Annotated in this window: 105 protein-coding genes, 15 tRNA genes, 3 rRNA genes, 2 pseudogenes and 2 riboswitches (1 of these 127 only partly in view); of the genes and pseudogenes, 31 read left to right on the top strand and 94 right to left on the bottom strand. The window is 40.8% G+C overall.

Annotated elements, in window-relative coordinates; all coding sequences use genetic code 11:
* From AC0VX1_RS04235 to AC0VX1_RS04170, 14 genes are all read right to left on the bottom strand, one after another.
* A protein-coding gene (locus AC0VX1_RS04235) for a sugar phosphate isomerase/epimerase family protein (RefSeq protein ID WP_475470035.1) crosses the window boundary here: on the bottom strand, nucleotides 1-288 show its start. The gene continues 666 nt to the left of window position 1, outside the view; 288 of the gene's 954 nt are visible here — the first part of the coding sequence; it begins with the start codon at nucleotides 286-288; the stop codon falls past the left edge of the window.
* Nucleotides 289-330: 42 nt separating this feature from the next.
* Nucleotides 331-1,524: an MFS transporter gene (locus AC0VX1_RS04230; protein WP_475470033.1), complete on the bottom strand. Its 1,194-nt coding sequence runs from the start codon at nucleotides 1,522-1,524 to the stop codon at nucleotides 331-333.
* Nucleotides 1,525-1,633: 109 nt separating this feature from the next.
* Nucleotides 1,634-2,488: a class II fructose-1,6-bisphosphate aldolase gene (fba, locus tag AC0VX1_RS04225; RefSeq protein WP_413010536.1), complete on the bottom strand. Its 855-nt coding sequence runs from the start codon at nucleotides 2,486-2,488 to the stop codon at nucleotides 1,634-1,636.
* Nucleotides 2,489-2,529: 41 nt separating this feature from the next.
* Nucleotides 2,530-3,375 carry a 2-keto-myo-inositol isomerase gene (gene iolI / locus AC0VX1_RS04220; protein ID WP_475470031.1) on the bottom strand — a complete coding sequence of 282 codons (846 nt, stop codon included), beginning with the start codon at nucleotides 3,373-3,375 and terminating at the stop codon, nucleotides 2,530-2,532.
* Nucleotides 3,376-3,379: 4 nt separating this feature from the next.
* Nucleotides 3,380-4,258, bottom strand: coding sequence for a sugar phosphate isomerase/epimerase family protein (locus tag AC0VX1_RS04215; protein ID WP_413010534.1), 879 nt, complete (start codon nucleotides 4,256-4,258; stop codon nucleotides 3,380-3,382).
* Between the two features lie 48 nt (nucleotides 4,259-4,306).
* A complete protein-coding gene (gene iolG, locus AC0VX1_RS04210) occupies nucleotides 4,307-5,338 on the bottom strand; it encodes a bifunctional inositol 2-dehydrogenase/D-chiro-inositol 1-dehydrogenase (protein ID WP_475470028.1) in 1,032 nt (343 codons plus the stop codon).
* Between the two features lie 48 nt (nucleotides 5,339-5,386).
* Nucleotides 5,387-6,799 (bottom strand): sugar porter family MFS transporter, encoded by a 1,413-nt coding sequence (locus AC0VX1_RS04205; RefSeq protein ID WP_475470026.1) that lies wholly within the window; start codon nucleotides 6,797-6,799, stop codon nucleotides 5,387-5,389.
* A 22-nt stretch (nucleotides 6,800-6,821) separates the two neighbouring features.
* Nucleotides 6,822-7,709: a myo-inosose-2 dehydratase gene (gene iolE / locus AC0VX1_RS04200; RefSeq protein ID WP_475470024.1), complete on the bottom strand. Its 888-nt coding sequence runs from the start codon at nucleotides 7,707-7,709 to the stop codon at nucleotides 6,822-6,824.
* Nucleotides 7,710-7,726: 17 nt separating this feature from the next.
* Entirely contained in the window at nucleotides 7,727-9,637 is a 1,911-nt protein-coding gene (iolD, locus tag AC0VX1_RS04195) for a 3D-(3,5/4)-trihydroxycyclohexane-1,2-dione acylhydrolase (decyclizing) (protein ID WP_413022282.1), read from the bottom strand.
* Nucleotides 9,638-9,669: 32 nt separating this feature from the next.
* Nucleotides 9,670-10,647 carry a 5-dehydro-2-deoxygluconokinase gene (gene iolC, locus AC0VX1_RS04190; RefSeq protein ID WP_413010530.1) on the bottom strand — a complete coding sequence of 326 codons (978 nt, stop codon included), beginning with the start codon at nucleotides 10,645-10,647 and terminating at the stop codon, nucleotides 9,670-9,672.
* A gap of 22 nt (nucleotides 10,648-10,669) precedes the next feature.
* Nucleotides 10,670-11,485: a 5-deoxy-glucuronate isomerase gene (gene iolB / locus AC0VX1_RS04185; protein WP_475470021.1), complete on the bottom strand. Its 816-nt coding sequence runs from the start codon at nucleotides 11,483-11,485 to the stop codon at nucleotides 10,670-10,672.
* Nucleotides 11,486-11,558: 73 nt separating this feature from the next.
* On the bottom strand, nucleotides 11,559-13,028 hold the full coding sequence (locus AC0VX1_RS04180) for a CoA-acylating methylmalonate-semialdehyde dehydrogenase (RefSeq protein ID WP_475470019.1): 1,470 nt from the start codon (nucleotides 13,026-13,028) through the stop codon (nucleotides 11,559-11,561).
* An 856-nt stretch (nucleotides 13,029-13,884) separates the two neighbouring features.
* A complete protein-coding gene (locus AC0VX1_RS04175; RefSeq protein WP_053533860.1) occupies nucleotides 13,885-14,205 on the bottom strand; it encodes an antibiotic biosynthesis monooxygenase family protein in 321 nt (106 codons plus the stop codon).
* A gap of 585 nt (nucleotides 14,206-14,790) precedes the next feature.
* Nucleotides 14,791-14,970: an IDEAL domain-containing protein gene (locus tag AC0VX1_RS04170; RefSeq protein WP_034315231.1), complete on the bottom strand. Its 180-nt coding sequence runs from the start codon at nucleotides 14,968-14,970 to the stop codon at nucleotides 14,791-14,793.
* Nucleotides 14,971-15,433: 463 nt separating this feature from the next.
* Between AC0VX1_RS04170 and AC0VX1_RS04165 the strand changes: the two genes are divergently transcribed.
* The gene (locus AC0VX1_RS04165) at nucleotides 15,434-16,732 is read left to right on the top strand and encodes an MFS transporter (RefSeq protein WP_048684312.1); all 1,299 of its coding nucleotides are present in this window, start codon (nucleotides 15,434-15,436) and stop codon (nucleotides 16,730-16,732) included.
* 91 nt (nucleotides 16,733-16,823) lie between these two features.
* On the opposite strand, the gene AC0VX1_RS04160 is transcribed toward AC0VX1_RS04165, so the two are convergent.
* Entirely contained in the window at nucleotides 16,824-17,519 is a 696-nt protein-coding gene (locus AC0VX1_RS04160) for a YjjG family noncanonical pyrimidine nucleotidase (protein WP_475470015.1), read from the bottom strand.
* Nucleotides 17,520-17,620: 101 nt separating this feature from the next.
* On the opposite strand from AC0VX1_RS04160, the gene AC0VX1_RS04155 reads away from it, so the two are divergent.
* Nucleotides 17,621-18,040, top strand: coding sequence for an AAA-type ATPase lid domain-containing protein (locus tag AC0VX1_RS04155; protein ID WP_475470013.1), 420 nt, complete (start codon nucleotides 17,621-17,623; stop codon nucleotides 18,038-18,040).
* A 234-nt stretch (nucleotides 18,041-18,274) separates the two neighbouring features.
* Here the strand turns inward: AC0VX1_RS04155 and AC0VX1_RS04150 are convergent, their stop codons facing one another.
* The 9 genes from AC0VX1_RS04150 to AC0VX1_RS04110 all read right to left on the bottom strand — a co-directional run bounded on the left by AC0VX1_RS04150 (nucleotide 18,275) and on the right by AC0VX1_RS04110 (nucleotide 26,640).
* Nucleotides 18,275-18,997, bottom strand: coding sequence for an anti-sigma factor (locus AC0VX1_RS04150; protein ID WP_475470011.1), 723 nt, complete (start codon nucleotides 18,995-18,997; stop codon nucleotides 18,275-18,277).
* Nucleotides 18,998-19,552 carry an RNA polymerase sigma factor gene (locus tag AC0VX1_RS04145; RefSeq protein WP_475470010.1) on the bottom strand — a complete coding sequence of 185 codons (555 nt, stop codon included), beginning with the start codon at nucleotides 19,550-19,552 and terminating at the stop codon, nucleotides 18,998-19,000.
* Between the two features lie 77 nt (nucleotides 19,553-19,629).
* The gene (locus AC0VX1_RS04140; protein ID WP_475470008.1) at nucleotides 19,630-20,100 is read right to left on the bottom strand and encodes a COG4315 family predicted lipoprotein; all 471 of its coding nucleotides are present in this window, start codon (nucleotides 20,098-20,100) and stop codon (nucleotides 19,630-19,632) included.
* A 22-nt stretch (nucleotides 20,101-20,122) separates the two neighbouring features.
* A complete protein-coding gene (locus AC0VX1_RS04135; protein WP_475471699.1) occupies nucleotides 20,123-20,860 on the bottom strand; it encodes an extracellular solute-binding protein in 738 nt (245 codons plus the stop codon).
* Nucleotides 20,861-21,284: 424 nt separating this feature from the next.
* Nucleotides 21,285-22,391, bottom strand: a complete 1,107-nt coding sequence (locus AC0VX1_RS04130) for a GerAB/ArcD/ProY family transporter (RefSeq protein ID WP_475470007.1) — start codon at nucleotides 22,389-22,391, stop codon at nucleotides 21,285-21,287.
* Between the two features lie 100 nt (nucleotides 22,392-22,491).
* Nucleotides 22,492-23,601 (bottom strand): GerAB/ArcD/ProY family transporter, encoded by a 1,110-nt coding sequence (locus AC0VX1_RS04125; protein WP_475470005.1) that lies wholly within the window; start codon nucleotides 23,599-23,601, stop codon nucleotides 22,492-22,494.
* Between the two features lie 56 nt (nucleotides 23,602-23,657).
* Nucleotides 23,658-23,879: a hypothetical protein gene (locus AC0VX1_RS04120; protein ID WP_475470002.1), complete on the bottom strand. Its 222-nt coding sequence runs from the start codon at nucleotides 23,877-23,879 to the stop codon at nucleotides 23,658-23,660.
* A complete protein-coding gene (locus tag AC0VX1_RS04115) occupies nucleotides 23,876-25,063 on the bottom strand; it encodes a Ger(x)C family spore germination protein (protein ID WP_475470000.1) in 1,188 nt (395 codons plus the stop codon). Before AC0VX1_RS04115 ends, AC0VX1_RS04120 begins: the two co-directional genes overlap by 4 nt.
* Nucleotides 25,064-25,116: 53 nt before the next feature.
* Complete coding sequence (locus AC0VX1_RS04110) at nucleotides 25,117-26,640, bottom strand: spore germination protein (protein ID WP_475471698.1); 1,524 nt, start codon at nucleotides 26,638-26,640, stop codon at nucleotides 25,117-25,119.
* A 423-nt stretch (nucleotides 26,641-27,063) separates the two neighbouring features.
* Here AC0VX1_RS04110 and AC0VX1_RS04105 point away from each other — a divergent pair, with 423 nt between their 5' ends.
* Together AC0VX1_RS04105 and AC0VX1_RS04100 are read left to right on the top strand one after the other, a co-directional pair.
* Nucleotides 27,064-29,130: a Na+/H+ antiporter gene (locus AC0VX1_RS04105; protein WP_475469998.1), complete on the top strand. Its 2,067-nt coding sequence runs from the start codon at nucleotides 27,064-27,066 to the stop codon at nucleotides 29,128-29,130.
* Nucleotides 29,131-29,226: 96 nt separating this feature from the next.
* The gene (locus AC0VX1_RS04100) at nucleotides 29,227-29,646 is read left to right on the top strand and encodes a hypothetical protein (RefSeq protein WP_475469996.1); all 420 of its coding nucleotides are present in this window, start codon (nucleotides 29,227-29,229) and stop codon (nucleotides 29,644-29,646) included.
* Here AC0VX1_RS04100 and AC0VX1_RS04095 read toward each other — a convergent pair.
* The 5 genes from AC0VX1_RS04095 to AC0VX1_RS04075 form a co-directional block, all read right to left on the bottom strand.
* Nucleotides 29,617-29,946 carry a hypothetical protein gene (locus tag AC0VX1_RS04095; protein ID WP_475469994.1) on the bottom strand — a complete coding sequence of 110 codons (330 nt, stop codon included), beginning with the start codon at nucleotides 29,944-29,946 and terminating at the stop codon, nucleotides 29,617-29,619. The genes AC0VX1_RS04100 and AC0VX1_RS04095 overlap by 30 nt on opposite strands.
* Nucleotides 29,947-30,139: 193 nt before the next feature.
* Nucleotides 30,140-30,631 (bottom strand): PaaI family thioesterase, encoded by a 492-nt coding sequence (locus AC0VX1_RS04090; RefSeq protein ID WP_475469993.1) that lies wholly within the window; start codon nucleotides 30,629-30,631, stop codon nucleotides 30,140-30,142.
* Between the two features lie 314 nt (nucleotides 30,632-30,945).
* Complete coding sequence (locus tag AC0VX1_RS04085) at nucleotides 30,946-32,736, bottom strand: glycosyltransferase family protein (protein ID WP_475469991.1); 1,791 nt, start codon at nucleotides 32,734-32,736, stop codon at nucleotides 30,946-30,948.
* 37 nt (nucleotides 32,737-32,773) lie between these two features.
* On the bottom strand, nucleotides 32,774-33,097 hold the full coding sequence (locus AC0VX1_RS04080; RefSeq protein WP_134402175.1) for a hypothetical protein: 324 nt from the start codon (nucleotides 33,095-33,097) through the stop codon (nucleotides 32,774-32,776).
* Nucleotides 33,098-33,117: 20 nt separating this feature from the next.
* Nucleotides 33,118-34,302, bottom strand: a complete 1,185-nt coding sequence (locus AC0VX1_RS04075; protein WP_336058278.1) for a glycosyltransferase family 4 protein — start codon at nucleotides 34,300-34,302, stop codon at nucleotides 33,118-33,120.
* Nucleotides 34,303-34,735: 433 nt separating this feature from the next.
* Between AC0VX1_RS04075 and AC0VX1_RS04070 the strand changes: the two genes are divergently transcribed.
* Complete coding sequence (locus AC0VX1_RS04070; protein ID WP_098185620.1) at nucleotides 34,736-35,572, top strand: RMD1 family protein; 837 nt, start codon at nucleotides 34,736-34,738, stop codon at nucleotides 35,570-35,572.
* Nucleotides 35,573-35,738: 166 nt separating this feature from the next.
* Here AC0VX1_RS04070 and AC0VX1_RS04065 read toward each other — a convergent pair whose 3' ends face one another.
* From AC0VX1_RS04065 to AC0VX1_RS04040, 6 genes and pseudogenes are all read right to left on the bottom strand, one after another.
* Nucleotides 35,739-36,221 (bottom strand): GNAT family N-acetyltransferase, encoded by a 483-nt coding sequence (locus tag AC0VX1_RS04065; protein ID WP_475469988.1) that lies wholly within the window; start codon nucleotides 36,219-36,221, stop codon nucleotides 35,739-35,741.
* Nucleotides 36,222-37,513: 1,292 nt separating this feature from the next.
* The gene (locus AC0VX1_RS04060; protein WP_475469986.1) at nucleotides 37,514-38,083 is read right to left on the bottom strand and encodes a YdhK family protein; all 570 of its coding nucleotides are present in this window, start codon (nucleotides 38,081-38,083) and stop codon (nucleotides 37,514-37,516) included.
* Nucleotides 38,084-38,340: 257 nt separating this feature from the next.
* Nucleotides 38,341-38,964: a hypothetical protein gene (locus AC0VX1_RS04055; RefSeq protein ID WP_057275559.1), complete on the bottom strand. Its 624-nt coding sequence runs from the start codon at nucleotides 38,962-38,964 to the stop codon at nucleotides 38,341-38,343.
* Nucleotides 38,965-39,290: 326 nt separating this feature from the next.
* A pseudogene (locus AC0VX1_RS04050) lies at nucleotides 39,291-40,059 on the bottom strand (arylamine N-acetyltransferase family protein).
* A 198-nt stretch (nucleotides 40,060-40,257) separates the two neighbouring features.
* Nucleotides 40,258-41,238, bottom strand: a complete 981-nt coding sequence (locus tag AC0VX1_RS04045) for an NAD(P)H-quinone oxidoreductase (RefSeq protein WP_413022266.1) — start codon at nucleotides 41,236-41,238, stop codon at nucleotides 40,258-40,260.
* Nucleotides 41,239-41,419: 181 nt separating this feature from the next.
* Nucleotides 41,420-42,265: a manganese catalase gene (locus AC0VX1_RS04040; protein ID WP_475469983.1), complete on the bottom strand. Its 846-nt coding sequence runs from the start codon at nucleotides 42,263-42,265 to the stop codon at nucleotides 41,420-41,422.
* 261 nt (nucleotides 42,266-42,526) lie between these two features.
* Between AC0VX1_RS04040 and AC0VX1_RS04035 the strand changes: the two genes are divergently transcribed.
* The 3 genes from AC0VX1_RS04035 to AC0VX1_RS04025 all read left to right on the top strand — a co-directional run bounded on the left by AC0VX1_RS04035 (nucleotide 42,527) and on the right by AC0VX1_RS04025 (nucleotide 44,294).
* Complete coding sequence (locus AC0VX1_RS04035; RefSeq protein ID WP_057275556.1) at nucleotides 42,527-43,045, top strand: DUF2243 domain-containing protein; 519 nt, start codon at nucleotides 42,527-42,529, stop codon at nucleotides 43,043-43,045.
* A 46-nt stretch (nucleotides 43,046-43,091) separates the two neighbouring features.
* Entirely contained in the window at nucleotides 43,092-43,817 is a 726-nt protein-coding gene (locus tag AC0VX1_RS04030) for a cytochrome c oxidase assembly protein (RefSeq protein ID WP_413011425.1), read from the top strand.
* A 111-nt stretch (nucleotides 43,818-43,928) separates the two neighbouring features.
* Nucleotides 43,929-44,294 (top strand): carboxymuconolactone decarboxylase family protein, encoded by a 366-nt coding sequence (locus AC0VX1_RS04025; protein WP_098864922.1) that lies wholly within the window; start codon nucleotides 43,929-43,931, stop codon nucleotides 44,292-44,294.
* Nucleotides 44,295-44,351: 57 nt separating this feature from the next.
* Here the strand turns inward: AC0VX1_RS04025 and AC0VX1_RS04020 are convergent, their stop codons facing one another.
* Nucleotides 44,352-44,984 carry a spore coat protein gene (locus AC0VX1_RS04020; protein WP_063577311.1) on the bottom strand — a complete coding sequence of 211 codons (633 nt, stop codon included), beginning with the start codon at nucleotides 44,982-44,984 and terminating at the stop codon, nucleotides 44,352-44,354.
* A gap of 178 nt (nucleotides 44,985-45,162) precedes the next feature.
* Here AC0VX1_RS04020 and AC0VX1_RS04015 point away from each other — a divergent pair, with 178 nt between their 5' ends.
* The gene (locus AC0VX1_RS04015) at nucleotides 45,163-45,306 is read left to right on the top strand and encodes a hypothetical protein (RefSeq protein WP_176548603.1); all 144 of its coding nucleotides are present in this window, start codon (nucleotides 45,163-45,165) and stop codon (nucleotides 45,304-45,306) included.
* A 99-nt stretch (nucleotides 45,307-45,405) separates the two neighbouring features.
* Nucleotides 45,406-45,915, top strand: a complete 510-nt coding sequence (locus tag AC0VX1_RS04010) for a DUF3231 family protein (RefSeq protein WP_063577312.1) — start codon at nucleotides 45,406-45,408, stop codon at nucleotides 45,913-45,915.
* 91 nt (nucleotides 45,916-46,006) lie between these two features.
* On the opposite strand, the gene AC0VX1_RS04005 is transcribed toward AC0VX1_RS04010, so the two are convergent.
* From AC0VX1_RS04005 to AC0VX1_RS03975, 7 genes are all read right to left on the bottom strand, one after another.
* A complete protein-coding gene (locus AC0VX1_RS04005) occupies nucleotides 46,007-46,177 on the bottom strand; it encodes a hypothetical protein (RefSeq protein WP_153246124.1) in 171 nt (56 codons plus the stop codon).
* A 22-nt stretch (nucleotides 46,178-46,199) separates the two neighbouring features.
* Nucleotides 46,200-47,981 (bottom strand): phosphomethylpyrimidine synthase ThiC, encoded by a 1,782-nt coding sequence (thiC, locus tag AC0VX1_RS04000; protein WP_053533829.1) that lies wholly within the window; start codon nucleotides 47,979-47,981, stop codon nucleotides 46,200-46,202.
* 135 nt (nucleotides 47,982-48,116) lie between these two features.
* Nucleotides 48,117-48,231, bottom strand: a riboswitch (TPP riboswitch).
* Between the two features lie 116 nt (nucleotides 48,232-48,347).
* Nucleotides 48,348-49,136: an HAD family hydrolase gene (locus AC0VX1_RS03995; RefSeq protein WP_034306430.1), complete on the bottom strand. Its 789-nt coding sequence runs from the start codon at nucleotides 49,134-49,136 to the stop codon at nucleotides 48,348-48,350.
* Between the two features lie 151 nt (nucleotides 49,137-49,287).
* Nucleotides 49,288-49,833, bottom strand: a complete 546-nt coding sequence (locus tag AC0VX1_RS03990; RefSeq protein ID WP_475469979.1) for a histidine phosphatase family protein — start codon at nucleotides 49,831-49,833, stop codon at nucleotides 49,288-49,290.
* Nucleotides 49,834-50,076: 243 nt separating this feature from the next.
* The gene (locus AC0VX1_RS03985; RefSeq protein WP_191930716.1) at nucleotides 50,077-50,529 is read right to left on the bottom strand and encodes a hypothetical protein; all 453 of its coding nucleotides are present in this window, start codon (nucleotides 50,527-50,529) and stop codon (nucleotides 50,077-50,079) included.
* A 324-nt stretch (nucleotides 50,530-50,853) separates the two neighbouring features.
* On the bottom strand, nucleotides 50,854-51,993 hold the full coding sequence (locus tag AC0VX1_RS03980) for a zinc-dependent alcohol dehydrogenase (RefSeq protein ID WP_098864918.1): 1,140 nt from the start codon (nucleotides 51,991-51,993) through the stop codon (nucleotides 50,854-50,856).
* Nucleotides 51,994-52,150: 157 nt separating this feature from the next.
* Nucleotides 52,151-53,080: a glycerophosphodiester phosphodiesterase gene (locus tag AC0VX1_RS03975; protein WP_057275547.1), complete on the bottom strand. Its 930-nt coding sequence runs from the start codon at nucleotides 53,078-53,080 to the stop codon at nucleotides 52,151-52,153.
* Nucleotides 53,081-54,037: 957 nt separating this feature from the next.
* Between AC0VX1_RS03975 and AC0VX1_RS03970 the strand changes: the two genes are divergently transcribed.
* Complete coding sequence (locus tag AC0VX1_RS03970; protein WP_413011403.1) at nucleotides 54,038-54,913, top strand: ATP-binding protein; 876 nt, start codon at nucleotides 54,038-54,040, stop codon at nucleotides 54,911-54,913.
* A gap of 61 nt (nucleotides 54,914-54,974) precedes the next feature.
* On the opposite strand, the gene AC0VX1_RS03965 is transcribed toward AC0VX1_RS03970, so the two are convergent.
* Together AC0VX1_RS03965 and AC0VX1_RS03960 are read right to left on the bottom strand one after the other, a co-directional pair.
* Nucleotides 54,975-55,808 (bottom strand): ABC transporter permease, encoded by an 834-nt coding sequence (locus tag AC0VX1_RS03965; RefSeq protein ID WP_475469975.1) that lies wholly within the window; start codon nucleotides 55,806-55,808, stop codon nucleotides 54,975-54,977.
* Between the two features lie 22 nt (nucleotides 55,809-55,830).
* Nucleotides 55,831-56,598, bottom strand: a complete 768-nt coding sequence (locus AC0VX1_RS03960) for an ABC transporter ATP-binding protein (RefSeq protein WP_475469973.1) — start codon at nucleotides 56,596-56,598, stop codon at nucleotides 55,831-55,833.
* A gap of 382 nt (nucleotides 56,599-56,980) precedes the next feature.
* Between AC0VX1_RS03960 and AC0VX1_RS03955 the strand changes: the two genes are divergently transcribed.
* Both AC0VX1_RS03955 and AC0VX1_RS03950 read left to right on the top strand, forming a co-directional pair.
* Complete coding sequence (locus tag AC0VX1_RS03955; protein WP_063596612.1) at nucleotides 56,981-57,970, top strand: ABC transporter substrate-binding protein; 990 nt, start codon at nucleotides 56,981-56,983, stop codon at nucleotides 57,968-57,970.
* Nucleotides 57,971-57,999: 29 nt separating this feature from the next.
* Nucleotides 58,000-58,893, top strand: a complete 894-nt coding sequence (locus tag AC0VX1_RS03950) for a TauD/TfdA dioxygenase family protein (protein WP_057275543.1) — start codon at nucleotides 58,000-58,002, stop codon at nucleotides 58,891-58,893.
* A 149-nt stretch (nucleotides 58,894-59,042) separates the two neighbouring features.
* On the opposite strand, the gene AC0VX1_RS03945 is transcribed toward AC0VX1_RS03950, so the two are convergent.
* Nucleotides 59,043-59,630 carry a DUF6241 domain-containing protein gene (locus AC0VX1_RS03945; RefSeq protein WP_475469971.1) on the bottom strand — a complete coding sequence of 196 codons (588 nt, stop codon included), beginning with the start codon at nucleotides 59,628-59,630 and terminating at the stop codon, nucleotides 59,043-59,045.
* A gap of 136 nt (nucleotides 59,631-59,766) precedes the next feature.
* On the opposite strand from AC0VX1_RS03945, the pseudogene AC0VX1_RS03940 reads away from it, so the two are divergent.
* Nucleotides 59,767-59,886 (top strand): annotated as a pseudogene (locus AC0VX1_RS03940) (alpha/beta hydrolase); the annotation flags it as partial.
* A gap of 123 nt (nucleotides 59,887-60,009) precedes the next feature.
* Here the strand turns inward: AC0VX1_RS03940 and clpP are convergent.
* The 3 genes from clpP to AC0VX1_RS03925 form a co-directional block, all read right to left on the bottom strand.
* Nucleotides 60,010-60,594, bottom strand: a complete 585-nt coding sequence (clpP, locus tag AC0VX1_RS03935) for an ATP-dependent Clp endopeptidase proteolytic subunit ClpP (RefSeq protein WP_034305312.1) — start codon at nucleotides 60,592-60,594, stop codon at nucleotides 60,010-60,012.
* 30 nt (nucleotides 60,595-60,624) lie between these two features.
* On the bottom strand, nucleotides 60,625-61,332 hold the full coding sequence (locus AC0VX1_RS03930) for a sigma factor (RefSeq protein WP_475469969.1): 708 nt from the start codon (nucleotides 61,330-61,332) through the stop codon (nucleotides 60,625-60,627).
* 328 nt (nucleotides 61,333-61,660) lie between these two features.
* Entirely contained in the window at nucleotides 61,661-61,987 is a 327-nt protein-coding gene (locus AC0VX1_RS03925; RefSeq protein WP_475469967.1) for a hypothetical protein, read from the bottom strand.
* 359 nt (nucleotides 61,988-62,346) lie between these two features.
* Here AC0VX1_RS03925 and AC0VX1_RS03920 point away from each other — a divergent pair, with 359 nt between their 5' ends.
* Nucleotides 62,347-62,868 carry a tyrosine-type recombinase/integrase gene (locus AC0VX1_RS03920; RefSeq protein WP_063592669.1) on the top strand — a complete coding sequence of 174 codons (522 nt, stop codon included), beginning with the start codon at nucleotides 62,347-62,349 and terminating at the stop codon, nucleotides 62,866-62,868.
* Nucleotides 62,855-63,049 (top strand): hypothetical protein, encoded by a 195-nt coding sequence (locus AC0VX1_RS03915; protein ID WP_053533812.1) that lies wholly within the window; start codon nucleotides 62,855-62,857, stop codon nucleotides 63,047-63,049. Before AC0VX1_RS03920 ends, AC0VX1_RS03915 begins: the two co-directional genes overlap by 14 nt.
* Before the next feature lie 126 nt (nucleotides 63,050-63,175).
* On the opposite strand, the gene glsA is transcribed toward AC0VX1_RS03915, so the two are convergent.
* Nucleotides 63,176-64,117, bottom strand: a complete 942-nt coding sequence (glsA, locus tag AC0VX1_RS03910; protein ID WP_475471695.1) for a glutaminase A — start codon at nucleotides 64,115-64,117, stop codon at nucleotides 63,176-63,178.
* A gap of 477 nt (nucleotides 64,118-64,594) precedes the next feature.
* On the opposite strand from glsA, the gene AC0VX1_RS03905 reads away from it, so the two are divergent.
* Entirely contained in the window at nucleotides 64,595-64,801 is a 207-nt protein-coding gene (locus AC0VX1_RS03905) for a hypothetical protein (RefSeq protein ID WP_264640298.1), read from the top strand.
* Between the two features lie 406 nt (nucleotides 64,802-65,207).
* On the top strand, nucleotides 65,208-65,498 hold the full coding sequence (locus tag AC0VX1_RS03900; protein WP_034305321.1) for a hypothetical protein: 291 nt from the start codon (nucleotides 65,208-65,210) through the stop codon (nucleotides 65,496-65,498).
* Between the two features lie 487 nt (nucleotides 65,499-65,985).
* On the opposite strand, the gene AC0VX1_RS03895 is transcribed toward AC0VX1_RS03900, so the two are convergent.
* On the bottom strand, nucleotides 65,986-66,390 hold the full coding sequence (locus AC0VX1_RS03895) for a hypothetical protein (protein WP_475469964.1): 405 nt from the start codon (nucleotides 66,388-66,390) through the stop codon (nucleotides 65,986-65,988).
* Nucleotides 66,391-66,560: 170 nt separating this feature from the next.
* On the opposite strand from AC0VX1_RS03895, the gene AC0VX1_RS03890 reads away from it, so the two are divergent.
* Nucleotides 66,561-66,830 (top strand): hypothetical protein, encoded by a 270-nt coding sequence (locus tag AC0VX1_RS03890; RefSeq protein WP_475469962.1) that lies wholly within the window; start codon nucleotides 66,561-66,563, stop codon nucleotides 66,828-66,830.
* A 157-nt stretch (nucleotides 66,831-66,987) separates the two neighbouring features.
* On the opposite strand, the gene AC0VX1_RS03885 is transcribed toward AC0VX1_RS03890, so the two are convergent.
* The 31 genes from AC0VX1_RS03885 to AC0VX1_RS03735 all read right to left on the bottom strand — a co-directional run bounded on the left by AC0VX1_RS03885 (nucleotide 66,988) and on the right by AC0VX1_RS03735 (nucleotide 88,295).
* The gene (locus AC0VX1_RS03885; protein ID WP_475469961.1) at nucleotides 66,988-70,629 is read right to left on the bottom strand and encodes a DEAD/DEAH box helicase; all 3,642 of its coding nucleotides are present in this window, start codon (nucleotides 70,627-70,629) and stop codon (nucleotides 66,988-66,990) included.
* On the bottom strand, nucleotides 70,622-71,527 hold the full coding sequence (locus AC0VX1_RS03880) for a hypothetical protein (protein ID WP_475469959.1): 906 nt from the start codon (nucleotides 71,525-71,527) through the stop codon (nucleotides 70,622-70,624). Before AC0VX1_RS03880 ends, AC0VX1_RS03885 begins: the two co-directional genes overlap by 8 nt.
* A 223-nt stretch (nucleotides 71,528-71,750) precedes the next feature.
* The gene (locus AC0VX1_RS03875; protein WP_475469957.1) at nucleotides 71,751-71,975 is read right to left on the bottom strand and encodes a hypothetical protein; all 225 of its coding nucleotides are present in this window, start codon (nucleotides 71,973-71,975) and stop codon (nucleotides 71,751-71,753) included.
* A gap of 18 nt (nucleotides 71,976-71,993) precedes the next feature.
* Nucleotides 71,994-72,350 (bottom strand): phage tail tube protein, encoded by a 357-nt coding sequence (locus AC0VX1_RS03870; protein ID WP_475469955.1) that lies wholly within the window; start codon nucleotides 72,348-72,350, stop codon nucleotides 71,994-71,996.
* Between the two features lie 75 nt (nucleotides 72,351-72,425).
* Nucleotides 72,426-72,647, bottom strand: a complete 222-nt coding sequence (locus AC0VX1_RS03865) for a hypothetical protein (RefSeq protein WP_475469953.1) — start codon at nucleotides 72,645-72,647, stop codon at nucleotides 72,426-72,428.
* Nucleotides 72,648-72,726: 79 nt separating this feature from the next.
* Nucleotides 72,727-74,316, bottom strand: coding sequence for a phage major capsid protein (locus AC0VX1_RS03860; protein ID WP_475469951.1), 1,590 nt, complete (start codon nucleotides 74,314-74,316; stop codon nucleotides 72,727-72,729).
* A 993-nt stretch (nucleotides 74,317-75,309) separates the two neighbouring features.
* Nucleotides 75,310-76,038, bottom strand: a complete 729-nt coding sequence (locus AC0VX1_RS03855; protein WP_475469949.1) for a hypothetical protein — start codon at nucleotides 76,036-76,038, stop codon at nucleotides 75,310-75,312.
* A 533-nt stretch (nucleotides 76,039-76,571) separates the two neighbouring features.
* On the bottom strand, nucleotides 76,572-77,246 hold the full coding sequence (locus AC0VX1_RS03850) for a hypothetical protein (RefSeq protein ID WP_475469947.1): 675 nt from the start codon (nucleotides 77,244-77,246) through the stop codon (nucleotides 76,572-76,574).
* Between the two features lie 387 nt (nucleotides 77,247-77,633).
* Entirely contained in the window at nucleotides 77,634-78,203 is a 570-nt protein-coding gene (locus AC0VX1_RS03845; RefSeq protein ID WP_475469945.1) for a hypothetical protein, read from the bottom strand.
* Between the two features lie 293 nt (nucleotides 78,204-78,496).
* Nucleotides 78,497-78,625, bottom strand: coding sequence for a hypothetical protein (locus AC0VX1_RS03840; protein ID WP_475469943.1), 129 nt, complete (start codon nucleotides 78,623-78,625; stop codon nucleotides 78,497-78,499).
* A 111-nt stretch (nucleotides 78,626-78,736) separates the two neighbouring features.
* Nucleotides 78,737-79,618 carry a hypothetical protein gene (locus AC0VX1_RS03835; protein WP_475469941.1) on the bottom strand — a complete coding sequence of 294 codons (882 nt, stop codon included), beginning with the start codon at nucleotides 79,616-79,618 and terminating at the stop codon, nucleotides 78,737-78,739.
* A gap of 170 nt (nucleotides 79,619-79,788) precedes the next feature.
* Nucleotides 79,789-80,715, bottom strand: a complete 927-nt coding sequence (locus AC0VX1_RS03830) for a tyrosine-type recombinase/integrase (protein WP_475469939.1) — start codon at nucleotides 80,713-80,715, stop codon at nucleotides 79,789-79,791.
* Between the two features lie 120 nt (nucleotides 80,716-80,835).
* A tRNA-Leu gene (locus tag AC0VX1_RS03825) sits at nucleotides 80,836-80,916 on the bottom strand.
* 8 nt (nucleotides 80,917-80,924) lie between these two features.
* A tRNA-Cys gene (locus AC0VX1_RS03820) sits at nucleotides 80,925-80,998 on the bottom strand.
* A gap of 9 nt (nucleotides 80,999-81,007) precedes the next feature.
* Nucleotides 81,008-81,082, bottom strand: a tRNA-Gly gene (locus tag AC0VX1_RS03815).
* Nucleotides 81,083-81,085: 3 nt separating this feature from the next.
* Nucleotides 81,086-81,160, bottom strand: a tRNA-Gln gene (locus AC0VX1_RS03810).
* A 35-nt stretch (nucleotides 81,161-81,195) separates the two neighbouring features.
* A tRNA-His gene (locus tag AC0VX1_RS03805) sits at nucleotides 81,196-81,271 on the bottom strand.
* Between the two features lie 17 nt (nucleotides 81,272-81,288).
* Nucleotides 81,289-81,362, bottom strand: a tRNA-Trp gene (locus tag AC0VX1_RS03800).
* 10 nt (nucleotides 81,363-81,372) lie between these two features.
* Nucleotides 81,373-81,456 (bottom strand) — tRNA-Tyr (locus AC0VX1_RS03795).
* 16 nt (nucleotides 81,457-81,472) lie between these two features.
* Nucleotides 81,473-81,548 (bottom strand) — tRNA-Thr (locus AC0VX1_RS03790).
* A gap of 7 nt (nucleotides 81,549-81,555) precedes the next feature.
* Nucleotides 81,556-81,631 (bottom strand) — tRNA-Phe (locus tag AC0VX1_RS03785).
* 12 nt (nucleotides 81,632-81,643) lie between these two features.
* Nucleotides 81,644-81,719, bottom strand: a tRNA-Asp gene (locus AC0VX1_RS03780).
* 5 nt (nucleotides 81,720-81,724) lie between these two features.
* Nucleotides 81,725-81,798, bottom strand: a tRNA-Met gene (locus tag AC0VX1_RS03775).
* A gap of 102 nt (nucleotides 81,799-81,900) precedes the next feature.
* Nucleotides 81,901-81,976: transfer RNA gene (locus AC0VX1_RS03770), tRNA-Val, on the bottom strand.
* A gap of 15 nt (nucleotides 81,977-81,991) precedes the next feature.
* Nucleotides 81,992-82,066, bottom strand: a tRNA-Glu gene (locus AC0VX1_RS03765).
* A gap of 9 nt (nucleotides 82,067-82,075) precedes the next feature.
* A tRNA-Ser gene (locus AC0VX1_RS03760) sits at nucleotides 82,076-82,167 on the bottom strand.
* 5 nt (nucleotides 82,168-82,172) lie between these two features.
* Nucleotides 82,173-82,247: transfer RNA gene (locus tag AC0VX1_RS03755), tRNA-Asn, on the bottom strand.
* 9 nt (nucleotides 82,248-82,256) lie between these two features.
* Nucleotides 82,257-82,372, bottom strand: a 5S ribosomal RNA gene (rrf, locus tag AC0VX1_RS03750).
* A gap of 119 nt (nucleotides 82,373-82,491) precedes the next feature.
* Nucleotides 82,492-85,424, bottom strand: a 23S ribosomal RNA gene (locus tag AC0VX1_RS03745).
* 176 nt (nucleotides 85,425-85,600) lie between these two features.
* Nucleotides 85,601-87,151 (bottom strand): 16S ribosomal RNA (locus AC0VX1_RS03740).
* The 16S, 23S and 5S rRNA genes sit together here with 15 tRNA genes alongside, the layout of an rRNA operon.
* 268 nt (nucleotides 87,152-87,419) lie before the next feature.
* The gene (locus AC0VX1_RS03735; RefSeq protein ID WP_475471693.1) at nucleotides 87,420-88,295 is read right to left on the bottom strand and encodes a nucleotidyltransferase-like protein; all 876 of its coding nucleotides are present in this window, start codon (nucleotides 88,293-88,295) and stop codon (nucleotides 87,420-87,422) included.
* Between the two features lie 174 nt (nucleotides 88,296-88,469).
* Between AC0VX1_RS03735 and AC0VX1_RS03730 the strand changes: the two genes are divergently transcribed.
* Nucleotides 88,470-88,823: a YgzB family protein gene (locus tag AC0VX1_RS03730; RefSeq protein ID WP_034305326.1), complete on the top strand. Its 354-nt coding sequence runs from the start codon at nucleotides 88,470-88,472 to the stop codon at nucleotides 88,821-88,823.
* Nucleotides 88,824-88,919: 96 nt separating this feature from the next.
* On the opposite strand, the gene perR is transcribed toward AC0VX1_RS03730, so the two are convergent.
* The 5 genes from perR to AC0VX1_RS03705 form a co-directional block, all read right to left on the bottom strand.
* Nucleotides 88,920-89,363 carry a peroxide-responsive transcriptional repressor PerR gene (gene perR / locus AC0VX1_RS03725; protein WP_034305329.1) on the bottom strand — a complete coding sequence of 148 codons (444 nt, stop codon included), beginning with the start codon at nucleotides 89,361-89,363 and terminating at the stop codon, nucleotides 88,920-88,922.
* 155 nt (nucleotides 89,364-89,518) lie between these two features.
* A complete protein-coding gene (locus tag AC0VX1_RS03720) occupies nucleotides 89,519-90,463 on the bottom strand; it encodes a D-2-hydroxyacid dehydrogenase (RefSeq protein ID WP_475469936.1) in 945 nt (314 codons plus the stop codon).
* Nucleotides 90,464-90,610: 147 nt separating this feature from the next.
* Nucleotides 90,611-91,720: an aminopeptidase gene (locus AC0VX1_RS03715; protein ID WP_413009745.1), complete on the bottom strand. Its 1,110-nt coding sequence runs from the start codon at nucleotides 91,718-91,720 to the stop codon at nucleotides 90,611-90,613.
* Between the two features lie 11 nt (nucleotides 91,721-91,731).
* Nucleotides 91,732-92,202 (bottom strand): thioredoxin-dependent thiol peroxidase, encoded by a 471-nt coding sequence (gene bcp, locus AC0VX1_RS03710; RefSeq protein ID WP_063577854.1) that lies wholly within the window; start codon nucleotides 92,200-92,202, stop codon nucleotides 91,732-91,734.
* Nucleotides 92,203-92,264: 62 nt separating this feature from the next.
* Nucleotides 92,265-92,684: a potassium channel family protein gene (locus AC0VX1_RS03705; RefSeq protein WP_034305333.1), complete on the bottom strand. Its 420-nt coding sequence runs from the start codon at nucleotides 92,682-92,684 to the stop codon at nucleotides 92,265-92,267.
* Between the two features lie 236 nt (nucleotides 92,685-92,920).
* A riboswitch (cobalamin riboswitch) is annotated at nucleotides 92,921-93,112 on the top strand.
* Between the two features lie 144 nt (nucleotides 93,113-93,256).
* Here AC0VX1_RS03705 and metE point away from each other — a divergent pair.
* Together metE and AC0VX1_RS03695 are read left to right on the top strand one after the other, a co-directional pair.
* The gene (metE, locus tag AC0VX1_RS03700; protein WP_475469934.1) at nucleotides 93,257-95,563 is read left to right on the top strand and encodes a 5-methyltetrahydropteroyltriglutamate--homocysteine S-methyltransferase; all 2,307 of its coding nucleotides are present in this window, start codon (nucleotides 93,257-93,259) and stop codon (nucleotides 95,561-95,563) included.
* Nucleotides 95,556-96,032 (top strand): acyl-CoA thioesterase, encoded by a 477-nt coding sequence (locus tag AC0VX1_RS03695; RefSeq protein WP_475469932.1) that lies wholly within the window; start codon nucleotides 95,556-95,558, stop codon nucleotides 96,030-96,032. Before metE ends, AC0VX1_RS03695 begins: the two co-directional genes overlap by 8 nt.
* 41 nt (nucleotides 96,033-96,073) lie before the next feature.
* Here AC0VX1_RS03695 and AC0VX1_RS03690 read toward each other — a convergent pair whose 3' ends face one another.
* From AC0VX1_RS03690 to AC0VX1_RS03680, 3 genes are read right to left on the bottom strand one after another with little or no spacing between them, the layout of a single operon-like run.
* Nucleotides 96,074-96,859: an ABC transporter permease gene (locus AC0VX1_RS03690; RefSeq protein ID WP_053533803.1), complete on the bottom strand. Its 786-nt coding sequence runs from the start codon at nucleotides 96,857-96,859 to the stop codon at nucleotides 96,074-96,076.
* Nucleotides 96,860-96,863: 4 nt separating this feature from the next.
* Nucleotides 96,864-97,655 carry an ABC transporter permease gene (locus tag AC0VX1_RS03685; protein WP_057278729.1) on the bottom strand — a complete coding sequence of 264 codons (792 nt, stop codon included), beginning with the start codon at nucleotides 97,653-97,655 and terminating at the stop codon, nucleotides 96,864-96,866.
* Between the two features lie 48 nt (nucleotides 97,656-97,703).
* Entirely contained in the window at nucleotides 97,704-98,711 is a 1,008-nt protein-coding gene (locus AC0VX1_RS03680; protein ID WP_057278728.1) for an ABC transporter ATP-binding protein, read from the bottom strand.
* Between the two features lie 151 nt (nucleotides 98,712-98,862).
* Here AC0VX1_RS03680 and AC0VX1_RS03675 point away from each other — a divergent pair, with 151 nt between their 5' ends.
* The 4 genes from AC0VX1_RS03675 (at nucleotide 98,863) to AC0VX1_RS03660 (ending at nucleotide 106,842) form a co-directional block, all read left to right on the top strand.
* On the top strand, nucleotides 98,863-99,189 hold the full coding sequence (locus AC0VX1_RS03675; protein ID WP_191929757.1) for a hypothetical protein: 327 nt from the start codon (nucleotides 98,863-98,865) through the stop codon (nucleotides 99,187-99,189).
* 128 nt (nucleotides 99,190-99,317) lie between these two features.
* Nucleotides 99,318-100,607 (top strand): glutamate-1-semialdehyde 2,1-aminomutase, encoded by a 1,290-nt coding sequence (locus AC0VX1_RS03670; protein ID WP_063592104.1) that lies wholly within the window; start codon nucleotides 99,318-99,320, stop codon nucleotides 100,605-100,607.
* A 339-nt stretch (nucleotides 100,608-100,946) separates the two neighbouring features.
* Entirely contained in the window at nucleotides 100,947-105,419 is a 4,473-nt protein-coding gene (locus AC0VX1_RS03665) for a glutamate synthase-related protein (RefSeq protein ID WP_475469928.1), read from the top strand.
* A gap of 331 nt (nucleotides 105,420-105,750) precedes the next feature.
* Nucleotides 105,751-106,842 (top strand): FUSC family protein, encoded by a 1,092-nt coding sequence (locus AC0VX1_RS03660; protein ID WP_475469926.1) that lies wholly within the window; start codon nucleotides 105,751-105,753, stop codon nucleotides 106,840-106,842.
* Nucleotides 106,843-106,899: 57 nt separating this feature from the next.
* On the opposite strand, the gene AC0VX1_RS03655 is transcribed toward AC0VX1_RS03660, so the two are convergent.
* Nucleotides 106,900-107,358 carry a MarR family winged helix-turn-helix transcriptional regulator gene (locus AC0VX1_RS03655; RefSeq protein WP_082196714.1) on the bottom strand — a complete coding sequence of 153 codons (459 nt, stop codon included), beginning with the start codon at nucleotides 107,356-107,358 and terminating at the stop codon, nucleotides 106,900-106,902.
* A 327-nt stretch (nucleotides 107,359-107,685) separates the two neighbouring features.
* Between AC0VX1_RS03655 and AC0VX1_RS03650 the strand changes: the two genes are divergently transcribed.
* The 5 genes from AC0VX1_RS03650 to AC0VX1_RS03630 all read left to right on the top strand — a co-directional run bounded on the left by AC0VX1_RS03650 (nucleotide 107,686) and on the right by AC0VX1_RS03630 (nucleotide 112,105).
* Nucleotides 107,686-108,324, top strand: coding sequence for a biotin/lipoyl-containing protein (locus AC0VX1_RS03650; RefSeq protein WP_057278723.1), 639 nt, complete (start codon nucleotides 107,686-107,688; stop codon nucleotides 108,322-108,324).
* Nucleotides 108,325-108,379: 55 nt separating this feature from the next.
* Nucleotides 108,380-109,984: a DHA2 family efflux MFS transporter permease subunit gene (locus tag AC0VX1_RS03645; RefSeq protein ID WP_413023158.1), complete on the top strand. Its 1,605-nt coding sequence runs from the start codon at nucleotides 108,380-108,382 to the stop codon at nucleotides 109,982-109,984.
* Between the two features lie 18 nt (nucleotides 109,985-110,002).
* Nucleotides 110,003-110,533: an NAD(P)H-dependent oxidoreductase gene (locus tag AC0VX1_RS03640; RefSeq protein ID WP_034305357.1), complete on the top strand. Its 531-nt coding sequence runs from the start codon at nucleotides 110,003-110,005 to the stop codon at nucleotides 110,531-110,533.
* A 13-nt stretch (nucleotides 110,534-110,546) separates the two neighbouring features.
* Nucleotides 110,547-110,894 (top strand): hypothetical protein, encoded by a 348-nt coding sequence (locus AC0VX1_RS03635; protein WP_413023113.1) that lies wholly within the window; start codon nucleotides 110,547-110,549, stop codon nucleotides 110,892-110,894.
* Nucleotides 110,895-111,187: 293 nt separating this feature from the next.
* The gene (locus tag AC0VX1_RS03630) at nucleotides 111,188-112,105 is read left to right on the top strand and encodes an EamA family transporter (protein ID WP_048678324.1); all 918 of its coding nucleotides are present in this window, start codon (nucleotides 111,188-111,190) and stop codon (nucleotides 112,103-112,105) included.
* A gap of 80 nt (nucleotides 112,106-112,185) precedes the next feature.
* On the opposite strand, the gene AC0VX1_RS03625 is transcribed toward AC0VX1_RS03630, so the two are convergent.
* The 3 genes from AC0VX1_RS03625 to AC0VX1_RS03615 form a co-directional block, all read right to left on the bottom strand.
* The gene (locus AC0VX1_RS03625; RefSeq protein WP_034305364.1) at nucleotides 112,186-113,934 is read right to left on the bottom strand and encodes an ABC transporter ATP-binding protein; all 1,749 of its coding nucleotides are present in this window, start codon (nucleotides 113,932-113,934) and stop codon (nucleotides 112,186-112,188) included.
* A 240-nt stretch (nucleotides 113,935-114,174) separates the two neighbouring features.
* Nucleotides 114,175-114,705 carry a nucleoside tri-diphosphate phosphatase gene (gene ntdP, locus AC0VX1_RS03620; protein ID WP_048685440.1) on the bottom strand — a complete coding sequence of 177 codons (531 nt, stop codon included), beginning with the start codon at nucleotides 114,703-114,705 and terminating at the stop codon, nucleotides 114,175-114,177.
* Nucleotides 114,706-114,938: 233 nt separating this feature from the next.
* Nucleotides 114,939-115,193, bottom strand: coding sequence for a YgaB family protein (locus AC0VX1_RS03615; protein ID WP_048685443.1), 255 nt, complete (start codon nucleotides 115,191-115,193; stop codon nucleotides 114,939-114,941).
* Between the last annotated feature and the right edge of the window lie 150 nt (nucleotides 115,194-115,343).

The following is a 115,343-nucleotide window of genomic DNA, read 5'->3' as shown; positions in this document are numbered from 1 at the left end:
AAAGGTCTTATTAACAACGGCTTTATGCATGGCTCCTTCATCTGATGGGTCAAGCTGATTGCCGGAACAATTCAACGCTGCAATGCTAATCCCCCTTACATTCAATTCATTTAATAATTGCTTTCGTTTTGCTGCATTGCCAAGAAGTCCATCGAGATCGAGATGTGGAGCCTTCGACCAATTACCGCATCCTAGCTCCAGTGTCTCTATTCCCTGGTCCACACACGTATCCAGCATCTCTTCAAATGGCATGTAACCTAAAATATCAGTAACTAAACCAACCTTCATAAGTGCTCCTCCTCTATTAAACTAGCATCCCTTTCACATCGCTTAGTTCAATTTCAAATTATGTTTTGTTGCTTTCCTTTCAAGGTGACTCCATACAGTCATAAAGAATACAGCAGTTAAACCTAATGACCCCGCGAAATAAAATCCTGAAGAAATACCTAAATGAGAAATCAATATTCCTGCAATGAAAGGTCCAGCGAACATACCAATCGCGTAGATTGCTTGATACGCCCCCATGGCCGTTGCCCTTTTTTCAAGGGAAATCGTCTCTACCGCCATTCCTAAAAACAAGGGAAAAAGAATGCCTAATGAGAATCCATTCAATCCTTGAATCAGAAAAAGCAGCCCTTTTGTTTCTGCTAATGGCGTACATGCTGTAAATATGGCCGTTAGAGCAAAAGCTAGTTTCAGTAACTTCCATTGTCCGAATAATGGTACGAATAATTTCCCGCTAAGCATGGTGGCAATAGCATGAGGAATCATGAATGAAAAGATGACCATGCTGATCTCATCAGTCTGGAGACCAAGCTTTAAAGCAAATGTCGGGGTGAACCCGAACATTGTCGTGAAGATGATGCCATGTGCGAGAATGGATAGAAATGATACTTTTAAAAGCGCCGGTTCAACCATGACTGATACGAGTTCTTTCAATTGAATGGGCTCTTTCGGAAAATCTTCGTTCGATTCGTAAATAAAAAGTGAAAGGACGATACCAATGAGACCGATAATTCCTCCCATCCAAAAAGGTGCTTGCCATCCCCATTGATCGACAATGTACCCGCTTACCACCATTCCAAGCAGCTGTGCCAGAACCACAGCTAACGAGATACTTCCCATCGCTCGGTGAAGATCACGTTCTGAAAAATAGCTGGAATATAAAATGGTGAAGGCTACCCAGGTGGCGGCGGCAATTCCAGCTAACGAGCGGGCCAAAAGGATCCAGCCTAAACTATCGGCCCATGCGAATGTCACGCAGCTCAATGTACTTACGACCATTCCAAATATAATAAAAGGTTTTCTTACTTTTATTAGGTCGGATAGAATTCCGAACGGAAGCCTGAAGAGAAATTGCATCAGCCCATAGCTGCCTAATACCATGCCGATAAATGTATAATCCCCTCCAATCGTCTCAAGGTAAGGAGACAAAATGGGAATATAAATGAAATTTGAAAACCAAAAAATAAATGAGAGCACTAAAAATAAAAATCTATTACGTGCGTTATGTAACAAAGTCATTGCAACACTTCCCCTAACCAGCGAACTATCTTTCAGCAATGGCATCTCATGAAAAAAAGTGAATGTACAAAAAGGTGCCCGCAGCGTAATCGGGAACACCTTTTCATTCTTAAGCCTTTCCACTTGTATCGAACTCTGCCATTTTTCTCTTCACGACGGAGATGATAGCTTCTTTCGCTGGTGTGATAATGCCGCGCGGCTCATATCCTTTTCCTTCAACGGCCAATACTTCCCGAATGGTTTTTGCCCACACTTGTATGCTTTCGGTATTAACATTTATTTTGGCGTGCCCAAGTTCAATGGCTTTTTTAATTTGGTGCAGCGGAATACCTGAGCCTCCATGTAAGACAAGAGGTACATTCGTCATGTTCGAAATTAATTCCATTTCCTCAAAACCGAGTTTAGGTTCTCCTTGATACGGGCCATGAACGGAACCCAAAGCAGCAGCTAGTGCATCAATTTCTGTTTCTTTTACAATCCGCGTGCATTCATGGGGATCTGCATATTGAATACCGCCAACGAGTCCATCTTCCGTCCCACCGACTGTCCCCACTTCCGCCTCAACGGAAACGCCGTTCTTTTTGGCATAGTCGACAACCATTTTGGTGATTTCAATATTTACATCTATTGGATGATGGGAGCCATCGATCATGACCGATGTGAAACCCGCATCGATCGCTTTTCTGCATCGTTCCACATCCATTCCATGATCAAGATGAAGGGCAACCGGAACCGTAATGTCCATTTCTTCCATAAGGCTTTTTACCATGGCCGCAATCGTTTTAAATCCGCCAAGATAATCAACAAGCCTGTCCGATGCTGCAAGTATGATCGGCGCTCGTTCCTCATTGGCAGCTTGTAAAAACGACTGGGCGAATTCCAGACCATTAATATTATATTGACCCACAGCATACCTTTCTGCTTTTGCTTTTAAAAGCATCTCACTCATTGCTACTAAAGGCATTATTCCATCACCCCCTTATTCCCGAGTTTATTTAGATTCACTCATACATTCTGTAGTGCAAAGTGTTTCGAAATAACTTGAATTGTCGTTTCTTTTGCTGTCTTAATGGCTTCTTCAGCATCGAGTTCATAATATTCCGGACGGAACAATTCCACGGAGGCGACGTCGGAATAACCAATTCCCTTCAAGATGGTTAATATGCTGTCTAAATCTATGGCACCATGCCCAGGCCATACCCGGTCTTCATCCGTCAAAAAGCCGATCGGAAAATCCTCTGTATCATCAATATGTAAAATGAAGATTTTCTGCCCATCCGCTTTCTTCAAGTCTTCCAAACTGGAACCCATGGCATGGAAGTGAAAACAGTCCAGCACCAACCCAACATTATCACGGTTGACTGTTTCAACGATATCGTATGCCTGACCGAATGTATTCACAGTACATTGCGGATGCCCGACAAATTCCACTGCAATTTTGATGCCAAACGGTTCAGCGATCTCGGAAAGCTCAGTCAATACTTCCACACAGCTGTTTTTAATATTTTCTTTCAATATTTTCGCTTCCGTTACAAGCGGAACCGCCACCACATATTTCACACCCAATTTCTCCGCCATGATCATCATGTTTTTAAATTCGGTTATTATCGCCTTATGGCCGTCTTCATCTCGGTTATTAAAGAATACAAGCGCATTGAAGGCAAGCGGTTTAATATGATTTTCGTTAAAAAATTCGGCCAGTTCTTCAATTGTGTGTTTTTCCAAATACTCAGGCAGTTTATCCATGGTACGGATTTCGATATAATCGTAACCATGTTTTTCACAGTGTTTAAGATCTTTGACCAAGTTGGAATTTTCAAGTGTTGTCGCTTGATTGAAACAAAGTTTCATTTTGTCAGCCTCCAATTCTTTCTGCTAAACCCAATCCGTCTTTCATTTTTTCAAGCATAAGCTTACTTGACCAGTCTGCTTTGTCGATCCAAGCAAATACTGCATTTGTCGCGATGCCGTCAAAATTCATTTCTTTCAGTTTTTTGAAGATCGTATCAAAGTCAACTTCGGCTTCGCCGATGTTCAAATGCTGGTGGACGGTTGCCTCGACACCTGGAGGATTGACGATATAACGGAGTCCGTTGGACGCTTTATGATTGAATGTATCAGCAAACAAGACATGTTGCAGCCGATCCCCGGCAGAATCGAACATAGGGGCAATATCGCCTTTGCCATCATCATAGAAAAATGTATGTGCTGTTGAATACACAAGGTTGATCCACGGACGGTCAAGGGCACGGATCATATCCATCGCTCCCTCATGCGTTTCGATGAAATCGAATGGGTGTGCCTGCAAATTCAGTTTAACGCCTTCCCTTTCAAATACCGGAAGGAGTTCATCCATCGATTTAATGAATTTCTCTTCACAGATAACTTCATTGAATTTAGATCCGTTAAATTCACTATTCATCAAGTCAACATCCAATTCCACTGCCACTTCAATGGCGCGTTTCCAATTACGGACCGCGGCCTGGCGCCGTTCCTCATCAGGACCGGCCCAGTAGTAAAGCGGAAGCAAGGATGATATCTTCACACCTGCGTCGCTGCACCAGCGTTTCAAATTCTTAATCTGTTCCTTATCCACTTTAGGATATTTATAGAATGGACAAAAATCTTCCCTCGGTGACAGTTCGATATATTCATAGCCTAATTCCGCTGTTTTATCGACCATTTCTTTTAATGATAAATTGGCATACATCGTAGGATCCAAAGCTAGTTTCATTGGTCTTTCCCCCTATAAATTATTTTTCGTTTCAATGCATGGTTACGTTCACTGTACAGTGATTTTCCCCGTATAAAAAGCCGGCTTCTCTTCAAGGTCAACGGATTCTTTCTGTCCGGATTCTTGTGCTTTTACACAAGCATCAGCTGTTGCGGCAGCAATGTATCCGTCCCATGAAGTCGGACCATTCGGCTGACCTGTCTTTATAATGGAATCTATGAAATCCTGTATTTCTATGTCATATGCATCCATAAAACGATCTTTCCAATCTACCAAGATATTCGTGCTCCGTTTTGCGCCTTTCCTTGTCACGATGCTCGCTGGTTCAGGAAGATATGCAACACCTTCCTCACCAATGACTTCACATTGGATATCATAGCCATATTTACAATTCACGAATACTTCAGCTTGAATGACAATCCCGCTCTTCGTTTCCATTATGATGAGTTGGGGATCTTTTAAGTTAGCATGCGCGCGGCTTGCTTTTTTCGGGTAAATGACTTGAACTGATTTGTAATCATCGCTGATTAACCAATGCAATACATCAATCTCATGAATCAATGTATCAACGACCGCCATTTCCGTCGTATATTTTTCATCCACTTCTGGGTTGCGGTGCACACAGCGGACCATGAGCGGCTCGCCAATTTCATTTCTATCAATGGCTTCTTTCAGTTGTACGTAACCGCTATCATAACGTCGCATAAAGCCAACTTGCACCAAACGCTTCCCGTGTTTCATTTCCGCCTCGGCAATTCTCCTGCAGCCTTCTGCCGTTGTTGCCAGTGGCTTTTCACAGAATACATATTTGCCAGCTTCAATCGCATTCAATACGTTTTGCTCATGTGCAGGGCCCCAACTTGTAACAAGCACAGCATCGACATTTTCCGAGTTTACCAGTGATTGGTCATCCGGATATACAAGTGCCTCAAGTCCATATTGTTTCACGACCTGCTTTGCCGCCTCTTCATTCACATCGGTTACAGCCACAATTTTCCCTCCGGATAATTTGTCTGTAATTCTTTTAATATGCTCCCGGCCGATCGCACCCGTTCCTATTACACCAAAATTTAATGTCATGATCATTTTCCTCCTTTTATACATATCTGGTTCATTACTCTATAACTCTTAAATTATTTTTGTCATTTCCTTTTCAGGTTCTTTTCCATGATTGCGGAAGTTTTGTTCAAGCTGTTCAAGTGTAAGTCCTCTCGTTTCCGGTAAACATTTTTTCACGAAGGTGATAGCCATAATGCCTAGAGCGAAAAAGATATAGAATGTGGTAGACAATCCGACTTTATCTAGTAAAATCGGGAATGTTAAGCCGATAAGAAAGTTCACGACCCAAAGGAAAAATACGGTGACACCCATACCGAGCCCACGTATTTGAAGCGGGAAGATCTCTGAAAGCATCAACCAGGTAACCGGTGAAATTGCACCCTGCTGAAAGGCAAGGAAAGTGACAGTCAAGGTCAAAATGAGATAGGGAAGGGCAGCTGTCCCTTCAAGAAGGGAAGATAAGACGCCAATCAATAGCAATGTGGTCGTAGTCCCGATCAAACCGGTTAAGAGCATTGGACGGCGCCCGATTTTACCAAGCAGCCAAATACCTAAAAACGTTGCCAAAACAGAAATGATACCGTTTGCAATATTCCCGATCAAAGCAGCTTTTGTCTCAAACCCTGCATCTTTTAAAATTTGGGTACCATAGTACATGATGGAATTTACGCCCGTTATTTGCTGAACGATGGCAATTCCGATTCCAAGAAAAACAATTCTCCGTATCCATGGGACGGTCAAATCTTTATATGTAGCCTTTTTAACATGGTTCTCCTCATCGAATGCCGCTTTGATTCCCTGAAATTCCGATTCAGCCTCATCCATTTTACGTATTCTTTTCAAAACCTTCAGAGCCTCTTCACTTTTGTTCTTGGACACAAGCCACCTTGGACTTTCAGGCAACCTGATCATGCCAAAGAAAAGAAGTATGGCTGGAAGTGATGCTATTGCCAGCATGTAACGCCAAACATGTGAACTGTCACCCATCGTTGTCCCAAGAATGGCATTGAAGATGAATGCAAGCAGCTGTCCGCTAACAATCATTAATTCATTTTGGGTGACGATCCGGCCGCGTCGTTCAGCTGGAGACATTTCCGCCAAATAAGTAGGAACGGTTACTGACGCACCGCCTACCGCAAGCCCGAGTAGAAAACGGCAGGCAATCATGACCGTAACACTCGGTGCAAACGTACATCCAACAGTTGAAAAGAAAAAAAGTACCGAAAGAAAAAGAATGTTTTTTCGGCGGCCCGCATAATCTGAAAGCCTGCCTCCCAGAAAAGCTCCAAGTGCCGCGCCTAAAAGAAGTGAACTGGCAACAAGTCCTTGCGTAAGTGAATTGAGGTTAAGTTGATCCGCTTCGGACATGAACGGCAAGGCACCATTAATGACACCTGTATCATATCCGAACAAAAGACCGCCTAACGTCGAGATAATAATAATCTTGCGTAAGAATGCCATTTGATTTCCATCATTATTCAAATTAATCACTTCTTTCCCGTTTTTAATCTTGAACTAGGAGCAGCCTGTCATTTATATACTTGCGAGCGATTAATGCGTATTCCAATGGATGGGCAACCGACGGATCTTGTTCCGCTTCTACTACAATCCAGCCTTTATAATGATTTTCCAGTAATGTATGGTAAGCTTCCACAAAGTCAATGCAGCCGTCACCAGGCACCGTGAACATGCCGGTTAAAAAAGATTCTTGAAATGATTTTCCAACTTTTCGGCACTGCTCCAGCACGTTATTTCTCACATCCTTGAAATGAACGTGCCCAATGCGGTCGATATGCTTTTGCAGAAGTGACATGCAATCGCTATCCGATACATAAATATGTCCAGTATCATATAACAGTTGCACTTTCTTTTCGGTATTTTCCATAAGGCGGTCAATTTCACTCAATGTCTGGACGCCCGTCCCCATGTGGTGGTGATACACCAGTTTTAAGTTGTAATGTCCTGCAATATCCCCTAACCGATTCAGGCCCGAACACAACATTCCCCATTCTTCATCAGTAAAGCGGGGCTTTTCCTTAAATACATCGTACCTTTCGCCTTGGATGCTGTAAGTCTGTTCGGATACTACCGCTACATCTCCATCGACAGCCTGTAAATATTTGCAGTGTTCATGGAAATCCTGTTCTGCTTTGTCGATGCCATCACGGATGATGAAACTGCTGAACCACTGACCGGCTATTTTTAAGTTCCGAAGCTGCAGCTCTTTATTCAGGACCGCTGGTTCCGGAAAGAAACCTCCTACTTCGGTCCCCTGAAAGCCTGCCACGACAATATCGCTTAAAAGGTGGGATAAGGTGTTTTCAGCTCCGATTTCCGGTATGTCATCATTACGCCAGCCAATTGGGGCAATCCCCCACGAAATCTCCTGCATTTTCCGACTTCCCCCTTTTAATATTGTTTGGCCATTTTTAATTTCTCTTGTCTCGCTTCATATGCCCTTTGTATACTTTCTCGTTCAGAGACCTCTGCCACGCCAACATTCCACCAGGAGTCATAACCATCCGTCATCGTTTTCGGCAGAACCTTCATTTCTATTAATGTAGATGCCGACTGTTTCTTTGCATCCTCCAATGCAGCTTTCAGCTCATCGACAGTATTGGCCCGATAAGTTTTGGCTCCGTACCCTTCCGCCACTTTTGCGTAATCAATATTCATGATTTGGTTATCATGTGTTCTGAACTCACAGCAATATGTTCCGCTGCCATTCTCCATTTGCAGATTGTTGATGCAGCCAAAGCCAGAATTATCAAACAACAAAATATTGATTTTATGATTATATTGGATGGCTGTGATCAATTCCGAATGCAGCATCAGAAAACTGCCGTCCCCTACCATTGCATAGACTTCCCGGTCTGGATGGGCAAGCTTAGCTCCTAAAGTTCCTGCAATTTCGTACCCCATGCAGGAGAATCCATATTCAAGATGGTACGTGTTTGGCACGCTTGAATGCCAGAGGCGCTGCAAGTCACCCGGAAGTGATCCGGCAGAACCGACCACCACACTTTCCTGATCGACCGTATCGTTTATTGCGATCATCGCAGTGGATTGGGCCAATTCAGTTTTTAATGCATCCGAGTATTCATTCAAGACTTGCTGCGAAAACTGGCTTTTGATTTCAGGCGTGAAATTTTCACGGCTGAAAGTGACTTGACTTAAACGGGTCCGTTCGGAAAGCCACTCCTCCCTCCAATCTCCAAGCATCTCCCCATATTCGGTTTCATAGCCTACTAGTAACGCTTCAAGGTTCTCAAGCGCCACTTTTGCATCGGCGACGACCTGAAATCCATCTAATTTATAGGTTTGAAGGCGGCTGACGTTAATGTTCAAAAACTTTGTCCTTTCAAAATCAAATGCAGTTTTGGAAGACGTCGTAAAGTCCGTATAGCGGGTCCCGACACCAATTACGAGATCTGCCTGGCGGGCAGCCTTATTGGCAGCCATCGTACCGAGAATGCCGACACCGCCCAAATTCTTAGGAAAAGTTGATTCCACAGTCGATTTACCTGCCTGTGTTTCCACAAGTGGAATGTTATGCTTTTCTGCCAGCTTCATCAAAATATCCCGAGCCCCGGAATATCTTGCTCCGCCACCGACGATGATGATCGGCTTCTTACTTGCTCTAATTCTCTCGGCAGCTCCTTGCAGTTCACGTTCTACCGGAACTTTCCGATCTAAATAATGGACGCGTTTTTCAAAAAAATGTTCATCGAAATCGAATGCTTCCCCTTCTACGTCCTGTGAGATGCATATCGTCGCTGGCCCGGCTTTCCCGGGATCGGTCATCACCTCGAAGGCCCGGATCAGACTGGACATGAGCTGCTCAGGGCGAGTGACGCGATCCCAATATCTTGATACTGCCAGAAAAGCGTCATTAGTTGTGATCGCCGTACTATGCTCATGCTCAAGTTGCTGAAGAACCGGATCCGGCTGACGTGTCGCAAATGTATCAGCAGGAAGTAAGAGGACAGGAATATTGTTGGCGAGTGCCGTCCCCGCTGCCGCTATCAAGTTTGCCGAGCCTGGCCCGGCAGATGTAGTGACGGCATAAATTTTCCTTCTTAGCATTTCCCGGCTGTAGGCGATTGCAGCGTGTGCCATCCCTTGCTCATTCTTTCCTTGAATCACTTTCAAGTGGCCAGCGTCCTGTTCGAGTGCCTGACCAATTCCAACGACATTCCCATGGCCGAATACATTAAATATCCCTTCTACAAACGGAGACTCTTCACCATCAACATGAATGTACTGCTGATTTAAAAACTTGATCAAAGCCTGGGCTGTAGTCAACCTCACTGTTCCCATCTTCTGTTCACCCCTCTATGTAGATAAATTCCTTACACGCGTTCGGCAATTAAATCCTCTATTTCTTCTGCAACAGGCATCGCCTCAGATGAACTGTGCTTGCTTACAACTATGGAAGCGGAAGCACTGCCAAACTTCAAAGCGCTTTCAATCCCTTTGCCGCGCACTAACGCATATAAGAAAGCGGAAGCATATGAATCCCCTGCGCCGAATGTTTTCAATACTTTCGTCTTATAGGACTTCGCTTTAAATACTTCGCCTGATTTGGCATAGGCATATGAACCCTCGACGCCGTGTTTGATGACGGCCAGGTCTGCGGAATGTTCAAACAAGTAACGGACGGTCCTTTCATTCGTACCTTTTTCGGTATTTTCCATTACATCATATTCATCACGTGTGCCAATCAAAATGTCTGATTGCTCTGCGACTAACGAATAGTAAACGGAGGTTTCTTCAATGGAATTCCATGTATAGGGACGGTAATCCAATTCAAATATGACTTTTACATCATTTCTTTTCGCAAGGCTGACGGCTTTTAAAACCGCCTCACGTGATGGACTTTTTGCTAAAGCCGTTCCTGAAACCAATAGAATCTTTGATTTTTTGATATATTCTTCATGCACTTCCGAAGGTGCTAAATGAAGGTCGGCTACATCATCCCGATACATCAGGATACTGCATTCTTCAGGACTTTTAATTTCCGTGAAGGCCAGTCCCGTTTTATGCCCTTCTTGATCGATTACCATATTCGATGTATCAACACCTGCCCCACGCATATAACTCTCGATGAAACGGCCGTGCTGATCATCCGCAAGCTTACCGATGAATCCGACTTTCAAGCCTAATTTTGCACTTCCGATGGCAACATTGGCAGGTGAACCGCCCACGTATTTTGTGAATGTCATGGTCTCTTCCATCGGACGGTTATATTCATTGGCATTCAAGTCGATGCAGGCACGGCCAATGGCAATCAAGTCAAATTCCTTATCGATATTAAATGTATAGTTCATCCGGTTAACAGCTCCTTTTCCTTTAACGATTCAGGATCCACTCGTGATCGGGATCATTGAAAAATTTCCATGTCCTTGTCGGACCGGCCATAACGTTCAAATAATAGGATTCATAACCGTCAGGTACGCCTACCGGATGATAACCAGCCGGTACAAGTACGACATCGCCGCTTTCAACCGACATGGTCTCATCAATCGAACGGTCATCTGTATATACTCGCTGAAAAACGAATCCTTGAGGCGGGTTCATTTCATGATAATAGGACTCTTCCAATAACGACTCATTTGGTAAGTTATCCTGATCATGTTTATGCGGAGGATAGCTCGACCAGTTTCCGCTTTCTGTATATACTTCAACCACCAGAAGGCTATTCGCATACTGAGCTGAATCCGGTAATATATTATGCACCATCCGCTTATTGCTCAAAATGCCCCTATGTTCCACGTCAACATCCCCCGCTTTAATCCATTTAGTCGGAAGTTGCTTATCAGAAGGCGAATAACACAGCGCCACTCTGGCCTTGGTTATCGCTTCCAATTTAAAGCCTCTATCATTTGACACGTAAATGCTATCAGTCGGCACTTTATCAAATACACTATCGCGTGTGCCTAAATCATGGTATACATTTTCACCAACAGCCACATTGATTTTTCCCGTAAGAGCGACAATGCAGCATTCCGTTTTATTCAACAATTCCGTATACTCAGCACAAGGAGCCAACTCAACTATTTTGAATTCAACAAATTCTAAAGGGGAATTTCCTTTCGTTACTGCTTGAACGACTGTAACACCTTCAGCGACCTCTTTTTTTACCGGTTTTTGAAGCAGTTTACTCATATGTACCTCCTTAGTTTTCAAAAAATCCGGCCCGTATCCAAACGGGCCATCTTGCAAGACTTTTTCGTTTCACTTATTTCACGTAGCGTGCAGTCACCATTTTTTTACGTGTATAGAACTCCACACCGTCGGTTCCATTTGCATGAAGATCACCATAGAATGAACCTTTATATCCAGAGAATGGGAAGAATGCCATGGGTGCTGGAACACCCACGTTAATGCCCAACATCCCGGCATGTATCGTTTCACGGAACTGGCGTACATCAGCAGCACTATCCGTATAAAGGCAAGCCCCGTTAGCCAGTGCTGAAGCATTGGCTATCTCAACGGCTTCCGTTAAATCTTTGGCACGGACAACGGAGAGCACTGGTGCAAAAATTTCATCTTGCCAGATTTTCATTTCCTGTGTCACATGATCAAAAATCGTAGCCCCTAGGTAATATCCATTACCGCTTGCTGCCTTATCTTTACGGCCATCACGTACTAGGGTCGCGCCCTGAGCTATACCTGATTCGATGTAATCGATGGTCCTCTTCTTAGCTCCTTCCCGGATCACGGGTCCTAGAAAAACGCCGTCATCCAGACCATTCCCGATCGTAATGGCATCAGCTGCCTGTTTCAATTTTCCAACTAGCTCGTCCGCTACACTTTCTTCTACGACAACAACCGCAGCGGCCATGCAACGCTCACCGGCAGAGCCAAAAGCCGCACTTGTTATTTCCTTGGCTGTCATATCAAGATTTGCATCTTTCAAGACAACCGAGTGATTCTTCGCTCCCGCAAGAGCCTGGACGCGCTTCAAGTTAGCCGTGCCTGTTTTATACACATATTCTGCAACTGGCTGTGAACCGACGAAGGAGATGGCTTTCACATCTTCATGCTCCAGAAGCCCATTAACCACATCATGTGCTCCATTGACAATGTTCAGTACTCCTTTAGGAAGACCTGCTTCCTCAAACAGTTCAACAATGCGTGCTGCAAGCAATGGTGTACGTTCAGATGGCTTTAACACGAATGTATTGCCACATGCGATCGCAAGCGGGAACATCCAGCAAGGGACCATCATTGGAAAGTTAAATGGGGTGATGCCGCCGATTACACCGATTGGGTAACGGTACATACCCGATTCAATGTTTGTCGCGATATCCGGAAGCTGCTTGCCCATCATCAGCGTAGGTGCCCCCGCCGCAAACTCGACACACTCGATGCCCCGCAGTACTTCACCCATCGATTCCGAAAGGCTTTTACCATTTTCGATAGTGACCAGCTTAGCAAGTTCTTCCCAATTTTCCACAAGGAGCTGCTGATATTTGAACAATATTCGAGCCCGTTTCGGGACAGCGACCTGCGACCACTTTTTAAAAGCCTCATCCGCCACTTGAACCGCACGATTCACATCTTCCCTAGTTGAAAGTGGCACCTCGGCAATTGCCTCACCAGTTGCAGGGTTGAATACAATTTCCGTTTCCTTTGAAGTGGATTCAATCCACTTACCATTTATATAGTTTTTTAATTTTTTCACCTCATGTGTTACTGAAGACATGTTTTTTCCTCCTTAAAATAAAGTATTTTGTTAGATTATCAAGCCAGTATAACCATCGCCTTCAATGAAATCGATTTCATTTGACTATAGAAGAAATCCTTCCATGTTTTTTTAGGATTAATCAATAAATTTTCTAGCTCAATCCTAATATTCAAGAATATATTCTGCGAATGAAATCGATTTCATTTGATATCAGGGGTCTACCTTAAAAGTAAGGACCAAACCACTCCCCCTTAATTTATAGCCTGTACATAACCTTGATTCGGGATGAAATCGATTTCATTTACTTTATAAGGAAATACTACAATGAAAAATTTTCCCTGTAAACACTTTTTTTGTATTTTTTGAAATATTCTCTCTTCTCCACATTTCAAAACATTGAAAAATATTGAAATGTGCGGAATTATTTAATAAAAAAACATCTTCAGCGGTTTTAAAAACTGACCAATACTTTATTGATATCGGTAGTGGTATTTTGATATATTAATATTCCTAAACTCAATTGACTTTATCATAGGGATTCCAGCTAACAATAATATCCCTAGTTTTTCATATGTAAACTTTTCAGACTACCTTCCTGCTCCCCTTTTCTTTACATTTCCATGAATGTCTCCATTTCAATGAAAATAAATGATATTGTACTATATCAACAGACTTGGAGTTACATAACCTATCCCGAGATTTCATCAACAAAAAGAGGCACCCATAATGGGAGCCTGAATTTTAGTGAAGGTAAGCTATTATATGTGAATGGTAACCATTCCGTATCCTTATCCTAACAAGATGATTGAGAAATGGGATATTCCACCCAGTTATTTATTTGTACGGAATTTAAAACAGGCTAGTTTAAGGGCAGTTATTTCACTGCCTTTTTAATAGCCTTCACTTCATATAATGATCCTTCCGAACTGACGATATATTCAGGCTTTGGTTTCCCTAGGTTTGCTTTATGGCCTGCGATATGGGCTTCACTCTTTTCCCACTGCTTCCAATGCGCCTCCGACTCCCAATTGATCATAATGATGACCTCTTCATCCCCGCGTCGCACTTTTTTCACCATTACACTTAAATCGATGAACCCTTCCTGCTTTTCTATGATCCCTTCCCCGCTGAACCGTTTTACTACTTGTTCTGCATTACCTTCCTTTACCACCATTTTTCTCATTTGAACGAACAATATGAACAACTCCAATCGATATACTTGTATTTTAATCATTTTATTCGATAACGATTCTCATTGTCAATTAATGAGACTTTTACTTAAGTACACTACTTAAGACCCTGATTCCCAAAAACAAAATAAAAATGGATCAGGAAGTCTTGCATATCTTCCTGATCCATTTTTTATTGTCACTCACCTTTTATCTTTAAGACTTTTGGGAACATAGTCATTCAGTTTGTTAAATAAAGAAGTAATGTAGGAGCTGAGTTCGAATCGATCCTCCTGAACAAATTCAACTAAAGACACTCCATTCTTTTTCATAACTTTTCCCCCTTTAAGTTTTTATCCCCGGTGCATGAACTTATCAGCAACTAAATCCCGCCATTAGCGCACTTACACTTCTCTCCATCGTTTCTTTATTTGATTATACAAGAAAGCGCTTACAATGTAAAATATTATAATTGTATAGATTGCTATTTAATTAGTATGTTCCAGGTAAATGAAGTTTTTCATCGGCATATTTATGGTTATCAGCTGTGCTGGCTTTTCAGTGTACATTACATATCCTAACTACTTGTCTTGTTCACAGAGAATAAAATTTCAGGAAATGCCCTTCAATATTTCAGTTAAACGTAGGAACTCTTCCTTATCACGATTTCTTAATGAGTCATCGATTTCTTTTTCAATTTGTGCTTTCCGGTAATCACTAAGGGCCTTTTTTAAAACCATTTCAGCCATCTCTTCAGGTTCAAGCGATGTTCCTGGCAATTGCTTCTCCATACGAAACCAACTCCTTAACCTTTTTTCTATTATACTAAATAACTTGGAGATTATTATTATTTATTAAAATCTTATCCTTTCCTCTTTTTCATTTTTCATTTCCTTATCCACATGATTTCCACTTTGCCACTCTTCTATACAAAAAATTTCTAAATATTCGGATTTCTAATCGGTAACATATTTTCTTTTTATCCACTTAGTCATTTTACCCGGGAAGATCGGACGTTTATTTCCATTACTTTAGAATTAATTATATGCCATTACAGGTGAATGGAGCTAAGTTATTCGCTTCATTTTTTCAGAAAAGTCAGAAATACATTGACCGGTATGGATAGGTCCTCTAAAATAATCTGAACAATCCAGTTTTTTACTTATATTCATTTACCATCATTTTTGTTCATTTCGGCTTTATTTATCGTTAAAACAATTTGATGAAAAACTTAGCATTAAAGGAGCATTTATCATGAAAAAAAGTCGAGTTCTTTTCGCAAGTTTAGCGGGTTCCGTTATTGAGTGGTACGATTTCTATTTGTACGGGACAGCAACGGGCCTGGTTTTCACGACGCTATTCTTTCCCAATCATGATCCAGCGATTTCACTTCTTCTCGCCTTTGTCACATTCGGGGCTGGCTATGCGGCCCGTCCGATCGGCAGCATCCTGTTCGGTCATATGGGTGATCGCATCGGACGGAAGGCAGCACTCATGTTCACCCTTATTGGTATGGGAGGAAGTTCAATGCTAATCGGTGTTCTGCCCACTTATGCCCAGGTTGGGTTGGCCGCCCCCGCCATCTTGGTGGTGCTGAGGTTGATTCAAGGAATTTCCTTGGGAGGTGAATGGGGCGGGGCCATCCTATTGGCAACGGAATCTGCTCCTAAAGGTGTCCGTGGGTTATATGGATCCATTCCCCAACTAGGGGTCCCCATCGGCTTGGTTGCCGGCTCGTTCAGCCTAACCCTCATCAGCTCCTTGACAACCGATGCCCAATTTTTATCTTGGGGTTGGAGGATTCCCTTCCTTTTAAGCGGTGTACTGATCGGGTTGGCAATTTGGGTAAGGAGTGGCATTGAAGAAACGCCGGAATTTAAAGCGCAGAAAGATAGCGGCGATCTTGCGAAAGTTCCCATTATTGAAACGTTGAAACACGATTGGAGAAGTGTGCTGCAAGTGATCGGACTAAAAATTGGGGACGGCTTCTTCAATGTATTCATCATGTCCTATGTTCTCGTCTTTACTACGCTGTATTTTGGTTATTCCCAAGATTCAGCTCTTACCGGTTTAACGATTGGCTGCGCTACAATGCTGATTACCATTCCTGTCATTGGTTACATTTCAGATTTCATTGATCGAAAAATCATCTATTTTGGGGGCCTGACTCTCCTTTTCGTCTTGGCCATCCCATATTTCACAATGATTGGGCGTGGGGTTGGCTGGTTCTACATGATGCAGGCAGTTGTACTCGGCGTCATCTGGGGAGCCATTTTTTCCACACAAGGAACATTATTCTCGGAGCTCTTTCCAGCCAAGGTCCGTTATACTGGATTATCCGTCGGTTATCAGGTCGCGGCAGCCATTGCAGGTTTCGGTCCGCTCATATGGACCGCCATGGCGGAATCATATGGCCCATCCCCTTTGGTATTTGGCGGATTCATGATGGCAGGTCTCGCGATTTCCCTGGCGCTTTGTATATTATCCCCGCATTTCAGCAGAAGAAAAGAAAAGGATCAAACACTCAAACCACATAAGCTGGATTTGAACTGATTCTAATATCTCTTGCATGAGTAATTACAGAGGCTGCACGTCCTATCACTCGGACAAGCGGCCTCTGTTTTTTTACAATGCAAATACCACCCTATACTTGTTTACTTCCTACAATCTCCAAAAGATCAGTGAGCGTCCGGATTTCATAGGTGGGCTTGATTCCCAGATCATTATCCTTTTGATGGGGATTGTACCAGCATGTATCCATTCCATAATTCAAGCCGCCCTGTATATCTGAAGTCAAGGAGTCACCCACTATCAACGCTTTCGATTTATCTGTGATCTTTAACTTGGAAAATGCATAATCAAAAATCCCTCTATCAGGCTTCTGAAACCCAGCCTCTTGGGAAACTATCAAGGTCTCAAAGGTGTTGCAAAGGGCTGACCCGCCGATCCTTGCTGTCTGCACTGCCGTAAAGCCATTTGTTATAATAGCAAGCCGGCATCCTCCAAGCTTCTCGCAAACCTCTATAGCCCCGGGCAGAAGATGTATTTCCTTTCCCAAATGTCCCAGGTACGCACGGCTGAACGCATCCGCATCCATATCAATCCCATGCTTCAGGAACAACCGCTTGAACCTTTCCACTCCCAGAATGGTTAAATCTATATGCCCCTGTTCCAAATTCCTCCATAATACCTTACTGATTTCTTGGTAGCATCGCGCATAATCCTCCGCCCCTGTTGGCAAACCGAACTCTAAAAAGGCTTCATGCAGCGCATTCTTTTCCGATATTCCAAAGTCTAGCAAAGTATCATCAACATCAAATAATATAATTTCGTATTTCATCGCTGCCTCCATAATCATTTTAGTCCAACTTAACACATTTCCTTTCATTACGTATTAATTATGCAAATTCATGGTAAATACATACTGCAAGCTTGGAAAAATTGCGGGAACGTAAAGAAGATATCATTCCCCTTACGTACAATTTTTTAAATAAGTTCAATGAAAGGTATCATGAAAATAAAGTCATTTCGGAAGAATGCTTGAACCTATTAATTCATTATTCATGGCCAGGCAATGTACGCCAGCTTGAAAACTTGATTGAAAGGTTGGTCTTAATAAGTGACTCCGTTATCCTGATGTCCGACTTGCCTGAAATGATAACCGAGAACGTTGAACAGGTCACACAGATTGATCTCCCCACTACTCTCGGTAAAGCACTTGATGAAACGAAACGGATATTGATCAGGAAATCTTACCAAACATATAAATCATCAAGGAAAGTCGCGAAGGACCTCTCTATCAGCCAAACGAAAGCCTCAGCGTTGATCCGGGAGTACTGTGGGGACTTAATGAATAAATAGGTATCATGGAAATGACAATGCTTGTTTAACTTTAAACAAGTCCATTTTCCCCCACCCGACATGCTGGTTATTCGTTGCTAGTGATCATGGTGAATGGTAAACACTTATATTCCAATTCAAATGAGCTCCCATTGTTAATCGCGGCGACTTCTTCTTGTTTAAATCACTTAGCTATTAAATTCAGGTACGAACAGAAAATAAGGGACTTCCCCTTTGCGGGAAAGTCTCTTATTTTTAAGAAGATCCTACTATTTTTTCGCCTCTCGGCTTTGTACTATTTGCATCCGGTTCTTTTGTGATGCCAATTTGATTGAATTTATCATCTATGGACAGTTTGTATGTCAATGATCCTGTACCTGTTTCATCAGGCTTGAAAGTTCCTGCATTTGTCCGTTTTCCATCTTTCAGCAACCACACATGATACACTTCGGACTCTTGAAGGCTAGGCAAATTCTGAATCTGAACGATTAACCTTCTTTCGTCACCTTGCTGCAAAATGTATGCAGCACCGTCCGTATTCATATTTACAGCGGTCTTATCAGCAGGCTGCAAAGATATCGACGTTTTAACCTCCATTGGCAGATTGATAGCTGCAAGTTCTTTTTTCAGTTGAATATTGGAATATAACAGCACAAACGCCAAAACCAGTGCAGCCAGCAAGAGACCTGAAGTGACTGGTGTAAACTGCTTAAAGAAAAAAACACTCCAATTCTTTTCCCTTCTCACCGGAACTTCATCGTCAGTCTCAAAGACAAAATCCATAACCTCTGATTTCAGGGAAGATGAAGGTTCCATTTCTTCAAAATCCCATTTCAATGAATTCCAGGCTTCTGTCATTTGTTCATACTCCCTAGTGCATTCAGAGCAGTGCATTAAGTGTTCCGTGAATGCCTTTTTTTCTTTTTCTCCCAGTTCACCCGATAAAAATGAAAGCAGGTTAGCGCACTCTGTATTCATTTACAAACCACCTACTTCCAAATGCTTTTTCAACAATTTAAGCGACTGGTGAAGTCTGCTCTTGATGGTACCAACCGGTTCATTTTCAATTTTGGCAATTTCCGTTAACGAGTACCCTTTCCAATACAGTAAATCAATCAGCCTTTTTTGCGGCTTGCTTAACTTATTTTTTGCCTTGGCAATTTCACTGTGCAATAGCCCATTTTCTATATCATTATTAGGATCTTCTATGTCTATTGGATGACTCATGTCCATGTGTTTGTTATTCCGGATATGAACGCTGTCTTTACGGACATAATCCACACACACATTTCGTGTAACGGTCAAAAGCCAGCTTACAAAGTGTCCCTTTTCGGAATTGTAACTGCTTTTTGTGGTCCAGAGCTTTAAAAAGACCAACTGCACAATCTCCTTTGTTTTTTCAGCATTTCCATTTGTGAACTTAAAAATATAACCATAGATTAATTTAATATAGCGGTCATAAAGTTCTTCCAGAGCAGGACGATGCTTTTTCATGACTAATGCCATCAATTCCTTATCAAGTTTTTCTTTCAATCGCACCTGCAACTCCTCACAAGTAAATTTGGAAAAAATGTGTAACAGGAACGACCATCACTGATCGCCCCTTTTTCTTATTTTGGAAAAATAGTCTTATTATTCACAATATACCAAACATTTTTCACACCTTCACCATTGACATCTCCCGCTGCCTTATCATTCGTAAAATAGTAGAGTGGAAATCCTTTGTACGTCACCTGCTCTTCCCCTGTATCTTCCCTTTGAATGGTTCCAAAGTCATTTTCCTCAAATCCCTTAGGGACAGCAAAATCCCTTTCCATGAACGGCGGCCATTTTTTGAGACAATCACCCATGCAATTGCTTTTTCCTGATTTATCATTCTTGAAATAGTAAAGTGCCATTCCCTTGGAATCAGCCAGGTATTCGCCTAATGGTTCACTTTCCAATAATTTTAGGGTTACCGCTTTTTCATCGGCAGTACCACTAACAGCTTGATCCTTTTCGGGTGAATCCTTCGCTTCATTTCCACATGCCGCCAATACTAAGACCATCATAAAAACTGAAAATACCATCCACTTTTTCATATACTCTCACTCCTCATGAATTTTACTTCCATCCCCATTTTTGAAATACTTGATGGGATTCTTCCGTTTTAAGATAATCAATGAATTGTTTTGCCTTTTTCTTGTTTCCACTCTTACTTGTTATGCTTATCGGTGTTCCTCTATAGAGCTTGTCTTCCTCAGGGAGCTGAACCAGGTCCGTCACATCCGCCAGACGGTAATGCCAGGATTCATAAGTAATCCAGGCGTCCAATTCAGAATTTGCCTTCCATAGATCGATAGCTTCTGCACTGGACTTCACTGAAATGTCAATATTCCTGCTAATTCCAGGGATCAATCCTTTTCTTCCAGCCAAATCTTCCCATAGCCCCAGTTGCCCGGCTCCATTAACATCTACAATCTTTACGCCCTTCTTCGTTAAATCCTCCAATGACCTGATATTCTTTGGGTTTCCTTTTCTAACCAGGATTCCAGCTGACCGTGCATACAATTCTGTACGGTTTTTTCCATCAAGGACCTCCGGATGATCATGCATGAATTCTGTTAGCATATACTCGGACCCTCCGTAAATAATATCCGCATCCTGTTTGGCTTGATCAATCCATTTTTCTTCGGGTCCCGCCGTTACTTCAACTTTTATCCCCGTTTCTTGGGTGAATCGTTCCGCCACTTCCTTGATAGGCCCAAAAGGTCCTCCTGGTCCATATACTTTTACGACATCGTTGACAGCTTGCCCCCGATTCGAACCCATTTCCGGTGAAAATCCTAACAGTACTAGCATCAATGATATCCACCCTACAAAAATGACCTTTTTCAAGTCTTTCTTCTCCCCCTTCTAAAAAGCCTTTGTACTATAGGTAACGGGACAAACTTCCAAACGGTTTGAAAAAAATTGTTAATTTTTTTAAACTTTTGCAAAGTATATCTGATGATTTCCAGTTTTCAACCCGCAGCAAAAAAACCATTCGGAAACGGAATGGTTGCAGACTGTAGACAAACTCCAAAATAATTGAGTCTTTCTACATTTTATAAGTTTTTAAATTTGGCCGTTGATTGGAACGTAGGGCCCTCGGCGCCATTGCGTCTGCGGGTTCTCCCATGGAAGCGCTATTCTAAGCAGGGGTCTCATACCTTTCAATCAACTTTGTTTTAACATTAAGATAGAGCTCCTTTTAAATTAAATATCAAAAAATCGGCAGAAAAGGTTAGCTTGATTTGCTTCCCTTACTCTGTCTAATTCTTTTACTGATCATAGCAATCACTAACAATAACAGAGGAATAATCGTTTGCATCAAAATTCCATGAAAAGGGAAGGCGACGATATCATATCGACTGACATCCATGGAGCTGGGATACGACCAAAAGCTGAATTCTACAATCAAAATCCCTATCGGCCATACAACAGAACGATAGTCGGAGAGATTCAGCCATTGCGCGGTACCTAAAGCAGCCGCATAATAAAACACGGAAATTTTCACAAACGCTCCTACTATCCATACGGCCATGATGGCGGACTCCAAATGTTCAAAAAAGTCGGCCAAACTGATGTACCGAGATACATTCATCACGGGATAATTCTTTGTTGATGTTGTTGACCCGAGTATAAAAAGAACCATAAGATTCACCACAATTAACGTCATCATCACGGCAAAAACAGACATCATCCCGGATTTCATCCCTTTTTTCATATCGGTTAAAAAAGGGAGGAGAAAAATCATCAGAAAAAACTCGCTGAACCATCCACCCGGTACAATCGAGCCCTTGATTGGAGGCATAATTCCATTCCCCAATATCGGGAATATATTCTTAAATTCAAGATCAGGGCCCAGGAGGACGATTAAAATTAGGATTGGAAAGATAAAAACGGGAACCAACAATTGGGCAGCTCTCCCCATCACCTCTATCCCTCCGCGTACGATAAAGGCACAAAGGAGTACCATCAATGCCATGATCACGCTAATCGGGGTTTTGACCAGAAAAGAGTCGACAATGAATTCCCCGTAACTTCTTAGGATCTGCCCTGTGATCGGGATATAAAAAAACAAGAATAAAAAACCGAGAATTTTCCCCGGAATCCGACCAATTATCTGTTCACTGAATTGGATAACCGTTTGTTTCGGATAAAGTTTGTGAAGTTTATAAGTGATATACACCGTCGCATACCCGATGAGGGACGCCAAAATGGGGGAAAGCCATAAATCAGTTTTAGCATATTTCGCTGTGATGCTTGGAACACCGAGAACAGCCGTTGCCACAATCGTTGGATACAACATGAATGCCATTTGTAAAGATGAAATTTTTCCTTTCTCCATCATCTTCCTCCTTTCCGTGATAGTATGAAAATTTGAAATCACCAAGCCCACTGATCGTTTTACTTTTTCATAAACTCTTCAATCGGCTTAAAAAAGAGTTTCAATCCATTCGGCTGGTTTCGGTTCCTTTACGATTTCTTTTCCTTACAACAGCAATCAACAACAATAACAGAGGAATAATCGTTTGCATCAACATTCCTTGTATCGGAAAGACGTTGATATCATTACGACTGACATCCACAGAGCTAGGCAGCGACCACAAACTGAATATGACAATCAAAATCCCTATCGGCCATACAACAGGCCGGTAGTCGGAGAGATTCAGCCACTGCGCTGTACCTAAAGCAGATACATAATAAAAAACGGAAATTTTCACAAACGCCCCCACTATCCATACCGCCATGGCGACGGATTCTACATGTTCAAAAAAGTCGGCAAAACTGATGTATCGAGATGCATTCATCAAGGGGTAAAGCTTTGTGGATGTTGTTGACCCAAGTACAAAAAGAACCGTAAGATTCACCACAATTAACGTCATCATCACGGCAAACACAGTCATCATACCGGACTTCATCCCTTTTTTCATATCTACCAAAAAAGGAAGAAGAAAAATCATCAGGAAAAACTCGCTGAACCAGCCACCCGGTACAATCGAACCCTTGATAGGGGGCATTATACCATCCGCCAATACCGGGAATATATTCTTGAATTCAAGATCAGGAATCAGTAAAATGATTAAGATAAAGATTGGAAAAATGAAAACAGGTACAAACAATTGGGCAGCCCTCCCCAACACTTCTATCCCCCCTCGTACGATGAACGCACATAGAAGCACCATCGATACCATGATCACACTAATCGGGGTACGTACCAGAAAAGAGCCCACAACAAATTCTGCGTAGCCTCTAACGATTAGCCCCGTGTTCTGGATATAAAAAAACAAGAGTAAAAAACCGAAAATTTTCCCCGGAATCCGACCAATGATCTTTTCAGTGAATTGGATCACCGTTTGTTTTGGATAAAGTTGGTGCAGTTTATAAGCGATATACACCGTCAGATATCCTATGAGCGCAGCAAAAATGGGGGACAGCCATAAATCAGTTTTGGCATATTTGGCTGTGATGCTGGGAACCCCGAGAATAGCCGTTGCCACAATCGCCGGATACAACATGAATGCCATCTGCAGAGATGAAATTTTCCCTTTCTCCATCTGCTTCCTCCTTTCTTAATAGAATGAAATTAATCCCGCAACACCCACTAATAGACTCACTTTTCCATAAACGCTCCAAATGGCCTGAAAAGAGTTTCCACCCATTGAGTTGGCCCTGACATCTGTGGGAGATTGAACATGGATAGAACCAAGCCAGTGAGGAGCAGTGTAAGAAATGCCACTTTATCTTTTTTAGGATTTTGTTTCATTTTCGGCCATTCATACAATATGATTAAAGCTACGATCACGGTTGTACAAATAAAAGCCCCCCATCTCACTTGTCCTTCACCTCATTTTCAGACAACCCCGCCGGTTTGTTTATATAGCCCTGTCTTCGAATATGGGCCGCAACATCGACTTCCACTTCCATTTCCGCGAATATCTCATCCCAGTGGTTATCTACCTTATTAAACTGTTTAGGATATTTCCGATAGAAATCTTTACCCAATCCTAAAATGTCCGATTTCTTATGCTGAATATGCAGAAAAGCCATCCTAATGCGATTTTCTATATCTGTTTGATATGCTCGTTCTGCTGCTTTTAGAGACTTAGGATTTGAAAGGTTTAAATTCGTTCCATTTTGTATAACAGCTCCATCCGTATTTATTTTCACCAACAATTTCCATTTACCATTGGTAATTTGCGGAATAATCTTGACTTTGGCTGACACTGGACTTAAAGATATCTTCCCTTTCACCCCTTTGGGTTGGAAGGTCACGGTGTATGATTCCACTTCATCCCTTAACCACAATAGCCCTCTAGTTTCCTTTTCAGTCATCGTTCCAGTCATTTTATCTTTTTTGAACACGGCCGTTCCGAAAATGTAAGGAATTCCCTGTAATTTCGTTTGCCCTTTCGCTGGCGGCAATATTTTAACGATTGGAATTGCGGCCGCCTGAGGCCTACCGGTTAACATTTCATCTAAATCCTGCAGTGTGACCAGCATCCCAATATGTAAATCAGATAGTTCTCTAAGTACTTCCCCTGAATAGTTTTCCAGGGGTGGCAAAGATTCAAGAATAGGCTTTGCTTCCCCTTTGCTGACATACACATTTGCTTTCTCTCTTGGCTGAGGATGGCGCAGCAAAAAATCCAGCTGCTCTTGGATTCCTTCCTTCGCTAACTTTTCACCGAATACAAAAACTTTACAATGTCCCCAAAATACTTTTCGCGGAAGCTTGCTTTGAAGCTTAGACAATGCATCTGAAATATTGGAGCCTTTTTCATTTCTCACCATTGTCGTAACCCCACCTCCCCCTTGACTGCTCCCTCCTTGACCGCCTCCACTGCTTATTGAACTTGGAATAAAGACTTGGACGGATAGTTCGATTTGATTATTACCCTTCTTATCGATGGCGGCTGCTGTGACAATCGCCAAATCAGTGATTTCTATTCGATCCCAACAACCGCTTAGAAAAGGGGTCGTTCCACAAATAACGAGCAAAAGAAGGACGTTTTTCATGAAATGACGCCTCTTCCCTTTCTCCAATATGCTTTTTCGCCTCCAGTTATTATTCACTCCGTTTCACTCCCCCTTTTTGGATTTGGACTCTGTTCCGGGGCTTGACGGTATACATTAGAATCCCCTGTGAGACGCGGGCGTGTATCCATCCTCCACCAAGGAGCTCTCCACAGCACATCTTTCAGCTCATTACCTTTTAACGGCGCCAGTGGCGCTAAGTATGGAACGCCAAAGGACCGTAAGCTGCATAAGTGAATGACTATGGCAATGATTCCCATCATGATGCCAAGCAGTCCTAAGGTACCGGCAAGCAGCATCATTGGGAAACGCAGCATCCGGAAAGCAATTCCGGCAATATAGCGAGGCATCATAAAAGAAGCGATTCCCGTAATTGCAACCACAATGACCATTGGGGCTGAAACCAATCCCGCTTGTACGGAAGCTTGACCAATAACTAGCGCTCCAACAATGCTGACAGCGGAACCTACCTGCTTCGGCAATCGAACCCCTGCCTCTCTTAGTGCTTCAAACGTAATTTCCATAGCCAATGCCTCTACAATTGCAGGAAAAGGGACCGATTCCCGGGATGCCGCTACGCTTAACAGGAGTGCGGTTGGGACCGCCTCATGATGGAATGTCAAAATAGCAACATAAAGTGATGGAAGCAAAAGGGATAATCCCATAAAAAAATATCGTAACCAACGGATAAAAGTGCCTGCCCAAAAACGTTGAGCATAATCCTCTTGTGATTGAATCAAAGAAAAGAAGGTTATTGGTGCAATTAATGTAAAAGGGGTTCCTTCAACAAGAATGACAGCTCGTCCCTCCAGCAAGCTGGCACAGGCTACATCCGGCCGTTCTGTCGACATGATCTGAGGGAAAGGTGAAAACGGATTGTCCTCAATCATTTCCTCGATGTACTCGCTTTCTAAAATTCCGTCTATTTTAATTCGTTCCAACCGAGTTGTAATCTCTTCAATCAGTGTTTTATCCGCAAGGCCATCAATATAAGCAATTGAAACATTCGTCCTGGTAAGAGTTCCAATCTTCATTGATTGTATTTTAAGGGCAGGACTTTTAATAATACGTCGCAATTGGGACGTATTTACTTCCAGAGATTCAATAAATCCCTCTCGTGACCCCCTAACTCCCCCCTCTGCCACAGGTTCTTCAATCGCCCGCTTTTCCCATTTGGACAATCCTAGAGAAAATCCACCGCTTCCCCCTTCATATAGAAGGATTGGGTTTCCAGAGGAAATCGATTCAATGCAATCCGCCAACATATTCACTTTTACCACTTTAGGAACGGGCATTTTATGTTCAATAAACTCATTTAATGGTTGTGGTTCTTTTGATGACTCCTGCATGAGTGGAGATAGCACATATTGCTCAATCGCCTCGATGTCTGAGAGTCCCGCAATGTAAATGAGCATCGCCCGCGTCTTTCCGAAAAGTAAGAACGAGCGGAACATGACATCCGAGCAATTATCATAAACAGAACGAAGTGTTTCTACATTTTGATTGAAATTCACATCAAGTGAATCTGAAGGCTTTGAATCCAGGTAATCATTTTGCATCAGGGATTTTTTTTCTTTCTTTTTTCTTAACAATTTGCCCACATTACGAATCAAGCTGAATCCCCCCATTTTTTTGCAGGTCGCTCTAACTCCATTTTTCTATGTTTCTTCATTAAGGGTATTTTATACAGAAAATCCTGTTTCCGGCATGAACTAATTTTCATGGAAAAGCCATGTCATAAGTTGATTTTGAATAAACCGTAAACTCTTGTGATATCCTGTTTGTAATTAATAACTAAGGGGTATATCAAAAACCGAGGCTATTGTCGAAAATACTGTCTCTGGCGAAGTATTGTTTTTTGAATAAGCTACACAGGACCATAAAGTAGGGGTTACTTTTTTAAAGAAAGGATATTGTTTTAAATACCTTTTTTATATTGCATGGGCAATCAGACTAAAACATTAGAAGATAAGGGAGATTCTATGTCATTCTTAATCACATTGCTCGGATTATTGGTGTCCACAATAATCGCTACAATATTAAATGCTATATGGCCTCGTATCCCACTTCCGATATATCAAATATCCATGGGAGCAGTGTTCTCATTATTACCATTTCAATTATCATTTGATTTTCATTCAGAATTATTTATGATCTGTGTCATTGCTCCGCTGCTTTTTACAGAAGGAAAAAATACGTCTCGTAAAGAAATGCTAGAATTGCGTAAGCCAATTCTGTTATTGGCCTTTGGGTTAGTATTTGTGACGGTTTTTGCAGGAGGCTTTTTCATCCACTGGTTAATACCTGATATGCCGATGGCTGTGGCTTTTGCTTTAGCCGCAACAATTACTCCAACGGATGCGGTAGCAGTACAATCGATTACAAAAGGATTGAAATTGCCTGGAAACATGATGCCCATCCTTGAGGGTGAATCACTTTTCAATGATGCTGCCGGAATCGTCGCTTTTAAAGTTGCCCTGGCAGCTGCCTTAACTGGAGTGTTTTCTATAAAAGATGCATCGCTTAATTTTATATTTGTAGCTTTAGGCGGCATCTTTATAGGGATCCTATTGGGCTATTTAATCGTTAAATTACGATTATTTTTACGGGTTCATGGACTTGAAGAAATCCCAATGTCTATTGTCATTGAACTAATTACGCCTTTTGCCATCTATATGGCAGCTGAAGAATTCCATGTTTCCGGAATCTTGGCAGTGGTTGCTGCAGGTGTCATTCATGGCATCGAGCGGGATCGCCTTCAGAGTTCCACGACTAAATTGCAAATTGTATCAACTAATACATGGTCTGTATTAGGTTATGTCTTGAATGGACTTGTATTTGCTTTGTTAGGATTTATGTTGCCGAGTGTTTATCAGGAAATTGAGTCCAACTTAAATAGGGGCATTCTTTTTGGGATAAGTGTCTTGATCGTTCTTTTATTATTGGTGATCCGTTTTATATGGGTATACATCCTGCATGATACTTTTACGAAAAACAGAGTGAATCCATTAGAGCAATTCATTATGTCCAGGGTTCATCCAGAAGATAGCAATGACACCGATGAGGAGAATTTTTCAAGATCCCGATTTGCATTTTTGACATCCGTTTGCGGCATTCATGGAACCATTACATTAGCTACAGCTTTATCCATACCATATTTCATGCGGGATGACACTTTATTCCCGATGCGTAATACAGTCTTGTTTATCGCAGCTTGCGTTATATTGTTAAGCGTCACCTTGGCTACGGTTCTCTTGCCATTACTGGTAAAGACACCGATTGAATTCAAAGATGAGCGTCTAACCTCTGAGGAGGCTTATAAAATTGTTTTAAATAAAACGATCCATCAACTGAGCAAAGAAGCAACCATCGAGAATCAGAAAGCGGTCCATCAAGTAATGGAAGATTTAAATGAACAACTGATAGATTTGGAACGGGGAATAACGAATCGACCGGATGATCGGACAATACGCGAATTAGTGGAGCTAGGAGCCAATAAGGAATTGGAAGTCGTTTCTGGATTAGTCGAAAAAGGGACTATATCTGAAACAGCCTTTGAACTATATAAAGTGTATCTTTCAAGAACCTCGAATTATATGCAAAAATCCTCCCTGAAAAGGGCTTGGATCAATTTGCAGGCTATTCTTTTCAAGAAAAAGATCAATGTCAAATGGGATAAGAAATGGGAAGCGAAATTAGAGGACTCCATCGTTAAAAATGCGGACCTGATCAGGGAGTTTCGTAAAGCACAAAAAGAAGCTTCAAAGGAAGCCATTTTATTGATCAAACAACAAACTGCACCTGAAAACCGCCATGAAGTCATGCTTGTCATCCAAAGATATAATCGTTATTTGAATCCGTTCGGAACATTAAGTGAAAAAGAAGCAAAACGCTTTGAAGAGATGGTAAGTCAATTTCAGTTGAATGCGATGCAAATCGAACGTGATATCATTGCGCAAATGGTTGAAGATGAGCAAATATCCATACAAACAGCAACTGAGATTAGACAAAACTTAATCTACGATGAAATGATAATGATACAAAATTGATAAAATATTAAGAGACTCCGATGCAACAGGAAGCGGTGTCTCTTTATTTACATTCCAAGGCAAGGATGAATACCTCAGGAAAAATAAAATGAATATATGACTGTAGATCGAGCAGGTATAAGGGCTTTCATCGAAATTCCAGAGGATTCATGGCATCTGTTCCCATTATTCTTTATGGCCCTCACAATGGAGTTAAATCACCGTTTTGCAGCTTTTACAATTGAACCTAAATCAGTTCATAAAAGTATCATGAAGCTGGCAGGTCAATACAACGAACTCTTCTTTGAATTCAAGATGCATCGTAATGACAATGAAAAAAAGCATGTTCGTTTCTGTGTTTCACGAGTATTCGCTCCAAACTCACGAGTAAAATCACCAAACTCACGAGTAAAATCACCAAATTCACGAGTAAAAGCGCCAAACTCACGAGTAAAAGCGCCAAACTCACGAGTATTCGCTCCAAATTCTCGAGTAATTACTCCAAACTCACCAGAAAAACACCAAACTCACGAGTAATTGTCCCAAACTCACCAGAAAAGCACCAGGAAGTTCCCTTTCCAGTTCATATAACCTTTCTTTCATTTCGAAAATCCCTGTTTCGTCCGCACCATTATCGAATCTTGCTCTGTGAACAAACAGATGATTTCTTCTGCCCGGAAAAACATGCTGCATTTCTCCTTTTCTGCCGACAAAATACGGTCTTTTCCTCTCCTTCAAGCATTCCATCAATTCCTGCACTTCCTCATTCCATTCATGATTGCGGATAAGCACCTCTATCGCCTTGATCTCCTCATCTATCTCTACGTTTATTTTCATCCATGCAACCTCCCTTTGCTTATAATGTAAGTATATTAATATCTTAATATTTGGCTTGTAATTTCCAGCTATATGCCCCTTTATTACGATAACATGCTTGAAATGGATACTCAGATACACTAAATAACCGTCCAAATAATTGGACGGCCCTTTGATAGTACATCTAATTCCGGATTCGATGCGTTTACATAAATTAAGATCCCTCTTTACTTGTAAAAGTACTTGGCATCACCACAGCGATTACCTCTCCACGGGCGCAAAGTTTATCGAGTGCAAATACCTCTGTTTCGATTCTCCATTTCTTAGGATGAATTTCATGAATCGTCCCAACAGCCATTAATGGCACATCATTTGGGGTTGGCTTTACGAACTCCACATTCAGTGACGCAGTCACGAACCTGGGTGGTTCCACTCCATCTCCAACTTCATGACCGTTTTTACGGTGCAAAGCCAATGCAGCGGAACCTGTTCCGTGACAATCAATTAAAGAGGCAATCAAGCCGCCATAAACAAATCCTGGAATTGCAATATGCTCTGGACGTGGTGTATAGATAGTCCTTGTTTGCTCGTCTTGCCAACCCGTTCGAAAATGATGACCATCTTTGTTCAAGCGACCGCATCCATAACACCATGCAAATGCATCTGGATAATCATCTTGAATCGCTTTTAGCACATTCTCCTCCATCATCTCTCCCCCTTTTTCAGAATATTATAACACCATTAATGAATAAGGGGTCTATTAGGATACATGCTGAAAGGGTAGTTTTTTTAAATTCCATGATTCTTTATTGAGCTTACTACCAAGTTTTAATTTTCATAGAATAATAACCTGATGCAGCTTTAATCGAAAACACACATAAAAAGTTTGCAAGAATCCCTGCTCCTTTTACTCGATATAATTGACAAAGGCCCCTGTAAGCCAGAAGCATTCAGGAGCTTTCCTTTGACTGATATAGAGTTAAGAAGTGTCTACCATTCTATTGCAGGCTTACCTTCTTATTAAAAGTTAAGCCTTTTTCTTAAATCCCAATACTTGAATGTCATTTTACCCATTTTCGACTTTGAAAGTGAATCATATTTACGTCCAAGTGCTTGATTTTGTTTTTCTAGCTTAGTAATTTGTTTAAGTTGAACTGTGTTCAGTTTTTTTAATTGCTTTACTTCTTTAGCTAATTCCTTATTTTTCCCTTTCATATCATATTTTTCTTTATCAACAACTGCGCGTTCTTTGATTGAAATCTCCACATCTTTTGGTTTTAGCTTTGGAATGCCAAAGGTTTCAAATCCTATCGTTTTTAGATAAGGGACGTTATTTTGAAAATTTCGTTCAAAGTTTCCATACCTTTTATGGATCTGGAGAAATGTATAACATCCAGCTTTTTCTGCTGAAATGATTTGACCATACCCAGACAGTTTAAACAGTTTTTCGACTCGTTTTATTTCTTCAGGTATGTTTTTGACAATATAAGTGAAAACTTCGTCAACATTAAACTCCGCAGGCAATATTTTCACTTTTTTTAATGATGTATGCCTAATCAGTTCATCAAAGTCATCTTCATCAATATAAAACATATTCGCACTTTCATTCACATAATCGGTAATGCGCTTGCTCCATAATGGTCCTTGCAGTTTTTTTATTGCTTCCGAAAATAAAAACTGCCTGCTAACTTGATACATTCGTTGGGCCGCAAACTCATATATATCCTTATTACATAATGCTAATTTGACAGCGTCACGGAAATCCTTCTCTGTAACAGCATATAACGGGTAATCTTCGCCAAAAAGCTTCATATGCATTTTGGTTGGATTCATTATTACAGCCTTCCTTAAAATCCCATACTCCAATAGCTTTGTAGACAGTTCCAGACTGCTGTCCATTTCCTCACTTCTCCAGGTTATCCCAATATCACTATTGACGATTAATTGTTGGGCATTCTCCCTTGTCAAAGCACCGTACCATGTAAGCCCATCCGTATTTTTAAGGAGGTATGCCGCCTCTTCCTTAAACTGAGAATCATCTTTAACCCATTTGAATTTATCCCCCGCCACATCAAGTGATAGATTCGGGATCTCACGTTTTAATTCTTTAAAAGCAGTAATAATGGGAATGGTCTTCCAATCCGGGTCGAATTTCCCTGTATATACAAGCTTGTTTTTTAACCAGGTCTGCCCTTCCGCTGATTCAACGTTTGGTATCATCGGGGTAAGCAGGGACACTTTGTTTTTTTCTTTATTCAAATTAAGAATTTCGATGACAAATTCGCACATCTCTTCTGTTTGACATAAGAAATACGCACACTGATCATATATATTTTTGATGCTCTCGAATTTCTCTTCATTAACATCCTGACCTATGTGAGTCAATCCTGTAGCATAAACTAATGTATTCTTTATGATCTGCTTATGCTTTGCGATTTTTTCAACAGTCTCAATGCTTCTGACAAATAGCCAATCATATTCCTTTTGACTCCAATAATGAGAAATAAGCATTTCAGCTATATCGAAATCAATGACACCTTTTTTTACCCATTCATCACCGGCGGCATTAAAAAAAGGATCTACAAAAGGATTGAGAATGGTTATATTATCAAATTTCTCAAGTGGCTGAATTAAGATATCACGTTTGACCGGACTAGCTAAAAGTAAGTCAACTTCGATGTTGGAATCTAACGCAATGGTCGATGCTAAGGAAGATAAAAATACTGCAGATCCATCCATTGAATTCATGTCAATAAAGCCAAATAGAAGTACCTTCATTTTTCTGTTTTCAACTAGTTCATGAGAATTCAAAGTTTTCACTCCAATGACTGAAATCTGATATGAATTTTTATTTCTTTATTTGTTCTTTAATAGATGATTTAAGCGCAAGATATTTTAATGTGAATTTCCCTGCATACGTAACGTTGAATTTATGTTCTAACAACTTAAGTCTTCGTATTTCTTTGTTAAGCTTAATATTTTCCATTTGGGCCATCTTACTTTTTTCTAATTCTTCTCGCAGCCTATTATTTTCTTTTGTAACTTTCTCAATGGTTTTTTGTTTTTCCATGCCGTTGCTCTCTATGAGCTCCAATGTCATGGACATCATGTCTTTCATTTGTAATTCGAGTTCCTCATACATCGTTTTCCAATATTCGTTTCGCTCGTCCATATTGAAAAAACTCCCCTCCATTAACCTTTGATGATCTCCAATTCTCTTTTTATAACAACATCTACAGCGCATTTTTCCCGAATCGACTGAGAAGCTTGTTTTGACACTCTTAAAAATACGTCCGAGTTGTAATATAAGCGCTCTATTGCATCGGCAATATCGGTAGGAGACTCAGGTTTTGTTAGAAGGCCAGAAACGTCATGTTTAACGAATTCCGGGATTGCCGTAATATCTGTTGAAATTGGCACTAGTCCGCTCGACATTGCCTCACACATGGAAACCCCTTGAGAATCCAAACGGGTCGGGCAAAGGAAAATTCCATACTTCTTATGTAATGCAGCGATTTTCTCCTGAGAAAGGAAACCTTTATGAATCGTTACATTCTCAAAATCCCGGATTGGCTCAACGGTTTGATCGAACAATTTTCCATCGCCATAAAATGCAAATTCCAACTTATCGAAGTATGGTCTCTTCGATAGTTCCAGCACTGCTTTCACCGATAGGTCATTGGCGTATTTTCGTGAAGCGTATGGCCTGATTGAAAGGACTTTTGTCCGCATTTCAGCTGGCTTTTCAATAAAGGTAAACAGATTGTCATCTATGACATTAGGAATGATTATTGAATTTTTCGATTCTGCTCTTGCATCACATTCCGCTATATGCTCTTTGAACCATTTGGATATATGAACAAAGGTTGTATCCAATTCAGTCGTTTGATAAAACCAATTCATAAAAGAAAGCTGTGATACATAATAATCGTCCGACATTTCAAGTATCTTCCTCAAGCTTTCAGGGCTTTCAAGAAAATTAAACCATCTTCTATGCCATGCCTCCGTTTCAAATCCATGTATCCAGGTGATAATCGGTAAATCCGTGTTCGTTTCTTTTATCGCTTGCACCATTTTTGGATTAACAAAATGAATGAGCGCTTTTTTATGTATTTTATGATTTAAGAAAATGCGCAAATGCTGTTCAGTTCCTCGATAAACAGGCACATCTTCATACGTATACTTTTCCGCTTTTTTATAGGCAGGATGCAAAACAAAGACATCCACCTTCAAACCCTCATCCAGATAAGCCTTGACTCTTCGGTGGATAAACCCATTCCGATATAACTGATCTTCGTGTGGATAAGCATTCGTAATGATCACATATCTATCTTTTTCACTAAATGTAAGCTCATATAGGTTTATAGATTCCTCCATTTTTGTTCACTCCTACTGTTCAGTCATCTTCAATCAGCCTGCTACTTATCTGTAAATGAAGGATTTTTAAAAGACCCTTTTCCAACCACTTTTAAAACCGTCAATCGATTATAACAAACATGTATTACTGAATATTGACATCAATGTGAGAATTCTGTAAATAAAAGTAAAGTTTTCATGAACTTTTATATGTTTTTGTAAAGTTTAAGTAAGTATAAACAAGCAAAATAAAGAAGGACGATCCAGTTACCGGAAGCGCCATCTTATATATTTCCCCAAAGGTTAGACTTGATTATTTTTATATCCATAATGGGGTTATTGGTTTAGTTACCAGTCAGTTGACTTTTTTCTACTTCCAGAATTATTCAAGCATGTTTTTGTAAGAATAGAATAAAATCGAAAAAAGACCAATTTGCTGAAGAGAGTGATATAGATGGAGGCAATTACCTTTAAAGCATGTGCAATCACTAATGAAATCGATTTGAACAAAATCGCCATTCATTGCGGCATCCCCAAAAAATTCACCTGGGAAGAGCCTTTAATTCTTAAAGGCGATATTCTACGTTCCATCCTTTATAAAAATGTGGACGAATCGCAGCAGGTGCTGGTTTTTTCCTTTGGCAGCATCGTTTTCATCAATTACTCACATGAGGATGAGATCAAGGCATTTTCCTCCTTTATCCATTCATTCGAGCCCGACATTGATCTCGTCAATGTAGATAGATATACGGATGATTACAGCCTTCACTTCAGTGAAACTGAAAACATCAATTTGACAGACGAATATGTAGTTGTTCCTAAATATGAATTTTTCTACCCTGAATTAATTTCCACCATTCTCGCAAAATCGGTGGCACTTGAAAAGACGGAGGAGCAACTAGGAAAAATCCACGACAAGCTTGAAGCCATGATTGACCGACTGGAAAAAGGCAAGCTCAGAATCGGTAACAAGGAACTAGCGAGGACTACGGCAAAAATCGTACGTCACGAGTACAATACCCTGGCATATATCATGATTCTGGATAAACCTGATATTACATGGACAAGCAGCATTGCCGGCGAATTTTATGATAGAATGCTTGAATTTTTCGAATTGAATGATCGGTACAAAATCCTGAAAAGTAAAACCGAAATTTTATATAACATCATGGATGGATTTTCTAACATCAGCCATTCAATCAGGGGACTATTCGTTGAATGGATCATTGTAATTCTCATTGTCTTTGAGATTCTTCTGACGATTTTAGAAATTATAGGATGGATTCCATGAATTCTTAATCATATCGTTTGGAATATTTCCAAAAAAAATAAGCATCGTTTTGATGCTTATTTTTACGTTTAACCACTTCATCATATTTAAGCTGACTGTATACTGTCGTTTAATTACATGCTTTTCCTATTGGGACAAAGCATTCCAGAAGTTAGCTAAATTCCCCTTAATCCAAAGCAAAGTGGAAAATGAATTCCTCCCCTTCTTCCCCGTTAAATCTGTATCCTTTGTCAATGAATCCAATTTTCTTATACAAATTTATCGCTGGGACATTCGAATGATGCACCGTTAGAATAATCTCATCTTTATCTGGATGACTTAGTTTGATCATATCAGGCAGCACTTTTAACGCCTTAAAAGCTAGCCCCTTTTTTTGATGGCGCAAATCCAAGGAGAATGATTTAAGAAGGATCGCATTCTCATTATTTGTATATTGATTTCCCGCTTTATCCGTATATAAGGCAAAACAACCAATCAAATCCTCATCTAAATAAATGACCATGGGGAGGTTATATTTATCCTTCCTGAAGTCTTCGATAACTTTTAAAGGTATAGAAGTATAGATTGCTTGTTCTATAGGTAAACAATAATTGCTCAGCGCCTCAAGGTCAGTTTCCATAAAAGGTCTAATAATTAATCCAGCCATCATACTTGCACCCCATTTTCATATTTCAGATAAAGCCATATTAACAGAAACTAATGTTTTACACTCCAAGTAAAGTAATTTTCAAGAAAATTCATTCACACAAAAAAGGAATGGTTTTGTTTACCATTCCTTCAGACTGTGGACAAACTCAATGAAAATCAAGTTTGCCTGCATTTTTATTTGAATGGTTCAGTTGATTTTAGAGATTCACTCCCTTTCCGCCGACTTTCTGCCAAGCCTCCTAGGCAGAAGCGCCTGTGGGGTCTCGGCTAGCCAGTTATTCGGCAGTCGCAATTTCTTCAATCCCATAAGGATTATAGAAAAAAACATAAGGATAATCTAATCTTGTTTTAATTTCATGGTTCGGGGTGGGACCAATTCGAACTCCCTTTTGTCAAAAAATTTATGGAACAGCCAGACTGTAGACGAATTGGAAAAGAGCCAGTTTCCCTACAATATTACTTTTATAAAATTCCAGTTGATTGGAACGGAAGGTACGAGACTCCTGCGGGAAAAGCGTGGCCAGGGAGACCACGCAGGCGAACGCCGAGTAGGCTCCCGGACCGCCCGCGGAAAGCGAGTGCCTGGAGTGGAAATTATTACACATACCCCGTTTCGGGAATCCGCTCCCTTTCCGCCGACTTTCTGCCAAGCCTCCTAGGCAGAAGCGCCTGTGGGGTCTCGGCTAGCCAGTTATTCGGCAGTCGCAATTTCTTCAATCCCATAAGGATTATAGAAAAAAACATAAGGATAATCTAATCTTGTTTTAATTTCATGGTTCGGGGTGGGACCAATTCGAACTCCCTTTTGTCAAAAAATTTATGGAACAGCCAGACTGTAGACGAATTGGAAAAGAGCCAGTTTCCCTACAATATTACTTTTATAAAATTCCAGTTGATTGGAACGGAAGGTACGAAACTCCTGCGGGAAAAGCGTGGCCAGGGAGACCACGCAGGCGAACGCCGAGTAGGCTCCCGGACCGCCCGCGGAAAGCGAGTGCCTGGAGTGGAAATCATTACACATACCCCCTTTCGGAAATCCGCTCCCTTTCCGCCGACTTTCTGCCAAGCCTCATAGGCAGAAGCGCCTGCGGGATCTCGGCTAGCCAGTTATTGGGCTGGAATGTCGCAAATCTCTTCAATCCAATGAGGCTTACAGTAAAAGAACATCAATGGTCATCTAGTCTTGTTTTACAAATCATAGTTCGGGATGAGACTATTCCGAATCCACTTTTGTCACAAACAGAAGGAGTTTCCAATCCTTTTTTCTCCTGTTTTTGAACTCATGATGTTAAATCATTTAGACGCAGATAATTCGCTTTCGGTTACCCATTTATGGTTCTTCACTTTTTCTCCTCCCGTAGTCGGTGTGAAATCGACCATATAAACAGTCGTTTTTTCGGCAGATTCAACTTCAGCGACTGCCCCTTTCATCCCTTCCATATGAGAAGCATTTACTGTGACCTCCGCTCCGGGTTCATACGTCACTTCACCTGCATCTTTGATTTCTTCGTGAATGATCCATTTATGATTTTCCACTTTTTCTCCTCCAGTTGCAGGGGTATACGAAATTGCATAAGCAGTCGTATCAAAGGCACCCACTATTGTTGCTTCCGCCCCTTTCATGCTTTCCATATGACCTGATTCGATAATCGCTTGACTTCCAACTTCATAGGTTGGATTTTCTGCCGGTTTTAATCCCTCCGGAACATCATCCGAGCTAGAATGGTTCATGTCCATTTCACTATGTTCCTTTACTTCTTTCTCTTCTTTGTTTTTATCATCGCTGTTGGAACATGCTCCAAGGACTAAAAACAGGGCTGCAAATAATGATGAGATGATAGGCAATTTTGTTCTTATTTTCATATTGAATAAAACCTCCTTTATGATTACATCCATCTTACCAATTAAATATGCAGAAAATATGGAGTACACTCGTGACTGAATGTAACCTGATGGCGATCATATTAAAGGTCTGGATAAAAGTGAACAGCATGCCATCGAGCGTGGTTTAACGAGGAAAAAGAATGGTTTAGTGATAGAGTGTATTTGAGGTATACAATCCTGCCGGATCGTGCTTGGAAATCAAGCAAGAAGGACTTGGTCAAAAGTCCTTCCTCTGTCTAGTCTTCCAAAGTTGATTGTTCGATTTTTTGCATGATATGTGAAAGGTTCAGGGAGGCATGTTTTTTATAATCCCTGCCTATGGATTTGAATAACCCTTTCGCTATACCTATTAACATGATTTTCGTATGTCCATCAGAAATAATGGACTTATTAGGGAAACTTGATTCAGCATGTGCACCGCCAATTTTATTAGCTGTTTCCTTAATAAAATCAATGACTTTAATTTCCTGGGTTTTTCCTTCGATGTCGATTTTATAGATGATTTGATTTCTCCAAAGCTTTAGCTCAATCCTTTGTTTAGTATAATCGAAGAGTTCTTCCGTAATATGATCATGATCATTGCTCATTTGATTGGAGTCTTTAATGGGATACAATTTCGGGTTAGGATTGATTTTCTTTATTAAGGATTGGTCAATTGTGACCTTTTCCCGCTTTATGCGCGTATTTTTCGTTTCACAAAGAATCAGCCTTAACTGCCCGGCAATTATATTGTTGAATTCTTGTAATCCAAAGAATTCAACAAGCATTACACTATATTCCAAAATGGTGATGGCTTCATCGAATTTTCGTTTAGCAGCTGCATTCGATCTAGTAAAAACCAATCGGTTCTTCTTCTCCATATCCTTCTCACCCCACTGAATTCGAATGTATTGAATAAATAGTAAAACATCCATAATGGATGTTTCAGACTGTAGACAAATTCGTAGTAAGACAGTTTGCCTACAGTTTTCAAGTGTTCTCAGAAATTCGCTACTTTTCCGCCATAAAGCATTCAGCGGGTTCTCTACCGGCCAACTATTCAGCAGGAGTGTCGCACATTAATATAGTAATAGTTTTCTAAGTCTTGCATATCCATGACATCCTATGGAAAGACCATTCTATAAAAAACTGTCTAGAATGGAAAATCTTTCGATAAGGATGCCTTTGATATTCAGATTTTTTTATACTATCTATCGAAGTGCTGTTTCATTAACTCTTTAAATCGTGTTCCATCTATTTCTTCTTTCGTCACTTTTCCATTTTCCCACTGTGTAAAGGAAGTATCGGTTAAAGTGATGTTCCCGCTGTTTGTCAACCGGGTGATTAATGGATGTTTATTGAATGGCGATTGGGGATTTTCCCTGATGATCGTTTGGACCTCATTAAGTTCCGTTACATTTCCCACGGGTTGTGAAGAATCGAAAGCATAGCCTATTCTCCAATCGCGATCTTTATGTTTCAGTTTTAATTCAAGGATATGATCTCCATGATCGGTACTTTCTTTTTTTTATCCTGAATTCGCCATTTCGGGAAACGACCGTTTGCCCGTTCAACGGAACTGGTTTTAATGGCAGATTCCCGCCAAAACCCGTATCGATCAAATAGGTTTGGCCCTCATGGTTCAATAGAATGGTGACATGTGTCCTTCCTATGGTCATCCACCCCTGATTATAGATGACACCACGAACCAAAGATACATCAAAGTCATTTTCCAACAGGAAAAAATAAAGGGCTGAATTCAATTCATAGCATAATCCCCCCTCATTCCTCAGGAGGACTTTGTTCATGATATTCGCTTTATTGATATCACTCAGATGGGATGCCATGATTGATAAGTTTTCAAAAGGAATGGTTTTCGCTGTCTTATCGAGAATTTCGTCTAATTTCTCAAATGTCAGTTTCACATCTTCCTGGAGCCCTATTCTTTTCCTGAATAATGCATTCAGTTCATTCATTAAGATTCCCCCCTTAGACAGATACCGGCGAAGCGTATCTTGACTTGTATATATTCATTATACTTTGTCCATATTTCATCCTTCAATCAATCTGCCATCAGCTCCACCTTTTGCTTATCACCTAAAAAGAGGTCGCCCAATCATGTCTTAATCCTGGGCAACCTCCCCCATTCATGCACCGAGGCAGTTTTTCTTTAATCATTCATTTACCTGTAAGATGATTTTACCTACATTCTTATTGGCTTCCATATGTTCATGCGCCCTTTGTACCTCTTCAAAAGGGAAGACATGGTCCACGATTGCCTTGATTTCATTTTTGCGGAACAACGGCATTGCCTTTTTAGCGAATTCTTCCGTTAACTCTTTTTTATATTCATCACTCCGGGGAGTTAGTAGAGTGCCTTTTAATTGAACTCTTTTTAAGAGAAGTTCCATCAGGTTCACCTTCTCGACTACAGTTCCGCCTAGAATGCCTATCAGTACCCATCGTCCATCAGTTTTTATGCTTTTAAGGTTTTTCTCCCAGTAAGAAGCACCGATGAAATCCAGGATAACATCCACTCCTTGATTATTTGTAGCTTTCAGGATTTCCTCATCAAAAGCTTGTTCTTTATAGTTGATACAGATATCCGCTCCTAGTGAGTGACAGAAATCCAATTTTTCCTTTGAGCCTGCTGTAGTGATGATTTTCGCTTTTGTCAGTTTTTTTGCCAGTTGGATAGCTGCAGTGCCTACACCGCTTCCGCCAGCATGAATCAATACCGTTTCTTGATCCGTCAATTCACCTAACCAAAACAAGGTTTGGTACGCAGTCAAGAATACTTCAGGAATCGCTGCCGCTTCTTCAAATGACAGGTTATCCGGTATCTTCATTGCACGATCAGCCGGCATCAAGGCATATTGAGCATAACCGCCGCCGTTTACAAGGCCCATCACCCTCGTCCCCGATTGTATATTTGCTCCTTCCCCTGTTTCCACCACTTCCCCGGAAACTTCAATCCCCAATATTGGATTGGCCATATAACCGGATTTCCCTTCCCGGGAAACAATATCCGTTCTATTTATCGCAGACGCTTTAACCTTTATTAATATTTCCCCTTTACCGGGCACGGGCTTTGAAAAATCTTTAAATAGTAATTGTTCTGCACCACCCGGTTCTTTAACCACTACTGCTTTCATTTACCCCACTCCTTACCATTAAATTAGTGACCATCCTTTTAAAATGGTTTGTCTTGAAGATGGAAACTATCCTACTCCAAAAAATATCCACAAGCAAATAATTAGGTTTTGGCAAACAAGATAGAATAAAAAAAGTCGATGTCCCTTTCGGGGCCATCGAGCTTTTTTTGAAAAGTTTATATTATCTTTTATTAAACGATTGACTTCTATCCAGGTCATGATGCAATTGTGCTGCCGGAACCTTAGGGTTAGGAATCTGTCCTTTTGCGACTGGTTCAGCTACATAAACAAAATCTCCCGTACCATCTGGGGCGCTTCCTGTTGCCCACAGGCCATCTGCCGATTCATTACCTTCCGACAAGTTCCAGAATTCGTACGCTTCCGGTTGAGATTCCATTTCCGCTTCCGGTGGGAATGTTGCGGGAACAACCACGCCATTTTTTTCTTCAAGTTCTGCAATGGCCGCCATCCATTGATATTGGTGGTAACGATCACGGGCTAACATTTTACGGAAGGTAGCACGTACCCCTTCATCTTTTGTCATATGATATAAACGGGCCACTTGAAGGCGTCCTTGACTTTCAGCATGCAGATTGGATCGCATGTCCGCTAATAAATTTCCGCTGGCTACGATATAAGATCCGTTCCAAGGCACCCCATTCGAGTTGGTTGGCAGTCCGCCAAGACCGCTTACGAGCAAATGCTGGGGATTGATACCACCCATGATCGCTGCTGTAGCAGGATCTTTTGCGGCTTCTGCTTGATCTTCCGGAGAAGCGCCATCAAGCAATTGACTAATGAGTGAACAAAGCATCTCTACATGTCCAATTTCCTCTGTACCGATATCCATCAGCATATCTTTGTATTTTTCTTCTCCACGGCAGTTAAATCCCTGAAAAAGATATTGCATCATGACAGTCATTTCCCCAAACTGTCCACCTAACACTTCCTGAATTTGACGGGCAAGCATCGGATCTGGTCGATCTACCTTAACTTCAAATTGCAATTCTTTTTGATGGCGAAACATATTAACTCCTCCTTTTTTAGATGATGTACGGTTTTTTATTACCCGCCTGTACATGCTTAAAACCATAATTCAGTTATAATGAACAATAATTAGAAGAAATTTACATACCATTAACATTGATAACTGAACTAATAAGCCAAGGATTTTCTTTGTGCTATGAATCGCTCAATAAATAAGATATATAAAAGGTCCATCTACCTGTCTATAACTTTAAAATACAGGGTAAAGTAGAAAGAACCATAGGAAAAAGGAGGATGAAAAATGGATTTCAAGCCCCGAAATCAAAGAGATCAATCCATTTCAGAATTACGTTATACTTATTCCGCTCGTAACCTATGGTCCGGTTTTCTATTCGGGATCGGATTGGTTGCATTCATCGATGAAGCCATCTTTCATCAACTATTACATTGGCATCATTTCTATGACAAATCCACAACCAGTATCGGGCTTATCTCGGATGGTTTATTTCATGCCCTAAGCTGGTTCGCAACGGTCGGGTCGTTATTCATGTTCGCTGACCTTCGCCGTCGAAAGGGGTTATGGCTGAAAAGGTGGATAGGGGGAGTTTTGCTCGGGGCTGGTTCTTTCCAGTTATATGACGGAATCATCCAGCACAAGCTCATGCGCCTCCATCAAATCCGTTATAATGTCGATATTTTCCCATACGACTTGACTTGGAACATTGCCGCTACAATCATGATCTTGATCGGCATTACCCTCGTCATTCAAACAAGGCGCAGCTTACTTAAAATGAAAGAAGACGCCAGCAATGCACAGTAATGGACATATTCATGATAACGGAACTGGTTTTGAACCGATTTTATTGATGCTACTCATGCCGGGTTTAGTGATTTATATCGCAGCTGTCATCGTTTCGAACCGCCGCTATAAAAAATGGCCATTATACCGTACCTTCTTTTGGATTCTTGGCACTCTCTGTGCAGCCTCTGCAATCATAGGCCCAATAGCCAATCGTGCGCATATGGACTTCACGGCGCATATGGTTGGTCATTTACTGCTTGGAATGATTGCACCCATCCTGCTCGTGCTTGCTGCACCCATTACGCTTGCACTGCGAACACTTGATGTACAATCAGCAAGACGCCTTTCAAAGGTGTTGAAAAGTTGGCCGCTGCGATTTTTAAGCAATCCAATCACTGCCTCTGCGCTTAATATTGGAGGGCTTTGGATCCTTTATACGACTGGTCTGTACCGGTTGATGCATCAGAATGCCCTTCTGCATGCATTAGTGCATTTTCACGTGTTCATAGCGGGCTATCTATTCACTGCGTCTATGATTTATATGGACCCTGCACCCCACAGGTTCAGCTTCATGTTTCGAGCTATCGTATTTACAATTTCACTGGCCGGCCATGATATCCTTTCTAAATATATTTTTGCCCACCCGCCAAGCGGAGTCACCAAGGTACAAGCGGAAAATGGCGGAATGTTAATGTACTATGCTGGTGATGCGATTGACGTTGCACTTATATGCATCCTTTGCTATCAATGGTTCAAAGCCACCCGGCCCAAGGGGTCACTTGCCTTGTAGGAAGGCGGTTCCATGATTACTTCGGTAAACTCCTGCGTTTCTGTTTAATCGTCCAACATTTAGCTCATACTAATTTTTGATGAAAAAATTTTGGATGGAGCTGAATGAAAAATGGAATATGAAGCGAACAATTCTACTGAAAATGCTCTTCGTGATTATAAAGCTGGAATCGGTGTCTTTACGCATAAAATGCCAGATCTTGCTGAGAAATTCAATTCATTTACGGAAGAGTGCTTTAAAGAAGGTCAATTGTCCAAGAAAGAAAAACAGCTTATCGCACTAGGAATAAGCTTATATTCACAAGATGAATACTGTATTATCTATCATACAAAAGGATGTCTTGATCAAGGCTGTTCCGAACAAGAAATTCTTGAAGCCATTGGTGTGACCGCGGCATTTGGAGGAGGAGCAACCATGAGTCAGGCTGTTACCCTCATCCAGGAATGCATTCAGGAAATAAATCAGATGAAACAATGATAAAGAAGGGATAGGAGAATCAGTCCTATCCCTTCTTTATGTTATTAATAACTGCTTTTAATGACTCATGTTGTTGTTATTTCCTTGTGCGGGGGCATACGAATTCATCATTTGTTGCATATCCTGCTGTGCAAGCTGCGGAACTTGGTAATAATGATGTTTGTTTTGATATATCGAAATCTCATAGGCCATTTCAATGCAGTTCGGAACGGAATCTGCAAATACGCGGCGAACCACCGGATTCGTTATTTCAAGCGCTGCCATCGCCTTCATGGATGCCGCAGACTTAACAGCCGCAAGCATCAAGCCTGAAATGCATTCATCCGTAATTTCCGATACGGATTGCAAAGGTTTTTTGGGCTGAGTTGGTGTCAATCCATATATAAAATCGTTACCTTGATTCATTTTGTAGCTCTGAGTTGGTTTAGAAGGATCCTGGCCCGTTTGGAAGCACTCCAATGAAATATTATATTCATCTTGGATGAACTGATATTGACGATCCAGAATGTCGAGTAATTCCTGATCTTGGACATGCTGACGCAAAAGAGTATACGTGTTTAAAGTACCGATCGCTCCCGACAGCACTTCATGTACATCGAATACTTCGTGACCACCGTGATTCAATTGTGGGGGGATGGCACCCGTTTGCATGTTCTGGTGTACTTGACCTTGTTGATATTGGTTTTGCATTGTATTTCCCTCCTCATTTTATCAATCAAGCGAACACGTTTAGTATGTTAAACCCCAACAAGATTATTCAATCTAAACTCTTCCAAGAAGACCAATAAACTGCTGCATCATTTTTTCTGTATAAAAAAACCGTGGCGCTTTAAACTATAAACACTTTATATACATGGGAGGATTTCTAATGACACATCAATGCTTCTATTGTAGTGATGTCACGGAAGAAAAAAAAATCCATATAGTAACATTTCAAATTACTGACACGGATAGAAATGAAATGCTGTGTGATGAATGTTATCAAGAATGGCTGCAAGGAATAAAAGGGTAAGCATTAAAAGCCCTCTAACATTTCCCAAACACCAACGATGCATGCTTGGATGAATTCAGGGTAACTTAAATTCGTTAATGAATTTCAAGGAGGATGGTTATGGGAATTTTAAGCGGAAATCCGAAAGATGAGCCTATGCATTACGGAGAGGTTTTTGGAACATGGGCATTTCTAACAACTACAAAAGGGTTGATTGCCTGTCATCAAACCATGCTTAATCATACTGGCGACAAAGACCTGCATAAATTGCTTGTTGAAGTGATCGATCAAGGGAAACAGGAACATGACCAACTTGAATCATTATTAAAAGAAAATAACGTAGGACTGCCTCCCTCACCACCTGAAAGGCCTAAAGCTAATTTGGAGGATATTCCCGTCGGGGCACGTCTTCAAGATCCTGAAATCTCCGCTTCAGTATCAATCGATATTAATGCAGGATTAGTTGCTTGCAGCCAAATGATGGGTCAATGCATCCGCGAAGATATTGCACAGATGTTTGCGCAATTCCATACCAACAAAGCTGCATTGGGTGCTGACTTCCTAAGATTGAATAAGGAAAAAGGATGGCTTGTCCCTCCTCCCCTTCATATCAATAAAACAAGTATGTAAATAATAAGTAATGATAGATCCCCTTAATCATGTTTTGTAATCGAATCAACATGATTAAGGGATTCATTCCATAAGGACGATTAAGGAATCATTACCATTGAAGACTTTCGATCAAGTGGCACTTTGTACATTGTTGACTATAATCATTTTTCACAAATTCATGGTTGCAATTCTCCCGAAAAATATTCAGCTCCCTTTTCAGCTGCTCCAATTGAGTTTCCAACTGTTTCATTTCAACTTTTATCTGGATTACCCGATTCATCGAATTCTCCCTCTCGTCGGAATCATTGATAGATTTTTCCATCCGTTTTCCTAAATTCATTCGCTTTTTCTTTAAGCCCTTCATCGATTACCGACTCAAAGCCCAGACCCTTTTCCTTCGCCAAATCACGGATGTCCTGAGAGATTCTCATACTGCAGAATTTCGGTCCGCACATTGAACAGAAATGGGCTGTTTTGGCACCTTCTGCCGGAAGAGTTTCATCGTGATATTCAACCGCCCTTTCAGGATCAAGGGAAAGATTGAATTGATCTCTCCAACGAAATTCGAATCTAGCCTTCGAAAGGGCATCATCCCGTTTTCTTGCCTGCGGATGGCCTTTTGCAAGATCAGCTGCGTGTGCTGCAATTTTATAAGTAATGACCCCTACCCGAACATCCTCTTTATTCGGAAGTCCCAAATGCTCTTTCGGTGTCACATAGCAAAGCATGGCCGTTCCAAACCATCCAATCATGGCAGCACCAATCGCAGAAGTGATATGGTCGTATCCAGGAGCTATGTCCGTCGTCAATGGTCCCAGGGTATAGAATGGTGCTTCTTGACAGACTTCCAGCTGTTTATCCATATTTTCTTTAATCAAATGCATCGGTACGTGACCGGGTCCCTCCACCATGACTTGAACATCGTGCTTCCAAGCAATCTTCGTCAATTCCCCAAGTGTTTCCAATTCCGCAAATTGTGCCTCATCGTTTGCATCTGCAATGGATCCCGGACGGAGACCGTCACCTAATGAGAAAGAAACATCATACGTCTTCATGATTTCACAAATCTCTTCAAAGTGTGTATAGAGAAAGCTTTCTTGGTGGTGAGCCAAGCACCATTGTGCCATGATGGAGCCTCCCCGGGAAACAATACCCGTAACTCGCTTTGCTGTCATTGGGATGTATCGCAAAAGCACACCAGCGTGTATGGTGAAGTAATCGACACCTTGCTCAGCCTGCTCGATTAATGTATCCCGGAATACTTCCCAATTTAAATCTTCCGCGACCCCATTCACTTTTTCCAATGCTTGATATATCGGAACCGTCCCAACAGGCACAGGTGAATTCCTGATAATCCATTCCCGCGTCGTGTGAATATTCTTTCCTGTGGAAAGATCCATTATGTTGTCTGCACCCCATCGTGTAGCCCAAGTCATTTTCTCCACTTCAGCTTCGATCGATGAACTGACAGCTGAATTTCCAATATTCGCATTTATCTTCACGTGAAAATTACGTCCGATGATCATGGGCTCACTTTCAGGATGGTTAATATTTGCCGGAATGATTGCCCGCCCGCTAGCTACCTCTTCCCTTACAAACTCAGGGGCTACATTTTCCCTGATCGAAATGAACTCCATTTCTGGAGTAATGATCCCTTTGCGGGCATAATGGAGCTGGGTTACGTTTTTCCCTTTCACCGCACGCAATGGTTTTCTTTTCAATCCCGGAAAAACTTCGGCATTGGATTGTGACTCCACTTTTCTATATCCGTTATCTTCCGGCTTTATTTCACGCCCTTCATACTCTTCAACATCTTCCCGTTCCAGAACCCAGCTGCGTCTAATCGGGGCAAGGCCTTTATGAATATCAATCGGATATTCTGAATCCGTATAGAAGCCGCTTGTATCATATACACGTAAAGGCGGATTCTCCTCTTCGCCGAATGCCCCTGTCGTCGGACTTAGCTCAATTTCACGCATAGGTACTTTAATATCGGGTCTAGATCCCTCAACATACACTTTTTTACTCCCGGCAAAACTGGACATAATTGAAACGTTCATGTCATTTACTGAATTACTCTTCATGATTTCATTTCTCCTTTTTAAGTTCATTTAAAAAGGACAAAATCCAATCCATTTCGCACGAAAAAGCCAGGTCTCATATTTAAGACCCGGCTAACGTTAGTATGACTACAGAAATGACCAGTTGAAAGGTCATCGTTAAGTAGATTCTAACTTCCCCACGCTGGTATGAACCAGATCAGGTCCTGAGGGTTAAGAAGCTTAAGCGCTTCTCTCTCAGCCCAACTTTTATTGGACACCCCTAGTCTGAATAATTTAATTGATTACAGGGTAACTATATCTCACCCTTTTCATTCTGTAAATAATTTAAAAGACCTAGTATTTTCTCTGCAATCATCTAAAATTTGTTATTTGGAGGAGGACCGCCAATTAATTCCCCAGGCTCCCAAGGATAGGGAAAAGCTCCTCTAAATGCGTGATTTCGTAGGTTGGAATCACTTCATTCCGTTCCTTATCATGGCGATTTATCCAAACCGACTTTATGCCTACCCGTGATGCTCCAAGGATATCGGTCATTAAATTATCGCCGACCATCAATACTTCATCCTTATCTAGCTCCATGATTTCCAAAGCATGCTCAAAAATGGAGGCATCCGGTTTACCTCGTCCAAATGCGCCTGAAATTACGATTTGGTCGAAATAAGGAACCAGTTCAGGCGTTATTTCAAGTTTGGTATTTTGCAGCTCAGGAGATCCGTTCGTAAGCAATAGCAATTTGTACTTCCCTTTTAATTCATCCAGAACACGGAATGTTTCTTCATAGATAAATGGCTTTTTGCGTCTTTCGGCCGGAAAACGTTCTGCCAGTTCAAGCCCAAATTCCGGGTCATCGATCCCTAATGCCTTCAAGCCCCTCGTCCACGCTTCTTTCCGATAAGCCGGTACAATCCCGGCCATCTTCCGGAATTCATCATGATCATCCTGAAAATTCCCCCATAGTCCCTCAAATGGGTTGATTCCGATCATTTGAGTGAATGCATATGTATCGTAAGAAGAATAAAGATCACGCGCTTCCTTCCGCACCGCTTCTTCAAACTCGTCGACATTCAGACCATATTTCTCCTTGGCAACTTCGCATGTGGCCACAAAAGCCTCTTTTACACTTTTCTGATCCCATAGTAATGTATCATCTAAATCAAAAAAAACTGCCTTCAGCAAAATGTCCACCCCTCTTTCCCCAATATTGAATTCGTAAAAATTACACTATTACAATAATAAACCACAACCAATAAAAAAAGAATAACTATTCGGAAAATGCATGCCTCTTTCTTCGCAAAATGGCTTACCTTTTCCCGGGGGAACCATATATTCATTTCCCTTTTCCGCTTTCAAATACATACAATTTTCCATTACTGGCAATCTTGAACTTTGGACCGGTGAACCCCCGTCGGATCAGCTCTTTCCTCATATATACCATGAGGGCGGCATGACTCACGATCAGAACATTCCTTTCCCCCTTTGCAAAGATTTCATCCAATACTTTTTTGATTCTTTGCTCAGCAAACTTAATTTCCGCCCTTGTCTGCTTGTTGATCACCGAGCAGCAGCGAATCCAGATGGCCCAAAGGATGAACGGCAGCTTAATCCTTCCTCTCAGAGGGGGAGAAGGTATTTCCCGCAGCTCCTCCATCCGATGAACCGTGCCTGGAAAGATGTGTTCCGCTGTCTTGACGGCTCTCGACATATCACTGCAATAACATTCCTGCCATTCCTCCAAGCCAAATAAAGTCGTTCCATAAATAATATCCGCTGCATCATAGTCCACAAACCATTGCTTCATATCATCCGCCGTCACAGATTTCCCAGTAGGAAATTCATGTGCCACCTTAAAATGCCGTACCAAACCAATTTTCATATATTCTCCTTTATATCTTTTAAAATATTCGTTTCTATTTCTTATAAAAGCCCTTAACAATATATTAACCTATGTAAAGCAATATAATAAATGCAAGTTGAAACCATTAAAAACCTACTGAGCGCCCCTTGTGTATGGTTAAAGGTTCTCACAGATTGTGTCACTGCAAGCATTTAATTATCATAAGGAAAAATATTATGGCCATATGTAAAAAAGAGAAAGCATATCGCCTTCTCCTTTCGTTTAATCTATGAATTGGAGTTCTGTTATCTTACATCTTTTCCTGAATTTATATTTCCCGCTCAAATCACTGAATTGATAATCATTTAGGGATTTCCCCAGTTGTTCCTTTAGTTTATCCGCCGTGATGGATTCCTCAACTGTCTCTTTCCAATTTTCATTTCCCATTATCTCTTCGAACGGAATGGTAGTCAGGACCTCATCATATATCTGGATGCTTTGATCGATGCCGAAGCTGCCATAGATACTGCCATTTTCATCGGCAAAGATATGCTCCGATTCCAATTCTTCCACCAGTACTTCCAGATATCCCTTTGCCTTAACAGGCTTGATGGCAATCTCCGCTTCTGCCTTTACAGGTCCCAATCTCTTATCGATGATCTCTATCGTCAATTTAACGTGAACGGGCGGATAACCAAACCCTTCACAAAGTTCTGCTGCCGAGTTATATACCATCTGAACATCCTCCTTTTGTCACTATCATTATATAATATAAATACTCCATTTCATTACCAAAAACCCTTATTCAAGTTCACTTGGCATATTCTCCTTCATCAATTGAAGGGTCAGTCGTCACATTTCCGGATTCCCCTGAAACGAATCCACCCATTATAGTAAAAAAATCAGTGTAAACCTGATTTCTTCGGTTCAAAGGCATAACTATCATTCATATTTCAAACCTCTTTTATACGTTTATCCATAATAAACCATTAACTATTTATGAACATAACCAAAAAGTCCAATGCAACTCCATGCATTGGACTTTTTATGAGCTTCAGATTACGGCTTTAGCACCACTTTAATACATTCATCTTCATGATCGTTAAAGATTTGATAAGCCTCACTCGCTTTTTCGAGAGGGACTTTATGGGATATGATTTCCGTGGGGTCGAACTTTCCAGCCGTGATTTCATCAAAAAGCTTTGGCATGTAGTGAATGACTGGTGCTTGTCCCATTTTCAGGTTAATGTTTCGCTCAAATATATTGCCTAATGGGAACATATTATATTTCGAACCGTATACGCCAGTCAGTTGAATCGTGCCGAATTTACGTACGGCGTTAAGGGCAATCTCGATCGCACTTAACGTTCCACCCTGAAGTTTCAGCTTTTGCTCAATCGCCTCTATCGTCGATTTCTTCCCATCCATTCCCACACAATCTATAACTACATCGGCCCCGCCTGAAGTGATTTCCTTAATGTAGCTGCCCATATCGTTATATTCATCGAAGTTATACGCCTCTACCTTATTCATCCGTTTAGCCTTATTGAGTCTATAAGGTAGATTGTCGATGGCAATGACCCTTTTTGCTCCTTTCATCCAAGCGAACTTCTGAGCCATCAAGCCAATCGGTCCACAGCCCAATATCGCTACCGTATCATCTTTATTGACGCCAGCGTTCTCTACACTCCAATATGCGGTTGGCAGCACATCGGACATGAACAAAAGCGACTCATCTTCTAGTTCGCATGACTCTGGGATGACAAACGGCATGAAGTTTCCATATGGTACCCTTAAATATTCTGCCTGCCCGCCTGGATAGTTCCCATATCGTTCCGTAAAACCAAAGTACCCGCCTGTATCCACCGCTTCATTAGGGTTGGAATTATCACATTGACTCTCCATATCATGTTCACAATAATAACAGTGCCCGCAAGAAATGTTGAAAGGCAGGACAACCCTATCCCCTTTTTTCACCTTTGTCACTTCCGGACCCACTTCTTCGACGATGCCCATCGGTTCATGGCCAATGACATAATCTTTATGCGTCGGCAAAGCCCCCTGATATATATGGAGGTCGGACCCGCATATAGCTGTTGAAGTCACTCGGACGATAATATCATCCTTTTCCTGAAGTTTCGGATCTTCAACCTGTTTTACCTGTATATCTTTTGCTCCTTGAAAAGTTACAGCCTTCATAATCAACCTCCTAAAATTTTCTTGATTTATTTTATATACCCGTCCGAAAGACTACTAAGCCTATGGACATCTAATTTCCCCAAGAATTAATCGCCCATTATGCTGCACCTGGATACAAAAAAAAGCTCCGGAAACCGGAACTCACATTTGAATCCATTTATTTAGTAACTTTATTTCCATTATCTTTGTGTTTATACTCACTTAGTACCTCGTTGAACACATCGGGATAATTCGTAAACAGCCCCGTTGCACCCCACTCAAGCGCCTTTTTCATATCGGCTCTTTCATTTACTGTATATGGATGGAATTGGAGGTCATGGTTTCGAACCATCTTCACATATTGTCCGTCAACTTTACTGAAGTTCGGGCCAACGCCAACTGCATATTCCTTTATGGATTCCAATTCTTCATCGGAAATGGTTGCTTGGGTCTTGTATGAAAAAAGTTGCACAAGAGGTAACTTTGGATTCAAGTCATGAACCTTCATAAGGCTTTCTTTACTGAACGATTGTATTAATACATTGTTTGTACGGCCCTTCGAATCCACCATTTTATATTCTTCCAGAACCTGCAGAAGTTCTTCTTCCATCCCTGGATACACATCAGGGGACTTTGTTTCGATATAGTAATTGGCCTTCTTTCCAAACTTCTTAAAGACTTCTTCAAGAGTAGGGACCTTTAACCCTTCATATCCCTCTTTTGCCAATTGTGGATATTTTTCATTGAACCAAGTACCGGCGTCCAGTTTCTTGATTTCTGCCAGCGTTAAATCCTTCACAAGTCCAGTACCATTCGTTGTACGATCCACTTTTTCATCATGCATTGCTACCAATCTACCATCCTTGGTCATTTGAAGATCGATTTCTATGTAGTCGCCTTTCATTTGTTCTCCCATTTGATAAGCGGGAATGGTATGTTCAGGTGCATAACCAGAAGCTCCCCTATGTGCGACATTCACAATTTTCTTCTCATGAATAGATGAATTGGAATGATTTCCATTTGCAGCGGAGGCCCCCATTGAAGTAGCCTGCAATATAAAGGCCGCACTCATCATACAAAAACCGAATTTCTTTAGATTCGTTTTCATTTCCCTCTCTCCCTCCTATTATTACCATTATTTTAAAAGGGGAATGTGAATCTACAGCGAATATAATGTAAAGAAATAATATAGTAGTTAAAATGGTTAAAATAACCTATCAAAAACAGGGCATTCATGCAGTTCTTTCTACCTAACCAAAAAGTTAAATGAAAACTTTATTGTTTGATTAATGATAAGAAGCCTCCTAAAAGCCTCTTTTTCTAAAAAAATATAAAATGTTTCTTGGCATGTACATATTGAAATGGTAGAAAAAAACGTTCGTCCAAATGATTATAACTAAATATTTCCAAACCCTCCGCATTTCTTAACTCCTTACTCCGCTTTTATGCAAGGCATGCTTCTTATTCAAACAATTTAAGTCTTCCATACCTATAATAAAACCAAACTTATAGGCGCTAAATTCCAGATATTAGATAGGATGTACCGATGTTGACACACCTTTGTGGCCCGGACAGGATGTTTTCCTTAAATCCTTTACCTTTCCAAAATATAGATATAAAGGTTATCGATGACAAAATCTATCTTTTTCTGATTTACAAAAAACTAGTATCATATTACTATTAAGCAAACAGAATATTAATACTAAGGGGAATTATGTTAAAAAATTATCAATATTATCAAAACAAACACCGATTTATACTGAAGGTTTTCATGGCAATGATATCCTTTTTACTATTAGTTGGGATTTCTGTATCACCTATAAGTTGGAAAGATAATCCCTACGAGATGACATTACAGGTCATTTTAATATCGGGGATGATAATTTCTCTGTTATTTTTCTTAAAAACAGAAGTCAATTTTTATAAAACCCTATTCATTTTTTTAATTACTGTTTATTTTTATAGCAAATTTTGGATATTCCCGGATACTGCCATCATGCTGGCCTTATTTGCTATAGCACCCTTGTTTCCCATTTTTCTCTTTGATAAGATCGGGTTTTATATTGTGGCCAGTTTAAATATCTTATTAGGTCCCGCTTCCATCTTGATCATTTCAAAAACGGATCTTCAACACACTTATGAATATGTCGCTTTGGATAGTTTCGGCAACACGCTTAATTTCATCGCTATACAAATCATATTGGTATTCGTATTCATAGGAACCAATAATAGGATGGAATCCAATAATGCATTTCATAAGGAAATACAGCAGGCCAAGCAATTGAACTCAGTCGGACAGCTAGCTGCCACTATTGCACATGAGATACGTAATCCGATTACAGTCGTTAAAGGGTTTGCCCAGCTATTAGATCAAGAGAAGGAACTGAATGAAACGGAAAAATTTTATGTACAGACCATGCTTACGGAACTTGAATATACACAAGTGATTATCAATGACTATTTGTCTTTAGCAAAACCGCAAACGGATAATGTACAGGTCATTCCTTTAAATGATGAAATCCAAAAGATTTCCGACCTATTAACCAGTTTTGCCAATAATCGCAACATCGGCTTTCTTCTCGATTTCCGTGACGACCTGCACATTAACATGAATCCCATCGAGCTTAAACAGATACTGGTCAATATCATGAAAAATGGAATTGAGTCAATGAACAAACCCGGATTCATCAAGGTGGAAACAGAGCAGGAACGCACTATGGCAAAAATACGAATAACGGATACAGGAATAGGCCTATCAAAAGAACAGCTTGAAATACTTGGCACCCCATTTTACTCGCTTAAAGATAGGGGAACCGGTATCGGTCTGACCGTTTGTTATTCCATCGTTCAAAAATACAAAGGGAAAATCGTGGTACAGAGCGAAGTGAACAAAGGAACATCGTTCACCATTTATTTGCCCTTATATAAAGAAATAGATTAAACATACATACCTAATAAGAAAAAGGATGCCCCCCCATCACCGGGCGGTCATCCTTTTTCAATTACGCTTTAAAGCTATCTTGCCATTTCAGCAAATGATTTTCTAAAAGGCGGACAAACGAGTCTGAGATTTTACCAGCGAGGGCAAATATGATGATGCCTACGAATACGACGTCCGTTTGCATGAATGAACGGGCATCCTGGATCATGAAGCCGACCCCTCTATCCGCACCAAGCAATTCAGCGACGACCAGGCACATCCAAGCCGCACTTAAGGCTAAACGGATACCAAGTAATATGTTAGGCAATGCTGCCGGAATCATGAGCTTCGTTATTTGTTCCCGACGGCTAAACTCCAAGATTAGGGCAACATCGTAGAGTTTTTTATCCACATTCCGAAGACCCAAAAAAGTTTGTAGATATAGAGGAAAAAAAGCACCTAAAGCAATAAGCAGCACTTTTGATAGTTCACCAAACCCGAACCACATAATGAATAAAGGCGTGATCGCGAGTAAAGGAACCGTTCGTAACATTTGAATGCTTGGGTTAAGATACTCTTCGGATTTTTTTTGCATCCCAACGATGACACCAAACAATAAGCCTAAAAACCCACCTAAGGCAAAGCCAAGAAAAGCCCGCGTTAAACTGATCTGTAAATGCACGCCCATTTCCCCCGACTGGACGAGATCAATGAACGTCATGACGATCAATAAAGGGGATGAGAACAATTGGGCAGGCAGGATGCCAACCGAACCTAATGCTTGCCATGCAATCAACACGACAACGGGAAGTACCGAACCCCGCAATGCCGATTTGGCAAGTTTGGATTGTTTTGTCGTTTCCCTTATGACAAGGTGCTTGTTTTGTGCAACGGTCTGTGTAGACATAATTTTCATCCTTCCTTTTTCAAAAATTCAATTAAATGCTCCAATCTTCCACCTCTGCTGGATGATGTTCAAGTTGTGTTAATATGATGGACCTGAATTCCTGGAACGCTTTGCTTGTTCGGGTTCTTGGGTATGGCAAATCAATCGGAACGATAGCTTTAATCCGTCCAGGCTTTGCATCCATGACGACCACCTTCCTCGATAAAAAGATGGATTCATCAATATCATGGGTGACAAGCACCATCGTTGTCTTATTCCTCTCCCATATTTCCAGTAAAGCCTCTTGAAGATGCGTTCGCGTGAATGCATCCAATGCACCGAATGGCTCATCCAGCAATAAAACTTCAGGATTACGCAATAAGGCCCTGGCAATGGCAACACGCTGCGACATTCCTCCGGATAATTGGCGTGGATACACCTTCTCAAAACCTTTTAGTTTAACAAGTGATATCAAATCATCCACCCTTTTTCGAATGTCCGGTTTCTTTAATGGAAGGTTACCTGCAATATTCTTCTCCACGTTTAGCCATGGAAATAATCGGTGCTCTTGAAAAATGAAACCACGGTCTTTAGATGGGGCGCTAACCTTAAGATTCCCTGCCATGATCGTGCCATCAAAGTCTGAATCAAGTCCTGCAATCAACTTTAATAATGTGCTTTTCCCGCAGCCGCTCGGACCAATGATGGTTACGAACTCACCATTGTTGACGGTTAGATTTAAATGATCCAAAACATGGACACTTTCATTCTCATTCTTAAATGTTTTGCTTACCTGATTAATTTCTAATGTCGCAACCAATCCCCTCACCCTTTCTCAAATAAAAAAAAAAGAGATCCAGCAATAAGGCACAAATTGTCCTTTTGCTGAATCTCTAGTTAACTAGTCGATTCAATATTTCATTTTATATTAACTTATCGATTATTTATAATCAACACCTAATACCAATTTATTTTATCGGATTAATCGTTAAAAAATAATTGACAGATAATTCTAACAGCTGTTAAGATGCATTCATACACAAATCCGCTTCACACTGGAGCCAATTAAATAAAGGTCATGTGAATCAACTGGACTACCGGAGATTCAATGAAGAGTAACCAAGCAAACTCTTCGTTGAATCTCTTTTTTGTCATTAGTCTGACTATCCAGATGTGTATAGCTGTAAAAAAGGAGGGAATTCATGAAGGAATATCGTAAACATCTAACCGCAGTACTACTTGCCATCATTAGCATCGCTGTATTGGCAGGCTGTAATTCCGATGCCGGCAAAGCTTCCGGGAAAAGTGATCCACTGAAAGTTCATATTGCCTTAAATGGCAAGATGGGACCATTGGTCATTGCAAAGGAAAAGGGATTGTTCAACGAAGAGTTTTCTAAATTGGATGCCCAAATCGAATGGAGTGAATTCCAGAGTGGTCCCCCGCTTTTGGAATCCCTTGCTTCCAATCGGGTTGACCTGTCCTTTTTAGGGGATGGTGCACTGATTGCCGGCATTGATAAGAATCTGCCATTCGAAGTGATTGCACAAACAGGCCGGGGTGAGTCATCTGTCCGGATCCTGGCTCAAGCGGAAGGTAATATAAAGCAGATTGAAGACTTAAAAGGAAAAACGGTCGGTGTTGCCTCGGGGACAACGGGTCATGTGTATTTAATCAAGGCATTGAAAGCCCATGGCTTAACGACTGATGACATTAAACTCATCAATTTGCAACCAGATGATGCTCAAGCGGCTTTTGAAACCAAAAAATTGGACGCCTGGGCAATATGGAACCCCTATTACCTTAATAATATTGAAAAAGGGAATGCTGTCGCACTTAAAGTAAAAGGAAAAATATTAGCTCCTGGTGCAATCATTGCACGTAACGGCTTTGCCGAAGAGCATCCTGAAATTGTCGAGGCCTATTTAAAGGTTTATAAAAAAGCAGCCGACTGGCAAATTGAAAATCCAGATGAAGCATCTGAAATTTATTCCAAAGAAACTAAATTGCCAGTCGGTACGGTCAAGACAATAATAACGGCCGAAGAACCAAATATCTTCTTTACCGAAGATGCCATCAAAGCACAACAAGAATCCATCGATACTTTAGCTGGTGTGGGTTATATCAAGAAATCATTTAATTTTAAAAATCACATCAACAATGAATACATTGATGAAGCCTTTAAAAAATAAAAAACTAACCTTACAGGAGGAGATTGATTATGACGGAAACTAAAACACAACAATTGAAAGTGGTACCGGTAGCTGGAAGGATTGGAGCGGAAATTCAAGGAGTGCAATTAAACGGAGACTTGGATTTAACTATTTTCAATGAAATCAAACAAGCGTTAAACGATCATAAAGTCATATTCTTCAAAGGTCAAAATCATTTGGACGATGCCAGCCAAGAAGCATTTGCCAAACTATTGGGTGAACCTTATGCACATCCTACAGTACCGGTCAAAGATAATACTAACTATATTTTCGAGCTTGACTCCGAACGCGGTGCTAAAGCAAACCATTGGCACACTGATGTCACTTTCGTTCCAGAGGTTCCTAAATACTCTGTTTTAAGAGGGGTAACCATCCCTGATGTTGGCGGAGATACAGTTTGGGCCAATACGAATGAAGCATATGAGGACCTGCCGGATGGATTGAAGAAATTAGCGGACGGACTATGGGCAATCCATACAAATGAATATGATTATGCTCAATTCAAACCAGCCGAAAACATTGATGATGAGGTTAAAAAGAAATATCGTGATATATTCGAATCGACCATTTATAAAACAAGGCACCCAGTCGTTCACGTACACGCCGAAACCGGAAAAAGGCATTTGTTATTAGGTGGCTTTGCTGGTAGAGTGGAAGGCTATACAACAAGTGAATCCGAAAGATTATTAAGCATCTTCGATTCATACGTCACTCGCTTAGAAAATACCGTGCGTTGGCAATGGAGTGAAGGCGACGTGGCCATTTGGGATAACCTAGCCACGCAGCATTACGCTATTGCCGATTACGGGAACCAACACCGCGTCGTTCGCAGGGTCACAGTAGGAAAAGACGTTCCCGTAAACAAGGAGAACGAGTCCAGCAGACTAATTGTTAAGAAATAAAACTCCTGTATCGAAGGTAAGCTTCCTTTACTGACTGCCCTATAAGCGAATGAAAACATTCAAACGGCCTTATTGCAGGAAGTTTGAGTGTTTTCTTTATTGACAGGACTAGCCAACTCGCCCTTTGGCATTTTCAGTACTTTGTCCCCTCATTTAAAATTAACTTCAATGAATTCAACCTCTTCTGCCCGACTTAATGTTCCATGGGCTTTTCCAACGGTGCCTTCTTTATCTTCCCAAAAGAAGTTATGGTCCTGAACGATCGTGCTAAAATCAAAGGCTCGCCACCGGGCAGCGATGGACAGCAATCTATCTCTATGCTGAAAATCACTTGAATCCACTATTTTATAAACTTCTTCTATAATCTTAGGGGACATCGGTATAGATCCCCATTTATCTTGCGAGCGAACCTTTTGATGAGTCATTTTATGCATGACGTCCATGACTTCCGTTTCGGTTGAGCTCTCATCAAGTCCCGTTTCAAATTCAATCCCATCATATATCGCCGTTTTCGCTTCAAGTTCCGCAGCTTTAGCTTTCGCTTCCCTTTTGGCTTCGATTTTTTCATCTTCTCTTTCTCTTTCAATTTGTTCTTTGGCTTCCCTGGCCTCCATTACGAGTTGAGCTTTTTCGTACTCATTGGAGTTCTCCATGATTTTAAAGGAAGCAACCCCCACCCCGAATAATGCAACAGCAGAGATTCCACTAATAAGTAAAACCTTTTGCGGTTTCTTCATAAAAACTTCCTCCAAGATTAATAATGTCAGATACTATTTATTTTAACATATTAAATGGATGGACTATCCAGAAAAGGAAGACATCCAAACCCAGATATCGATAATTACCCAACATACCATTCCATTTTTTCCAGAAGATTCATTCGTCACTTATTGCATACTGGATGACACATATAATGCAGCAACAGTATACAAAGACAAATTGATAATACCGGGTGCCGGGCATTGTGAAGCTAAGGTAGTGGATTTGGAATAGTATTGAAACAAGGTATGGGGTTTTGTGGATAAATAGATGGAGTAATGTAAAAAGGTAAAAAAACTGCCAATCTAATATCGGCAGTTTCTTTTCGTATTAGTACAGCCAGCGTCTTTATCAGAATTAATTATCCTGAACGATTATTTCATCGATTATACCGTAATCCTTCGCCTCATTTGCACTTAAGAAGTAATCGCGATCTGTGTCCTTCGCCACCTTTTCGATAGGCTGACCGGTCCTTTCGGAGATGATTTGATTGATATGATCCTTTAGCTTCAAAATCCTTCGGGCAGAAATTTCGATTTCCGTTGCTTGCCCCCTCGCCCCACCAAGCGGTTGATGAAGCATGATTTCACTATTTGGCAAAGCGCACCTTTTCCCTTTCGTACCCGCCAATAAAAGCATGGCACCGAATGATGCGGCCATCCCCGTACATACAGTCCGGATATCAGGCTTAATATATTGCATCGTATCATAAATGGCGAAACCTGCACTGGTCGATCCCCCGGGACTGTTTATGAAGATGGTAATTTCTTTATCAGGTGCATCTGCTGCCAAGAATAACAATTGGGCAACCACACTATTGGCTAAATGATCGGTGATTTCTTCCCCAATCATGATGATACGGTCTTTTAGAAGTCTGGAATAAATATCGTACGAGCGCTCACCCTTGCTGGATTGCTCAATTACATATGGAATGGTGGTCATATCTCTTCTTCCTCCTAACAATAATATTGGCTATGCAGCCATTGAGAGTGTGTTTGAAGGAGTGAAGCTTGATTTGGAAAGATTCGAACGATTCATCAGTTTAGGAATCACCGACTCACTGTTCAGGGATTTGAAAGATGGGATGCTTTTAATGAGGATATCAGGATTTTGGGCTTTTAAAGCCTGTGTCATCAGGGACATGAGACGCTGCTCCTCCTCATCCTGCCAAACTTCCACGCAAGACAACCTACGATCTTCAACGTCATTCTCAAAACGCTTCTTCACACGGTTCAAGATTGCCTTTACAGCCGTTTCCGTGGTGTTCAAGTAATCTGAGATTTCTTTTGACCGGTAGAGGAATCCTTCTTTTAATATGAACACTACCGCTTGTTTCGGGGTAAGGGATTTTATTATATATTCAACCGTTTCAAAGACATTTCCCCCAACTGCCCCCAGTTGTTCGGTATCCAACAGATCGTCTAAAGATTCTTTTTTCCTTTTTCGTATCGTATCAATCCAGGAATGTCGGGCTATCGTCTTCAATAAAGCTGTGGTTATCACCGTTTTTTTTCCATAGCCCTGCATTGCCTTCAATATCGTTTCCTGAGCCAAATCATCCCCATCCCAATTATTTTGGGTCAGAAATCGGCAAAACCGAATCAATTCAGGATAAACTTCACGCAAAATTGTACCGTTATCCTTTTCTTCAGAAATATCTTCCCTCAATTTATTTATCATTTTTCTCACTCCTTCAACACCCTCTATCCTCTAAACGTTTCAGAAAGAGAAAAAGATATGGGGGCGAAAAATTTTCCTTCATGCTTCATTATATTCTATTCCATTTTTTCCATTGGATTTCCTTTCATACTAAAAACCTGTTTGGTTAAGATCCAAACAGGCTAAAATAGGCCTCCCCCCGGTGTACCCGGTTTGTCACCAATCATTTCAGTGTAGACCATTACTCCCGTGCATTCCGCTCCATTCCAATAAGCCAGCCAGACGCTTGGATGTAACGTATCTGATGCCTTTGTGTGAATCCTGAATTCGATCCATAGGAAATCTGCTGCTATTCTATGTGTTCAATGCATTCGACCGTGTATTCGCTAGGTTCCATTTCGTTTACTTCCATACCAAACCAACTAGAGGAGCGACTCTCATTAGCGCTATCTTTACAATAGTTCACCATAGATCCTGCTGGCTTTTCTTCAGACTCTTGATCGCTCATCTCTTCAAAATTCACCGACCGCTCGTTATGACGCTCGCTGTCTGACTTTTCATTATCCAGGTCTGCGAACATGAACATGCAGTAAAAAACCAAAACCATAATTGCCATGTTAATCAACCTTGACATTATAGGGTGTGATTTTTTCAATATAGCCAAAACTCTCTTCATGGTGGTTTCCCCAATCCTGCTAAAGCATATTACATTCAGAATGAATTAATTCATCTATTAAATATCCATCAATAACACTAGTTTAGAAAAATATTACTATTTTCATTATATCAAGTTCCAGAAGTTTTTATTGCCATTATTCAATAAACAACTAAAAAATACTCCGAACCCTATAAAATGGACAGTCCAAAAAATATCAATACACCCCTCAAATTGACTTCCCTCCTTTTTCAGTGTTACTCTTAAAAGTATACATTCAAAATACTGATTCCATTGGCGTGAAATAAGGGTGATCACTTTTGCCAAAAGAACATTTAATAGACGTTCAACCAATCAGATCATCGGAAAAATTAGATGATATGAAATGGTCATTGAAAAGACATTGCAGCGAGAGAGACTACATATTGTTCTTGTTAGGCATCAATACCGGCTTACGGGTGACTGATCTATTATCGCTGAAGATAAAGGACATTGAAGGCAAGATGGAGGTCATCATCAAGGAAGGGAAAACAAAAAAGCCAAGAATGATACAGCTTAATACTATATGTAATGAATTGGCCGCCTATATAGCCACCATTGATGGTGAATGGCTATTCCCCTCACGCAAGGGCGATAAGCCAATAAGTATGATACAAGCTTACAGACAGCTTAATAAAGCAGCTGACATGGTGGACATCGAGGGCGTCGGTACACATACCATGCGGAAAACATTCGGGTACTGGCACTATAAACGAAGTAAGAACCTCGCTGAGTTACAAATGATCCTTAACCATTCACACCCTGTAATTACACTTAAGTACATTGGGGTTGCTGATGAAGGAACAGAGGGCAGCTTATATGACTTTACACTATGGGAGGACGGAAGAAATGTCACTGACTGAATACAATGCAAAATATGAATCTATCATTCGCAGCAATATTTCCGACAGGCAAAAGGCATTGAAGTTAGCTGATCTAATGACCGATATGGAAGGCCAGCTAAAAAATGAAATCGGGGAACATCGAAATAAAGAGGTAAATGCTTTATATAAAAAAGTATCTCTTTTCTCCAACTTGTTATGAAATAGTCCTAAGACCTTGCCCTTATGTGCAGAGGTCTTTTTTTTGCCTTGAAAGTAAAACTTGTTTCCTTAAGGCTTTACACTGAACTCAATTAACATCCGACTGACTCGGTACTGGTTTCCATGTTTACAAATTAAACATACTTAAGGAATACTTTTTCGCCATCATTTCCAAGATTTTTATCCCGGCAACGCTGTTCCCCTTCTCATCCAGCGCTGCACCATAAATTCCAATCCCGCATTTTCCGGGGACGGCTCCCATGATTCCCCCTGACACACCGCTTTTAGCCGGTATGCCAACATTTATGGCAAATTCACCTGATGCGTTATACATGCCGCAGGTAACCATGAATGTCTTGCAAATACGGGCAATGTCCCCTGGGATGATTTGCTTTCCCGTCAGTAAATCTTTCCCATTCATGGCAAGCACACAGCCTATCCTCGCTAAATCCTGACTGTCCATTTCAATGGCACACTGCTTCGAATACAATTCGATTAAATCCTCCACATCCTCATTTATTACATGATGCTGCTTTAAAAAATAGCTTAACGACCTATTCAAGTCTGCTGTATTATATTCTGACCGGGCAACATCTTCATTAAAGCCGATATTCGGATTTTGCGTCAACTCCCGGATAAAATGTAAAATACGCTGAAATCGCTCGGTTACACTGGCACCCTCTATCATGTGGGTCACAGTCAATGCTCCTGCATTAATCATGGGGTTTAACGGCTTGGATGGCTTGTTTGTCTCTAGCTTGGCAATCGAATTAAAAGGATCCCCAGTGGGTTCCTTTCCTACATAGGAAAAAACATGATCCTCCCCTTTTTCCATTAATACAAGAGCAAGTGTCAAAACTTTTGATATGCTTTGAAGGGTCATTTTACCGCTTACATTCCCCGCACAATATCCTTTCCCGTCAGGATAATAAATAGCAACAGACAAATCCTCAGGATTCGCCTTTTCAAGAGCCGGTATATAGTTTGCCACTGTTCCGTTACTCGTATATTTTTTTGCCTCATCAACCAGTTGCTGTAATTCTTGATTGGACCTGCATTGACATCCCATATTTTTCACAATTTTCCGCCCCTTAGAAAATTTGTTTTGTGAAGTGTTCCTAGATAGTGTTTTTTTATTTATTACCATATTCCATCGATATTATTAAAAATACTGCGAAGCGGCTACTTTCCTGGTCTTGGATTTCCTAAATAATCATTCTTTAAAGAAATTTTTAAATGCTCCTCCATTTATTATTTACTGATTTTAATTCACCCTTTATAAGGTCTTGCTGTACCTCCCTCCTGTTTAATGCACAGGTTCTTTTTTAAAGAATAAAGAAAAACAACATATATAACAAAGGTCAAGCTGTAAGACAGGTGGGCTAACGCCTTGTAAAAAAACAGGGGCAACCTTCTCTGTTCTTTAAAGATTTAATTGAAAAAAGAAGGAATTAGAAGCGATCAGACGGAAATATAGAACATACGAATATTATCGCATAAGAAGCTTTCATATGTATCTCACACTTGATGGAAAGTAGGAAAGGTCATGGGAAAATCAAAAAGTTTACAAGAAATCTATAACGCCAACCGTCCAGAAAATAATGAACTTTTCCGAGCGATACAACAGCAGCTACAAATGAAATATCCAGACAAACGAATGACAGCTACGAGAACCATGCAAATAATTGTGGCTGATAGTGTTTCATCTGGAGAGCTGCGTAATGTGGGAGCCCGCCTTCTTTACAGTTTATAAGGATCTGTGATTCATAAGCCCTTTAAAATTTCCGAACACAGAAACGGTCTCATCATTGAAAGAATTTCTAAAAAAATGGCGTTGAATAAAGTAAATAGAAGAAGTATATAATCCAACTGGTTATGATCGAGCCTGAGACCTAACGATCGAGCTTGAATCAACATGGTACATATAATTTGGTTCGTTTCGTAAACAAACTTCATTCTTTCGCCTACGTCGTGCACCCGGTGCAATGATTTTTGCCTTTGGAAAAGTCTCAGATATTTTATTACTCAATTTCAATATATACCTACTTTCAACTGGTGAGTAAAAATGCTCAAAAGATAAAGATTGACAACATTTTTAGAGTGACTCATACTAGTAGTGACTCAGGTGACAGAATATTATGAATAGTGGAGGGGTAATTATGAATAAGATTTTCGTTCCTAACGCAATCGCCACTTTAACAAGGCTTTTCTACAGTTCGACTACAACGAATGAGTATTTAGCTATGAGAACCGCTCAATTCTACATTGAAGACCTGAAGTTACTGCAAGACGTGGAGGCTGTTGCCTTGGCGATCGAAAATCAAAATGCTTTCGCATTAATGTCTAAATTCAAATTATTTGATTATAAGGCTGCTGAAAAAATTGAAATCGCACTCTCCGCTTCTGGCTATACCGAAGCAGACTTGAATGCTATGAATATTGAATTCTAAATCATTTATCAAAGTTAACGAAACGAATGGCAGAGTTAATACTCTTTGACCATTCGTTTTTATTTTTAATCGTAGTAACAAACGTGCTCTTTAATGGAGAATTCATGTATCGTTTTGTAGCTTCAATAGGCGTCTGTCACAGTGTATCACATGATATCCTAATACCCTTAATCACTCCCATGATGTTTGTTTGCTCCTTCGTTTCACTTTTCCTTCATTCTTGAGTGATGGAAAATTATTTGATCTTGTAGTGTCATGAACACAAAAAAGCTTCACACAATTAAGTGTGAAGCTTTTTGTAATAGCAATCCTTCGCTATTGGTGATACCGGTGGCCGGGGTCGAACCGGCACTCCAGAGGAAAACGATTTTGAGTCCCGTAAAAAATTAAAATGCTTATTAAACCTACAGCCCCAACCAATGTCGAACTATGGTATTATTTGTGTTAACACGACTACTGACAATTATGCCTGTGGTCTTCAAAAACGTCAAGTGTAATTTACCTTCTTATTAAACTTTGCTTGCCCAAGCAGCTTATAATATTTTATTAGCTTCGCTTCATATTCTCTTGCCTTTCCAACTTTCCTAAACTCGTCTACAATTTTATAAGTTACTTTACCTTCCGCCATTAGCTGCTTATGTTCCGAGTTTCTTCTATTAGTATATCTCCTGCATCTGTACCATTGCCCGCTACCTACATAAACAACTTCCCCATCAATCCAATGTTCATAAACGATGAACGTGTCTACTTTCCGAAGCTTACTAGGGTTAAGATTGTATTTCTTAATAAGTTGAATTATTTTTTGGTACGAAACTCTATAAAGTTTTGCTATGTCCTCATTTGTCATTTTTTCTATAAGGTGCCTTTCTAGTTCTTCTATAGTTGGCAGCATAAGTAATCACCTCATATTATTTCTATCTTGAGAATTTAATTTGTAAACGAAAGATGTTACAATTTTTTTAGAAAGGAGTTGATCAGGATGAAACTGCTGATGATGAATTTTCAGTAAGTAATTGAGGACATACTATTTTGATCAAACTAAATGAATGGAGGAATTGTTAAATGGAGTCGTACGAACAAGTTATGGAGATTATTAAAAGTATGGGGTCAGAGGACCGATACAAGCTTGTAAAAGATGTAATTAAATTTACCGAAGATCCTGAAGAAAATGAAAGTGAATTTTTAATTGAACTTCTTGAAGAATTTATGAAAGTAAAACAAGATATTGAATACCTTTCAAAGACTATTGGAGTTCATAATTTGTACTTAAATCGAATTAAAAGAGAAATCGGGGAGTTTAATCTTTCTAAAGGTCTATTTCCAAGTGAATAAAAAAATCCTGTACTAATCAGAGTAAGTACAGGACAAATATATAATATTGATTAACTCAACTACTACATAATACTTTTCGAGTAACCATATATAAAATTGATATTTTATAAAATAGAATGTTATTTAAAAATCTAGAATTATCTAAAACTAAATATAATTATCGTTTGGCTAAAACCTTAGAAATGCTTTCATCCAATATAAATTCATTTCTTCTGTCTAACAAATCTAATTGATTAGCAACAATATTCGATTCAGCCATTAAATATCCCCCATATTCCAACCAATAGATCTTATCATCCCTAATAATTGGGAATACCCTCCAAATATTTTTGGAATTTATATCTACTTTTCTAGTAGTTTTAACCTCAATACTGATTTCATCATTCTTCAGTTTAAGTTTATCATTTAAATTTGAGAAAGTTTCCTTAATCCAATTTCTTATGAGTTTTGCATTAAATATATCTTCCTCAAAATCTACTTCATTATAATATTCTTGTGCAAGAATACTTGCTTCCTCTCGAGTAATTGAAATACCACTAGAAAGAAGGAAAGCTACTACAGGATCATAAGTTCCCCAAGTAATTAATTCTTTAATCCAAAAAACAATCCATGGAAGTCCAGTATCTGGCCAGTCATCCAATGATATAAACTTTAATCCGTCATCCTCCTCTACTTTCTCCATTTGCAATGAAATAACTGTTCCTAAACCCCAATTAAACTTATAGTTAAAATTATCATATACAAATTTTATCCATGTAGGGATGTTTTTACTATCAGGCTTTTTTGTGCTCTGATTATGCGAAAGCCACCAGAATAAAACATCTTCCCAATCCGTAGCATTTTTTCCTTTACCAACCTTATTTTTCATTTCGAATTTTTTTAAATTAGAAATTTCATTTACACAAGAAATAATATATTTAATTTTCTTTTCAATAGACCAATTTTTATAGTCAACTCCCGTTTTTAATTGTGTTACTATATTATCGTGCATTTGAAATAGTTGTGAAGCAAATCTTGGTTGCAAGCCCGTCTTATATATTTTACGTCTTTCAGATTTTTTGGGGTAAATATTTTCAACGATAGCTGTACCCCTATTAATATATATATCCTCTAATTCTTCTTTTTTCGTTGTAAAATAAGCATATGTCTTTCTCCAAGTATCTTTTAGTAACTTTTCTAGTTCAACTTTTGAGATATCCTGATTCCTTATATTTTCATATTCTGCTATTGAAGAAATAAGAATAGTATCAAATGTATCCAGGGCTTTTTCTGCCTCAAATTTCGAGTCATTTTCAAAAATGTCGCCATTTTCACTCGGAGCACACGTTTCTAGCCATTTAGTAAATTCCTTAGAAGAAGTTGAATCAGTAATAGTTTGCCATTGATCTTTTATATATATAATTAATTTTGCCACTGGACTTGAAATATCTGTCTTCTCATCAATTATTTCTTCTTTATTATTAGCCAATACTCCGGATAATATTTCCTTATAGTTTTTTCGTGCATATTTTGAACTATAATTAATAGCAGGAGACATTCCTTCTAAAAAAATTAAACTCCTTCCTTCGGTTCCGTTACCTGGTCTACCAGCTCTTCCTACTAGATTACTAAATTCACTAACTGAAATTGTCTTTCCACTTCTGCTAACAACCGGAATTATTACTATATCAAATGGTAAATTTACTCCCTCTGATAGTGTGGAGGAGGCCAATACTACATGAACAATTCTTTTTGAAATAACTTCTATTAGGAGTCTAGAAAGAAGACCTGGCATTTTCCCATAGTGAACCACAATTCCTTTGTGTAATAGTTTATATTCGACTGATTGTTCACCATAATAATCTTTGCATGATTTTAAACATTTATCCCAAAGTTCTTTATTTGCGCCTTGTGTTGGTATTCTAAAAAATGTTGGTAAAGCATCTTCCTCGTATACGTTTTGTAGCACGTCAAGTAAATCGTTCGCATACCCATTAACATGCTGCATAATTGAAATAAGAATGGTATTTTGTTTCTCATATGGTTTTTCTTTAGCTAGTTGCATGGCAGCCCAGAACAGAAATGGTCTCGAGAATTTTGGAAATCCATTATTCTTTCCAGTATACTTTTTGGGTAAATCTTTCATTTCTATTGGGCTAGAAGGAAAGGGCTTAGGAATAAAAGGACTATTCTCTCCCTCCTCGTGTTCACTAAATCTAATTATTGCTCCATTTAGTAAATCATAACGAATACTAAAGTCCCCTGTGTTAAGAAACTCTAATCTTCCGACTAATTGTCTTGTACTTCTATATGGAGTCTGTTCAGCTTCCGATTGATTATTTGTAATCCAATTAGACAAATTTTCAGCGTTATTACCAATTACAGCTGATAGTCCTATTACTGCTCTATTATTGTTATGTAAAAAATCTATTAAACGGTTACTTAAAGATTCTAATCTTAATGAACGATTGTCTCCTGAAACTAACGAGTCAATGTTGTTGTCATATTGTACTGAATGGGCTTCATCAATAATTACTAATGATAAACGATGTAAAAATAGTGGCCCTAGAAATCTTAATAACGCTTCACCTTTTTCATATGTACAAATTAAAACAGTCTTTTCGTCTTGATTTATCCATGCGTCAGTTGGACCCCAATCATTTCCACCATATAAACCAGTAACCTTTATATTTGTATCACTAATCCCCTTTAATACATTACTTATTTTCCATTCTGCCTCAGTTGCTAATGCCCTAGAGGGTACCAAATATAGAATTATAGGTTCACTTGGTGCCAGTGATTCCATTATAGGTAATCGATCAACTACAGTATCAGCTTGAATAGTATTATTTAATTTTACATAGATATTTTTTATTATTGCCAACTCAGCAATAGTAGTTTTTCCCGATCCAGTCGGAGTGCATAAAACAAATGACTTTTCTTCTTTAAGTTTTTTTATACCTCTAAGTTGAGATGGCCATAATAAAACTTTATTCTCTAGAAAACGATTCTTAATATAGGATTCTAATGCAACATTCAAATCTTCATTGTCTTTGTCTTTTAAATCTTCCAAAACAAACCTTAGAGAATTATTTATATAACCTCTAGTAATTTCTGCATATAACTTAGAAAGAATCCAATTGAATGATTGGCTGTCATGAAGAAGTAATTTCGATATATCGTAAAACTTACTAGATGCCAACTGTACTCTTTCCTTAGAATCTCCTATCAGGTAGTTTATTACAATTCCTATAATACTAACAATTTCACGTACAATATATTCATTGAAATCATTTTCATAAAATTCTTTATCAGTATTCCCACTTTTAATATCGTTCGTATTCCAATAATCTTTTAATATCGGTAATAAATTAATAAAATCATTTTTGACAAATAATCTTAAAATTTCAGATTCATATGTGGTAAAGAGTCTTTCACTTAATAAACCATAAGCAAGTGCAGGGTACCCTGCAATCTGATAGGAAGCTGCAGCAAGGAGATGTAATGGATATTCGTAAACATTTATTTTAGGATGAGAAAGCCATTCAAGGATTTCTCCTGCTTTACGAAAAAACTCGTCCCAACCCGTCTTTTCACTTTCTTTTAATTCAAATCCAAGGTAAATAAACCTTATAGATTCATTTAAAAGACTATGAAAGTTATTCTCACTCCAACTTTTTAACCCCTCTTGTTGTAAATTGATTTTTGTATATTGACTATATAGTTTGGCTAGGGTAGGCGGGAATTTCCTCGAGGAGAATTCCTGTTTATACATTTCAACTATATCATCTACATCCATTTTCTCTTCATTATTATCCAATATTAGTCATTTCCTTCCTGTAGAGGTTTTCTACAAGTTCGTTAACATTAGAAAGATGTACTTCAACAGACTCTAAGTTACGATCACCAGTGTATGTTTTGTGAGGTTTTTTACAATCTATCCATGACTCACTATTTATTGGAGCTCTACCACAGACATAACTAACTAGATCATAACGCTCTGTCTGATAATTATTTACATAAAGAGTTGAAATTGCCTTTGCCCACTTTGTTGCATACTCGGTGTCATAGTCATTTAGTATTTCTAAAATCCTTAATAATTCTACTGGTACTGGATTTAAATCACTTATTTGACTATGTGCTTTATTTATTAATGAACTATCATGATCATTAGTACATTTGGCTTCGCAAAACAAGGTTTTTACTATTTCGTTTTTTTCGTTGTCTAAAACAAAGGCTACGCAGTCATCACCTGGCCTTCCGATAGTTGCTTTCTTTTTCATACCCGTTCTTTTGAATGTTTCTAATTGATCGAATGCTGTCTCATGATACCGAAAACTAAAAACAGGTACTTTCCAGTCATTAATACCAAATGGTGAAAAATTTTCGGCTATTATCCCAGCAAAAATTTCACCAAAATATCCTTTTAATGTTGTTAAATTTAGTTCGCTTGGATAACCATATGCTGGATCACTTTCCCCAAGGCTATCAAAGTTAATTTCCAAACTGGGGTCTAAAGACTTAACCAAGACTGACCTCTTATGTCTTTTATAATCTTCATGAGCTTTATCAATTATTTCTTGCAAACTTGAGATAATTTCAGCTCTTAGATCTACAACTTCAGTTAATTTTAAATGATTATATTTTAAACTTTCATTTTCATTCCTATTAGACAATAACCAAGTAACTAATTTATCAACTTTTAAGGTAATATCCATTGTGCCCCCCCAAAGTATTTACATCTTTGGTTCCATATTACTACAATTTCCGTTATTTTCCCTATTTTATTATAGAAAAACTTAAAAACTAAAGTTTAGGACCTTCAACGGAGTTTTGGTCATTTGGTACTGGCAGTAAAAGTGACACTCACCTCGTTATTAAACGTATATTACTGTTTTTATTCTGGAGGGTAGGCGGTACTTCTCATCCTACATAAATTTTTCATTCAAACCATCTTCTAATGAATCCATAAGAGACTTCTCCATTACCCATTGATCTTAAGGATAAATTAACACGATCCAACAGGTTCGTTCGTGTCATACCCTTACCTTTGTTCTTTATCTCATCTAAGTAGTAATCAATTAAGATTGTTGCAGCTGCAAACCTAAACTTATCTTCATCTATGATTCCTCGGACTATTTGTAAATGATTTAGTTTCTCTTTCATTTGATACACTATCCTCTCTTACTTAACTGTTGTTAATTGAGTGCTTAAACCTTGTAATGATATGGACCAAGTGCTTAACTCCTCATATGGAATATCATTGTCGAAGGTAGTTATTGTGCAGTTACCAAAGTGCTTCTCTGCAGATGGTAGGTCGATATATACATCAACGTTATTTCCTTGAACGTACTCTTCTCTTAATGTTGCATATGCCTCATCATCAGTAATGAATGCTTTATTACAGGCTATTGAGAATACTTCTGTATCAGTGCCTTCTACTGAATGACTTAAAGTAGCATTTCGTTGGGCAGCTAATGCTATATTTGTTCCTGCTTTATGGATGTAGACTTTGCATTTTATTCCTGATTTTTTTGCCATTCTTTATTTACCTTCTTTCAATTATAAAAAATAAAAAGAAGCCAGAATTAATCTGACTTCAACAACTTATAATCTTTACTTCGCTAGCAGGTTATGGATCTCTTCTAATTTGCTGTTGTCTCCAACAAACTTAAACTGAGAGCCAGATTTAAAGTTAACAGTTATATTTCCTGCTACTTCATCCAATACTGAATTATCGATATCACTAAGTGGTAATTCGATTTTTTCAATAACACCATTAAAAATTACAAATCTTCCACCAGTTACTTGAATATTACTTTTTCCTTGTACTTCCATTTTAAGTACCTCCTGAAAATTTTATAAGAGCCAGAAGTTAATCTGGTCTCTTAGTTTGTGAAATATTTCACATAAATAATTATGCAACAATTGTTCCTTTAGCAACAGCTTGGTAGTTATGAACTCCACCATTGCAGTACATTTCGGCTGTAAATGCTACTGAACCACGAAGAACATTTTTCGTATCAACAAGATTTTTTACTTCAACATCTTTACTGATTGCTAGAGTATAGCAATTTGCAACATCAGCAAAAATTACGGGAACTTGTCCAATTGTATCGCCAAGTTGAAGTCCATTCGAAACTTCAACTTGATGTCCCCAAAGTGTTGAAAAAACTTTTCCATCAATTCGTTCTGACTTCACTAAGTATGAACCGTCAGCCTCGGTTAGTAATGCGATTTTCTCGAAGAATCCTTCTGAAACATACCATTGAGCATTTGGACGATAGTCAGAATGAACCGCTAAATATAAAGCTCGAAGTGAAGCACTTGTTGGAGCTACTGCAACATTTTTGGATGGAACTAAAACATCTCCAGAAATACCTTTTAGACCTTTTACTCCATCACCAGCTAATACTTCTTCTTCAATTTTTTTAGCAACTCGCTTAACTAACATGTCTTTTGAATGTTGGTCAAGTCCATCAGCTTCATTGATAACTTGTTTCGAGAATGATTGAGAAATACCAACTCGTTTAGCTGACTCTAAGTCATGACTTGTAAGATTTAGAGCGATCTCAGGAATGTCTTCGCCTTCAACAACAAATTTTGCATCTTCTAAAGCTGTTTGATATGGAAGTTTCATTTTGCCGGCTTTCATTTCAACTTTACGAGCTTTAGCTACTACTGATGAAGTCGCTTCCATTAGTTCCGTAATTGGAGATACTGCCTGTCCAATTGCCGATTGGTTATCACTTCCTTGTAGTGTACGTAGCTCTTCAATTTCTTTCTTCAATTCGTTTATCATCCGTGATTCCTCCATTAATTCCTCTAGTGTATTTTCTGCCATATTAATCCTGTTGTCAGATATGTTGGCACCGTTTTTCTTCATGGAACGTAACGCTTCGATGTGTCTCGATTGTTTCGCAATTTCGATGGGTAAATTTCTTTTTACTTCTCGAACTTCTTGTTTTTCTTCAATTTCTGGCATTTCAACTTCTTCTATGAGGTCAATACCACGGGCAGCAATTGTTGATTGAGAATAAGCAGGGTCTTTAACCACGCTTACTTCAAAAAGTTCAAGCTGAGTTATTGTTCGCTCATAAAGGTTAGTCTCAATTAATTTCCAGCTGTCCTTAATAGTTCGGAATCCAAATGACATGTTCCGATGGATACCAGAATTGATCAATTCGTAATAATCTTTTCCCCATGATGTAGGGGTGATTGTTGCTTCCATATACAACCCTTGCTCGTCTTCAGTAAGTTTCAAAGAGTCATTGCGAGTGGATGCCAGGATCAATTTGCTGTTATGTTCCGCAAGGAATTCTATGTCTTTCGTGGCAGATTGAATTGCACTAGAAAAAGCACCTTTCTCAATCTTTTCAACGAACCTTTTAGTAACTCCCAAGACATTGCTCAGTTGACCAGTCTTATTTACATAACCGGAGACCGTTAAGTTTCCGTCTTCATTAGAACGTAGTTCGGAATCTTGAACACGCAGTTCCATTTTCATATTTTCTACTTCCCTTCTAGTTCTCAAAGCATTCAGAAGCTAAATCTTCTAGTATGGAATCTGTGATAAAGTTCCCATAGCAAGTTCGGTCTTCTGCTGTACGAAAAACTTTTCCTTCTGAATTTTCTAAGGTATATATCCGTTCGTTTTTAACCCATCTATATGCATTTTCATCGTTGTTTAAGTTCGACATGATATGTCTCCTTCGAATTGATATTTTGCTTTGAAAGCAAACTTAAAAAAAACGTAAAAAAATAGCCATACCTGTAAAGGTATGACTACTGATTTTCTTCTCGCTCGGATTAGGCAAGGACCGTCATGGCAAGAGTAGAAGGTTAGGCCTGGCGTTCGTACAAAACACCTTAGCTGTATATATATGACCCTTTCGGGCGCATATTTTTTGATTCGCATAATAAACACCATAGGTAATCAACTTAAATTAAATTCGGAGGAACTAATCATGGCAATAAAACCTATGTTGTTTATTATAAGAATCAAATTAAAGTAGGAGGCTGAATGAATAATTAACCTTGCGGAAAAGGAGTTAACTAAACATTCAGCTTTGAATCTTTTTGAATCTAAAAGCCTTACAGAAAACATTTGTCCGATGAGGACAAATCAAAGAAATTGAAGAAAGAGAAGAGGTGCAGGAGAAACACCTCTATATGGATAAATATATAAATCAACCGAGTAGTGTACGTATATTTGGAAATTAATTGCTTTTAAAGCATTTTTTTATCTCCCTAATTCATATATATACGAATGCTAGTTACTAGACACTTTTTCTAAAAGTTTTTCATTATAAAACGTAAATGATATTTGAAAATCCCTCAAAAAAACAAGACATCTTTCGATGCCTTAAATCTTATTGAACTGTCATACTTGTTGCTTCTTTCCACTTATAGACTTTAATGATAGCTCTAATGCATAACTATTCTTTTGATATATAAAGTCTCGAATTACTTTTGGTATAGTATCAGGTATGGTTTAAAATCAATCTACTCTTACAACCATTTCTTCCTCGAACATCATATTTAACTGCTCATTTGAGTATCTTAAGAATGGACCAAAATATTCTCTTGCTTCATCAGTCATATCTTTCTTGCTAACTTTTCTTAAAAAGCCAAAAGCATTGACAGTCTCAAAGCTTGCTTTCTGCTTACAAGTTCTTACTTTATCCATATCAGAGTTGATTGCTTCAACATTTAATTTATCGATCCAGCTGAAGAATTCTCGAGTCCAGAACTTTTTAACGCTTTCCCGTTCAGCATCATCAATCAATTTCCAGACCAATGTCTTTTTATCTACCAAGTAGTAGTCATATTCTTCGGAGACTAAAATGTCTAAAGATTGCAACTTCTTTACGTATCTTGATATTTCTAAAGTTGTTTCATTAGTAATCTCAGAAAGCCTAGATGGTTTGTTTTCTTTAGTAAAGTACAATGCTACCAATATCCTCAACGCTTTTTCCGTGTTTTTCATTGCGACATTCTTTGAACTGAACTCAGAAATCATAGTTTCAAAGGTATCACATAAAACTTTTCCAATCTTCTGAGCTTTATAAGAATGAACAGTATACAGTTTTGTTTTTTTCTCTCTTGACCATTCATAATCTTTTAAGAGACGTTGCTCTGTAACTTTCCGTTTCTTTTTCAAAGTGTTAGGGCTTATTCCTAAAGCTTCAATAAGTTCATTGTCCGTGTAAGTTTTTAGTTCTATCATAATAAAATACCTCCGTTGTTTTTACTCACAAAAGTATTCTATCTGCTCGATTTAAAACGTAAACCAAGAAATTAAACCATTTAAAATAAACCACACTTGATACTATTTATTAATATACAATATCAACGCTGGTTTATTTTCACATTCACTAGCTTAAGAATTTAGAACTTTTATTGCGATCAAGCTTCGCTTGTCGCATGGCAAAGGCTCCGCCTTTGACCATCATATAAATAATAAGAATAGATAGTTAAAGAATGAATTCTGAGACCTTTTGGAGTGGATTAATATATAACTCCATATTGATATTTTAGATTCAACACGGGTCAATCTGGAGCTTCTGAGGATAGGTATGAGGATTGACTAAAGATATATAAAATGAGAATTTTATTTAACTTGAACAAGGCATTTTGTAATACAGAATAGCCTCACTCTTATTTTCGTTGAAACTGCTTTTCATAATTCAAAAAACCGATACTAAGTCTTAGTGTCGGTTTAAAACGGTAGACTTTATATAAAGTTAACATTTAACCTCGTTATTTATTAAAAACTTTAAATGCACTATTAATAAACGAGGAATCAAATAACAGTTTGTGTGGATGTTGCCCTTTTTTAATTTCAATTCTCATGAAGTTTGCTTCAACAAGAAAAGTATACATTGCTTTTTCAACTGAGAACAATAAAATGTTTTCATCAATAACATGATTCGGTTCAATTAATATACCTTGGATTTCTTTTTGTTTTTTTGCTAATAGTTGTGATAAACGATGATTTCCGTCAATGACAAGATAGTTGGAATTTTCCATTGGATACCACACTAAATAAATCGGCTGGGTTAATGGTTTGGTAGGGGAATCCGTTGTTTGCGTCCATGCAATTTCCTCGCGAAAATCTTTGTATTTGAACTTTGACGTTTTTGGCTTCTTTCTATCAACAAAGTCGTCAGCAATATTAATAATAAAATTGAATTTAAACGTGATATTGCCGAAATGTAAATCTTGTTGAAATACTTCAAAAGCATATATCCCTTTTTCTAATAAATTATCTATTTGTTTTTGAGTATCAACTTCAGCATTTTTTAATACTCTGATCCACCCATCTAACCATTTTTCAAAGTATTCGAAGTTAAGTTTATAATTTTGATTTAGATAAAGGTGAAGATCATCAAAATCTACTTCATAGCGTTGTACATGTGGATAATCGAAAGGCATACGTTTCCCTCCTAAATAATATTTTCCTAAATATTCTAACGTATGTTCATTCTACCATTTGTTATAAAAAGAGCAACCAGATTCTAACAACTTCAACTATAGGGGCGCTAATTGAATAAACTGAAAAAGGACCTAGGTGGTCCTTTTCTTTTGTTTAATAAAATATTGATTTTATTATATTTTTTATGCAAGAATTGCGTGGAATAAAAAAGACAGACTCCTAGAAATCCTGTAAAATCAGCGATGCACAAAATCCTGTATATCCATTAAAATAGGGCAGTCTCAAAAGACTGACCTATTGATGGTTAAAGCTTATCAACTTCCCGGAACTGTATTTATGTAAAGTGGTTACTGTATGTTTATTCATATAGTGAATAAGACTTATAATTAAACCATATCAAATTTAAGCTCACCCGTTAATCCAGTTACAAAATTCAGTTTTCCAAAAATCCCTTTTTCTTTTACGGAATCAACAGCTTTATCAAACACAATTGTTGATATATTACTTTGAGTAGTTGCTCCCAATATTATATACTGCTTAAAATTCGGTAGCCTATGCGATGAAGCATGATTCTTAAGTTGTTTTTTCAATTCTAAGAAAGGTACCCTTGCATCTCTAATTGTGACAGCAGCAAGTAGTTCCATTTTTGTAAGGAAGTTAGAATCATATCCTTCTTCAATAAGGTCCTTCCTAAAATTTTCGATAGACCTGTTCATTATTTTATGTTCTTCTTTTGATAGAGATTTTTCAAATGCTGTAAATGGTGTAACGGCTCTTCTTTTTAATGCTAATTCTGCGTCTTTTTCCGATATCCAATCAGTTCGTTTTGCTCTTCTCATCATTGTTTTCATGTAATGTTCTTTATTTTCAAATATACAATGAGTTTCAGGATGTTCTTCCCATTGTATCTCAGCACATAATTGTGCTAGTTCTAAGTTTGCTTTTTTGTTTGTCATTTTAATCACCTCGTATTTGATACTAAGCTTATATCTGGAGTTGGACGAAGTGTAAACCAAAAATGAAAAATAATTTTTAAAAAAAGATGAAACTGTATGGGCCTACGTTGCACTGAGTAATATAAACCTCTTACTCGACAAAGTAATTTGCCTTCACGGGCTCCTCACAAACACTGATTTAATCACTTTTAAGTCTATTTAATGTCATATCTAAATTTATTTCTACCTAGTCAATTTTTTCTTCTAACTTATCGAACCTGTTATTCATTTCTTCTCGGAGTTCGTTCAGAGCTTCAATAATCAATTTCGACATTCTCCTGAATTCCTTTGTTGTAGTAGAAGTCATACATTTCATTAAGAAGCTTCCATCTTTCTGTATCTTCCATGTTCTCGATCAACTTTAATATTTGTTCAGCATTCATATGGCTTTCCTCCCTATATTTTCCCCGTACGAATTTTATTCATGGTTATATATAAATATATTAATTAAAATTTTAAAATTCAATACGGGTTAATTACGGGCTTCTGAGGGCTTATTCTAGCCAATTATATAAGAGAGGATTTGGAATACTCATATTATGATTACTATTAAGCTCTCTCATGACTTCTTGATAATCGGAAAATTCCTCAGAATGTTTATAATCATTATGGTCAATAATTCTTTCCAAACATTTGTATGCAAATCCTTTTATCTTGTGTTCTGAAACATTTACGTATCGTCCACTTTCTATTGTATCATTAACAAATTTTTCAATTAAGGTATTCCATTGCTTTTTCGAATATCTTCCAACTGAAAATTTTGTATAGAACTCATTACAGGAATTCGTTAATACAGCTCTAAATAGTTCAGGTCTTAAAGGTTCCTTGTAATTACAATTGAAATTATAATTTATTTCTTTATCTTGTTCTTTTTTATTTATATCTTTATATGCCTGGCTAAAAGGTAAAGGCTTGCTTTGCCCTTTGGTACTTGCTTGCTTTTCCCTTTTGTCAATCCTAAATTTATCCTTGGGAGCCCCTAGATCAATGGTTTCCTGTATATTTTCTTTATTCAGCTTTTCCCTTTTGTCAGAACTCACATCTTTAAACTGTTCCATTATTTTATTAGTAATATGGAAGTATTTCCTTGCTGGAGATCCCATAATTACAGTTTTAATGTAACTAGCTTCTTCTAAGTCCTTAATAGCTTTTACTTGCTGCTTATAAGATAGAGCTGTCTCTTCCTGTATAGTATCACTCGTTAAATAAAAGTAATTCTCTCCTTTGTATGTAGACAGCATATTTTTACTTCCAAAGCTTTCGTAACTGGAGCATAACTGACCAAATATAATTGCACCGTTCACAGATACTTCATGAGCTAGTTCTTTATTGAACATAACAAACGCATTGCCACCAAGTATGGATAATAAATTCATGTTTTTTTCCCCTTTTGACACAGAAAAAGAAACTTGCTAAAATTTAATTAGAAGTTAATTCTTCTGTTTTTTGTGTAGAGATGGTAGAGCCGCCAAACTCATTCGCCATCTCTTTTATTATTATAATATACCGAACACCAGTTCGTAAAATATAAGTTGGGATATATTACCTATATTTTTAATCCTTTTAACGCTCCGTGCAACTTATGCTTTTGCTCCAGATCCTGTCCCCATAAATTCACATACCGTTTAGTAACAGTGATATCTGTATGACCAAGTAAATGCATTAAAGAGAATGCATCCACACCTGAAACAATCATCCTCTTAGCCATCGTATGTCTAAATGTATGAGGACTAACTCGCTTATTTATCATTGCTTCCTTCCCATACTTAGTAAGCCTAGTTTGAATGCTATGTCGATTTAATTCTTTATTATCCTGGCTTATAAACAGTTTGGTCGTCTCAACGTCTCCTCTTATCTTTATATATCTGCTTAGCTGCTCTTGTGTCGTTTCAGATAAGTAAACCGTTCTTTCAAAGAGATTCTTTGTTCTTCTAATAATGATAATGTTCCCTCTAACATCATCTACTTCAATGCCTACAAGTTCAGACAATCTGACTCCAGTATCTAGGAAAACAAGTATGATTACTTCATCTCTAAAGGATATAAACGTTTTTTCTTTTCTAATTGTCCTTATAAGTTTCTCAATTTCTTTATTGTCTAAAGTTTCAATTGTCTTTTGTCTATCCCTTAATAACTTGATGTTTTTCATTGGGCTCTTATCGATAAGTTTGTTCTTACATAAAAAGTTATAGAATGCTCTTAGAGCTCTCAATCGGGTATTAATAGTAGTAACTTTCATTAGTTCCTTACTCTTGAGAATTAAGCTTTCTACGTCCTTTTCTACCCATTCAACGAGCTGCTTATTAATAATCTTCTTTGCTCCATGAAATTCATTTTTGTAGTATTCAATCGTCGCTGGTCTTAAGTTTCTTAAATAGCAGTCCTTAAAAAAGGCTTCATATGCTTCTTCATCTGAAATCTTCTTCTTAATAATTCTTAGTTCATCTTCTGTTAATTCTTTACGTCTTCTCATTACGACCTCCTACGCACACGATTCGCCGCACACGATTCTGGATTATTTTTGTCGTATTAAAGACAAAGAAAAAAGGCCCCAACATTTAAGTTGAGACCTTGATTCTATAAGCATTTTTGATACCGGTGGCCGGGGTCGAACCGGCACTCCAGAGGAACACGATTTTGAGTCGTGCGCGTCTGCCAATTCCGCCACACCGGCATGTATGTTGGAGGCGGCAACCGGAATCGAACCGGTGGTAAAGGTTTTGCAGACCTCTGCCTTACCGCTTGGCTATGCCGCCAACGTTTTTTGGAGCGAAAGACGGGATTCGAACCCGCGACCCCAACCTTGGCAAGGTTGTATTCTACCACTGAACTACTTTCGCATATGGCTGGGCTAGAAGGGATCGAACCTTCGCATGACGGAATCAAAATCCGTTGCCTTACCGCTTGGCTATAGCCCATTAACGTTGTAATCATTATATCATATTTTTTAAAATGGGGCGACTGATGGGAATCGAACCCACGAATGCCTGAACCACAATCAGGTGCGTTAACCACTTCGCCACAATCGCCATTATAGAATTTAAATTGGCAGGGGTAGTAGGACTCGAACCCACACTGGAGGTTTTGGAGACCTCTGTTCTACCTTTAAACTATACCCCTGTAATAAAAATGGTGGAGGGGGGCAGATTCGAACTGCCGAACCCGAAGGAGCGGATTTACAGTCCGCCGCGTTTAGCCACTTCGCTACCCCTCCGCATATAGATGAAACATGGTGCCGGCAAGAGGACTTGAACCCCCAACCTACTGATTACAAGTCAGTTGCTCTACCAGTTGAGCTACACCGGCACTACTATGGTGGCTCAGGACGGAATCGAACCGCCGACACAAGGATTTTCAGTCCTTTGCTCTACCGACTGAGCTACTGAGCCAAACAATAAAAATGGCGGTCCCGACGGGAATCGAACCCGCGATCTCCTGCGTGACAGGCAGGCATGTTAACCGCTACACCACGGGACCATAGATTGCGGGGACAGGATTTGAACCTGCGACCTTCGGGTTATGAGCCCGACGAGCTACCGGACTGCTCCACCCCGCGACGGTAATAATGTTGCTATTATACATCAAGTTTTCGTGTTAAGCGTTTCAATGGGCTGAATAATCAATCCTTTATGCAGAAACAACCTGATCTTATTGAAAATGGTGGAGGATGACGGGATCGAACCGCCGACCCTCTGCTTGTAAGGCAGATGCTCTCCCAGCTGAGCTAATCCTCCAAAATGTTGTCTAAATGGTGACCCGTACGGGATTCGAACCCGTGTTACCGCCGTGAAAGGGCGGTGTCTTAACCGCTTGACCAACGGGCCAGGTATAAATGGCGGAGAGCAAGGGATTTGAACCCTTGAGACAGGGTTACCCGTCTACACGATTTCCAATCGTGCTCCTTCGGCCACTCGGACAGCTCTCCAATAATGGCTCCGCAGGTAGGACTCGAACCTACGACCGTTCGGTTAACAGCCGAATGCTCTACCACTGAGCTACTGCGGAACAATATAAGCTTGGCGACGTCCTACTCTCACAGGGGGAAACCCCCAACTACCATCGGCGCTGAAGAGCTTAACTGCCGTGTTCGGAATGGGAACGGGTGTGACCTCTTCGCTATCGTCACCAAACAATGTTAACATTTTTTCAAGACATATATTATTATAACGTCTTTTTGAGAAAATGCAAGAAGAAATTTTCATTCCTTCAAAACTAGATAATAAGAAGGTATTTCATTTTTTTAAAAGCGTTGGTTAAGTCCTCGATCTATTAGTATCAGTCAGCTCCACATGTCACCATGCTTCCACCTCTGACCTATCAACCTGATCATCTTTCAGGGATCTTACTAGCTTGCGCCATGGGAAATCTCATCTTGAGGGGGGCTTCATGCTTAGATGCTTTCAGCACTTATCCCGTCCGCACGTAGCTACCCAGCTATGCCTTTGGCAAGACAACTGGTACACCAGCGGTGCGTCCATCCCGGTCCTCTCGTACTAAGGACAGCTCCTCTCAAATTTCCTGCGCCCGCGACGGATAGGGACCGAACTGTCTCACGACGTTCTGAACCCAGCTCGCGTACCGCTTTAATGGGCGAACAGCCCAACCCTTGGGACCGACTACAGCCCCAGGATGCGATGAGCCGACATCGAGGTGCCAAACCTCCCCGTCGATGTGGACTCTTGGGGGAGATAAGCCTGTTATCCCCGGGGTAGCTTTTATCCGTTGAGCGATGGCCCTTCCATGCGGAACCACCGGATCACTAAGCCCGACTTTCGTCCCTGCTCGACTTGTAGGTCTCGCAGTCAAGCTCCCTTGTGCCTTTACACTCTACGAATGATTTCCAACCATTCTGAGGGAACCTTTGGGCGCCTCCGTTACTCTTTAGGAGGCGACCGCCCCAGTCAAACTGCCCACCTGACACTGTCTCCCACCCCGATAAGGGGCGCGGGTTAGAATTTCAATACAGCCAGGGTAGTATCCCACCAACGCCTCCACCGAAGCTGGCGCTCCGGCTTCTCAGGCTCCTACCTATCCTGTACAAGCTGTACCAAAATTCAATATCAGGCTGCAGTAAAGCTCCACGGGGTCTTTCCGTCCTGTCGCGGGTAACCTGCATCTTCACAGGTACTATAATTTCACCGAGTCTCTCGTTGAGACAGTGCCCAGATCGTTACACCTTTCGTGCGGGTCGGAACTTACCCGACAAGGAATTTCGCTACCTTAGGACCGTTATAGTTACGGCCGCCGTTTACTGGGGCTTCGGTTCAAAGCTTCGCTTGCGCTAACCTCTCCCCTTAACCTTCCAGCACCGGGCAGGTGTCAGCCCCTATACTTCGCCTTGCGGCTTCGCAGAGACCTGTGTTTTTGCTAAACAGTCGCCTGGGCCTATTCACTGCGGCTTTTCTGGGCTATTCACCCTAAAAAGCACCCCTTCTCCCGAAGTTACGGGGTCATTTTGCCGAGTTCCTTAACGAGAGTTCTCTCGCACACCTTAGGATTCTCTCCTCGCCTACCTGTGTCGGTTTGCGGTACGGGCACCTTACATCTCACTAGAGGCTTTTCTTGGCAGCGTGGAATCAGGAACTTCGGTACTAAATTTCCCTCGCCATCACAGCTCCGCCTTAATGGAAACGGGATTTGCCTCGTTTCCGGCCTAACTGCTTGGACGCGCATATCCAACAGCGCGCTTACCCTATCCTTCTGCGTCCCCCCATCGTTCAAACGATGTATAGGTGGTACAGGAATATCAACCTGTTGTCCATCGCCTACGCCTTTCGGCCTCGGCTTAGGTCCCGACTAACCCTGAGCGGACGAGCCTTCCTCAGGAAACCTTAGGCATTCGGTGGAAGGGATTCTCACCCTTCTTTCGCTACTCATACCGGCATTCTCACTTCTAAGCGCTCCACCAGTCCTTCCGGTCTGACTTCAACGCCCTTAGAACGCTCTCCTACCATTGACACCATACGGTGTCAATCCACAGCTTCGGTGATACGTTTAGCCCCGGTACATTTTCGGCGCGGAGTCACTCGACCAGTGAGCTATTACGCACTCTTTAAATGGTGGCTGCTTCTAAGCCAACATCCTGGTTGTCTAAGCAACTCCACATCCTTTTCCACTTAACGTATACTTTGGGACCTTAGCTGGTGGTCTGGGCTGTTTCCCTTTCGACTACGGATCTTATCACTCGCAGTCTGACTCCCAAGAATAAGTATTTGGCATTCGGAGTTTGACTGAATTCGGTAACCCGTTGGGGGCCCCTAGTCCAATCAGTGCTCTACCTCCAATACTCTCATCTTGAGGCTAGCCCTAAAGCTATTTCGGAGAGAACCAGCTATCTCCAGGTTCGATTGGAATTTCTCCGCTACCCACACCTCATCCCCGCACTTTTCAACGTGCGTGGGTTCGGGCCTCCATTCAGTGTTACCTGAACTTCACCCTGGACATGGGTAGATCACCTGGTTTCGGGTCTACGACCTCATACTCATTCGCCCTATTCAGACTCGCTTTCGCTGCGGCTCCGTCTCATCAACTTAACCTCGCATGAAATCGTAACTCGCCGGTTCATTCTACAAAAGGCACGCCATTACCCATTAACGGGCTTTGACTACTTGTAGGCACACGGTTTCAGGATCTATTTCACTCCCCTTCCGGGGTGCTTTTCACCTTTCCCTCACGGTACTGGTTCACTATCGGTCACTAGGGAGTATTTAGCCTTGGGAGATGGTCCTCCCTGCTTCCGACGGGATTTCTCGTGTCCCGCCGTACTCAGGATCCACTCAGGAGGGAACGAAGTTTCAACTACAGGGTTTTTACCTTCTTCGACGGACCTTTCCAGGTCGCTTCATTTACCCCGTTCCTTTGTAACTCCATGTTGAGTGTCCTACAACCCCAAGAGGCAAGCCTCTTGGTTTGGGCTAATTCCGTTTCGCTCGCCGCTACTCAGGAAATCGCGTTTGCTTTCTCTTCCTCCGGGTACTTAGATGTTTCAGTTCCCCGGGTCTGCCTTCAGTACCCTATGTATTCAGGTAAAGATACTGTTCCATTACGAACAGTGGGTTTCCCCATTCGGAAATCTCCGGATCAAAGCTTACTTACAGCTCCCCGAAGCATATCGGTGTTAGTCCCGTCCTTCATCGGCTCCTAGTGCCAAGGCATCCACCGTGCGCCCTTTCTAACTTAACCGTTAAAAAAGATCTTACAGATGCTTTGAAAAAAATTAATTGCCTTCTATCTATTATCTAGTTTTCAAGGAACAAAGCAGAAAGAATCCATCACATCGTGATGTTTGTCTTTCCTATTTGAATGAATTACTCATTCAAAACTGAACAAAACAAAAGCGCTCTCGTAATTATCCTTAGAAAGGAGGTGATCCAGCCGCACCTTCCGATACGGCTACCTTGTTACGACTTCACCCCAATCATCTGTCCCACCTTAGGCGGCTGGCTCCATGAAGGTTACCTCACCGACTTCGGGTGTTACAAACTCTCGTGGTGTGACGGGCGGTGTGTACAAGGCCCGGGAACGTATTCACCGCGGCATGCTGATCCGCGATTACTAGCGATTCCGGCTTCATGCAGGCGAGTTGCAGCCTGCAATCCGAACTGAGAATGGCTTTATGGGATTCGCTTACCTTCGCAGGTTTGCAGCCCTTTGTACCATCCATTGTAGCACGTGTGTAGCCCAGGTCATAAGGGGCATGATGATTTGACGTCATCCCCACCTTCCTCCGGTTTGTCACCGGCAGTCACCTTAGAGTGCCCAACTGAATGCTGGCAACTAAGATCAAGGGTTGCGCTCGTTGCGGGACTTAACCCAACATCTCACGACACGAGCTGACGACAACCATGCACCACCTGTCACTCTGTCCCCCGAAGGGGAAAGCCCTATCTCTAGGGTTGTCAGAGGATGTCAAGACCTGGTAAGGTTCTTCGCGTTGCTTCGAATTAAACCACATGCTCCACCGCTTGTGCGGGCCCCCGTCAATTCCTTTGAGTTTCAGCCTTGCGGCCGTACTCCCCAGGCGGAGTGCTTAATGCGTTAGCTGCAGCACTAAAGGGCGGAAACCCTCTAACACTTAGCACTCATCGTTTACGGCGTGGACTACCAGGGTATCTAATCCTGTTTGCTCCCCACGCTTTCGCGCCTCAGTGTCAGTTACAGACCAGAAAGTCGCCTTCGCCACTGGTGTTCCTCCAAATCTCTACGCATTTCACCGCTACACTTGGAATTCCACTTTCCTCTTCTGCACTCAAGTTCCCCAGTTTCCAATGACCCTCCACGGTTGAGCCGTGGGCTTTCACATCAGACTTAAGGAACCACCTGCGCGCGCTTTACGCCCAATAATTCCGGACAACGCTTGCCACCTACGTATTACCGCGGCTGCTGGCACGTAGTTAGCCGTGGCTTTCTGGTTAGGTACCGTCAAGGTACCAGCAGTTACTCTGGTACTTGTTCTTCCCTAACAACAGAACTTTACGACCCGAAGGCCTTCTTCGTTCACGCGGCGTTGCTCCGTCAGACTTTCGTCCATTGCGGAAGATTCCCTACTGCTGCCTCCCGTAGGAGTCTGGGCCGTGTCTCAGTCCCAGTGTGGCCGATCACCCTCTCAGGTCGGCTACGCATCGTCGCCTTGGTGAGCCATTACCTCACCAACTAGCTAATGCGCCGCGGGCCCATCTATAAGTGACAGCGTAAACCGTCTTTCCATCTTCTCTCATGCGAGAAAAGAACGTATCCGGTATTAGCTCCGGTTTCCCGAAGTTATCCCAGTCTTATAGGCAGGTTGCCCACGTGTTACTCACCCGTCCGCCGCTAATCTCAGGGAGCAAGCTCCCATCGATTCGCTCGACTTGCATGTATTAGGCACGCCGCCAGCGTTCGTCCTGAGCCAGGATCAAACTCTCCGAAGAAATGTTTGACTTGCTCATTTGCTTTTTTGATAGTGTGTGCTCACTTAAAATTTAACGTTGGCGCTTTGTTTTGTTCAGTTTTCAAAGAGCAATTTCGATGTCGTCTACTTCGTAAGCGACTTTTACATCTTATCATGTTTTCAACTCTGTTGTCAACATGTTTTTTTATTTTTTTGTTTTGATGAAGCTGCGAAAGCTGATGTCCCGCAGCGACATGTATTAATATAACACCTATATTATTATTGGTCAACAATAAAAATGCATTTTTTTAAAAGTTTTTTGATACACGATAAAACCGATGATATACCTCGTGCCCTTTTGTCTCCACTTTGATGACATCGATTACCTTCTTCTCTATCAAATATTCCAATAAAACGCCTAGGTCTACTGAATAAAACTTAACTTCCGGATGATCCATAAGCTCTGCAATCGTCCACGGATCTTCTTTCATTCCCATTATTTCGACCAAATGCTGTGAACCTGCATTCGTCCTCGAATATATAAGAAATTCGCTCGCAAGGAATAAAAGCTCCAATCTTTTTTCGAGCGTTTCCTCACTGCTGATCAATTCTTTATACAGCTTGTAAATTTCAGGTTCCATATGCTTCACTTGGTTCCAGACAGTAACCTCCGGATAAAAGCCCTGTTCTATTATCTCCAAACGGGCCAAATGATGCAGGGAATGAACGATATGATTGTATGCCTCAAGATGATGGCCTTTTTCAAAGAAGCTTTTCCCATCCATGTACCTGCGAATTAACTTCGCGAACTCCATCCCCATCTTTAACTTCCTTCCATAGAAGGGGAACTCCCGGATTTCGGTTTTCAAACGGTCCAGATATTCGTTCCGGTCAAAAAGGACCTTCCCATTATATATCCAGTCAACCACTTTACGGTTCGTGCCTAATAGGAGCCATTCTTTTAATTGGTCTTCCTTTACGATATGCAGGGCCGCCTTTTTATCCTGGTATGTGTAGTGTTTTAAAAACACGGCCTCTTCTGCTTCGTCTGCAATTACAAAAAGGATGTAGTCAAACGTATCGGTAATCGGGCTATTATCATCTCTTTTTTCTACTAACAAGATTCCAAGTGTAGATTTTAAACTTGCTCGCTCTTGATAAATCGGGCGAAGGATATCTTCCATCATAAATTCCTCCAAAACCTTTTTTTTAGATTTTCGGCAAAACTCTTCAAATTCCTGCTTAGTTCCCTTACCCCAAACCATTTCAATTCAAAAGTAATATGTATCCTTTATTTCTTTTTTGTTCCATCCATTGTTTATGTTATAGTTAAAGTTATATTTTAGGAGGGACAATCCATGGCTAAATATTCTAGCAAAATCAATAAAATACGCACTTTTGCTTTGAGTTTGATTTTCATTGGCTTTATCGTAATGTACCTTGGGCTTTTCTTCAAAACACATCCTGTTGTCATGACGATTTTCATGGGGCTGGGCCTTTTATTCATAATCGCAAGCACAGGGGTTTATTTCTGGATTGGAATGCTTTCTACAAAATCGATCCAGGTTGTCTGCCCTAACTGCAGCAAACCTACAAAAATACTAGGACGTGTAGACATTTGCATGCATTGTGAAGAACCATTGACACTTGACAAAAAGTTGGAAGGCGAAGAATTCAATGAAAAATATAACCGGAAAAGCCTGCATGATTAAGTCGATTAGCTGAATTCCCTTTCACGAAGGCTTTAACAATTGTATCATTTCTTCATAAACATGAAAAAAAGTTCCAACCAAGTGGAGGAACTTTTTTTAATGCGATTCTTTTTTCGCACAATCCATACAGTCGCCGTAGATTTCCATCCGATGGTGACTAACATTGAAACCAGTGACTTGTGCTGCGAAATGCTCGACTTCATCCAATGCAGGATAATCGAAGTCCACAATTTTCCCGCAAGTTTGGCAAATTACATGATAATGATTCGTCGTCACAAAATCAAACCTTGCCGAAGAATCCCCATACGTAAGTTCTTTTACCAAACCTACCTCACGGAACACACGCAGGTTGTTATAAACCGTTGCCACACTCATATTCGGAAACTTGCCTTCCAGCGCTTTATATATATCATCAGCGGTAGGGTGGGACATGCAGCTTATCAAATACTCAAGTATTGCATGGCGTTGAGGAGTTATTCTTACACCGGTATCTTTTAAGGAATCCAACGCTTCTTTTAACTGAACTTCAGACACCGTCATCCACCTCTTTTTCTTATTAAGTATGCATTCTTAAATTATAATGTTTATAAATAGTGTACCTTTTATACGTTGAATTTGTCAATAATTCAATGGCTTAACCATTCTTTTTTAGTTTATTCATGAAGACTTGATTCTTTCCCATTTTTGCATTGAACTTAGTATCCCCTAGATAAGTCGATTACGTTGGTGAAGTCTTTTCCAGCTTTCAGGTATTCACGCATATTTTTTTCGAATATAGCAAAGGTCCTTGGTAAATATTCTCCGCTTTTACTTGAAAGATGCGGTGTGACTGTAACATTCTCCATCCTCCAAAACGGATGCCCTTTTCCTAAAGGCTCCGGATCAAATACATCCAAGATGGCATGAGACAATTCCCCGGCATCCAGGGCTTCGATCAGCACTTCATCTTTAATCAGGTCACCGCGGCCAATATTCACGAATACTGCAGATTCTTTCATGGCTTTGAAGTGTTCTTTTTGCAGAAGGCCCTTCGTTTCATCCGTACTTGGCAGGACGGATACAATATAATCGGCTCCCGGTATGGCTTCCAATAAATGATCCAGGTCATAAAGGTGATCAATGGATTCCACAGTTTTCCCGCTCCGGTTCACTCCTATCGTCTTCATCCCAAAGGCTTTCCCAAGACGAGCCACTTCCCCACCTATTGCACCCACACCCAATACGAGCATGGTCTTGCCATTCAATTCCCCTACTTCAATCTTTCTATCCCACAATTCTTCCTTTTCATTCTTCATAAGCAGCTTCAATTTCTTTTCATATTGCAAAAGCATCCCTATCGTATACTCGGCCATCGGGATTTTATGTATGCCTCTTGCGTTGGTCACCATAATGCCTCGTTCCTCGATGGCTTTAAATGGCATTAGTTCCATCCCTGCACTCATGACCATGATCCATTTCAAGTTCGCTGCTTTCTCAATGATTTCTTCAGTTAAATCTTCACCATATGTAATTAAGATTTCCGCTTCACGAAGCGGCCCATCTTTCCATTCTTTTTGATAAATGAAGTTCAAATCAGGAAAAGCTTTCATCATTTTCATTTGGATACCTTCATTCGGAATGACAGTCGAAAGTATTAACATGTTTATCTCCCCCTTTTATTAACATAAAAAAACACGGGCTCTATGTGTCCCGCGCAACTTTCTCTGAGGAGGTATTCCCTTAATAAAGCATATTCGGGTGTCCCCTTTTTGAGTTGGACAAAAGCCTCATCCTTATTAAAAAAGGCTTTATTTTAAAGAATTTGGGTTTAATGCATGTAATTCCGGCAAAACAAAAAAGCCATCCCTTCTGATCAGGACGTCGTCGAAATAGATGTCACCGCCCCCATATTCCGGACGCTGGATCAAGACCATATCCCAATGTATCGATGACCGGTTTCCATTATCCGCTTCATCATAGGCAAGCCCAAGAGCCAAGTGCAGACTCCCGCTTATTTTCTCATCGAACAAAACATCGTCCATAGGTTCCAATATGTATGGATTGATTCCAATAGCGAACTCCCCTATAAACCGGGACCCTTCATCAATATTCAGAATTTGGTTCATTTCAAGATCACGATTGGAAGTCGCTTTAATGATTTTCCCCTTTTTCAAGTTTAATTCTATATCACTAAAGGTAATTCCTTCATAGGTTGTGGGTGTGTTGAAGGATATCCTTCCATTGAGACTATCTTTTATGGGTGCCGTAAATACTTCCCCATCCGGTAAATTCTTTTTTCCGGCACATATGACGGCCGGCATACCTTTGATGGAAAAGGTCAAATCTGTCCTTGGTGAAACGATCCTGACTTTGTCAGTACGTTGCATCAAATGTTTTAACGGCTTCAAAGCCGCCTCCATTTTCCCGTAATCCATTGTGCATACGTTCAAAAGAAAGTCTTCGTATTTATTGAAGGTCATGCCGGCTTTTTGCGCTGCTGCCTTGGTGGGATAATTAAGTAAGACCCAACGTCGGTTGTTTACATAAAAAAGTGTAGGGGAATTCATGGCCTCCCCTTGGAGACGGTGCCTCTCGATGGGAACATCAGTCATTTCCGCATTGTTTTCTTCCCCAGTGATGATGATGACCGCATCGATATCCGTGTATTTCTTCAAGGCCCATTGTGAAGCTGTATCAAGCTGCTCCTTCACATTCCCTAGTAACAGGTGGCGGCTTATCTCATCGTCCTCGAGTTCCACATATGGATAAGCACCAACTCTGTATATTTCATCAATCAACTCTTTCAATAATGGTTTCGTGTTGATATGCCCCCGTATGAGGATTCTCTCTTTAGGCTGTAATTGTATCGAATGATGAACCAGCCTGGCTGCAAGCTTCGTTATCCTCTCATCCTTCATCTGCCTATCCCTTATTTTTCGAGTTCGCGAAGAGTTTCAAGCGCTTCTTCGACGTGGCCTTTAACCTTTACTTTACGCCATTCTTTGACTACATTTCCAGCCTTATCAATCAGGAAAGTTGAACGTTCAATGCCCATATACTCCTTGCCGAAGTTCTTTTTCAATTGCCAAACATCAAAGATTTTAGCCGCTTCATGATTTTCGTCAGCCAGCAGCAGAAAAGGCAATCCATGTTTTTCGATGAATTTTTCATGACGTGCCGCTGGATCTGGGCTGATACCGAGGATGACCGCGTTCAATTCCTCGAATTGCTCATTATGGTCCCGGAAATCACAGGCCTCCGTCGTGCAACCTGGCGTCATGTCTTTTGGGTAAAAATATAATACAATGTTTTTCCCCTTAAAATCCGATAGGGAAACCATTTCACCATTGTTTGCAGGGAGTTTGAAATCAGGTGCTTTTTCGCCAATTTTAACAGTCATATTGAACCCTCCATTTCTTTCATTATGGTAAGAGTACCCAATAATCGAAAGAAACACAACTTTCATTTATCCTTCCTATCTTTCTGCTCCAGATCGATCACCGTACGAATCACGAACGCTGCCGGCAGTGTATACCCAATGAAGGCCTGAATGGTAGCTATCATCCTGCCCATGCCAATCGGGGCTATATCTCCATATCCTACAGAAAACATCGTCATCGCACTAAAATAAAAAGAAGTTTTCAATTGTTCATAGAAAGTCCCATCCAACCGATTGCCCATATCAAGAATCACCGAATGATTCTGAAGCTCGTATAATAAATATATCAGTGCAAATCCAACTAATATCGTCGCATATAAATTGCCAAGCCACAGCATATCCTCAAGAGAAAACTTCTTTCCTCCCGACTCAACAAGAAATAACGTACGAATGCTCATCACCATGCAAAAAATGATCCCTGCAATCAAGATGTAGAAAGTCATCCCCCACGCCCCATTTCAAAACGCCACTCCCTCTATACATACTCCCTGTCCAAACAATATATTCTTTTTAGGAATCAGCCTTATCACCGACAAACGTATTAAACGGAAACTTTCCCTAATCTTTTTTCCATGTTGACCCTTTTGGTCGGATATGTTAAGATTGTCTAAATTTTTATAATAGTTTTTATTTTATAAATCTTTGACCTGCGAACAGTTAACAAGGCAGGTTTTGCAAAATTTCATATGTGGAAATAGGTTCCTAATTTTCATTAGGATTAAAAGGGAAGTCCGGTGTAATTCCGGCACGGTCCCGCCACTGTAATGGGAATGTTAGCGTCAATCAATATGCCACTGATCAACGGATCGGGAAGGCCAGTCGCTAATGATATTCCCTAAGTCAGGAGACCTGCCTATTTCGACAACACTGTTTTAACCTACGGGAGATAGGGAGGTGTTAGGGACCTTATAATTGTAAGCGGCATTTTGCATGCCTCTTTATTTTAAGCATTTCTAACTTTCTTTTTTGACGGTTAGGAATGCTTTTTTTTGTTCGATCAATTGAATGTAGGAGGATGGGAATTTTGAAGAGCAGCAGTTTGGGTTACCCTCGAATCGGGGAAGATCGTGAATGGAAACGTACATTGGAAGCATACTGGTCAGGTAAAATCGATGAAGCGGAATTTACGGCACAACTAAAGGCAATCCGTTTAGGCAACTTACAAAAACAGAAGCAACGGGGCATTGATATCATCCCTGTCAACGACTTCACTTTCTATGATCAAATGCTGGATATGTCCGTCATGTTCGGTCTTGTTCCTGAACGTTATTCAGCTTATGAAGGAGGAAGAGTCCCCCTTTCCGTTTATTATTCAATGGCCCGCGGAAACAATGATGAAGTCGCTTCCGAAATGACGAAATGGTTCAATACGAACTATCACTATATTGTCCCTGAATTAAAACTGGCACAGCTTACTTTAACAGAAAATAAACCACTTACAGCATATCGGGAAGCCAAGGAAAAGCTAGGGATCGAAACGAAGCCCGTTTTGATCGGACCTTATACTTTCCTCTCTCTTTCAAAAGGCTTCAATAAACAAGAGATCCCTGGCATCATCCTGAGACTGCTTCCCCTATACACGCAAATCCTGCGGGAGTTGGAGCAAGAAGGCGTGAAGTGGGTTCAAATGGACGAGCCTTCCCTTGTTTCATCCATTTCCAAAGATGATATGCAAACCGTTACTTACCTCTATGAAAAACTGAATGAAGCAGCACCAAACCTGAACATCATGCTACAAACATACTTTGATGCCGTGGAACATTACCAAGAAGTCATCGAATTACAAGTCCAAGGGATCGGTCTTGATTTTGTACATGATAAAGGGAGGAATTTAAGTAATCTTGAGGCATTCGGTTTCCCGAAGGACAAAGTGCTTGCAGCGGGTGTGATTGACGGAAAAAACATTTGGCTATCTGATTTATCCAAAAAAATCGAATTGATCGAGACACTTAAGAAACAGGTAGCCGAGGACCAAATCTGGCTACAGCCCTCTTGTTCCCTGCTTCATGTCCCGGTGACCGTTCGTAATGAAACCGCCCTTTCAAAAGAAGTGAAAGAGGCCCTTGCTTTCGCTGATGAGAAACTTGAGGAAATCACACTTTTGGTCAAAGGGAATAATCAAGGCATTGAAGCAATCGCCGAAAAAGTCGATGCCAATAAATTTACGATTCAAACGTTAGCCAATTCAAATGTCCGAAATCACGGGTCTGTACAATCCAATGTCGAAAAGGTTAAAAACAGGACCGCCGGCCGTCAGCTTCCATTTAAAGACCGTTACCAAAAACAACAGGAATTCTTCAAATTGCCTTTTCTCCCTTCGACTACGATCGGCAGCTTTCCGCAGACATTTGAAGTTAAACAAGCACGCGGGAAATTCAATAGAGGAGAATGGACAGCCAAGCAATATGAAACATTCGTTAACGAAGAAATCGGCAGGTGGATCGAAATCCAAGAAGAAATCGGTTTGGATGTTCTCGTTCATGGGGAATTCGAACGGACGGATATGGTTGAATACTTCGGTCATAAATTAGGCGGATTCGTCTTTTTAGAAAAGGGTTGGGTACAGTCCTATGGATCCCGCTGCGTGAAACCGCCAGTCATCTACGGCGACATCCATTTCATCGAACCGATGACAGTCAAGGAAAGTGTATACGCACAATCACTGACGAAGAAGACGGTGAAGGGAATGCTGACAGGTCCTGTTACGATTTTGAACTGGTCTTTCGTCCGTGATGATATTTCCAGGGAGAATGTTTGCTATCAGCTGGCGCTCGCTTTAGAAAAAGAAGTCATTGCCTTGGAATCTGCTGGAATTAAAATGATTCAGGTTGATGAGCCTGCACTTAGAGAAGGTCTGCCATTGAAAAAAAGCGATCGCGACGAGTATTTGAACTGGGCAGTGAATTCATTCTTGATATCCACATCTAGCGTGGAGGATACAACCCAAATTCACACGCATATGTGCTATTGCGACTTCAACAGTTTCATGGATGTCATCTCCTCCCTCGATGCCGATGTAATTTCCATCGAAACATCCCGCAGTCATGGGGAGCTCGCTTCCGCATTCGAGGAAAAAACATATGAAAAAGGCATTGGCCTGGGGGTGTATGATATTCACAGCCCGCGTGTGCCGGCAGTGGAAGAAATGGTCGATATGATTGAACGGGGCATCAAGGTATTGGATAAAGACCAGTTTTGGATCAATCCCGACTGCGGCCTGAAAACAAGGGGTATCCCGGAAACCGTCGCTTCCCTGAAAAACATGGTCGAAGCAGCAAAAGTCGTCCGTAAAAACCTTTTAGTAAACCAGGCAAATGATTGAAAAGAACGCTGCCCATCCAACACAGCAGTCACGGACTTTTTTAACCGACCTTGTTTTTCCACCGGATACAAATCATCATAATACCATCTTTGGCGGAAAAGTAATGGCCTATGTTGATAAAATAGCTTGCATTTCCGCTATGCGACATTGTCGAAAACCCGTTGTGACTGCTTCAAGCGACTCTTTTGATTTTTTGGCCCCCATCAAAACAGGGGACGCGATCAACCTTGAAGCTTATGTCACCTGTGCTCATCGCACATCAATGGAGGTATACGTGAAAGTGGAGCGAGAGAACCTATTAACAGGGGAAAAACAGCTTACGGCACGCGCTTTTTTAACGATGCTTGCCATTGATGAAGACGGTAAGCCGACAAACGTACCTCAGGTCATTCCGGAGACGGAAGAGGAAAAACAGCTATATGTTCAAGCCCAAGCAAGATATATCCAAAGAAAGAAAAAACGGAACTAAACAAAAACCCCTTCAACATGAATGCTGTTGAAGGGGTTCTTTCAGTTCCCTGCCCCGCGGTACCTCTTCACTCCCTGATTCCATATGAAAACGGATATCACGAAAAAGGCAACTCCAATGACAGGTGTGGCAAATGCATATGCATACCACTCTTCTTTTCTTAGGAAATAAGATGCCGGATAGACACCGACAAACGCGAATGGCAGCACCCATGTAAGGACAAAACGGATGACCTTATTATAAATATCAACAGGATAGCGCCCGTAGTTCCCGATATTGTACATCATTGGCATGATGGATGTTTTCGCATCCGACCAGAACCCAATGCTTGCTATCGCAACGAATATGGCTGCATAGGCAAGTGCCCCGCCTATTGCAAAAATGATGAAAAGAATCGGGTCATACCACGCAAGCTGAAGATCCAATGAAATCGCCGAATAGAATATAATGATCAAACCGGTCACAACACCAAATAACGCTTCAAGCTCGATTCTTTCTAAAATGACTTGAAACAGGCTATGTATCGGTCTTGTTAATATCCGGTCCATTTCACCTTTGACGATATAGCGGTCATTAAAATCCCAGATGTTGAAAAAGGCCGAAAAAAGGGCGAAAGGGATAAGGAAGAATCCATAAATGAATATGATTTCTTCACGGCTCCAGCCGCTTAAAAATTGCGTATGTCCGAAAACGACCAAGATAAATACCAGATTCACGACCTGATTCAGCAGATCTGATAGGATTTCCATGAAGAAATCGGCTCTATATTGCAGTCTTGTCTTCATATATTGACTCACATATTGAAAAAACATCGATACATAAAACATCCCGTCAACCTCCTTGAATAATCAGCTGTTTTTTTGCGACTATCCATAAAAGCTGAATCGGTATTATGAGAATGATGCACCAAATTAACTGCTGTAAAAGCGCCATGCCAATTTCGCCTGAACTGTAACCGTTCGTAAAAATCATGCTTGGTACATAGCTGATCCCTTGAAAGGGTAAATATTTCATCACTTCCTGCGCCCATATAGGATAGAAACTGATGGGCAGCAGCAGACCGGAAAATAAATCAATGATAACCCTTTTAGCGCGGATTAATCCGGCATTATTATATAAGAAAAAGGTAGTGATTCCCGTCAATAAATTAATTTGTGTATTGATGATGAAACTGAACAGCAAGGAAATGCCGAAGATCCCCCATACAGCCGGATCGCGCGGCAATTCAATAGGAAAAATGAAAGCTACCAGCAGCATTCCTGGAATCGAGAAGAAGAAAAAACGGAATATCCCTTCCCCAAGTCCTTGCATCGTTTTCATGCCTAAATAGTTATAAGGCCGGATCATCTCAATGGCAACCTTGCCGTCTTTAATCTCAGTGGCGATTTCGCGGTCAATATTATTGAAATAAAAAGCGCGCGCCATCCATGCAACCGCAACATAGGTTGTCATCTGCATGCTCGAAAGTCCTTCGATGGAGCTTTTTTCTCCATATATCGCATTCCATAAGAAATAATAAGCACCGATATTAATGCTATAAATTAAAATGCCGGTATAATAATCCGTTCGATACGCAAGCATCATCAAAAAACGCATGCGGATCATGGCAAGATACTTCCCCATGGCCCTCCCCCTTCTTGATAGACACGTTGTTTCTTAATGATAAGAGAGTCAGACAGTGCCTTCTTCGTAAATGTTGCGAACAATTTCTTCAATGGACGTTTCATGAATTTTGATGTCCTTTATTTTAAAATGAGATACGACAGCTGAAACAAGCTGTGAAATATGATCACTTTCTTCTTTCAACAAGGCAATGTATGTTTGATTTTTCTCATCATGAACCCAGTTAGCGGTAAATGGGAGCGCTAATGATTGCAATTCCTTCAATGCGATCGGCTCGATGAATTGAAAATGGATCTGTTTTTCCTCAGCCCAGTTATCTTTCAAACTCTGCAATTCCCCATCATAGATGATTTGCCCTTCATCCAGCATGATTACACGCTCACATAATGCTTCAATGTCCCCTAAATCATGGGTGGTCAAAAGGATTGTTGTATTATATTTCTCATTGATTTCTTTCAGGAACTCACGAATCTTCATTTTCACGAGCACATCAAGTCCAATTGTCGGCTCATCCAGGAACAGCAAAGGCGGATTGTGGATCAAGGCTGCCGCAAGCTCGCAGCGCATTCGCTGACCAAGCGAGAGTTTACGCACTGGTTTGTCCAGCAAAGGACCGATATCAAGCGTCTTGATGACATGTTCCATATGATCGTTATATTGTTCATCCGTTACCTTATAGACCTTTTTTAACAGCCTAAACGATTCTTGAACCGCAATATCCCACCAAAGCTGTGAGCGCTGACCGAATACGACTCCGATAGTCTGAGTGAACTTTTCCCTCTCTTTATGTGGATTCATGCCATTGACCGTGATTTCGCCTGCTGTCGGTTCCAAAATACCTGTCAGCATTTTGATCGTGGTCGATTTCCCTGCACCATTTTCCCCGATATAAGCTACCATCTCACCCTTTTTTACAGTAAAATTGATATCATTGACGGCAGGGACGACCTTATAATTTCTGGTAAGTAAATCCCGGAAGGCACCCTTTAGCCCTGAACGGCTTGATGCCGACTTAAATTCCTTCCGAAGCTGTTTCACTTGAATTGCATCACTCATCCTGTTACATCCTCCGTAATCTCTTGTCCTAATGAATTAGTTTATCCAAACCAACCTTTTTAGACAATAAAAATGCTTGGATGTCATCTACCATTTTCAGGGAGGGAATGGCCGTTGTACCAGATACATATATAAAGGAGACGAGTATGCTATGAATATCAAAAAATTATTACTATCCCAAATTGAAAAGGTCGTTTTCGACCTTCGATATGACTTCCTTTATGAAGATGAGTACGGTGAATTATTATGCCAGGTCATCCAAAGGGATTCCAGCGGGTCGATCGAAAGCACACCCATCAGTTTCCACCTTCGCATTAATGAAGAGAAAGGAACCGGGCAGCTGATCTATTACCAAGCCCAGGGCGAAATGAACCGCCAATCCTTCGACATCGAAAATCCTGACACCATCTTGGCCATCCTTACTTTCATAACAGGAGTTTTGGGATCCCCCCCAAAAAATGTTGGCCCGGAATCCTGATTCTTCTGGGGGTGCTGCGTTTCCACCAGGGTACGAATCACATTTCCTAGCCTTCCACCCCAGATTTCCAGAGAGAAAAGTGCTATGATTAAGGGGAAATATGTTTATATTTATAGGAGGTTTTAAGATTGGATTTTAGAAATTCGGAGCTTTTACATAAAGAGGCATTGGAACATATCGTTGGCGGGGTTAACAGCCCATCCCGTTCTTACAAAGCTGTAGGCGGCGGTTCGCCAGTTGCGATGGATCATGCCAAAGGGGCTTATTTCTGGGATGTTGATGGCAATAAATATATCGATTATTTAGCTGCATATGGCCCGATCATCACTGGGCATGCGCATCCACATATTACGGAGGCTATCGTTAAAGCAGCGGAATCCGGCGTTTTATACGGCACTCCGACAAAACATGAAGTCAAATTTGCCAAAATGCTGAAAGAAGCCATACCATCCATGGATAAAGTCCGCTTCACCAATTCAGGCACCGAATCAGTCATGTCCACCATCCGTGTTGCCCGCGCTTACACAGGGCGCGATAAGATCATCAAGTTTGCAGGCTGTTACCATGGACACTCTGACCTTGTTCTCGTCGCTGCAGGCTCCGGCCCGTCCACTCTAGGTACACCGGACTCTGCAGGCGTTCCAAAAAGCATTGCACAAGAAGTCATAACGGTACCTTTCAATGATATCGGTTCATTTAAAGAAGCACTTGATAAATGGGGCAATGAAATTGCAGGCGTGTTGGTAGAACCGATCGTCGGCAACTTTGGAATCGTGGAACCAAGTCCTGGCTTCCTGGAAGAAGTCATTTCATTATCTCATGAAGCCGGATCACTCGTCATTTTCGACGAGGTCATCACAGCGTTCCGATTCATGTATGGAGGGGCACAAGACTACTTGGGGATTCAACCCGATTTGACCGCGCTTGGAAAAATCATCGGGGGCGGGCTTCCCATTGGTGCTTATGGCGGTAAAAAAGAGATCATGGATTCTGTCGCACCTCTGGGACCAGCCTACCAAGCTGGTACGATGGCAGGAAATCCGGCTTCCATGCTTTCCGGGATAGCTTGCTTAGAAGTACTTAAAGAAGAGGGGCTTTACGAAGAACTTGACCGCCTGGGGAAAATCCTTGAAGAAGGTATCCTGAAAGCGGCTGGCCAATATAATGTTCCGATCACCATCAACCGCCTTAAAGGGGCATTGACGATTTATTTCACGACTGAAAAAATTGAAAACTATGAGCAGGCGGAAAATACGGATGGCGAAATGTTCGCCAAGTTCTTCAAACTCATGCTCAATCAGGGAATCAATTTGGCACCGTCCAAATACGAAGCCTGGTTCTTGACAATCGCTCACACGGATGATGATATCGCTTATACTCTAAAAGCGGTTGAACATGCATTCAAAAACCTAATATAATAAATCGAATCAGCATAATTATGCATTTTTTATACACCCTCAGGATGTACATCTATCTTGAGGGTTTCTTATTTCCCTGTAATAAATCTTTAATATTAGCATTTGAAGCCAATCCTCACAAAAATCCCATCAATCACAGCATCCACCTCATTGTATAAAAAATTGATTTCTGAATATTTAAATGATATGATATGGATACATTTATATACATTTATACACTTTCTTTCAATCTATCAAAACTTGGACTATTGTTCGGGTTTACTAATATTTCCCCCATTAAACATATGCTACAGGAGGTGAAAGGCAGAGAATAAGGGTAACCTTATTCAAGCCACAAATATGGCCCAACAATGGACACCTGCTACATTCAAAGAATTTCACAAGGAAGAGCATGATGCCTGCGGAATCGTTTCCTGCATCGAAAAAAAGAAGATCCCTACTAACGAAAACATCTTTGCCTGTATCGACGCCCTGGTTAAAATGAACCATCGCTGCGGCTTCATCAATGGTGAGGGCGATGGCGCCGGCATCCATATCGATATTCCCCGGGCTCTTTGGAAAAAGAAACTTGAAGCGGCAAATGTCGATTCAGGCATCGTCGATCAAGATACCTTCATAGTCGGCCACTTATTTCTAAGCAAAAAAACAGAAGCGAACGACTTAAAGGTCGAAGTTAAGGAGAAACTGCTCCAACATGGTCTCTCATTGATATTCGAAACGGATAAAGCCTACCGTTCCGAGGCATTGGGACCGATTGCCATTCAAGAAGACCCAGTGTTCTGGCAATTTGCCTGTTCCTCAACCATCAATAACAACCAGGAGCTTTCAAATGTTCTTTTTGAGCTGACTTCCGACATCGAAAAAAGCGATTTCATCCATGTTGCCTCTTTAAGCCAGCATCATGCGGTATACAAAGTGATGGGTGCGGGGGATACGCTCCCTGCCTATTATCTTGATCTTGCCGATCCTTTGGCTGCCTCCACCATGACACTGGGACATAATCGTTTTTCAACCAATACTCTATCAAGCTTCTTCCGGGTCCAGCCTTTCAGCGTGCTTGGTCATAATGGCGAAATCAATACCATCGCCAAATTGCGTGATGAAGCGAAAATGATCGGAGTTCCCATCGCTAAAGATGGAAGCGACTCTCAGGATTTAAACAAGACGATCGAAACTTTCATCTGCCGTCATGGCTACTCTTTATTCGAAGCTGTCGATCTTATGTTTCCGCCAATCATCAATGAAATCAAGGAATATCCCGAGCACTTACAAGACTTATATACGTATTTAAGGGAAGCATGGGGTCATTTTGCACAAGGTCCGGCAGGCATCATCTCCCGTTTCGGCGATGAAGCCGTATTCTCTGTCGACTCTCTAGGCCTGCGCCCGCTTTGGAATATTGAAACGGAAACATCCTATATGTTCACTTCCGAACCAGGAATCATCCCTTCCAGTGAATATACCGGAGATCCGAAACCGATGGGTCCAGGGGAAAAAATCGGATTGAAATGGAACGGCGACCGAATTGAATTGTACACATACAAGGATTACCAGGATAAAGTGTTTGAACTATTCAATGATCGTTTCGTCCTTTCCAATGACCGAGTCCGCTTACAGCCACAGGTTTTTGAAAAGGTTGTCTCCATGACAAACACGCAAGCCATTCATAATGGTCAGTATAAAGCCTTTGGGTGGGAAAGGGAGCATGTCCAATTAGTGGAACAGATGGCCGAAAAAGGCGCTGAGCCAATTCGTTCACTTGGTCATGATGCGCCGCTGGCAGCACTTAATCCCCAACGGACCAACATTGCTGATTTCATCAAGGAAAGCGTGGCCGTTGTAACCAACCCGGCGATCGACCGGGACCGGGAAACCGAGCACTTCTCAACAAGGACGATCATAGGAAAGCGCCCTTCCCTATTCGAAGCGAATAAGGCAGGAAAGGTGACGGAGCTGCTGACTCCCTTATTGATCGAAGGATCAACGGGTTATGAGTGCTCATCCATCGTATCGCAGCCAAGCTATGACCAGTTCATTAAATATAACCAAGATCAAAAACTCGTGCACATCATTTCAAGCACATTCAAAGAGGATGAAAACATCACGGATGCCCTGACCAGGATTACGGATGAAAGTGTCAATGCTGTGGATGAAGGAAAAACGCTGCTCGTTCTGGATGATGCCCTTGCCCATCAAAACGGCAACCTTTGGCTTGATCCACACCTGGTCACTTCAGCCGTCGACCAAGCCTTGGTCCGTACAGGCAAGCGTCGTGATTGTTCCATCCTTTTACGTTCAGCATCGCTAAGGTCACTGCATGATATCATCGTTTCTTATGGTCTTGGGGCCAACTTAATCAGCCCCTATTATATGTTCCTTTCCTTATCTTCAGATGACCATAAGGGGGTTACCAATCTATATAACTCCTTGACGAAAGGGCTTGAGAAGGTCATCTCCACCATTGGCATTCATGAACTGCGCGGCTATGGAAGACTTTTCTCAAGCATCGGTTTACATGAGGAAATCGCGAAATATCTAAATGTGGCTAATTTCTTCGGATCCAATGATCTTGACTATAATTTTGATAAAATCAAGGCAGATGCCATCCAGCGTGCAGAGGATTACGGCAATGAAAAAGAACGGATGGGGAAGACCTTCCATCTATTCCCTAGAATCTGGAAATCTATCGGGGAAGTTGCTTCAACCGGGGACTATGATGCTTATCGCGAAAAGATCACTGAACAGGAAGAATCCAATCCGACGACGATCCGCCACTTGACATCATTAAAAACTTCAGATGCTTCCGTCCCTTCTGAAGAAGTCAGCCTTTCGGTCGGTGAACAGGAATTGCCGTTCGTCATAGCCTCCATGTCCTTTGGATCACAAAATGAGATTGCTTTCCGGGCCTATGCAGAAGCTGCCGAGAGGCTAGGCATGATCAGCATGAATGGCGAAGGCGGGGAAATAAAGGATATGCTGGGCAAGTACCCGAAATCCCGCGGACAGCAAATCGCTTCCGGACGTTTCGGTGTCAATGCAGAACTCCTGAACTCTTCAAATCTATTGGAAATTAAAATTGGTCAAGGGGCAAAACCCGGTGAAGGCGGTCACCTTCCCGGTTCCAAGGTCACAGCGAAAATCGCAGAAGCCCGAAATGCTACAATCGGTTCCGACTTGATCTCCCCTTCCAATAACCATGATATATACTCAATTGAAGATTTGGCCCAGATGATCCATGAGCTAAAAACGGCAAATGACAAGGCAAAAGTTGCCGTCAAAGTACCAGTCGTTCCAAACATCGGTACGATTGCTGTCGGCGTCGCAAAAGCAGGGGCCGATATCATAACGCTTTCTGGTTTTGATGGCGGAACGGGTGCTGCCAGAATCCATGCACTCTCACATGTCGGCCTGCCAGTTGAGATAGGTGTGAAAGCGGCCCATAATGCACTGCTTGAATCAGGTATCCGGCAGAACGTTGAAATTTGGGCTGACGGTGGGTTAAAAAGCTCGATGGATGTTTTGAAGGTAATGCTGCTTGGGGCAAATCGTGTAGGCTTTGGGACCCTTTCGATGATTGCAGTAGGCTGCACAACGTGCCGCGGATGTCACCTTGATACCTGCCATGTGGGCATCGCCACCCAAATTGAATCGGAAGCTCAGGCGAAAGAACACGGGCTGCGCCGTTTTGTTCCACGTAAATTTGATTTAGCCGTACAGGGGTTAACGAATATGTTCAGTGCATTTGCAAAAGAACTCAAATCTTTGACCGGATCACTTGGGGTGAAGAATCTTCAGGATATCGTCGGGCGTTCTGATTTGCTGCAGCAAGTTAAAGGTCAACAATCATTGGATTTAACCTATTTATTAAAAAATCTGGATATAACACCGTTCTCGCATAAGGAAGCGGCGGCATATTTGAATGAAGGCTCCATGCAGGTAGCCGTTGGCGCAGAATATCTTGATTCGCATGTAGATGAACTGCAGCAATCCCGCAGCTATAGCTCGATTACATCCGAGCAGCGTGTACTCGGCAGCAGGGTCTCCTGTCACCGCGTTAGGGGCAGATTGGATGGGTCATACAAAAAACTTCCTCCCGTTCACCTATCCTACCAGGATGGTTCCATTCCGGGTAATGGACTTGGGGCATACAATACAGAAGGAATTTCAATCAGCGTGAATGGCGGTGCCCAGGATGGTATCGGTAAAACATCGATTGGCGGTAACATTGCCATCTTTAAATCTCCAGGAAAAGATGGGAAGTTCTACAATGGCTCTGTCGGTAAGGGCTTTGGTTACGGTGCACAGCATGGTCTCCTAATTGCCCAGGGTGATGCCGATGCCAGGGCGGGAATCCGGCTTTCCGGAGCGGATATGATCATTGGCGGATTATTGAAACAACCGCTTCCTAAAAAGGAACACGGGAATATAGCGGTAACATCCAATATTAAGGGATTCGCTTTTGAATACATGACAAATGGAAGAGGTTTGGTTCTAGGTGATCCCGGTCCATGGATTTGCGCAGGGATGACAGGGGGTGTCGTTTATTTACGGCAACAGCCTGAATCTGGATTAACCAAAGAGGTCATTAAGAAACGCGTTGCGAAAGGGGCAAAGATTTCCATTGAGTCCCTATCTGCAAAAGGCCTGCAGGATGTGGTTGAACTCCTTGGCAAATACACGGCCCTCTTGAAAGACCATGGCCAAACCGAAGAAGCGGCCTCTTTAGAGACACTGCTTCAGAATCCTGGAGAGCATTTCCTTCAGGTCGTTCCAGTTAAAGAACAGGCGGATCCTGCTGTATCCACGGAGTGATGCCGAAAATGTATATTAAAAAAGGCTGATGCTCTTCATTTCGAGCATCAGCCTTTTCCCGTCATATACCTCTGGGATCGTCTTCAAACGATTGAAAAACAATGCTGAAAGCAATCAAGAAATTGCCTAACGTTTCTTTATATATTAAACTTGATTTTAACTATTGTATCTCTTAGGAAAATCCTGTATATTACTTTTTGTTTACATCATCTTATTTTAGTGTAAAGTACTAACAAATAAGTTAGAATACAACTTTAAGCAAAGGCCTATATATTAATAGAGCCTTTTCTTGCCAGACCCATTACAACACAAAGAAAGGATTAACCCATATATGAAGTTTGGTGCCCGCATTCTCAAAACAGGAATAGCAATTGTTTTAGCGCTTTACCTATCGGAAATGCTTAACCTTCCTGCTCCTGTCCTTTCTGGGATTGCTGCAATTTTTGCAATACAGCCGACCATTTACCGTTCATATCAAACGGTATTGGAGCAAATTCAAGGAAATATCATTGGCGCATTGGTTGCTGTCTCCTTCGTTTTGTTGTTCGGAAATGATATTTTTATTATCGGTCTTGCCGTAATGGTTGTCATAACCATCAATTTAAAACTGAAAATGGATAAAACGATTGTCCTTTCCATCGTGACGGTCATTGCCATCATGGAAAGCCAGGACGGGGACTTCCTTAATTTTGCCTTTATTCGTCTCTCATCCGTTTTGCTTGGAATCGTTTCTTCGTTTATCGTGAATCTTGTTTTCATTCCTCCAAAGTACGAAGCAAAGCTTTATACACGCATTACAGATGTAACGGAAGACATCTTGAAATGGATCAGAATCAGCACAAGACATGCTACAGAACACACTTTATTGAAAAAGGACATCAGCCGGTTGAAGGCGGAGTTACTCGATTTGGAACATATCTATTCCATGTACAAAGAGGAACGGGAATATTTCAAGAAAAACAGTGTTGCTAAAGCACGAAAGCTTGTCGTTTATCGGCAAATGATCATAACGACGAAAAAAGCGTTTGAAACCTTGAAGAGAATCCATAAATTCGAGAATGAAGTATATCAAATGCCTGAAGATTTCCAACGGAGCATCTTACAGCAGCTTGATTCATTGATCCGCAAGCATGAGCAGTTGATATTACTGCATATCGAAAAAATCAAGTCAATCGAGGAGATCGAAGATTGGGACCAGGATTGTTTAAGTCGTAAAGAGCTGCTCGCCCATTTTTTCGAACAGCAGAATCAAGTGGACGAAATGCATGATAACCTAGGCCACCTCTCTGCCCGCCTTGTACCATTGATTTCTGCAGTCATAGAATATGACGAACAATTGGAACACCTTGAAAAGCTGATCGTCAGCTTCCAGTCGTTCCATAAGGAAGATAACGAAATATCTGTCCAGTACGAAGAAGATTAAAAAAGACGGTTCCCGGGAACCGTCTTTTTTTCGTCTCTATTTAGAGCATGCCCTCATTCAATCATCCAAAAGGTTCTTATCAGCAGCCTTTTCAATCGTATCCAATTTCTTCAAAAGATCCTGCAGCTCATCTTCCGAGAATGAATTGAAGTTCTTGCCCATCAATTTGTTATGATCCGCAAGGACTCTCCCCAAAATCGCTTCCCCAGCTTCTTTCAATTCAAGGTTGATGACCCTGCGATCCTTATCAGAGGGCTGCCGTTTCACATAATCCATTTCGACCAGCTTATCTACAAATACTGTAATCGCACTTGGCTTTACGGTTAAGAAGTCAGCCAGCTGGGTCGATTTAATCGACCCCTCTTTTTTCAATATCAATAAAATGAAAAACTGGGGCGATGTTAATCCATAAGGCTGAAGATTTTTTGCTACGATGGCCCTAAGCTTCTTCCTAATCCGAAAAATCTGCATCTCTATACTATTAGTTACTTCCCATTTAAATTCCAGCCTTCTCACTCCTTATATAGGACAATCCTACCTCTTAAATTTAATTAAATGGCATTCCAATGTCAACTTTACTTTCCATATATCCTTAAAACTAAAAAAAAATTCAAATTTTTACTATTTCACTGTATTTATTTCCCACCATTTTTCCGAATAAATTACATGACAAAAAATAATTAAACTGGTAAACTCTTTACTTAATAATATTAATACTTATAAAAATTAATATTTATTAAAATTAATAAATAAACATTAGAATAGGAGGTTATTTCATTTCTAGCTAATGAACGTAAATAAAAAAAGGAACACATCATCAATATATTTTCGGAGGCGAAACAAGTGAATAGAGGACGTTTAGTTTTAATCAATGTCATTGGTTTGGTTATTATAATAGCGGCATTGGCCGGTGGGGCTTATTACTATTATGAAAGCACGAATTTCATTAAAACGGATGAAGCGAAAGTGTCAGGTGAGCTATATACCATCGTTGCCCCCGCTGCCGGTAAACTAGCAGATTGGGACTTACACGAAGGAGACAGTGTAAGTAAGGATGACAAAGTTGCCAATGTAACCACCCTAGACGGTAAAGAAGCGGTAAAAACCGCAGCACAAGGTACGATCGTTAAAACACAAGTGCATGATGAGCAGCTTGTTCAAGCAGGTCAAACGCTAGCTCAAACCATCAATATGGAGGACCTATCCATAACGGCTAATATTGAAGAAAATAAATTGAAGGATATCGAAAAAGGTGACAGCGTCGATATTATCATCGATGGGGACCCCGATACGGTCTTCGAAGGTACATTGGAACAGATCGGTTATGCTACAACGTCTGTCTTTTCAGTGATGGGCAATCAAAACAGCAGCGGGAACTATACGAAAGTCACTCAAAAAGTACCAGTGAAAATTTCCATCAAAGCACCATCCGATAAAGTTCTGCCTGGAATGAACGCAGAAGTGAAAATTTCGACTAAATAAACCGGCTACACAGTTATACAGAAAGGAGGCTTTTCTTTACATGGCTTCTCAAACCATCACAGTAAATGAAAACAAGGGAATGAAACAGTTTGCCCCCATGTTAATTATCCTAATGCTAGGTTTGTTCATGGTCATTTTGAATCAAACCCTGCTTAGTGTCGCCATGCCAAGGATGATGGCAGAATTCAATGTAGCTGCGACTACGATTCAATGGTTATCAACTGGATTCATGCTCGTGAATGGAGCCTTGATCCCACTTTCCGCTTTTTTAATAGAACGGTTTGGCACGCGCATTTTATTCATGGCTGCCATGTTTCTATTCACCGTCGGGACATTCATCTGCGGCATCGCACCAAATTTCCCCGTCATCCTTACAGGCCGGCTGATTCAGGCCGCTGGCGGCGGAATCCTGCAGCCTTTGGTCATGACGATCATTCTTTTCATCTTCCCTCCGGAAATGCGCGGGAAAGGGATGGGGATCTTTGGACTTGCCATTATGTTTGCCCCTGCAATCGGCCCGACTTTATCAGGTTGGGTCATTCAGGAATATAGCTGGCGGGTCATGTTCTACGCAATGGTGCCATTAGGCATGATCGTCATGACACTCGCCTTTTTAAGTATGCGTAATGTAGCGGAACCAAGGAAAATCAAATTGGATTTGCTGGGTGCCTCTCTATCCTTGCTAGGTGTTGCATCATTACTATACGGTGTCAGTGAAGCAGGTTCCAAAAGCTGGACGGATCCAATTGTTCTGGGAACGATCATCATTGGGCTGATCCTTTTGACGCTTTTTGTTGTTCAACAGCTAAAATCGGAAACACCTATGCTCGACTTCCGTGTATTTAAGTATGACATGTTCGTATTATCCAATATCATTTCTGCAATCGTCACAGTGGCCATGTTTACCGGGATATTCTTATTGCCTATATATTTGCAGACTTTAAGAGGCTTCACACCAGTTCAATCCGGCCTGTTAATGCTACCCGGAGCCCTTGTGATGATGGTGATGTCACCCATTTCAGGAGCATTATTTGACAAAATCGGACCTCGTCCATTAGCACTAATTGGGTTGGCGATCACTGCCGTCACAACCTTCGAATTCGCTAAATTGACTACGGAAACAACCTATTCGACTTTGGTCATCATCTATGCCATCCGCGCACTTGGAATGTCTTTACTGATGATGCCGATCATGACTGCTGGGATGAATCAGCTACCTAAGCATTTGAATACACATGGTACGGCAATGAGCAATACGCTGAAACAAGTGACCGGAGCCATTGGTACGAGCTTCGTGACGACCATTTATACAACCCGTGCTTCTTTCCATGGAACTGCTTTAGGAACGGAAATGAGTACGAGTGATCCCGGTTTTGTTCAGAATTTCCAAACTATCGTTCAATCCATCATGACTTCGATGAATCAAACTAGTGAACAGGCACAGGAAACTGCCATGTCGCTGATTTCTTCTCAAATCCAGGGTCAAGCAAATGTGATGGGAATCAATGATGCATTCTTTTGGGCAACAGGCTTCGCAATTGCAGGCATCGTTCTCTCACTATTTTTGCGCGACGTTCGGAAGGATAAAGCAATGAAACAAGCTAAACAAGAACCTTTGGATGTACCTTTGCTTCCTTCGCCAGTAAAAAAATCGGTTTAATTAAATGGAGGAATTAAAATGAAGATCTATGTTGTTTACGACAGTGAAGGTAACCATACGAAAGCACTTGCCGAATCAATAGCTCAAGGAGCCGCTGCGGTTCCTGGGGCTGAGGTTCTCATTGACCATGTAAACGAGGCGGATGTTTATAAGCTTCAGGAAATGGATGCGATCATTTGGGGCTGTCCCGGTCATTTCGGAACCATCAGTTCGAGTTTGAAAACATGGATCGATAAACTTGGGTATCTTTGGGCGGAAGGTGCGCTGATCAATAAAGTGGGTGCTGTGTTCTGTACCACGGCCACCGTACATGGCGGACTCGAGGCTACCATGCTGAACTTAATCACCCCTATGCTTCATCAAGGCATGATCATTGTCGGCTTGCCCGGCACTGTCCCGGAAAATGCCTTATATGGCTCCTACTATGGAGTAGGGATAAGCTGTCCGCCCGGTGTGGATGACAATATCACCAAAAATGACTTGAAGCTTGGAGAAGCATTAGGAAAACGGGTAGCCCATGTCACCCGTTCATTCATAAACGGGCTCTAGGAGGCTTGATTCAATGGGCATAATTCTAATTATCATCGTTGCCATATTAGCGGTTACGGGCTTGATCACATTCAATATCAAAGCCTTATCACCTGAAGGTAAGCCGACTGCAGTCGAGGAAGAGAATTCGTCGGAAGAGTCCGCTATCCCGACTGCAGATGATTCCATTACCGAAATCATCTCCCCCACAGACAATGATGAATTGAAAATGAAAGATCAGGATTATCGTTTGGCTCTTTCCAAGCTTCATAAACAAAAACCAAATGATGAGCCAACTGCAGAAAAAAAGCCTGATATTCGCAAAATGAAAGACAAGGAATACCGTGGTACATTGGAGGACTTCCGACAGAATGGCGATTAAAACACCCCCCCATTAGGCTAATTTGCCATTTGGGGGTTTTGTTTTATATGCCATTGAATGGATCTTCTCCTACCTCTGCGGCCACCTTCAACTTAGTGATCGACGTGCAGTCTTTAACTTTATTTTCTGGTTGACAAATATTCACAAAGACTTTAAGCTAAGGTAATGCAACGCATACAATTTGTTAAACTCAGCTTTTGTTGAGAGACGGAATTTTAAAAGGATTTCCTTTTTTCGTTCGTCACTTGCCTTTTTGGCAGGTGGCGATTTTTATTTTTGTAGGGGTGAAAAATATGCAACTTTTGAAGTATTCCATAATGGTCTTAATCGGTTCGATTTCATATGGCACTTTATCCACCATGATGAAGTTTGGATTCATGGATGGCCATTCTTCTGGAGAACTGGTCGGCAGTCAATATCTTGTCGGTTGGCTGATTGTCTCCGTTATATTTCTCTTTTCGTTTAAATATAAAGTTTCATGGAAGAGTGCCGGATTACTTTTAATCACGGGCATGATGTCCACTTTCGTCGGAAAGGCATATGCCGTTTCCGTATCCGAGCTTCCCGCTTCGATTGCCGTAGTCTTTTTATTTCAATTTACCTGGATAGGCGTCCTTATTGAAAGCTTCTTAAATAAAAGACGCCCGGATAAAAATAAACTCATTGCCATTTTCGTTCTTTTCATCGGTACATTATTGGCAGGGGCAATCTTCGGTCAGCCTCTATCTGGCCTAAGCCTAAAAGGCGTATTGTTCGGACTATTGTCTGCATTGCTTTTTGCGCTGTATATGTACTGCAACTCTCAATTCGCTGTTGGGGAATCTTCCATGAAACGGCTGTTTTTCATTGCAACGGGTGGTATGCTGACTGCTGTATTCACAACTAACCCCGTCACACTTGTAACGAATCTTGTCCAAACGAACCTATGGTACTACGGTCTGCTGCTCGGCACATTGGGTGTTTTAGTTCCTTTCTTTTTCTTTGCTGTCAGTTTACCGAAAGTGGGGGTCGGGCTTGGAACGATTCTTTGTGCCGCGGAACTGCCTTCAGCGATGGTCGTTTCCGTCATCTTCTTGAATGAACAGGTAACGTCACTACAATGGTTCGGGATGTGCTTGATCATCGTCGGCATCGCCTTGCCTGAGGGAATAAAGCATCTGCCGCATTTCCTTCCTGGAAAAAAAACGCTGCATGAAAAAAGGATTTCATAACGTGCATGCACAAGTTCGTATCAGAATAAAAAAGAAGGCCATTCCTTTAGCGGAATGGTCTTCTTTTTTATCTTGTATCCTTAAGAATCCAATTGTTGTACTTGAAATAGGTTGTAGTAATTCCCTTGCTTTTTCATAAGTTCTTCGTGTGTTCCCATTTCCGTAATTTCCCCATTATCGATATGAATGATCCGATCGGCATGGGTGATGGTTGATAACCGATGGGCGACGATAATCGTAGTCCGGTTTTTCGCCAAAATATCCAGCGCCTCCTGGATAAAGTGTTCACTTTCCAAATCCAATGCGGAGGTGGCTTCGTCGAGAACAAGGATTGGCGGGTTTTTCAAAAATACCCTCGCAATGGCCACCCGTTGCTTTTGGCCCCCGGATAATTTAACTCCCCGCTCCCCGACTTTCGTTTCATATCCTTCTTTTAGACCCATGATGAAGTCATGGGCATTCGCCGCCTTTGCCGCTTCAAATACTTCTTCATCACTTGCATCAGGTCGTCCCATAAGGATGTTGGCCTTAACCGATTCACTAAATAAGATATTATCCTGTAGAACCATTCCTATTTTATCTCTTAGGCTGCGGACTTGATATTTACGGATATCCGTCCCATCCAATAATACCCTTCCCTCCGTCACATCATAGAAACGGGAAATCAAACTGACGATCGAGGATTTCCCGCCGCCGCTCATACCGACAAGTGCAATGGTTTCCCCTGGTTTAACATCCAAGTTTATATGTTTCAAAACGGGTGCCTCTTTCTCGTCATAAGCAAACGATACATCCTGAAAGGTTATTCGGCCATCTACATGCTTCAGCTCTTTCGCCCCTGGTTCATCATCGATATCATACTTCTCATCCACAAACTCAAAAACCCTGTCCATGGACGCCAATGTCTGGGTCATTGTCGTCGAAGAGTTAACTAAACGTCTGAGGGGATTATATAGCCGGTCAATGAAACCGACGAAAGCAACCATGGTACCCAGTGACAATTGTTCATGAATGACCTGATAACCGGCAAATCCTATCACGAGCAAGGGGGCAATATCCGTGATCGTATTCACGACAGCAAATGACTTGGCATTCCAGCTCGTATGCTTTAGGGCCTTATCGAGGAAATTCTTGTTCTGCTTCGCAAACAATTCCTGTTCCCTGTCTTCTATCGCAAAGCTTTTGATGACTGACATCCCTGAAACCCGTTCATGAAGGTGACTCTGTACATCCGCTAAGGCTTGGGACCGAATCCTTGTATACGTTCTCAGCTTGCCAAAGAAATGCTTAATCGAAAATGCGTAAAATGGAAGCATGATGATGGATACAATGGTTAATTTCACATCCATCGTAAACATGATGACTATCACTATGATGATCGTTGCGATATCGAGCCAAAGGTTCATTAAACCCGTGATGACAAAGTTCTTCGTTTGTTCCACGTCCGTGATCATCCTTGAAATGACCTCGCCCACCCTTGTATTGGAATAATATTTAAAACTCAGTTTCTGTATATGGGTAAATAAATCATTACGAATATCATATAAGATTTTCGTTCCGGTCCATTGAGCGAAATATTGTCTGTAATACTCAATCGGCGGTCTAACTGCAACAAAAATGAATATCATGATGGCCATCGCCCATATAAGGCGTTCGGACTTCACGGCTTTGGACAGATCACCGTTTCCGATGATGTCATCCACTATATACTTACTGAGTAATGGAAGCAAAAGCGGAATCGCGAACTTTAGCAATCCAATCAGTACCGTTCCGATTATCTGCCATTTATATGGTTTGACGAATTGCAAATATCTCTTAATGCTCCCCACGGAATTCCTCCTTTTCTTAATCAATAAATCCAAATGCTAAAAAAGCCCATAACGGTCATTTGGGAATCTTATATGCACTATTCAATTATATTTTCCTTTTCGGTAATTAACTATCAAAAGGATCACTTTCATAAACATTTATAGGAGGTTTAATGGTTCCTGCGTATTGAAAGAGTGAATAGATGTGTAGGTAAGATACACAATGAAAAAGCCTGCCAATTATGCAGCAGGCCTTTTCTATCATCGATAGGTTAAAAAGCGTTCATACCAACTATCAATAAACTCTGCGGAGAATGGTCCTTTTCGCTGGCGTATCATATAAATCAAATAGTCTACGTTCTGTTTCAATATTGAATCGATGGCATCCGGGTAATTCATTTCTTTCCGATGCCTTTCATATTCATCCTCATCCAGCAAATTAAACGTCATATCTGGGAATACTTTAATGTCCAGGTCATAATCAATGTATTTCAATGCTCCCGAATCGTATGTGAACGGCGAACTGATATTGCAATAATAATAAACCCCGTCCTCTCTCAACATACCAATAACATTAAACCAATACTTTGAATGAAAATAGCAAATCGCCGGCTCTCTCGTAATCCAGGTCCTTCCATCTGATTCCGTTACCATAGTACGGTCATTCGCTGCTATCACCAGATTTTGGGTCCCTTTTAAAACGGTTGTCTCTTCCCAGATACGATGGATATGTCCATTATGTTTATAGCTATGGATTTGGATTTTTCCTCCTTCGGCAGGAACAATCCCCATTTATCTCTCCCTACTTTCTATAGACACCCTGACAGCGTACTGTGCCCTATTCCGTTTGCAGTTGTTTTGTGTATTTAAAATATATACTTTTTTCCATTTACCCTATATTCCTATATTATAGCGATTTATTCATAAATTTAAAACAAAAGTGGCTAATCTCCCAGTGAAAATGTGTAAATAAGTCGAAAAAGTCTGACCATCCACCCATTTCATCTAAGAAATTAGCCGGTTATTTATCGTATGGCTGCCTGTCCTTGCTGAAAATAACGGATTACTTCTTCCGTTTGCTTTTCGAACATTTCATGGATACTTTTCAATTCCTGCTTTTTAAGTTGAATCTCTTCCTGAATGGTGACCGCTTCACTCTCCTCTTCAAGGGCAAGGAGTTGCTTCTCTATATCTTGGCATCTTTCGATTTCGGATTGTAAAAGTAAAAGCTTATCCATCGTTTTCAACTGGTTGTTTATAAGCCGGTTAAATTCCTCCATGAATGCACCTTCCTAATCTGTATTTTTTCTATAGTATGTATATTCTATTTTTATCAGCTTTCTCCTTTGACATAAAATGTAAACACGACGAAACATTTGTCGAATCCAATGAAAGGCAAAAAAAAGCACCCTTCATAAGAAGGATGCTTT

The sequence above is a fragment of the Peribacillus sp. QJM3NY_7 genome, from assembly GCF_056173225.1.
This window is presented reverse-complemented; position numbering and strand designations above follow the sequence as displayed.

Coding starts and splice junctions, on each gene's coding strand:
- AC0VX1_RS04230 (WP_475470033.1), bottom strand. CDS start 1,524: ATGACTTTGTTACATAACGCACGTAATAGATTTTTATTTTTAGTGCTC.
- fba (WP_413010536.1), bottom strand. CDS start 2,488: ATGCCTTTAGTAGCAATGAGTGAGATGCTTTTAAAAGCAAAAGCAGAA.
- iolI (WP_475470031.1), bottom strand. CDS start 3,375: ATGAAACTTTGTTTCAATCAAGCGACAACACTTGAAAATTCCAACTTG.
- AC0VX1_RS04215 (WP_413010534.1), bottom strand. CDS start 4,258: ATGAAACTAGCTTTGGATCCTACGATGTATGCCAATTTATCATTAAAA.
- iolG (WP_475470028.1), bottom strand. CDS start 5,338: ATGACATTAAATTTTGGTGTAATAGGAACGGGTGCGATCGGCCGGGAG.
- iolE (WP_475470024.1), bottom strand. CDS start 7,709: ATGCAGGAGATTTCGTGGGGGATTGCCCCAATTGGCTGGCGTAATGAT.
- iolD (WP_413022282.1), bottom strand. CDS start 9,637: ATGGGAACAGTGAGGTTGACTACAGCCCAGGCTTTGATCAAGTTTTTA.
- iolC (WP_413010530.1), bottom strand. CDS start 10,647: ATGAACTATACATTTAATATCGATAAGGAATTTGACTTGATTGCCATT.
- iolB (WP_475470021.1), bottom strand. CDS start 11,485: ATGAGTAAACTGCTTCAAAAACCGGTAAAAAAAGAGGTCGCTGAAGGT.
- AC0VX1_RS04180 (WP_475470019.1), bottom strand. CDS start 13,028: ATGTCTTCAGTAACACATGAGGTGAAAAAATTAAAAAACTATATAAAT.
- AC0VX1_RS04170 (WP_034315231.1), bottom strand. CDS start 14,970: ATGGAGAAGCAATTGCCAGGAACATCGCTTGAACCTGAAGAGATGGCT.
- AC0VX1_RS04165 (WP_048684312.1), top strand. CDS start 15,434: ATGAAAAAAAGTCGAGTTCTTTTCGCAAGTTTAGCGGGTTCCGTTATT.
- AC0VX1_RS04160 (WP_475470015.1), bottom strand. CDS start 17,519: ATGAAATACGAAATTATATTATTTGATGTTGATGATACTTTGCTAGAC.
- AC0VX1_RS04150 (WP_475470011.1), bottom strand. CDS start 18,997: ATGAATACAGAGTGCGCTAACCTGCTTTCATTTTTATCGGGTGAACTG.
- AC0VX1_RS04140 (WP_475470008.1), bottom strand. CDS start 20,100: ATGAAAAAGTGGATGGTATTTTCAGTTTTTATGATGGTCTTAGTATTG.
- AC0VX1_RS04135 (WP_475471699.1), bottom strand. CDS start 20,860: ATGCTAGTACTGTTAGGATTTTCACCGGAAATGGGTTCGAATCGGGGG.
- AC0VX1_RS04130 (WP_475470007.1), bottom strand. CDS start 22,391: ATGGAGAAAGGAAAAATTTCATCTTTACAAATGGCATTCATGTTGTAT.
- AC0VX1_RS04125 (WP_475470005.1), bottom strand. CDS start 23,601: ATGGAGAAAGGGAAAATTTCATCTCTGCAGATGGCATTCATGTTGTAT.
- AC0VX1_RS04115 (WP_475470000.1), bottom strand. CDS start 25,063: ATGAAAAACGTCCTTCTTTTGCTCGTTATTTGTGGAACGACCCCTTTT.
- AC0VX1_RS04110 (WP_475471698.1), bottom strand. CDS start 26,640: ATGCAAAATGATTACCTGGATTCAAAGCCTTCAGATTCACTTGATGTG.
- AC0VX1_RS04105 (WP_475469998.1), top strand. CDS start 27,064: ATGTCATTCTTAATCACATTGCTCGGATTATTGGTGTCCACAATAATC.
- AC0VX1_RS04100 (WP_475469996.1), top strand. CDS start 29,227: ATGACTGTAGATCGAGCAGGTATAAGGGCTTTCATCGAAATTCCAGAG.
- AC0VX1_RS04095 (WP_475469994.1), bottom strand. CDS start 29,946: ATGAAAATAAACGTAGAGATAGATGAGGAGATCAAGGCGATAGAGGTG.
- AC0VX1_RS04090 (WP_475469993.1), bottom strand. CDS start 30,631: ATGGAGGAGAATGTGCTAAAAGCGATTCAAGATGATTATCCAGATGCA.
- AC0VX1_RS04080 (WP_134402175.1), bottom strand. CDS start 33,097: ATGGACGAGCGAAACGAATATTGGAAAACGATGTATGAGGAACTCGAA.
- AC0VX1_RS04075 (WP_336058278.1), bottom strand. CDS start 34,302: ATGGAGGAATCTATAAACCTATATGAGCTTACATTTAGTGAAAAAGAT.
- AC0VX1_RS04070 (WP_098185620.1), top strand. CDS start 34,736: ATGGAGGCAATTACCTTTAAAGCATGTGCAATCACTAATGAAATCGAT.
- AC0VX1_RS04065 (WP_475469988.1), bottom strand. CDS start 36,221: ATGATGGCTGGATTAATTATTAGACCTTTTATGGAAACTGACCTTGAG.
- AC0VX1_RS04060 (WP_475469986.1), bottom strand. CDS start 38,083: ATGAAAATAAGAACAAAATTGCCTATCATCTCATCATTATTTGCAGCC.
- AC0VX1_RS04055 (WP_057275559.1), bottom strand. CDS start 38,964: ATGGAGAAGAAGAACCGATTGGTTTTTACTAGATCGAATGCAGCTGCT.
- AC0VX1_RS04045 (WP_413022266.1), bottom strand. CDS start 41,238: ATGAAAGCAGTAGTGGTTAAAGAACCGGGTGGTGCAGAACAATTACTA.
- AC0VX1_RS04040 (WP_475469983.1), bottom strand. CDS start 42,265: ATGTTTCGCCATCAAAAAGAATTGCAATTTGAAGTTAAGGTAGATCGA.
- AC0VX1_RS04035 (WP_057275556.1), top strand. CDS start 42,527: ATGGATTTCAAGCCCCGAAATCAAAGAGATCAATCCATTTCAGAATTA.
- AC0VX1_RS04030 (WP_413011425.1), top strand. CDS start 43,092: ATGCTACTCATGCCGGGTTTAGTGATTTATATCGCAGCTGTCATCGTT.
- AC0VX1_RS04025 (WP_098864922.1), top strand. CDS start 43,929: ATGGAATATGAAGCGAACAATTCTACTGAAAATGCTCTTCGTGATTAT.
- AC0VX1_RS04020 (WP_063577311.1), bottom strand. CDS start 44,984: ATGCAAAACCAATATCAACAAGGTCAAGTACACCAGAACATGCAAACG.
- AC0VX1_RS04015 (WP_176548603.1), top strand. CDS start 45,163: ATGACACATCAATGCTTCTATTGTAGTGATGTCACGGAAGAAAAAAAA.
- AC0VX1_RS04010 (WP_063577312.1), top strand. CDS start 45,406: ATGGGAATTTTAAGCGGAAATCCGAAAGATGAGCCTATGCATTACGGA.
- AC0VX1_RS04005 (WP_153246124.1), bottom strand. CDS start 46,177: ATGAATCGGGTAATCCAGATAAAAGTTGAAATGAAACAGTTGGAAACT.
- thiC (WP_053533829.1), bottom strand. CDS start 47,981: ATGAAGAGTAATTCAGTAAATGACATGAACGTTTCAATTATGTCCAGT.
- AC0VX1_RS03990 (WP_475469979.1), bottom strand. CDS start 49,833: ATGAAAATTGGTTTGGTACGGCATTTTAAGGTGGCACATGAATTTCCT.
- AC0VX1_RS03985 (WP_191930716.1), bottom strand. CDS start 50,529: ATGGTATATAACTCGGCAGCAGAACTTTGTGAAGGGTTTGGTTATCCG.
- AC0VX1_RS03980 (WP_098864918.1), bottom strand. CDS start 51,993: ATGAAGGCTGTAACTTTTCAAGGAGCAAAAGATATACAGGTAAAACAG.
- AC0VX1_RS03975 (WP_057275547.1), bottom strand. CDS start 53,080: ATGAAAACGAATCTAAAGAAATTCGGTTTTTGTATGATGAGTGCGGCC.
- AC0VX1_RS03965 (WP_475469975.1), bottom strand. CDS start 55,808: ATGAAAATTATGTCTACACAGACCGTTGCACAAAACAAGCACCTTGTC.
- AC0VX1_RS03955 (WP_063596612.1), top strand. CDS start 56,981: ATGAAGGAATATCGTAAACATCTAACCGCAGTACTACTTGCCATCATT.
- AC0VX1_RS03950 (WP_057275543.1), top strand. CDS start 58,000: ATGACGGAAACTAAAACACAACAATTGAAAGTGGTACCGGTAGCTGGA.
- AC0VX1_RS03945 (WP_475469971.1), bottom strand. CDS start 59,630: ATGAAGAAACCGCAAAAGGTTTTACTTATTAGTGGAATCTCTGCTGTT.
- clpP (WP_034305312.1), bottom strand. CDS start 60,594: ATGACCACCATTCCATATGTAATTGAGCAATCCAGCAAGGGTGAGCGC.
- AC0VX1_RS03930 (WP_475469969.1), bottom strand. CDS start 61,332: ATGATAAATAAATTGAGGGAAGATATTTCTGAAGAAAAGGATAACGGT.
- AC0VX1_RS03925 (WP_475469967.1), bottom strand. CDS start 61,987: ATGAAGAGAGTTTTGGCTATATTGAAAAAATCACACCCTATAATGTCA.
- AC0VX1_RS03920 (WP_063592669.1), top strand. CDS start 62,347: ATGAAATGGTCATTGAAAAGACATTGCAGCGAGAGAGACTACATATTG.
- AC0VX1_RS03915 (WP_053533812.1), top strand. CDS start 62,855: ATGTCACTGACTGAATACAATGCAAAATATGAATCTATCATTCGCAGC.
- glsA (WP_475471695.1), bottom strand. CDS start 64,117: ATGGGATGTCAATGCAGGTCCAATCAAGAATTACAGCAACTGGTTGAT.
- AC0VX1_RS03905 (WP_264640298.1), top strand. CDS start 64,595: ATGGGAAAATCAAAAAGTTTACAAGAAATCTATAACGCCAACCGTCCA.
- AC0VX1_RS03900 (WP_034305321.1), top strand. CDS start 65,208: ATGAATAAGATTTTCGTTCCTAACGCAATCGCCACTTTAACAAGGCTT.
- AC0VX1_RS03895 (WP_475469964.1), bottom strand. CDS start 66,390: ATGCTGCCAACTATAGAAGAACTAGAAAGGCACCTTATAGAAAAAATG.
- AC0VX1_RS03890 (WP_475469962.1), top strand. CDS start 66,561: ATGGAGTCGTACGAACAAGTTATGGAGATTATTAAAAGTATGGGGTCA.
- AC0VX1_RS03880 (WP_475469959.1), bottom strand. CDS start 71,527: ATGGATATTACCTTAAAAGTTGATAAATTAGTTACTTGGTTATTGTCT.
- AC0VX1_RS03875 (WP_475469957.1), bottom strand. CDS start 71,975: ATGAAAGAGAAACTAAATCATTTACAAATAGTCCGAGGAATCATAGAT.
- AC0VX1_RS03870 (WP_475469955.1), bottom strand. CDS start 72,350: ATGGCAAAAAAATCAGGAATAAAATGCAAAGTCTACATCCATAAAGCA.
- AC0VX1_RS03865 (WP_475469953.1), bottom strand. CDS start 72,647: ATGGAAGTACAAGGAAAAAGTAATATTCAAGTAACTGGTGGAAGATTT.
- AC0VX1_RS03860 (WP_475469951.1), bottom strand. CDS start 74,316: ATGAAAATGGAACTGCGTGTTCAAGATTCCGAACTACGTTCTAATGAA.
- AC0VX1_RS03855 (WP_475469949.1), bottom strand. CDS start 76,038: ATGATAGAACTAAAAACTTACACGGACAATGAACTTATTGAAGCTTTA.
- AC0VX1_RS03850 (WP_475469947.1), bottom strand. CDS start 77,246: ATGCCTTTCGATTATCCACATGTACAACGCTATGAAGTAGATTTTGAT.
- AC0VX1_RS03845 (WP_475469945.1), bottom strand. CDS start 78,203: ATGACAAACAAAAAAGCAAACTTAGAACTAGCACAATTATGTGCTGAG.
- AC0VX1_RS03840 (WP_475469943.1), bottom strand. CDS start 78,625: ATGAATGCTGAACAAATATTAAAGTTGATCGAGAACATGGAAGATACA.
- AC0VX1_RS03835 (WP_475469941.1), bottom strand. CDS start 79,618: ATGAATTTATTATCCATACTTGGTGGCAATGCGTTTGTTATGTTCAAT.
- AC0VX1_RS03830 (WP_475469939.1), bottom strand. CDS start 80,715: ATGAGAAGACGTAAAGAATTAACAGAAGATGAACTAAGAATTATTAAG.
- AC0VX1_RS03735 (WP_475471693.1), bottom strand. CDS start 88,295: ATGGAAGATATCCTTCGCCCGATTTATCAAGAGCGAGCAAGTTTAAAA.
- AC0VX1_RS03730 (WP_034305326.1), top strand. CDS start 88,470: ATGGCTAAATATTCTAGCAAAATCAATAAAATACGCACTTTTGCTTTG.
- perR (WP_034305329.1), bottom strand. CDS start 89,363: ATGACGGTGTCTGAAGTTCAGTTAAAAGAAGCGTTGGATTCCTTAAAA.
- AC0VX1_RS03720 (WP_475469936.1), bottom strand. CDS start 90,463: ATGTTAATACTTTCGACTGTCATTCCGAATGAAGGTATCCAAATGAAA.
- AC0VX1_RS03715 (WP_413009745.1), bottom strand. CDS start 91,720: ATGAAGGATGAGAGGATAACGAAGCTTGCAGCCAGGCTGGTTCATCAT.
- bcp (WP_063577854.1), bottom strand. CDS start 92,202: ATGACTGTTAAAATTGGCGAAAAAGCACCTGATTTCAAACTCCCTGCA.
- AC0VX1_RS03705 (WP_034305333.1), bottom strand. CDS start 92,684: ATGACTTTCTACATCTTGATTGCAGGGATCATTTTTTGCATGGTGATG.
- metE (WP_475469934.1), top strand. CDS start 93,257: ATGGGAATTTTGAAGAGCAGCAGTTTGGGTTACCCTCGAATCGGGGAA.
- AC0VX1_RS03695 (WP_475469932.1), top strand. CDS start 95,556: ATGATTGAAAAGAACGCTGCCCATCCAACACAGCAGTCACGGACTTTT.
- AC0VX1_RS03690 (WP_053533803.1), bottom strand. CDS start 96,859: ATGTTTTATGTATCGATGTTTTTTCAATATGTGAGTCAATATATGAAG.
- AC0VX1_RS03685 (WP_057278729.1), bottom strand. CDS start 97,655: ATGGGGAAGTATCTTGCCATGATCCGCATGCGTTTTTTGATGATGCTT.
- AC0VX1_RS03680 (WP_057278728.1), bottom strand. CDS start 98,711: ATGAGTGATGCAATTCAAGTGAAACAGCTTCGGAAGGAATTTAAGTCG.
- AC0VX1_RS03675 (WP_191929757.1), top strand. CDS start 98,863: ATGAATATCAAAAAATTATTACTATCCCAAATTGAAAAGGTCGTTTTC.
- AC0VX1_RS03665 (WP_475469928.1), top strand. CDS start 100,947: ATGGCCCAACAATGGACACCTGCTACATTCAAAGAATTTCACAAGGAA.
- AC0VX1_RS03660 (WP_475469926.1), top strand. CDS start 105,751: ATGAAGTTTGGTGCCCGCATTCTCAAAACAGGAATAGCAATTGTTTTA.
- AC0VX1_RS03640 (WP_034305357.1), top strand. CDS start 110,003: ATGAAGATCTATGTTGTTTACGACAGTGAAGGTAACCATACGAAAGCA.
- AC0VX1_RS03635 (WP_413023113.1), top strand. CDS start 110,547: ATGGGCATAATTCTAATTATCATCGTTGCCATATTAGCGGTTACGGGC.
- AC0VX1_RS03630 (WP_048678324.1), top strand. CDS start 111,188: ATGCAACTTTTGAAGTATTCCATAATGGTCTTAATCGGTTCGATTTCA.
- ntdP (WP_048685440.1), bottom strand. CDS start 114,705: ATGGGGATTGTTCCTGCCGAAGGAGGAAAAATCCAAATCCATAGCTAT.
- AC0VX1_RS03615 (WP_048685443.1), bottom strand. CDS start 115,193: ATGGAGGAATTTAACCGGCTTATAAACAACCAGTTGAAAACGATGGAT.